Source organism: Streptomyces scabiei 87.22 (assembly GCF_000091305.1).
GTDB classification, from domain to species: domain Bacteria; phylum Actinomycetota; class Actinomycetes; order Streptomycetales; family Streptomycetaceae; genus Streptomyces; species Streptomyces scabiei.
The window spans coordinates 4540109-4655451 of sequence record NC_013929.1 but is presented as its reverse complement, the minus strand read 5'-3'; the positions used below and the strand labels follow the sequence as shown (position 1 = coordinate 4655451).

At 68.9% G+C, this 115343-nt stretch carries 87 protein-coding genes, 2 tRNA genes and 2 pseudogenes (2 of these 91 running past the window's edge); 46 read left to right on the top strand and 45 right to left on the bottom strand.

Going from position 1 to position 115343, the window contains the following annotated elements; genetic code table 11:
• A protein-coding gene (locus tag SCAB_RS19625) for a MarP family serine protease (RefSeq protein WP_013001819.1) crosses the window boundary here: on the top strand, positions 1-370 show its 3' end. The gene continues 830 nt to the left of window position 1, outside the view; the window shows 370 of its 1200 coding nt (coding positions 831-1200); the start codon falls outside the window, past its left edge; it ends in the stop codon at positions 368-370.
• A gap of 75 nt (positions 371-445) precedes the next feature.
• Here the strand turns inward: SCAB_RS19625 and SCAB_RS48570 are convergent, their stop codons facing one another.
• From SCAB_RS48570 to SCAB_RS19600, 6 genes are all read right to left on the bottom strand, one after another.
• Positions 446-625, bottom strand: coding sequence for a hypothetical protein (locus SCAB_RS48570; protein WP_078580148.1), 180 nt, complete (start codon positions 623-625; stop codon positions 446-448).
• Between the two features lie 183 nt (positions 626-808).
• The gene (locus tag SCAB_RS19620; protein WP_013001818.1) at positions 809-1771 is read right to left on the bottom strand and encodes an alpha/beta fold hydrolase; all 963 of its coding nucleotides are present in this window, start codon (positions 1769-1771) and stop codon (positions 809-811) included.
• Positions 1768-2247, bottom strand: a complete 480-nt coding sequence (locus SCAB_RS19615) for a phage holin family protein (RefSeq protein ID WP_037724274.1) — start codon at positions 2245-2247, stop codon at positions 1768-1770. The genes SCAB_RS19620 and SCAB_RS19615 overlap by 4 nt, the downstream gene beginning before the upstream one ends.
• Positions 2248-2298: 51 nt before the next feature.
• Positions 2299-3702 carry a Na+/H+ antiporter NhaA gene (gene nhaA / locus SCAB_RS19610; RefSeq protein ID WP_013001816.1) on the bottom strand — a complete coding sequence of 468 codons (1404 nt, stop codon included), beginning with the start codon at positions 3700-3702 and terminating at the stop codon, positions 2299-2301.
• A gap of 148 nt (positions 3703-3850) precedes the next feature.
• Positions 3851-5809 carry an acetate--CoA ligase gene (gene acs, locus SCAB_RS19605; protein WP_013001815.1) on the bottom strand — a complete coding sequence of 653 codons (1959 nt, stop codon included), beginning with the start codon at positions 5807-5809 and terminating at the stop codon, positions 3851-3853.
• A 170-nt stretch (positions 5810-5979) separates the two neighbouring features.
• The gene (locus tag SCAB_RS19600; protein ID WP_013001814.1) at positions 5980-8436 is read right to left on the bottom strand and encodes a SulP family inorganic anion transporter; all 2457 of its coding nucleotides are present in this window, start codon (positions 8434-8436) and stop codon (positions 5980-5982) included.
• A gap of 264 nt (positions 8437-8700) precedes the next feature.
• On the opposite strand from SCAB_RS19600, the gene SCAB_RS19595 reads away from it, so the two are divergent.
• On the top strand, positions 8701-10011 hold the full coding sequence (locus SCAB_RS19595) for a polysaccharide deacetylase family protein (protein WP_013001813.1): 1311 nt from the start codon (positions 8701-8703) through the stop codon (positions 10009-10011).
• A 93-nt stretch (positions 10012-10104) separates the two neighbouring features.
• Here SCAB_RS19595 and SCAB_RS19590 read toward each other — a convergent pair whose 3' ends face one another.
• On the bottom strand, positions 10105-11085 hold the full coding sequence (locus SCAB_RS19590) for an ATP-binding protein (RefSeq protein WP_013001812.1): 981 nt from the start codon (positions 11083-11085) through the stop codon (positions 10105-10107).
• Positions 11086-11184: 99 nt separating this feature from the next.
• On the opposite strand from SCAB_RS19590, the gene SCAB_RS19585 reads away from it, so the two are divergent.
• Positions 11185-12018, top strand: a complete 834-nt coding sequence (locus SCAB_RS19585) for a Fic family protein (RefSeq protein WP_037724271.1) — start codon at positions 11185-11187, stop codon at positions 12016-12018.
• A 394-nt stretch (positions 12019-12412) separates the two neighbouring features.
• Here the strand turns inward: SCAB_RS19585 and SCAB_RS19580 are convergent, their stop codons facing one another.
• Entirely contained in the window at positions 12413-13237 is an 825-nt protein-coding gene (locus SCAB_RS19580; RefSeq protein ID WP_013001810.1) for an HAD family hydrolase, read from the bottom strand.
• Positions 13238-13874: 637 nt separating this feature from the next.
• Between SCAB_RS19580 and ssd the strand changes: the two genes are divergently transcribed.
• The 4 genes from ssd to SCAB_RS19560 all read left to right on the top strand — a co-directional run bounded on the left by ssd (position 13875) and on the right by SCAB_RS19560 (position 17920).
• The gene (gene ssd, locus SCAB_RS19575; RefSeq protein ID WP_013001808.1) at positions 13875-14969 is read left to right on the top strand and encodes a septum site-determining protein Ssd; all 1095 of its coding nucleotides are present in this window, start codon (positions 13875-13877) and stop codon (positions 14967-14969) included.
• Between the two features lie 70 nt (positions 14970-15039).
• On the top strand, positions 15040-16278 hold the full coding sequence (locus SCAB_RS19570) for a TadA family conjugal transfer-associated ATPase (RefSeq protein ID WP_013001807.1): 1239 nt from the start codon (positions 15040-15042) through the stop codon (positions 16276-16278).
• 14 nt (positions 16279-16292) lie between these two features.
• Positions 16293-17132 carry a type II secretion system F family protein gene (locus tag SCAB_RS19565; protein WP_049875871.1) on the top strand — a complete coding sequence of 280 codons (840 nt, stop codon included), beginning with the start codon at positions 16293-16295 and terminating at the stop codon, positions 17130-17132.
• Positions 17129-17920, top strand: coding sequence for a type II secretion system F family protein (locus tag SCAB_RS19560; protein ID WP_013001805.1), 792 nt, complete (start codon positions 17129-17131; stop codon positions 17918-17920). Before SCAB_RS19565 ends, SCAB_RS19560 begins: the two co-directional genes overlap by 4 nt.
• Before the next feature lie 66 nt (positions 17921-17986).
• Here the strand turns inward: SCAB_RS19560 and SCAB_RS49415 are convergent, their stop codons facing one another.
• Positions 17987-18250 (bottom strand): hypothetical protein, encoded by a 264-nt coding sequence (locus SCAB_RS49415; protein ID WP_162471719.1) that lies wholly within the window; start codon positions 18248-18250, stop codon positions 17987-17989.
• A gap of 216 nt (positions 18251-18466) precedes the next feature.
• Here SCAB_RS49415 and SCAB_RS19550 point away from each other — a divergent pair, with 216 nt between their 5' ends.
• From SCAB_RS19550 to SCAB_RS19540, 3 genes are read left to right on the top strand one after another with little or no spacing between them, the layout of a single operon-like run.
• Positions 18467-19513, top strand: coding sequence for a tyrosine-type recombinase/integrase (locus SCAB_RS19550; RefSeq protein ID WP_013001803.1), 1047 nt, complete (start codon positions 18467-18469; stop codon positions 19511-19513).
• On the top strand, positions 19510-22044 hold the full coding sequence (locus SCAB_RS19545; RefSeq protein ID WP_041669390.1) for a tyrosine-type recombinase/integrase: 2535 nt from the start codon (positions 19510-19512) through the stop codon (positions 22042-22044). The genes SCAB_RS19550 and SCAB_RS19545 overlap by 4 nt, the downstream gene beginning before the upstream one ends.
• Positions 22041-22610 carry a DUF6262 family protein gene (locus tag SCAB_RS19540; RefSeq protein WP_013001800.1) on the top strand — a complete coding sequence of 190 codons (570 nt, stop codon included), beginning with the start codon at positions 22041-22043 and terminating at the stop codon, positions 22608-22610. The genes SCAB_RS19545 and SCAB_RS19540 overlap by 4 nt, the downstream gene beginning before the upstream one ends.
• A gap of 65 nt (positions 22611-22675) precedes the next feature.
• Here the strand turns inward: SCAB_RS19540 and SCAB_RS19535 are convergent, their stop codons facing one another.
• The 5 genes from SCAB_RS19535 to SCAB_RS19515 form a co-directional block, all read right to left on the bottom strand.
• Positions 22676-23245, bottom strand: coding sequence for a hypothetical protein (locus SCAB_RS19535; protein WP_013001799.1), 570 nt, complete (start codon positions 23243-23245; stop codon positions 22676-22678).
• The gene (locus tag SCAB_RS19530; protein ID WP_041670750.1) at positions 23242-24237 is read right to left on the bottom strand and encodes a hypothetical protein; all 996 of its coding nucleotides are present in this window, start codon (positions 24235-24237) and stop codon (positions 23242-23244) included. The genes SCAB_RS19535 and SCAB_RS19530 overlap by 4 nt, the downstream gene beginning before the upstream one ends.
• On the bottom strand, positions 24237-25073 hold the full coding sequence (locus SCAB_RS19525) for a hypothetical protein (protein WP_013001797.1): 837 nt from the start codon (positions 25071-25073) through the stop codon (positions 24237-24239). The genes SCAB_RS19530 and SCAB_RS19525 overlap by 1 nt, the downstream gene beginning before the upstream one ends.
• A 338-nt stretch (positions 25074-25411) precedes the next feature.
• The gene (locus tag SCAB_RS19520; protein WP_013001796.1) at positions 25412-26878 is read right to left on the bottom strand and encodes a hypothetical protein; all 1467 of its coding nucleotides are present in this window, start codon (positions 26876-26878) and stop codon (positions 25412-25414) included.
• A 344-nt stretch (positions 26879-27222) separates the two neighbouring features.
• The gene (locus SCAB_RS19515; protein ID WP_013001795.1) at positions 27223-28170 is read right to left on the bottom strand and encodes a PIN domain-containing protein; all 948 of its coding nucleotides are present in this window, start codon (positions 28168-28170) and stop codon (positions 27223-27225) included.
• Between the two features lie 255 nt (positions 28171-28425).
• On the opposite strand from SCAB_RS19515, the gene SCAB_RS19510 reads away from it, so the two are divergent.
• Complete coding sequence (locus tag SCAB_RS19510; RefSeq protein WP_013001794.1) at positions 28426-29325, top strand: AbiTii domain-containing protein; 900 nt, start codon at positions 28426-28428, stop codon at positions 29323-29325.
• Positions 29326-29521: 196 nt separating this feature from the next.
• Here SCAB_RS19510 and SCAB_RS45035 read toward each other — a convergent pair whose 3' ends face one another.
• Positions 29522-29842: a transposase gene (locus SCAB_RS45035; RefSeq protein WP_078580147.1), complete on the bottom strand. Its 321-nt coding sequence runs from the start codon at positions 29840-29842 to the stop codon at positions 29522-29524.
• Between the two features lie 85 nt (positions 29843-29927).
• Here SCAB_RS45035 and SCAB_RS49065 point away from each other — a divergent pair, with 85 nt between their 5' ends.
• Positions 29928-30236, top strand: a complete 309-nt coding sequence (locus SCAB_RS49065) for a helix-turn-helix domain-containing protein (protein WP_078580146.1) — start codon at positions 29928-29930, stop codon at positions 30234-30236.
• A gap of 231 nt (positions 30237-30467) precedes the next feature.
• On the opposite strand, the gene SCAB_RS19500 is transcribed toward SCAB_RS49065, so the two are convergent.
• The 4 genes from SCAB_RS19500 to cdgB all read right to left on the bottom strand — a co-directional run bounded on the left by SCAB_RS19500 (position 30468) and on the right by cdgB (position 35889).
• The gene (locus SCAB_RS19500; protein WP_013001792.1) at positions 30468-32300 is read right to left on the bottom strand and encodes a hypothetical protein; all 1833 of its coding nucleotides are present in this window, start codon (positions 32298-32300) and stop codon (positions 30468-30470) included.
• Positions 32293-32760 (bottom strand): ABC-three component system middle component 2, encoded by a 468-nt coding sequence (locus SCAB_RS19495; RefSeq protein WP_049875741.1) that lies wholly within the window; start codon positions 32758-32760, stop codon positions 32293-32295. The genes SCAB_RS19500 and SCAB_RS19495 overlap by 8 nt, the downstream gene beginning before the upstream one ends.
• Entirely contained in the window at positions 32757-33782 is a 1026-nt protein-coding gene (locus SCAB_RS19490; protein WP_013001790.1) for an ABC-three component system protein, read from the bottom strand. Before SCAB_RS19490 ends, SCAB_RS19495 begins: the two co-directional genes overlap by 4 nt.
• Before the next feature lie 574 nt (positions 33783-34356).
• The gene (cdgB, locus tag SCAB_RS19485) at positions 34357-35889 is read right to left on the bottom strand and encodes a diguanylate cyclase CdgB (protein ID WP_049875869.1); all 1533 of its coding nucleotides are present in this window, start codon (positions 35887-35889) and stop codon (positions 34357-34359) included.
• A 1725-nt stretch (positions 35890-37614) separates the two neighbouring features.
• On the opposite strand from cdgB, the gene SCAB_RS19480 reads away from it, so the two are divergent.
• The 4 genes from SCAB_RS19480 (at position 37615) to SCAB_RS19470 (ending at position 38753) form a co-directional block, all read left to right on the top strand.
• Positions 37615-37815 (top strand): hypothetical protein, encoded by a 201-nt coding sequence (locus SCAB_RS19480; protein ID WP_013001788.1) that lies wholly within the window; start codon positions 37615-37617, stop codon positions 37813-37815.
• A gap of 84 nt (positions 37816-37899) precedes the next feature.
• The gene (locus tag SCAB_RS47370) at positions 37900-38109 is read left to right on the top strand and encodes a hypothetical protein (RefSeq protein ID WP_041669381.1); all 210 of its coding nucleotides are present in this window, start codon (positions 37900-37902) and stop codon (positions 38107-38109) included.
• Between the two features lie 35 nt (positions 38110-38144).
• On the top strand, positions 38145-38288 hold the full coding sequence (locus tag SCAB_RS47365) for a hypothetical protein (RefSeq protein WP_158512249.1): 144 nt from the start codon (positions 38145-38147) through the stop codon (positions 38286-38288).
• Between the two features lie 168 nt (positions 38289-38456).
• Positions 38457-38753: a hypothetical protein gene (locus SCAB_RS19470; protein ID WP_013001786.1), complete on the top strand. Its 297-nt coding sequence runs from the start codon at positions 38457-38459 to the stop codon at positions 38751-38753.
• A 284-nt stretch (positions 38754-39037) separates the two neighbouring features.
• On the opposite strand, the gene SCAB_RS19465 is transcribed toward SCAB_RS19470, so the two are convergent.
• Positions 39038-39823, bottom strand: coding sequence for a Crp/Fnr family transcriptional regulator (locus tag SCAB_RS19465; protein WP_193789216.1), 786 nt, complete (start codon positions 39821-39823; stop codon positions 39038-39040).
• A 65-nt stretch (positions 39824-39888) separates the two neighbouring features.
• Positions 39889-40167 (bottom strand): hypothetical protein, encoded by a 279-nt coding sequence (locus SCAB_RS19460; RefSeq protein ID WP_013001784.1) that lies wholly within the window; start codon positions 40165-40167, stop codon positions 39889-39891.
• A gap of 1216 nt (positions 40168-41383) precedes the next feature.
• On the opposite strand from SCAB_RS19460, the gene SCAB_RS45015 reads away from it, so the two are divergent.
• A complete protein-coding gene (locus SCAB_RS45015) occupies positions 41384-41482 on the top strand; it encodes a DUF4244 domain-containing protein (RefSeq protein WP_231885089.1) in 99 nt (32 codons plus the stop codon).
• Positions 41469-41885 (top strand): TadE family type IV pilus minor pilin, encoded by a 417-nt coding sequence (locus SCAB_RS19455; RefSeq protein WP_013001781.1) that lies wholly within the window; start codon positions 41469-41471, stop codon positions 41883-41885. Before SCAB_RS45015 ends, SCAB_RS19455 begins: the two co-directional genes overlap by 14 nt.
• A gap of 16 nt (positions 41886-41901) precedes the next feature.
• Here SCAB_RS19455 and SCAB_RS48555 read toward each other — a convergent pair whose 3' ends face one another.
• The gene (locus SCAB_RS48555; RefSeq protein ID WP_046773834.1) at positions 41902-42129 is read right to left on the bottom strand and encodes a hypothetical protein; all 228 of its coding nucleotides are present in this window, start codon (positions 42127-42129) and stop codon (positions 41902-41904) included.
• On the opposite strand from SCAB_RS48555, the gene SCAB_RS19450 reads away from it, so the two are divergent.
• On the top strand, positions 42092-42418 hold the full coding sequence (locus tag SCAB_RS19450) for an Rv3654c family TadE-like protein (protein ID WP_060878555.1): 327 nt from the start codon (positions 42092-42094) through the stop codon (positions 42416-42418). The genes SCAB_RS48555 and SCAB_RS19450 overlap by 38 nt on opposite strands.
• A gap of 195 nt (positions 42419-42613) precedes the next feature.
• Here SCAB_RS19450 and SCAB_RS19445 read toward each other — a convergent pair whose 3' ends face one another.
• Positions 42614-45088: a DEAD/DEAH box helicase gene (locus SCAB_RS19445; RefSeq protein WP_013001779.1), complete on the bottom strand. Its 2475-nt coding sequence runs from the start codon at positions 45086-45088 to the stop codon at positions 42614-42616.
• Positions 45089-45171: 83 nt separating this feature from the next.
• Here SCAB_RS19445 and bldG point away from each other — a divergent pair, with 83 nt between their 5' ends.
• From bldG to SCAB_RS49410, 15 genes and pseudogenes are all read left to right on the top strand, one after another.
• Positions 45172-45513: an anti-sigma factor antagonist BldG gene (gene bldG, locus SCAB_RS19440; protein ID WP_005475923.1), complete on the top strand. Its 342-nt coding sequence runs from the start codon at positions 45172-45174 to the stop codon at positions 45511-45513.
• A gap of 106 nt (positions 45514-45619) precedes the next feature.
• Entirely contained in the window at positions 45620-46054 is a 435-nt protein-coding gene (locus SCAB_RS19435; protein WP_013001778.1) for an ATP-binding protein, read from the top strand.
• Between the two features lie 333 nt (positions 46055-46387).
• Positions 46388-48793, top strand: a complete 2406-nt coding sequence (locus SCAB_RS19430; protein WP_013001776.1) for a sodium-translocating pyrophosphatase — start codon at positions 46388-46390, stop codon at positions 48791-48793.
• A 242-nt stretch (positions 48794-49035) separates the two neighbouring features.
• Entirely contained in the window at positions 49036-49647 is a 612-nt protein-coding gene (locus tag SCAB_RS19425; protein WP_013001775.1) for a hypothetical protein, read from the top strand.
• Between the two features lie 124 nt (positions 49648-49771).
• Entirely contained in the window at positions 49772-51304 is a 1533-nt protein-coding gene (locus tag SCAB_RS19420) for a DUF7059 domain-containing protein (RefSeq protein WP_013001774.1), read from the top strand.
• Positions 51305-51622: 318 nt separating this feature from the next.
• A complete protein-coding gene (locus tag SCAB_RS19415) occupies positions 51623-53911 on the top strand; it encodes a serine/threonine-protein kinase (protein WP_013001773.1) in 2289 nt (762 codons plus the stop codon).
• Positions 53912-54009: 98 nt separating this feature from the next.
• Complete coding sequence (locus SCAB_RS19410) at positions 54010-54207, top strand: hypothetical protein (protein WP_013001772.1); 198 nt, start codon at positions 54010-54012, stop codon at positions 54205-54207.
• Positions 54208-54516: 309 nt separating this feature from the next.
• Positions 54517-57363: a type I DNA topoisomerase gene (topA, locus tag SCAB_RS19405; RefSeq protein ID WP_013001771.1), complete on the top strand. Its 2847-nt coding sequence runs from the start codon at positions 54517-54519 to the stop codon at positions 57361-57363.
• A 213-nt stretch (positions 57364-57576) separates the two neighbouring features.
• A complete protein-coding gene (gene tmk / locus SCAB_RS19400; RefSeq protein ID WP_013001770.1) occupies positions 57577-60909 on the top strand; it encodes a dTMP kinase in 3333 nt (1110 codons plus the stop codon).
• Positions 60910-61001: 92 nt separating this feature from the next.
• Positions 61002-62207, top strand: a complete 1206-nt coding sequence (locus SCAB_RS19395; protein ID WP_013001769.1) for a DNA polymerase III subunit delta' — start codon at positions 61002-61004, stop codon at positions 62205-62207.
• A 179-nt stretch (positions 62208-62386) separates the two neighbouring features.
• Positions 62387-63973 carry an alpha/beta hydrolase gene (locus tag SCAB_RS19390; protein WP_013001768.1) on the top strand — a complete coding sequence of 529 codons (1587 nt, stop codon included), beginning with the start codon at positions 62387-62389 and terminating at the stop codon, positions 63971-63973.
• A 123-nt stretch (positions 63974-64096) separates the two neighbouring features.
• Positions 64097-64173 (top strand) — tRNA-Thr (locus SCAB_RS19385).
• Positions 64174-64731: 558 nt separating this feature from the next.
• Entirely contained in the window at positions 64732-65007 is a 276-nt protein-coding gene (locus SCAB_RS47555) for a hypothetical protein (protein WP_013001767.1), read from the top strand.
• 57 nt (positions 65008-65064) lie between these two features.
• Positions 65065-65214 (top strand): hypothetical protein, encoded by a 150-nt coding sequence (locus SCAB_RS47360; RefSeq protein WP_013001766.1) that lies wholly within the window; start codon positions 65065-65067, stop codon positions 65212-65214.
• 24 nt (positions 65215-65238) lie between these two features.
• Positions 65239-65544: pseudogene (locus SCAB_RS49410) on the top strand (8-oxoguanine DNA glycosylase OGG fold protein).
• Positions 65545-65621: 77 nt separating this feature from the next.
• Here SCAB_RS49410 and SCAB_RS19375 read toward each other — a convergent pair.
• Positions 65622-66452 (bottom strand): hypothetical protein, encoded by an 831-nt coding sequence (locus tag SCAB_RS19375; protein ID WP_013001764.1) that lies wholly within the window; start codon positions 66450-66452, stop codon positions 65622-65624.
• Between the two features lie 545 nt (positions 66453-66997).
• On the opposite strand from SCAB_RS19375, the gene SCAB_RS19365 reads away from it, so the two are divergent.
• Positions 66998-72535, top strand: a complete 5538-nt coding sequence (locus tag SCAB_RS19365; RefSeq protein WP_013001763.1) for an AAA domain-containing protein — start codon at positions 66998-67000, stop codon at positions 72533-72535.
• A 494-nt stretch (positions 72536-73029) separates the two neighbouring features.
• On the opposite strand, the gene SCAB_RS19360 is transcribed toward SCAB_RS19365, so the two are convergent.
• Together SCAB_RS19360 and SCAB_RS19355 are read right to left on the bottom strand one after the other, a co-directional pair.
• Complete coding sequence (locus tag SCAB_RS19360; RefSeq protein ID WP_013001762.1) at positions 73030-73449, bottom strand: PIN domain nuclease; 420 nt, start codon at positions 73447-73449, stop codon at positions 73030-73032.
• Positions 73449-73703, bottom strand: coding sequence for a type II toxin-antitoxin system VapB family antitoxin (locus tag SCAB_RS19355; protein WP_013001761.1), 255 nt, complete (start codon positions 73701-73703; stop codon positions 73449-73451). Before SCAB_RS19355 ends, SCAB_RS19360 begins: the two co-directional genes overlap by 1 nt.
• Positions 73704-75125: 1422 nt before the next feature.
• On the opposite strand from SCAB_RS19355, the gene SCAB_RS19350 reads away from it, so the two are divergent.
• Together SCAB_RS19350 and SCAB_RS19345 are read left to right on the top strand one after the other, a co-directional pair.
• Positions 75126-77957, top strand: a complete 2832-nt coding sequence (locus SCAB_RS19350) for a LamG-like jellyroll fold domain-containing protein (protein ID WP_231885087.1) — start codon at positions 75126-75128, stop codon at positions 77955-77957.
• Positions 77958-78066: 109 nt separating this feature from the next.
• A complete protein-coding gene (locus SCAB_RS19345) occupies positions 78067-84474 on the top strand; it encodes an RHS repeat-associated core domain-containing protein (RefSeq protein WP_013001759.1) in 6408 nt (2135 codons plus the stop codon).
• 991 nt (positions 84475-85465) lie between these two features.
• Here the strand turns inward: SCAB_RS19345 and SCAB_RS19340 are convergent.
• Positions 85466-85651 carry a hypothetical protein gene (locus SCAB_RS19340; RefSeq protein ID WP_060889035.1) on the bottom strand — a complete coding sequence of 62 codons (186 nt, stop codon included), beginning with the start codon at positions 85649-85651 and terminating at the stop codon, positions 85466-85468.
• 138 nt (positions 85652-85789) lie between these two features.
• Here SCAB_RS19340 and SCAB_RS47355 point away from each other — a divergent pair, with 138 nt between their 5' ends.
• Complete coding sequence (locus tag SCAB_RS47355) at positions 85790-85963, top strand: hypothetical protein (protein ID WP_158512248.1); 174 nt, start codon at positions 85790-85792, stop codon at positions 85961-85963.
• Positions 85964-86216: 253 nt separating this feature from the next.
• Here SCAB_RS47355 and SCAB_RS19330 read toward each other — a convergent pair whose 3' ends face one another.
• Positions 86217-88118: a type IV secretory system conjugative DNA transfer family protein gene (locus SCAB_RS19330; protein ID WP_037724262.1), complete on the bottom strand. Its 1902-nt coding sequence runs from the start codon at positions 88116-88118 to the stop codon at positions 86217-86219.
• 1506 nt (positions 88119-89624) lie between these two features.
• Here SCAB_RS19330 and SCAB_RS19325 point away from each other — a divergent pair.
• A complete protein-coding gene (locus SCAB_RS19325) occupies positions 89625-90692 on the top strand; it encodes an asparagine synthetase A (protein WP_158512247.1) in 1068 nt (355 codons plus the stop codon).
• Between the two features lie 3 nt (positions 90693-90695).
• Here the strand turns inward: SCAB_RS19325 and SCAB_RS19320 are convergent, their stop codons facing one another.
• From SCAB_RS19320 to SCAB_RS19295, 6 genes are all read right to left on the bottom strand, one after another.
• Complete coding sequence (locus SCAB_RS19320; RefSeq protein WP_041669377.1) at positions 90696-91325, bottom strand: dTMP kinase; 630 nt, start codon at positions 91323-91325, stop codon at positions 90696-90698.
• 8 nt (positions 91326-91333) lie between these two features.
• Positions 91334-92380, bottom strand: a complete 1047-nt coding sequence (locus SCAB_RS19315; protein WP_158512246.1) for a phosphotransferase enzyme family protein — start codon at positions 92378-92380, stop codon at positions 91334-91336.
• 35 nt (positions 92381-92415) lie between these two features.
• The gene (locus SCAB_RS19310) at positions 92416-93162 is read right to left on the bottom strand and encodes a P-loop NTPase (RefSeq protein ID WP_013001752.1); all 747 of its coding nucleotides are present in this window, start codon (positions 93160-93162) and stop codon (positions 92416-92418) included.
• A complete protein-coding gene (locus SCAB_RS19305) occupies positions 93159-94283 on the bottom strand; it encodes a diaminopimelate decarboxylase family protein (protein WP_013001751.1) in 1125 nt (374 codons plus the stop codon). The genes SCAB_RS19310 and SCAB_RS19305 overlap by 4 nt, the downstream gene beginning before the upstream one ends.
• 88 nt (positions 94284-94371) lie before the next feature.
• Entirely contained in the window at positions 94372-95820 is a 1449-nt protein-coding gene (cysS, locus tag SCAB_RS19300; protein WP_013001750.1) for a cysteine--tRNA ligase, read from the bottom strand.
• A 5-nt stretch (positions 95821-95825) separates the two neighbouring features.
• Positions 95826-96692, bottom strand: a complete 867-nt coding sequence (locus SCAB_RS19295) for a class I SAM-dependent methyltransferase (protein WP_013001749.1) — start codon at positions 96690-96692, stop codon at positions 95826-95828.
• Between the two features lie 377 nt (positions 96693-97069).
• On the opposite strand from SCAB_RS19295, the gene SCAB_RS45920 reads away from it, so the two are divergent.
• Entirely contained in the window at positions 97070-98068 is a 999-nt protein-coding gene (locus SCAB_RS45920) for a GNAT family N-acetyltransferase (RefSeq protein ID WP_158512245.1), read from the top strand.
• Here the strand turns inward: SCAB_RS45920 and SCAB_RS19285 are convergent.
• Entirely contained in the window at positions 98008-99078 is a 1071-nt protein-coding gene (locus tag SCAB_RS19285) for a S66 peptidase family protein (RefSeq protein WP_078580141.1), read from the bottom strand. The two genes, SCAB_RS45920 and SCAB_RS19285, sit on opposite strands and share 61 nt — an antisense overlap.
• A 135-nt stretch (positions 99079-99213) precedes the next feature.
• Here SCAB_RS19285 and SCAB_RS19280 point away from each other — a divergent pair, with 135 nt between their 5' ends.
• The 6 genes from SCAB_RS19280 to SCAB_RS48550 all read left to right on the top strand — a co-directional run bounded on the left by SCAB_RS19280 (position 99214) and on the right by SCAB_RS48550 (position 105166).
• Positions 99214-100590 (top strand): IS1380 family transposase, encoded by a 1377-nt coding sequence (locus SCAB_RS19280; RefSeq protein WP_013001747.1) that lies wholly within the window; start codon positions 99214-99216, stop codon positions 100588-100590.
• 236 nt (positions 100591-100826) lie between these two features.
• Positions 100827-100897: transfer RNA gene (locus tag SCAB_RS19275), tRNA-Cys, on the top strand.
• Between the two features lie 155 nt (positions 100898-101052).
• Positions 101053-102123 carry a phosphoenolpyruvate carboxykinase (ATP) gene (locus SCAB_RS19270; RefSeq protein ID WP_148274214.1) on the top strand — a complete coding sequence of 357 codons (1071 nt, stop codon included), beginning with the start codon at positions 101053-101055 and terminating at the stop codon, positions 102121-102123.
• On the top strand, positions 102110-102949 hold the full coding sequence (locus SCAB_RS19265; protein WP_013001745.1) for a hypothetical protein: 840 nt from the start codon (positions 102110-102112) through the stop codon (positions 102947-102949). Before SCAB_RS19270 ends, SCAB_RS19265 begins: the two co-directional genes overlap by 14 nt.
• A 608-nt stretch (positions 102950-103557) precedes the next feature.
• On the top strand, positions 103558-104706 hold the full coding sequence (locus SCAB_RS19260) for an AAA family ATPase (protein ID WP_231885085.1): 1149 nt from the start codon (positions 103558-103560) through the stop codon (positions 104704-104706).
• Complete coding sequence (locus tag SCAB_RS48550) at positions 104666-105166, top strand: hypothetical protein (RefSeq protein WP_231885083.1); 501 nt, start codon at positions 104666-104668, stop codon at positions 105164-105166. Before SCAB_RS19260 ends, SCAB_RS48550 begins: the two co-directional genes overlap by 41 nt.
• Before the next feature lie 34 nt (positions 105167-105200).
• On the opposite strand, the gene SCAB_RS19255 is transcribed toward SCAB_RS48550, so the two are convergent.
• The 10 genes and pseudogenes from SCAB_RS19255 to SCAB_RS48045 all read right to left on the bottom strand — a co-directional run.
• Positions 105201-105464 (bottom strand): hypothetical protein, encoded by a 264-nt coding sequence (locus tag SCAB_RS19255; RefSeq protein WP_013001743.1) that lies wholly within the window; start codon positions 105462-105464, stop codon positions 105201-105203.
• On the bottom strand, positions 105461-106336 hold the full coding sequence (locus tag SCAB_RS48545) for a type IV toxin-antitoxin system AbiEi family antitoxin domain-containing protein (protein WP_231885321.1): 876 nt from the start codon (positions 106334-106336) through the stop codon (positions 105461-105463). The genes SCAB_RS19255 and SCAB_RS48545 overlap by 4 nt, the downstream gene beginning before the upstream one ends.
• 339 nt (positions 106337-106675) lie before the next feature.
• Positions 106676-106972, bottom strand: a pseudogene (locus tag SCAB_RS48540) (WhiB family transcriptional regulator); the annotation flags it as partial.
• 133 nt (positions 106973-107105) lie between these two features.
• On the bottom strand, positions 107106-107717 hold the full coding sequence (locus SCAB_RS19245) for a hypothetical protein (protein WP_013001741.1): 612 nt from the start codon (positions 107715-107717) through the stop codon (positions 107106-107108).
• A gap of 266 nt (positions 107718-107983) precedes the next feature.
• Entirely contained in the window at positions 107984-110299 is a 2316-nt protein-coding gene (locus SCAB_RS19240; protein WP_013001740.1) for a hypothetical protein, read from the bottom strand.
• Positions 110300-110351: 52 nt separating this feature from the next.
• Entirely contained in the window at positions 110352-110885 is a 534-nt protein-coding gene (locus SCAB_RS19235) for a hypothetical protein (protein ID WP_013001739.1), read from the bottom strand.
• Between the two features lie 51 nt (positions 110886-110936).
• Positions 110937-113912 carry an ATP-binding protein gene (locus tag SCAB_RS19230; RefSeq protein ID WP_013001738.1) on the bottom strand — a complete coding sequence of 992 codons (2976 nt, stop codon included), beginning with the start codon at positions 113910-113912 and terminating at the stop codon, positions 110937-110939.
• A 45-nt stretch (positions 113913-113957) separates the two neighbouring features.
• Entirely contained in the window at positions 113958-114443 is a 486-nt protein-coding gene (locus SCAB_RS19225) for a hypothetical protein (protein ID WP_013001737.1), read from the bottom strand.
• Positions 114444-114483: 40 nt separating this feature from the next.
• Positions 114484-114747 carry a hypothetical protein gene (locus SCAB_RS19220; protein WP_013001736.1) on the bottom strand — a complete coding sequence of 88 codons (264 nt, stop codon included), beginning with the start codon at positions 114745-114747 and terminating at the stop codon, positions 114484-114486.
• 77 nt (positions 114748-114824) lie between these two features.
• On the bottom strand, positions 114825-115343 hold the 3' end of the coding sequence (locus tag SCAB_RS48045) for a conjugal transfer protein (protein ID WP_197696210.1). 1140 nt of this gene lie beyond the right edge of the window; only the last 519 of its 1659 coding nucleotides appear in the window; its start codon lies beyond the right edge, outside the window — the gene reads right to left on this strand; its stop codon occupies positions 114825-114827.

Below are 115343 nucleotides of genomic sequence, written 5' to 3'. Positions count from 1 at the left end.
GCCCGCACTGCACTTCACCACCAAGGACGCCGTCGGCAGCGACGACGCGATCGTCGCGGGCTTCCCGGAGAACGGCGCGTACGACATCCGCCCCGCGCGCGTGCGAGGGCGCATCACGGCCAACGGCGCCGACATCTACAAGCGCGGCACCGTCCACCGTGACGTCTACTCGCTGTACGCGACCGTCCGTCAGGGCAACTCGGGCGGCCCGCTGCTCACCCCCGAGGGCAAGGTGTACGGCGTGGTCTTCGCGAAGTCCCTCGACGACCCGGACACCGGCTACGCCCTCACCGCGGACGAGGTCCAGGAGGACATCGCCAAGGGCCGTACGGCCAACCAGCAGGTGGACAGCGACAGCTGCGCCCTCTGAGGCCGGGCGGGTCCGGTGCGGTGCTGAGCGGGTCGCTCCGCGGCGGTGACGTGCCGAGCGGGTCGTCCCGCGGGGTCAGGGACGGGAATGGCGCAGCCGGGCCGAGACCCAGCGGGCCCGGCGACGCAGGATGCGCGGAATTCCCAGCCGGGGATCCGTGTCCCGCAACTGCGGGGCGCCCCTCTGGTGGGAGCTCAGGCCCGCGGCCGAGCGGCGGTTGCGTGCTGCGTCACTGTAGTCGTGCGTCCAGCCCATACCCCGACGTGTGCCCCCGCCCCAAGGTCCATAACCGCCCCCACGCCCCCCAATTGGCCTATGCGCCGGGCATGTAACTGTTCGTAGAACAGCCGTTCACGTCAGGGGTGCGGGAGGCCCCGGCGATGCCCTCCGGCACCGCTCACGGGCACCGCTTCCGGGGCACCGCTCCCGGGGTACGGCTCACCGGTCGGGCTCGGGATCCTTCAGCCAGTTGATGAGCTCGGCCGAGAACGCCACCGGGTCCTCCTCGTGCGGGAAGTGCCCCAGACCGTCGAACAGCCGCCAGCGGTAGGGCGCTTCGACGTACTCCCCGGACCCGGCCGCGCTGCGCGTACGCATCACCGGGTCGAGTGAACCGTGCAGATGGAGGGTGGGCACCCGGACCGGCCGCTTCATCCGGCGGTTGAACTGGATGCCGTCCGGGCGGGCCAGGGACCGCACCATCCACCGGTAGGGCTCGATCGAGCAGTGTGCCGTCGACGGGATGCACATCGCCCGCCGGTACGTCTCCACCGCCTCGTCGTCGGGCAGGCTCGGCCCCGACCAGTCGCGGATCAGCCGGCCGACCAGGGCGCCGTCGTCGGCGGTGAGCCGGCGCTCGGGAATCCAGGGCCGCTGGAACCCCCAGATGTAGGAACCCGCCGACGTCTGCTTGACGTCCGAGAGCATCGCCGACCGCCACCGCCGAGGATGCGGCATCGAGGACACCGCGAGCCGGCGGACGAGCTTGGGACGCATCACGGCGGCCGTCCACGCCAGATAACCGCCCAGGTCGTGGCCGACCAGCGCGGCGTCGGGCTCGCCGAGGGACCGGACGACCCCGGTGATGTCCAGGGCGAGGTTCGCGGGATCGTAGCCCCGCGGTGTGCGGTCGCTGCCGCCGACTCCGCGCAGGTCCATCGCCACGGCCCGGAAGCCCGCGTCCGCGAGGGCGACCAGCTGGTGCCGCCAGGTCCACCAGAACTGCGGGAAGCCGTGCAGCAGCAGCACCAGGGGCCCGTCGCCCACTTCCGCGATATGGAAACGCGCGCCGTTGGCCGCCACGTCCCGGTGGATCAGCCCCTTGGCGCCGGGCACGTCGAGCCGTACGGGGGACGCGGGCTGATTCGAGGGGGCGGCCGAGGCGGTCGCGGGGTCGGTCATGACGTCGAGCGTGCCACAGCCTCGACGACGTCGTCGGCCGGGGCGGGCCGACGGGGGTGGGGCTTGGCGTTCTGCAGCACGCCCGCCGTCTCCTTCATGGACGCGGCGACCTTCTGCGGGCCCTGGCCCTTCTTGGCCTTCTTCGAGAAGACCACGCCGATGAGCGTCAGCACGACAGCGATCACGACGTTCGCCGCGAACGACAGCAGGAAGCAGATCGCCAGGTTCCACTCGCTCCAGGTGCGGATGCCGTACGCCAGCGCGAAGCTCAGCATGGGCAGGGAGAAGAGCAGGACCGCGCCGGCCGCGGTGAACGCCCCGCCGCCGATCACCCCGCGCTTGACGTCCTGCCTGAGCTGGGCCTTGGCCAGCGCGATCTCGTCGTGCACCAGCGCGGACATCTCGGCCGTCGCCGAGGCGAACAGTTGGCCGACCGTGCGTTCGGCTCCGACCGGGCTGCCGTCGGGTGCGCTCATCGGGGTCTCCCTCATATGCGTTTGTACGGTCCTGTCTGCGGTCCTGTCAGATCATGCCGGACCGTCGTCGCCGTCGCCTGCCCCGCCCGCCACTTCGGCAAGCCTGCGGTGCTCGGCGGCCTTGCGTTCGTAGATCGCCGCCATGCGCAGGTGGTACTCCGGGTCGTCCTGCTCGTAGACGTCCGGGATGCCGTCCTGGTCGTCGTCGCGCTCCTCCGCGGCCCACAGCGCCTGGTACTTCGCGTTCCTCATCTTCAGCAGCACGCTCGCCAGGACCGCCGCGACGAGCGAGCCGGTGAGGACGGCCGCCTTGACGCCGTCGGTGAGCACCCGGTCGCCCTCGAAGGCCAGTTCGCCGATGAGCAGTGACACGGTGAAGCCGATCCCGGCGAGGGTGGCGACCGCGAAGACGTCGGGCCAGACCAGGTCCTCGGAGAGGGAGGCCCGGGTGAAGCGGGCGGTCAGCCAGGTCCCGCCGAAGATCCCGACGGCCTTGCCGACGACCAGTCCGAGCACCACCCCGAGCGTCTCCGGCTGGGTGAAGACCTTGCCCAGCGCGTCGCCGGAGACCGCGACGCCCGCGCTGAAGAGGGCGAACAGCGGCACCGCCACACCGGCCGACAGGGGCCGCACGAGGTGCTCGATGTGTTCGCCGGGGGAGCGTTCCTCGCCCTCGCGCCGGGTGCAACGCAGCATCAGCCCCATCGCGACCCCGGCGATGGTGGCGTGCACGCCGCTGTTGTACATCAGCGCCCAGACGACGAGCGCGAGCGGCACATAGACGTACCAGCCGCGTACGCCCTTTCTGAGCAGCAGCCAGAACACGGCGAGGCCGGCGAACGCGCCGCCGAGGGCGGCGAAGTCGAGGCCGTCGGTGAAGAACACCGCGATGATCAGGATCGCGCACAGGTCGTCGACGACGGCGAGGGTGAGCAGGAAGGCCCGCAGCGCGTTCGGCAGGGAGGTGCCGATGACGGCGAGCACGGCCAGCGCGAAGGCGATGTCGGTCGCCGTGGGCACCGCCCACCCGGACAGCGAGCCGCCGCCGGCGAGGCTGGTGAGGGTGTAGACGAGCGCGGGCACGGCCATGCCGCACAGCGCGGCCACCACGGGCAGCGCGGCCGTCCTCGGGTCCTTGAGGTCACCGGCGACCAGCTCGCGCTTGAGTTCGATGCCGGCGACGAAGAAGAAGACCGCGAGCAGGCCGTCGGCGGCCCAGTGCGCCACCGACAGGTCGAGGCCGAGCGCCGAGGGACCGAAGTGGAAGTCGCTGACGCTCGCGTAGCTGTCGTGCAGCGCGGGGACGTTGACCCAGACCAGCGCGGTCACCGCGGCCAGGAGCAGCAGACAGCCGCCGACGGTCTCGGTGCGCAGCGCGTCGGCCACGAAGGTCCGCTCGGGCAGGGAGAGCCGGCCGAGGACCTTGCGGGTGGGGGTGGTGCGGGGCGGGGCCACGGGGGAGACCTCCGGTCGGGGGCAGCACGGACTCACTCGCCGACCAGACTTCCCGGCACACCTGTTCTTTAGCTTAGCTAACGGGCACCCCGCGCGCTCGTCGCGGGGTGCCCGTCAGCGGTCGTACGTGAGAGTCGAACCGGGCGGGTCAGTCCTCGCTCGGTGCCGCCGGCAGCTTGGCCTGGATCAGGTCCATCACCGTGGAGTCGGTCAGCGTGGTGACGTCGCCGAGCTGCCTGTTCTCCGCCACGTCACGCAGCAGACGCCGCATGATCTTCCCGGAGCGCGTCTTCGGCAGCTCCTGCACCGGCAGGATGCGCTTGGGCTTGGCGATCGGACCGAGGGTGACGCCGACGTGGTTGCGCAGATCGGCGACGAGGCCCTCGTCCTCGGCGTTCGCCGTGCCGCGCAGGATCACGAACGCCACGATCGCCTGACCGGTGGTCTCGTCGGCCGCCCCGACGACGGCCGCCTCGGCCACGGAGGGGTGCGACACGAGAGCGGACTCCACCTCGGTCGTCGAGATGTTGTGGCCCGACACGAGCATCACGTCGTCGACGCGCCCGAGGAGCCAGATGTCCCCGTCGTCGTCCTTCTTCGCCCCGTCGCCGGCGAAGTACTTGCCCTCGAACCGCGACCAGTACGTGTCGAGGAACCGCTGGTCGTCACCCCAGATGGTGCGCAGCATCGAGGGCCACGGCTCGGTCAGGACCAGGTAACCGCCACCGCCGTCCGGGACCTCCCGCGCCTCGTCGTCCACCACCGTGGCGGAGATGCCCGGCAGCGGCGTCTGCGCCGAGCCCGGCTTGGTCGCCGTCACGCCTGGCAGCGGGGAGATCATCATCGCGCCGGTCTCGGTCTGCCACCAGGTGTCCACGATCGGCGTCGTGTCGGCGCCGATGTGCTTGCGGTACCAGATCCACGCCTCGGGGTTGATGGGCTCACCGACCGAGCCGAGCACCCGCAGACTGCTGAGGTCGAACTTCGCGGGGATGTCGTCGCCCCACTTCATGAACGTGCGGATCGCCGTGGGCGCCGTGTAGAGGATCGTCACCCCGTACTTCTGCACGATCTCCCAGAACCGGCCCTGGTGCGGGGTGTCCGGCGTGCCCTCGTACATGACCTGCGTCGCGCCGTTGGCCAGCGGCCCGTAGACGATGTACGAGTGGCCGGTGACCCAGCCGACGTCGGCCGTGCACCAGTACACGTCCGTCTCCGGCTTGAGGTCGAAGACGGCGTGGTGGGTGTACGACGTCTGGGTGAGGTAGCCGCCGGAGGTGTGCAGGATGCCCTTGGGCTTACCCGTCGTGCCGGACGTGTACAGGATGAACAGCGGGTGCTCGGCCCCGAACGCCTGCGGGGTGTGCTCGCTGCTCTGCCGGTCGACGATCTCGTGCCACCACACGTCACGCGCGTCGTTCCAGGCGACGTCCTGTCCGGTGCGGCGGACGACGAGGACGTGCTCGACATTGCCGGCGCGGTCGGCCGCGTCGTCGACGGCGGGCTTGAGCGCGGAGGGCTTGCCGCGCCGGTAACCGCCGTCCGAGGTGATGACCACGCGCGCGTCCGCGTCCTGGATACGGGTCGCGAGCGCGTCGGCGGAGAAGCCGCCGAACACGACGGAGTGGGCGGCGCCGATCCGGGCGCACGCGAGCATCGCCACGGCCGCCTCCGGGATCATCGGCAGGTACACCGCGACCCGGTCGCCGGCCCGGACACCCAGTTCCAGCAGGGCGTTCGCCGCCTTGCTGACCTCGTCCTTCAACTGGGCGTAGGTGAGGGCCCTGCTGTCCCCGGGCTCCCCCTCGAAGTGGATGGCGACCCGGTCGCCGTTGCCGGCCTCGACATGCCGGTCGACGCAGTTGTAGGCGACGTTGAGTTCGCCGTCCTCGAACCACTTGGCGAACGGCGGATTCGACCAGTTCAGCGTCTCGGTCGGCTCCTTGGCCCAGGTCAGCCGCCGGGCCTGCGCCGCCCAGAAGCCGAGCCTGTCCGCCCTGGCCTGCTCGTACGCCTCCGCCGTGACGTTGGCGTTCTCGGCCAGGTCGGCAGGCGGCGCGAAGCGGCGCTCCTCCTTCAAGAGGTTGGCCAGGCTTTCGTTGCTCACGACATCTCCCTTACGGTGCTTTGCCGGGGCGACCGTTGTGTCCCAGGCCACAGCTCATCAGACCCGGACCCCCGATGACAAGGGTCTTCCTCTGATTGGTTTAGACCTGTGGGCGGGTGGCCCCGCGGCCAGGACGCCACCCGTTCCCACGGACCCGGACGGAGATCGGTTCACGCGCGCGTGTCGTGCAGGACCGTTCCGGTCGAGCCGGGCGTCCCGGTCGGGTCTGCCGTACCTGCCGTACCTGCCGTACCTGCCGTACGTGCCGGGTCTGCGGTACCTGCCCGGTCCGTCGTCGCGGCCGTGGGGGAGACCCGGTCGAAGACTCCGCCGTCCGGAGCCTCCTCGGTGAGCAGGTACGCCTGTGCCTCGCCCACGTGGAAGTACATCCCGTGCAGTTCGAGCGCGCCGTCGCGCAGGGCACGGGCGACGGAGTCGTGGGCTCTCAGGTGTTCCAGTTGCTGGATGACGTTGGTCAGGCACAGCTGTTCGACGGCATCGGCCGGTTCGCGGCCCGCCAGACGGGCCCAGGGGCGGTTCTTGTCGGTCGCGCGGTCCAGGCTGGGCCTGCCGTGCCGCAGCCAGCGCTTGAGGGGGGACTGCGCGCCGTGCGGGTCGGTCTTGAGCAGGGCCTGCATCGCTCCGCAGCCGGAGTGCCCGCAGACCGTGATCGACCGGACGTGCAGCACGTCCACGGCGTACTCGATCGCCGCCGCCACCGAGTCGTCGCCGCTCTCCTCGCCGGGCAGTGGCACCAGGTTGCCGACGTTGCGTACGACGAAGAGGTCGCCGGGACCGCTGGAGGTGATCATCGACGTGACGAGCCGGGAGTCGGCGCAGGTCAGGAACAGCTGCGAGGGCTGCTGCCCCTCGCGCGCCAGCCGGGCCAGCTCATCCCGGACCAGCGGAGCGGTGTTCTGCTGGAACGCACTGATGCCACGGGCCAGTTGATGACCGCGCGGCCCCTCGGCCGCCCTCTCCCGGGGCGTGCCCGCGGCCGGGGTCGACGGGGCCTCGCACTGGTGATTGCGCCACGGTGTCCAGGGCCGGCAGCGGCAGCCGGCCGCCGAGGTGCCGGCGGGTTCGGCGATCCGGGTACCGGCGCGTCCGGTGATCTCGACGGAGCCCCCGTGCGCCTGGTGCGCCTGCTGCCAGTCCTGCAGCGACTCGTACGCCGCGTGGTCCATGAACGATCCGTCCAGCTCCACGACGGCGGGCGCCGAGCGCGGGACCTGGTGCAGGGCGCGGCTGAGGCGCGGCACGGCGAGGAACGTCAACTGGCCGCGCACATGGACGTGATGGACCCCGTCCTCCTCCTCGTGCGTGATGCGCGTACGGGTGAGGCGGTGCAGGGCGACGCCGACGGCCACGGCGATACCGAGCGCGACCCCCTCCAGGACGCCCAGCGCGACGACACCGAAGGTGGTGACGGCGTAGACCAGCACCTCGCGGTGACGGGTCACCGTGCGGATGTGGTGCAGGGAGACCATCTGGACGCCGACGGCCATCACGAGGGCGGCGAGTGAGGCGAGGGGGATCAGCTCCAGGCAGGGGACCAGGAACAGTGCGGCCGCCACCACCCAGACGCCGTGCAGCATCGTGGAGTGCCTGCTGGTGGCGCCGGCGCGGACGTTGGCGGTGCTGCGGACGGCGACGCCGGCGATGGGCAGGCCGCCGAGGATGCCGGAGACGACGTTGGCCGCGCCCTGGCCGCGCAGCTCCCGGCCGAGGTCCGAGCGTCCCACGTCGGTCCGTCCCGCCACCAGCTTGTCCATGGCGACGGCGCCGAGGAGCGACTGCACGCTGCACACCAGGGTGGTGGTGAGCACGGCGGCGAGGATGCCGAGCACCGGTCCGTCGGGCACGCCGGCCAGGGCATGGCTCCGCCAGGACGGAAGGTCGACCTTGGGCAGGCTCAGGGCGGCGATCGAGGCGGCGGCCGTGGCGCCCGCGACGGCCACGAGGGCGGCCGGGACGATGCGCAGCCGCCGGCCGACGCGGCCGGGCAGGTGCGGCCAGGCGAGCAGCAGGACGAGGGTGAGGACGCTCACGGAGACCGCGGCGGGGTCCAGATGGGCCAACTGGGCGGGCAGAGCACCGATGTTGGCGCTGACCGAACTCTGCGGGGTGCCGCCGAGCACGATGTGGAGCTGGGCGACGGCGATGGTGACACCGATGCCGGCGAGCATGCCGTGCACGATCGCGGGGCTGACGGCGAGCGCCGAACGTGCCACGCGCAGCTGGGCCAGGCCCAGCTGCGCGAGGCCGGCGAGGACGGTGATGGCGCAGGTGGTGCGCCAGCCGTACTGGTGGATCAGGTCGGCGGTGACGACGGTGAGACCCGCCGCCGGGCCGCTGACCTGCAGCGGGGAGCCGCCCAGGCGCCCGGCGACGAGACCGCCGACGGCGGCGGCGACCAGTCCGGCCTGGAGCGGGGCGTCGGTGGCCAGGGCGATGCCCAGGGACAGGGGGAGAGCGATCAGGAAGACCGCGATGGAGGCCGACAGATCGGCGGCCGGGACACGGAACCGGCGACGCGGTCCCTCCGGGGGGCTGTGCGGTTGGTGATCACACTCCGTCCGGTTCGGGTCCGGGTCGGTGGCGTGGGTGGGGACGCAGGCGGACATGGTCTCCCGTCTCCTCCGGGGCTGCGCGGTCGCGTGGGTCGCGGCCGTGGGGCACGGCGTTTCAGTGGCGGGAATTCTCAACGCTCAGTAAACGAATCGTAATGCAGAGTAAAGGATGTGCAAGAACATTAGCCGCAAATAGGTCATTAGATCACTCGGGAGGATGAATGGAGCATTTCATCGGCTTGTCGTATTAATCATGATCGGAACTCTGTGCGACCTTGGCCGCTCTGCTCCCGAGCCAAGGAAGAAGGTGGGCGGAACATGGCCGTCACCCAGAGGATCACCGCCGGTGTCACGCTCGCCGCGACCTGCGCCGCGGCGCTCGCCGGATGCGGAATCGGTGAGCCGGCGGGCACCACCGGCTCATCCGGCACCGGAAGAACGGGGAAGGAGGACCGGGGCGTGTCCGCCACGAAGGAGGGTGTGCCGGCACCGCCGAAGACGGCGGTCCGTCTGATCGGCGACGGCTCCACCGCGTACACCGGCGTGCAGCCCCACCTCCCGAGGCCCGCACGCCTGAAGCCCGGTCAGAAGCCCCCGCAGTTCGTGGTGTTCTCCTGGGACGGCGCGGGGGAGGACAGCCAGCGGCTCTTCTCGCACTTCCGCAAGGTGGCACGGGCCAACAACGCCACCATGACGTACTTCCTCAGCGGCGTGTACATGCTGCCGGAGGAGAAGCGGGACCTGTACCGCCCGCCCCAGCACTCCCCGGGCCGCTCGGACATCGGCTTCAACGACGTCCGCGGAATCAAGGACACCGTGGACCAGCTGCGGGGCGCGTGGCTGGAGGGCAACGAGATCGGCACGCACTTCAACGGCCACTTCTGCGGTGCCGGCGGCGGGGTCGGCGAGTGGTCGGCCGAGGAGTGGAAGAGCGAGATCACCCAGGCCAAGGCGTTCGTGAAGGCGTGGAAGACCAACACCGGCACGGGCGAGGCCGAGCCGCTGCCCTTCGACTACGACAAGGAGCTGATCGGCGCCCGCACGCCCTGCCTGGAAGGCCGGACGAACTTCATGCGCGCGGCCCGTGAACTCGGCTTCCGCTACGACACCAGCGGTGTCAAGGACCAGGTCTGGCCCGAGAAGAAGGACGGGCTGTGGGACTTGTCGATGCAACTCGTCCCCGTCCCGGGCCGCGAATTCGAGACGCTGACCATGGACTACAACTTCTACGTCAACCAGTCCGGGGCCCGGGCCGGGGCGGCGGGGCAACGGGAGCACTGGGGTGATCAGTTCCGCGACGGACTGCTCGCCGGCTTCGAGCGCGCCTACGAGGGCAACCGTGCGCCCCTGATCATCGGCAACCACTTCGAGTCCTGGAACGGCGGCGTCTACATGCGTGCCGTCGAGGAGACGATCGAGGCGGTCTGCGGCAAGGCCGACGTGCGCTGCGTCTCCTTCCGGCAGCTGGCCGACTGGCTCGACGCCCAGGACCCGGAGGTCCTGGACAGACTGAGCACCCTGGGGGTCGGGCAGGCGCCGACGAGGGGCTGGAAGAGCTTCCTCTCCGCCGGACCGGCACCGGCCCCGAAGGGGGTTCCGGGAGCTCCGGCGGCCAGGCCGAAGGACTGAGCGGCGCCGGCGCGCGGGGGTGGAGGCGGCCAGGTCGGGGCCCGGAGCCGGGCCAGGGCAGGGGTCGGCCCTGCGCTGAACGGGCGCCCGGGCTCAGACCCTGGCCGCGACGTCCTCGGTGAGCACGAACTCGGGGTCGATCTGCGCGGCCAGGTCGGACCCCGTCCGCTCGTTGCCCCAGCTGCTCGCGTTCTTCAGGTGGAAGTGCGCCATCTGCCGGGTGTAGCGCTCCCAGTCGCGCAGCTCGTACGTGGCGTCGGCGGCTTCGTGCAGCGCGCGCAGGGCCTCCCGGTTGGGCGCCTCCAGGCGCTCGAAGCGGGGCGGGCGCCCCTTCTCCAGGGCGCGCACCCAGTCCGAGTGCCCGAAGGTCACCAGCAGGTCGTCGCCGACCTCGGAACGGAGGAAGTCGAGGTCGTCGTCGCCCCGCACCTTGTTGCCGACGACCTTCAGGGCGACGCCGTAGTCACTGGCGTACTCCTTGTACTGGCGGTAGACGGAGACGCCCCTGCGGGTCGGCTCGGCGACGAGGAAGGTCATGTCGAAGCGCGTGAACATGCCGGACGCGAAGGAGTCCGAACCGGCCGTCATGTCGACCACCACGTACTCGTCGCGGCCGTCCACCAGGTGGTTCAGGAACAGCTCCACCGCACCCGTCTTGGAGTGGTAGCAGGCGACCCCCAGGTCGGCGTCGCTGAAGGGGCCCGTGACCATCAGACGGACGGCCCCGCCGTCGAGTTCCACCGGACGGGCACAGGCGTCGTAGATGGCGTTGGGCTCGCAGATCCGCACCAGGCGCGAGCCGTCGCCGGGCGGGCTGGTCTTGATCATCGTCTCGGCGGAGGCGATCCGGGGGTTGGAACCGCGCAGGTGGTTCTTGATCAGTGCCAGCCGGTCGCCCATCGCGGGCAGTTCGGCGGCCTCCGACTCGTCCAGACCGAGGGCGGCGCCCAGGTGCTGGTTGATGTCGGCGTCGACGGCGACGACCGGGGCTCCGGAGGCGGCGAGGTGGCGGATGAACAGGGAGGACAGCGTGGTCTTGCCACTCCCGCCCTTCCCGACGAAAGCAATTTTCATGTTCACTAACGGTAGTGGGGTGAGCGCCGAGGGTGTCCGTGCGGCGACGGAAGACCACTCCTTCGAGGGTCGGTGGCGAGTGCGCGTACTGTCGTACTCATGAGTACGACTGGTGCGGCCGCCGATCCGCTCGCGGCCCTGGCAGAGCTTCCCGGCGTGGCCGAGTCCGTGGAGTCCGTGCGCAAGGCCGTCGACCGCGTCTACGGCCACCGCGTCATGCGGCGCCGGAGCAACGCGGTCACCTCCGAGGCGGCCCTGCGCGGCGCGCGTGGCTCGGCGGCGCTGTCCGGCGCCGACTGGGCCCTAGAAGAGGTGCGCCGCCGCACGGACTTCAGCGGCCAGGACGGGGACGACGAGGCCCGCACCATGGGTGCCGCGCTGCGGCTGAGCGCCGAGGCGGGCCAACTGCTGTCGATCTGGCGGCAGTCCCCGCTGCGGGTGCTGGCGCGGCTGCATCTGGTGGCGGCCGGCCATGACGACGCGCGCGTGGGACGGCCCCGGCAGGACGGGGAGCAGGCCGACGAGCCCCTGATCGAGCTTCCGCTGCCGGGTGCCGCCGAGGTCGCCGGACGTCTCGACGGCCTCTCCGGGCTGATCATCCGGGGCGGTTCGGCCCCTGCCCTGGTGACCGCCGCGATCGTCCACGGCGAACTGCTCGCGCTGCGGCCCTTCGGCAGTCACAACGGCCTCGTCGCGCGCGCCGCCGAGCGCATCGTCCTGATCGGCAGCGGGCTGGACCCCAAGTCGGTGTGCCCGGCGGAGGTGGGCCACGCGGAACTCGGCCGCGCCGCCTATGTGGCCGCCCTCGACGGCTACGTCTCCGGCAGGCCGGAGGGCATGGCCGCCTGGATCGCCCACTGCGGCAGGGCCGTCGAACTGGGTGCGCGCGAGTCGACGGCGGTGTGCGAGGCGTTGCAGCGCGGAGCCGCGTAGGCGCGGCGGGGACCTGGGGACTCGGCTGTTGGGGAAACCGGCGGAGAACCCCCGGGAAAGGGTTGCGGCGGTACGAGAATTCGTACCGCCGCTGGCATGTTCACCTGGTTACCAAGCGTCCTCGATATATGCCCATCAGGCCGGGAACTATGGCCCGTGACCTGGTGCGGCTGGCCCGTAATCGACGGGTCGACGTCGCGTGGGTGCCTGGTGTTCATGCTAGGTCCGTGGGGCCAAAATGAGTTTTTAAAGGTGATCCTCTCGGATGTCCTTTGGTCTCGCGGGCCTTGAATCCTTTCTACTCCAGGATCGGGACAAGCGGAACCCCTCGATGTGCTTCTTTACTTTTAGGTTCAAACAGCGTGAATCGACCGTGGCGACGAGGCCACCCGGGTCAGGCCGTCGCCACCCGGCGCCGGCTCGCGTACCAGACGAGACCGGCGGTGGCCGCCGCGGCGCCTATGGCGGCGGCCGCGAGCAGGGCGGGACGCGGCGGCACGGCCAGACGCTGCTTGAGGCGCACCGGGCGGTGGAAGTCGAGGATGGGCCACCCGCGTGCGAGGGCCTCCCTGCGCAGGGTCCGGTCCGGGTTCACCGCGTGCGGGTGCCCCACGGCCTCCAGCATCGGCAGGTCCGTCGCCGAGTCGCTGTACGCGTAGCAGTGTGCGAGGTCGTACTCCTCGGACTCGGCGAGGTCCCGGATCGCCTGGGCCTTGGTCGGGCCGTAGGCGTAGTACTCCACTTCCCCGGTGAAACAGCCGTCGTCGCCGACGACCATCCGGGTCGCCACCACCCGGTCGGCGCCCAGGAGCTCGCCGATCGGCTCGACCACCTCGGCGCCGGAGGTGGAGACGATGACGACGTCGCGCCCGGCGGTGTGGTGCTCCTCGATGAGGGAGGCGGCCTCGTCGTAGATGATCGGGTCGATCAGGTCGTGCAGGGTCTCGGCGACGATGTCCTTCACCTGCTGGACGTTCCAGCCGCGGCAGAGCGCGGACAGATACTTCCGCATCCGCTCCATCTGGTCGTGGTCGGCGCCGCCCGCGAGGAACACGAACTGGATGTACGCCGTCCGCAGGGCGGCTCTGCGGTTGATCAGGCCGCCTTGGTAGAACGACTTGCTGAAGGTGAGCGTGCTCGACTTCGCAATGACCGTCTTGTCCAGGTCAAAGAAGGCCGCTGTGCGGGGCAAGGAGTGGTTTTCCACGACGCCGAGCATATGCGCCCGCCATTCGGGCTAGTGTGGGGCGCGTGGGTTTGCCTGAGATGCCTCTCGGGTACACCATGGAAGTCACGGATCGTTCGCGACCGTGCTAACGCGGTCCGGCTCCTCCCCCCCCGAGTCGGCCGTGAAGACGACCCCCACTCTCCCCCCCGGTGGGGGTCGTCGCATGTCCGCATGCGTTTCTCCCTCCGCGACCCGGCCCACGAAGCCTCTCCGAGCCTCGTGGGCTTTCCTGTGCCTCAACGCAGGATACGTCACTCTCCGTAGTCGTGGGGCTGCGCTGCGGAAGTCGTTCCGGAGTCGCCTGTTCGGGTGACGGAGATATTCACAGCCATCGAGTTGTCCACAGATTTAGACCATGATCCACATCATTTCCGAGATCGCCGCACCGTGATTGCAGCGCATCCCGACGGCGGCCTCTTCACGGCCGGTTCCGTTTCCGGATGCGTGGGGCCGGTATCCGTCGGCCGCCCGGACGGCGGCCGATCACCGGCCCCCGCACAGGAGTTGACCACGGGCGCTCGCGATTCGGACCACATGGATCACGCGGATCATGCCGATCACGCGGATCACATGGAGCACGCCGATCACGCGGAGCGCCCCGGGCGAAGCAGTGAAGGGGCTGGGAAACATGGCGGGAGCCATCACCGACGACCGGCCGCCCGCCGCCGAGGGGCGGCAGGGCCGGCCGTTGATCGTCACCGAGGACGTGGAGCTGCTGGACGACCTGTTGCGCCTCTGCGCGGCGGCGGGCGCCAGGCCGGAGGTCCACCACGGGGTGCCCGAGGGCCGGGGCCGGTGGGAGGCGGCGCCTCTGGTGCTCGTCGGCGACGACGCGGCACGGAGACTGCGCGGTGCCACGCGCCGACGAGGAGTCGTGCTCGTCGGCAAGGACCAGGACGACTCCGGTGTCTGGCAGCGGGCCGTGCGGATCGGCGCCGACCACGTCCTGATGCTGCCCGACGGCGAACAGTGGCTGGTCGACCGCATCGCCGACGTGGCGGAGGGCGTCGGCCGGCCCGCGCTCACCGTCGGCGTGATCGGCGGCCGGGGCGGGGCCGGCGCGTCCACACTGGCCTGCGCTCTCGCCGTCACCTCGGCGCGGCAGGGCACACGGACCCTACTCGTGGACGCCGATCCGCTGGGCGGCGGCCTGGACGTGCTCCTGGGCGGCGAGAGCGCCGACGGACTGCGCTGGCCCGCCTTCGCCGCCTCGCGCGGCCGGGTCGGCGGCGGCGCCCTGGAGGAGTCGCTGCCGGAACTGCACTCCCTGCGCGTGCTGAGCTGGGACCGGGGCGACGCCGTCGCCGTCCCGCCCCAGGCCGTGCGGGCGGTCCTCGCCGCGGGCCGGCGGCGCGGCGGGGCGGTCGTCGTCGACCTGCCGCGCCGCATCGACGAGGGCGTCGCCGAGGCACTCGCCCAGCTCGACCTCGCTCTCCTGGTCGTCCCCGCCGAACTGCGCGCGGTCGCCGCCGCCTCCCGTGTCGCCTCCGCCTTCGGCATGGTCCTGCGCGATCTCCGTGTCGCGGTCCGCGGGCCGTACGCCCCGGGACTCGGCGACCACGAGGTGGCCCGCCTGCTGGGGCTTCCGCTCGCGGGCGAGGTGCCCACCGAGGCCGGTCTGCCGGACGGCGGCAGACCACCGGGCGGCGCCCCGCGCGGACCGCTCGCGCGCTTCTGCGAGGGCTTCTGGGAGCGGGTCGCGGTCAGGGGTGAGGCGGCGTGAAACGCCTGCCCGGAGAACAGATGCCGGGGCCCGCGACGTGCCCACGGCCGGCGGTCGGAGGTGCGGGCGTATGAGCGGGATGCCCGACGACGGTCTGCTGGACGGGGTGCGTCAGTGGCTCGTCGAGAGCGGCGCCGAGCCGACACCGGCGCGGGTCGCGCAGGCGCTGCGGGAACGGGGACGGGTCCTTGGCGACGCCGAGGTGCTCGGGGCGGCCGAGCGGCTGCGGTCGGAGCTGGTGGGGAGCGGACCGCTGGAACCGCTGCTCGCCGACGCGTCGGTCACCGACGTACTGGTGTCGGCGCCGGACCGGGTGTGGGTGGACCGGGGCGGCGGCCTTGAACTGACCGGGATCTCCTTCCCGGATGCGGCCGCCGTACGACGGCTCGCGCAGCGGCTGGCAGCCGTCGCCGGACGTCGGCTGGACGACGCCCGGCCGTGGGTGGACGCCCGGCTCCCGGACGGCACCCGGCTCCACGCGGTCCTCCCACCGGTGGCCGTCGGATCCACGTGCCTCTCCCTGAGAGTCGTCCGGCCCCGTGCCTTCACCCTCGCCGAACTGGTGACGGCGGGCACCGTGCCGCCCGGCGGCGACCGCGTCCTGCGGGCCCTGATCCGCTCCCGGTTGTCGTACGTCATCAGCGGCGGGACGGGCACCGGGAAGACCACGCTCCTGAGCGCGCTGCTCGGCCTGGTCGACCCCGGCGAGCGGATCGTGCTGGCCGAGGACTCGGCGGAGCTGCGGCCCGATCATCCGCATGTGGTGCGCCTGGAGGGCAGACCGGCCAACCAGGAGGGGGTCGGCCTCGTCGAACTGCGGGATCTGGTGCGCCAGGCACTGCGGATGCGCCCGGACCGCCTGGTGGTCGGAGAGGTGCGGGGCGACGAAGTCGTGGCGTTGCTCGCCGCCTTGAACACCGGCCACGAGGGCGGCTGCGGAACGCTCCACGCCAATGCGGCGGGCCAGGTACCCGCCCGGCTGGAGGCGCTCGGCACGGCCGCCGGGCTAGACCGGGCGGCACTGCACAGCCAGTTGGCGGCCGCGCTGTCGGTGGTCCTGCACCTCGTACGGGACCGGGGCGGGCGACGGCGGATCGCCGAGGTGCATGTGCTGGAGCGGGACGGGTCGGGGCTGGTGACGACCGTGCCGGCGCTCCGCTGGGGCGAGGAGGCGTTCGTGTACGAGCGGGGCTGGGAGCGGCTGCGGGGCCTGATCCGAGAAGGGCTGCGCGGCGCAGGTGGCGAGGTTCCGGGAGGGCCGGAGGAACCGGACGGGTCGAACGTGCTGGAAAGGAGAGGGCAGTGGTGACGGGGGTCGGGGAGATGTCGGTCGGGGCGGTGGCCGTGGCCTGCGCGGGGGCAGCGGGCTGGATGTCGGCCGAGACACATGGCGCCGGTATTCGGAGGGCGCGGCTGCTGCTGCCGGGAGGCGGGCCGTTGGGGCCACCGCCCTGGGACCGGGTGACGGCCCGGGCGCGGCGGCTGGGGGCCGAGTGGTGGGCGCCGGTGGCCGGACTGGTGATCGCGGTCCTGGGAGCCTCGGTGCTGCCGGTTCTCGCGGGGGTGGCGGCCGTGCCGGTGCTGAGGCGGGCGCGGCGGGCGGCGGAGGATAACGGGGCCCGGCAGCGGCGGGGCGATGCGGTGCTCGCGCTGTGCTCGGCGGTCGCAGGTGAGGTGCGGGCCGGGCGGCAACCGGGTGCGGCGCTGTCCCGGGCCGCGCGGGACTCCGGAGGGCTGGGGGATGCCGGGGCGGCTGTGCTGGCGGCGGCTCGGTTCGGCGGTGATGTTCCGAATGCCCTGGCGCTCGCGGCCCGGCAGCCGGGCGCCGAGGGTCTGCTGGGACTCGCCGCGTGCTGGCGGGTGGCCGTCGACCGGGGTGCGGGTCTCGCCGCCGGGCTCGACCGCCTGGAGGGCGCCCTGCGCGCCGAGCGGGACCAGCGGGCCGACCTACGCGCCCAGTTGGCCGGTGCCCGCTCGACGGCGGTGATGCTCGCCGGGCTCCCGGTCCTGGGGCTTCTGCTGGGCAGCGCGCTCGGCGCCGATCCCCTGCACGTGCTGCTGCACAGCCCGGCCGGGCTGGGCTGTCTGTTCGTCGGGGCGGTGCTGGAGGGCGCGGGGTTGTGGTGGGCGCTGCGGATCGTGCGGGGAGCTGAGGCGGCATGAGCGGCGAGTTCGTCCACAGGCTGGGGACGGTGGTCTGCGGGGTCGGAGGGCTGTGGTGGCTGGCCCGTTCGCTCGGCACCGCGCGGCGTGAGCGGAGGCTGCGGGCTCGGCTGGCGGCGGTGCTGGCCCTCGCCGCCGCGGGTCCGCCCCGGCGGAGCCGCGTTCCCCCGGACGCGGTACGGCGGTGGCTGCCGGTCGGCGGAGCGGTCTGCGCGGGGTGGGTGCTCGTCGGAGGTGTCCTGGGGCTGGTGGCGGGCCCGGCCGCCGGAGTCGGGGCCTGGCTCTGGCTGCGGAGGGCGCGGCGCGCGGGCGCCGATGCGGAAAAGGCGTACGACGCCGCGGCGGTCTCCCGGCAACTGCCGCTCGCAGCCGACCTGCTGGCCGCCTGCATCACGGCCGGGGCGAGCCCCGTGGTGGCCGCCCGGGCCGTGGGGGAGGCCCTGGGCGGGCCGGTGGGCGAGAGCCTGGCGAGGGGCTCCGCGGAGGTGCGGCTGGGGAGTGAACCGGCAGAGGCCTGGCGCGGGTTGGCGGCCCTGCCCGGTGCCGGGGCGCTGGCGAGGTTGCTGGAACGCGCAGACGAGTCCGGCGTACCGGCCGCGTCACCTGTCGCCCGCCTCGCCGCCGAGGCCCGTGCGGATCGGGGCCGTTCGGCGACGGAGCGCGCCCGCCGGGCCGCCGTGATGATCACCGCGCCGGTCGGGCTGTGCTTCCTGCCGGCCTTCATCACCGTGGGCGTGCTGCCCGTGGTCATAGGGCTCGCGGACGGGCTGTTGGGAGGTGGTGGCTGATGCCGGCCGCCTGGTCGGCGGTGACGGCGATCAGCGGTGATCGAGTGATCGCGTGATCGGTAGGGATCAGCAGCTGTGTGGCCGTCGGTGGCCATCGGCAGCAAGACAACGAAACCTCACGGGGGTTGGAATGAACAGTTCGTCGAAGTCGTCGAAGTCGTCGAAGTCGTCGAAGTCGTCGAAGTCGTCGTGGGCGTCGAGGACGTTGGGATCGGTCCAGGCGGCGGGGGAGGTGCTCCGCGCGTGGCTCGTGTGTGCCGTGATGTGCCGGGTGAGGGCGGCGCGGAGGGACGCCGGAATGGTGACCTCCGAGTACGCGGTCGGGATCATCGTTATCTTGGGTAACCGAATGGCGTCAGGCATGTAAGGCAAGTCGGGTAGTTCTGTACTTGCCTGAACGGTATCCAAGGGGTGTAAGGCACGTTGGTTACGTCTGTTGTCCTGTACCGGCACTACCGAGCTGAGAGGGCTATATCGGGGGACGGGTCCACGTACTGGGTCGTTGTCAACGAAGCCTTCGAGCTGCACATTGAGGCGTGTGCCTGGATGGCAGGACTCAAGAGCAACGACCGGGCCTACAACACCCAGCGGACGTACGCGGGACGGATCGCCCTGTATCTGTCGTACTGCACTGAGAACGCGGTCGACTGGACGCGGCCCTCCTTGGCTCAGCTGATGGCGATGATGCGGTGGTTGGTCGAAGAGCCGCTGCCGCCGAAGGGACGCCGCCCGGCAGCTGAGCCGCGCTTTCGCGACAAGGGCACGGCGAACAAGATCATGGGTACGGTCGGGGAGTTCCTGACGTGGTCCGCGCTGCAGGGATGGGTCCCGGCGAGTGTGGTGAGCCAGCTCGTGCAACCGAAATTCCTGCACTACGCCCCGCCCGGGTTCGATGCGGGCGAGGACGGCCAGCACCGCACGATCCAGGCCCGACGGATCAAGTACCGCGTCGCAGTGCCGGGTTACGAGTGGCTGTCCGACGACCAGATCGAGAAGGTCCTCGGCTGTACGACGCACGCCCGCGACCGGTTCCTGGTGGCCCTGCTGGCGGTCACCGGCATGCGCATCGGCGAGGGCCTGGGGCTACGGCGCGAGGACATGCACTTTCTGCCCGACTCCACCTCGCTGGGCTGCCGGGTCGCTGGGCCGCACGTGCATGTGCGGCGCCGCTTGAACAGCAACAACGCCTATGCGAAGTCGCACTATCCGCGGTGGATTCCGGTGGAGGCCGGCACCGTGGAGCTGTACGCCGCCTACCGCTACGAGCGCGACGCGGTACCGGAAGCCGGGGGCTGCGACATGGTGTTCGTGAACCTGTTCCGCGCCCCGCTCGGCGAGCCGATGAAGTACCCCAGCACGTATGAGCTGTTCAAGCGGCTCGCGGCCCGTGCTGGGTTCCGTGCCCGTCCGCATATGCTGCGGCACTCGGCGATCACCCGGTGGCTCCGCTCCGGGGTGGACCGCGACGTGGCCCAGAACATGGCCGGCCACCAGTCGCCGCAGTCGATGGACCCGTACACCCACGCAACCGACCAGGACAAGCGCGATGCCGTCAAGCTGGTTGCCGCCAAGCGGAAGGAAGCCCGTCAGTGACGGTGTCCGGCAATGTCGTCCCGCTCCATCAGCTCCGACGGGATGCCGGCCAGGCAGCCAACGGTCTGCCCCCGAAGGTCCTTACCGAGTGGACCGCGTGGCTGCGCGAGCGGATCGAACCCGGCTGGCGGCCCGGTGAATGGGACCACGACGCGCACCTATTCAGCGGTGACGTCGACCACGCGGGCACGGCCATCTACCGGTGTGATGTAGCTGCCTGCGACGCGCTCACTCGCATCCGGCGGGGGCTGTGTGCCACCTGCGAGAAGGATCGCCGTCACAGCAGCCTGGGGCTGAAGGAGTTCAAGGCCGGGCATGTGCCGGACCGCAATCGGGCGATCTACGGTGAACGGGCCGACTGCCGCGTTGAAGGGTGTCCGCGGGACTCGGTCCTGTGGGGCCTGTGCAACGCGCACGGCACGCTGCGGCACAGGGACCTGCAGCGTGACCCCGACTCCGGGCTGGAGGCGTGGATTGAGCGCCAGACGCCGTACCCGCCGGCACCCGCCTGCCTTGTTGCGGGCTGCCGCTACGACGCGCGGGCTACTTGGGGGCTGTGCGGCATACACCACAGCCGCTGGAAGAAGGCCACAGCCGTCTCCCGGGGACGGCGGTCTGCGCCGCCCTCGACGTGGCTGGAGCGGCAGGCGCCGTTCCTGAACGTCCACCAGTTCTCTCTGGCCCCGCTGTATCCGGTGGCCCGCCTGGAGATGCTGTACGCGCTGCAGCTGCGCGACGAACGAAGCCAGAAGATCGACCCGGTGGCCGTCCGGCAGGCTGTCGCGCATCTCGCGGAGCGGGTCGATTCGATCGCCGCGGCGACCGTCGAACAGTTGCCGAGCGGGACGCAGGCGAATGTGGACGCTCTGGTGCGCGAGACGCACCGTGTCCTGCGCTCGGCGTTCGAGCGTTTCGAGGGCGTCGACCCGACCAGCAGGGACGTGCTGGACATGTCCGAACTCGGGGTCAAGAGTCTGCGTGGTGGCACCACCCAGCGGCCGCTCGGCCTGGACGTGACGGGCATCCGCCAGCCGTGGCTCCGGGAGATCCTGGTCACCTTCATCGCCGAGACGAAGCCGAACACCACCGAGGCTAGACGGGGGCTGCGGGTGTGCGCGGCGGCCTCCCGGGCCCTGGATGTCCGGCCGGGTGGGGGCATGGACCCGGCCAAGCTGGTGTTCGCCGATATGAACGCCGTGGTCGACACCTTCCGCGTGCTGCCCAAGCTTGACGGCGGGGCCATGTCGGGCAAGCAGCGCGGTGCCCTGCTCTCGTTCTTCTTCAAGATTCTCGACTACAACCGGGCCGCGGGGCATCTGGACGGCATGTCCGCGAGCTTCGCCCGGCACTCCAGCCACGTCGTCAAGGCGGAGGAGGTCGATGAGGACGATGTCGGCAAGGCCCTGCCCGAGTCGCTCATCGCCCAACTCGACGACTACGTGGACCTGCTGGGGCAGGGAGTGACGCACGGAAAGATGACGCCTGAGCAAGTCCGCGCCATGGCCCGCGCGGTCTACGAGCTGCTGCGGGACACCGGCCGGCGCCCTTATGAGATCGCCGAGCTGCGGACGGACTGCCTCGAACACGCCGATGGCGAATGGCTGTTGATCTGGGACAACCGCAAGGGGCGGCGCCTGAACCGGCGCCTGGAGCTTGAGCGCGACACTGTGGAGACCATCCGCACGTGGCGGGCTGTGCGTGACACGCTCGACCTGCCCACAGGCAGCGAAGGATTTCTGTTCCCACCGGCCGGCGAGAACGGCAAGATCCGCCACTTGGGGCCGGAACACATCGCGGCGATGATCCGCAAGTGGGCCGACAACGCCCCCATCCTGCTGTCCGAGGAGTTCAGCCGGGACGGCGACCGGGTGCCGTACGACCGCTCGCTGGTCTACCCGTACGCCTTCCGCCACTCGTTCTGCCAGCGATACGCGGACGCGGGAGTGCGCATGGAGGTGCTGCGAGAGCTCATGGACCACAAATCCATGCAAACCACCCAGCGGTACTACAGGATCAGTCACAAGCGGAAGCGGGAGGCGGTCAACGTGATGCGCCTGCATACCGTGGACCGCAAGGGCAGGTACGCGCCGATGGCCTCGGCGACCGCGTACGAGGCCCGCTCGGTGGCGGTGGTGTTCGGTAACTGTACCGAACCGTCCAACGTCAAGGCGGGCGGAAAGGCGTGCCCGATCCGTTTCCAGTGTGCCGCCTGCCCCTTCTACCGGCCGGACCCGTCCTATCTGCCGGTCATCGAGGACCACATCCGCTCGCTGAAGGCCGATAAGGAGATGGCGGTCATGATGGAGGCGGACGGGTTCGTGGTGAGGAACCTGGACGACCAGATCACGGCCTTCAAGGGGACCGTCGAGACACTGCGGAAGCTGATGGAGACTTTGGGACAGGACGAGCGGGACGAGGTCGAGGAGGCATCGGCCGTCCTGCGCAAGGTGCGGGCCGCCCAGGGCCACGGCGGAGCCGTGGCCCTGGGTATGCCCGGATTTCCTGGCCAGCGGGGCGGGAGCACGGCATGAGCGAGGCGAAACGCTCCCCCGGCGACGTCCTGCGCGAGACACGTAAGAAGGACAGCCGGACCAAGCGGGCCAAGGTGCTGGCCACGGTGGACGCGATGAAGGCCAGGGGCGAGACGGTCACCTTCCTCGCCGTCGCCCGTACCGCCGGGGTGTCCAAGTGGCTCGTCTACGCCGAAGGCGTCCGCGAGCACGTCGAGGCCGCTGTGAAGAGCCAAGCCAAGGCCGGCCGCCGCACGAAGCTCGCCGGCCGGGACGCCTCCGCGGCAAGCCTGGCCACCGACCTGGCTCTGGTCCGCGAGGAGAACAAGGCCCTGCGGGAGGAGCGCGACCGTCTCAAGAAGGCCGTCCAGCGCTCGCTGGGCGCCCAACTCGATCAGGCCGGGACCAAAGAACTTAACCAGCGGGTCAACGAGCTTCTGGCAGCCGTGGAACGGACCGCTCTGGAACGCGACCAGATACGGGCCGAACGGGACGAGTTGAAGCGCAGGCTCACCGAGGCCGAGGACGATCTGGCCGCCGCCCGGGCCGCGGGCAAGGAGATGTTTAAGCGGATCAACCGCACCTGATGGGGGCGCGAAGAGAAGCGGCCCGGCGACTGTCGCCGCCGGGCCGCTGGACGCATTGGGGAAGGTCAGGCCGAGGCGGCGGACTGGCCCGAGGTCAGCTCTGCGATCTGAGCCTCCAGATCCGCGATCCGCTCGGCCTGGCGACGCATGGTTCCCTGGTTCTTCACGACCTTGCTGCCCAGCCTCTCCACTCCGCTGAAGGTCCGGATGCCGCCCTCGGCGGCATCCGCCATCTGCCCGAACGCTTCACGGTCGAGACTGTTGGGGTTGTGAGCCTCGAACGAGCAGGCCCGGTGCATGTCGCCCATGTACGCGACGGCCTTGCGGCAGGCGAGCAACGCGTCACGAGCACCGAACTCGTCGCCCTGGCCCACCTTGTGGAAGCGGGTCACCCTCGCACCGCGCCTGAGCGGGTCGCGCGACGGCATGAACTGCTCCAGCCGGTGCCCGAGTTCGTGGGCGGCGGCCCGAGCCTTGGGCACCGCACGTCGCAGGCGACGATCGGGGATGCCGGTGCCGCGGGAGATGTCCGCGTAGGACAGCTCACGGCCCGCGTTGGGCCCGAGCCACAGCAGGACGTCGATGGCATCCTGCTCCAGCTGGGAGGGAGTGTCACTGTCGCGTTCGCGGCTCATCCCAGCTTCCTCTCGCTCTCGTCCAAGAACGCCTGCAGGGCCTCGTCGTTCAGTGCCGTGTAGGGGCCGGAGGCCAGGTCACGGATGAATTCCATCGCCGCCTGCGAGGCCCCGCACAGCTCGGCGATCGCCTGGCTCCTCTCGTCGGTGAACTGCACCTGATGGCGCTGTAGCAGCGACAGCGCCCGCAGGGTGCCCAGGCGGATCTCCGTCATCTCGGTGAAGACCTGCAAGGCCACATCGGGATCGGCCCTCTCCTTGGACACCGCTCGTACGGCCCGCACCACCTCCGTGGTCTCTGCGTCGCGCGCGCAGTCGTCCGGCGGCGTCTCGACCGTTGCGGGGATCTTCTGCGAGTCGAGGTGCCGCTCACGTTCCCCGGCCGCCTGAGATGCCGCTACCGCCCGGTCTTCGCCCTGCGCCTGCTCCTGGCGCCGGTTGAACTCCTCCAGGCCTTTCTGGGCCGCACTGCGCGACGTAGCGTCCGCCACGACTGCGGCTGTCAGCGCTGCCGGATGCCCGGCGATGAAGATGGAGCTGGTCGGTTTGACCCCCGCCCGCTCTGCCTCGTTCTCGATGGCCTGGCGGCGTTCCTTCTTCAGGTGCCCGCCGTAGCTGCGGTAGTAGCCGTTATCGCCGAAGAACGCAATGGCGTCCTCGTCGGGGAGCTTCACCTCGACGTCCGGGGCCAGCTCCGCGGAAGGGCGGACGATTCCATCAGCGGCTGCCCGTTCCCATGCCTCATGGAAGGCCAGGACACGCTGAGCGCTCACCCCCGAGCGGCGGGAGAACTCCAAAGCGCTGACGCGGCGGTGAACCTTTTTCGGATCCGAAAAAGGTTGCCGGTCCGTCCGCCTGCCCTGCCCGGTACGAGGGGTGACGCGGCGGGCAATCAGCAGTGCTCGGGCCCAGCCACCCTTGCGTTCGTGAGCGGCGAACTCCTGGATATCGGCGTTGAGGCTGTCCTCGCCGTCGTCGGCGACCGGCTCCATCACGCCCCTACCAGGTCTCGGGCGCGGGCCTGCCGGCGGACAGCGGCGGACTTCTGGTCTCCGACCTTGACTCTGATCCATGTGGTGAGGACTTCCATGGTGCCGAGCGCTTCCTCGCAGGCAGCCTGCTGTTCGTCGTTGAACGTGACCGATCGCGGGTAGCGATTCATGCAGGCGACAGCCTGGTCCCGCAGCCGCACCAGGTCCCGGGCCAGAACCTGGGCCTTGTCGGGCTTGTCGCCGCCGCAGTCGGGGCCGCGCGTCTCGCGTTCCCTGCGGCGCTTTTCGTCCAGGACTCGTTTGATGGCGTCATGGACCTCTGCGTCCTTCTCCACAAGGTCGCGCAGAGCCTTCTCGCGTTCCTCGGGCGCGAGCGCAGCCAGATAGTCGGCCATCGAGGTGGCACCGGACGGGTCAAGGAGGTCCCGCAGGCCCGGCTCCGTGCCCAGAGCCCGCTGGTACTGGGACACGCTGATACGGCCGAGGCCCGTCGTCTCCCGCGCCTCGGCAAGCAGCCTGCGGAGCGTGCTGTAGTCCTCATCATGCGGTTTACCGGAGGGCGCCAGGCGGGCGCCTTCCCGCAGCACGCTGTAGCAGACGTGGACGCCGCTGTCGGCCACGAGCTGCCGTACCGGCGGGGTGCACATGCGGGCGGTGTGCCGGTACTCCCGGGCCGTCCTGGGGCTCAGGCCGATCTCGTCGCAGTACTGGTCGAAGGCGCCGTCGGGGCCCGACGGCGTGACGCTCAGCAGCTTGTCGCCGATGACTAGGCGGTTCTCGCAGCCCTCGTTCATCAGCTGACGGCCCTCGCGCACGTCCTGGTCTGTGTAGCTCATACGGATGTCCCATCGCAGTCAGTTCGACGGGCGCACACTAATCAGCCGAAATCACAAAAATACGCGCACCCAACTGGCTCGGAAGAGAGGCAAGTTGACGCCATCGCCTCGCGGCCTGCGATGCAGGCGCGTCACCGCGCCCTACGAGGGTCACCCACGAGGGGGACCGGCTGCCGCTGTGCCTGCTCTCACGACAGTTGAATAAGTGAGCCCACCCGTAGCGGGACCCCGGATCCTGTCCACTTCGCACCGCTCCGCGAAGAGTGACCATTAGCGCGAACAGGAAGGGGGCTGCCCCGGGCTCAAGACCCGTCCTGCAGCGTCGATAATGCCGCAGGTCAGGTCAGGTTTCGCTCCAGCCAGGTCTTCGTGAGGGCCTTGATCTTGGTGTCCTGGTAGAGCCGGTCGGGGGTCCCCTTGAAGTTGCGGACGGCGTCGAGGAAGGCGCGGTCGCCGCGGCCGGTGAGCTTCGGGTCGATCAGGTCGAGCAGTTCCTGCCACTTCTTGCGCGGCCATTCATCCTGGAGCTTGAGCCGGATCTGCGAGTTCGCGAAGGCTCGAAGGGCGATCGCCGCCTGGTAACCGTCGAACCGGCCGATGAGCTCCTTGTAGATCGGTTCCGCGTTCCAGGCGGGCCCGTAGCCGTTCGTCAGGAAGACATTGACCAGGTGGACGACGTAGCTGCGGACGGCCTGCTCGGGGATGTCTCCGTGGCGGCCGACGACGTCCTTGAGCCGCTGAGCCGCGGGCGGCTCCTCGGCAAAGTTGCGCATGTGCGCCTCGTGGGCCCGCTTGAGGTCGTCCAGGGCCTGCTGAATCTCGGCGACGCGCTCGGGCGCGGGGAGGTAGGAGGACCCGCCGACCAGGTCCAGCAGTTCCCTGGCGCGGATCGCCCGGTCGGTGTCGGCGTTGGCCGTGAAACGGGCGAGCTTGATGCCGACCTCGTTGCGGGAGTCCTCGCTGACCAACGGCCAGAGGTCGGGCCAGAGCGAGCGGACGTTGTCGAGGATCTCCGGGGTCGCGTCGGCGGGGGTGTAGATGCCGAAGAGGCCGGCGGCGAGGTTGTCGGCCTGGTCCTGCTCCAGCCCGTCGAAGAACGCTGCGATCTTCTTCAGCTCGTCCTTCGGCAGCCGCTTGGACTTGATGTTGGTGAGGAGCTTGCCGATCGCGGCGACGACGTTGCGAGGCTGGATCCGGAAGACCTCCTTGATGCAGGTCTCCAGCCACTCGGCCAGCTTGAGGCCGGTCAGCTCCTCGATGTTCGGATGCGCGGCGCTCGCGTGATTGCGCATGTAGTTGATGTGGATGAGCTGCTTGAAGCCGATGTCGCTGACGAGCTTGATCTTGTTGGCGGCTTCCAGCAGCTTGTAGTCGTCGATCTGGGAGAGGTCGTCGCGGGTCTTGAGGTTCTTGCGGCGGGCGGGGTCGGTCTCGGCGAGGTCGAAGAAGTAGTCGACGTCGAAGGCGGCGACGTGGTCCCGCAGCCGGTTGATCGTCTCGTTCCAGAGGTAGTTCAGCGCGGCGTCGAACAGCCCGACCGAGCCTGCCATGATCATCTTGGCGATGTAGGGCGCGTCCGCCCGCTCCTCGGCGGTGAGTTCCTCGATGACGTCGGGTGTGTTTCTGAGGAGGGTCTCACGCTGCTTGGCCGCGACGATGATGTTGTCCGTGGGCAGCCCCCAGGCCTCCAGCACCTGGAACATCAGATCTTCGAATGCCTCCAGATCCGCGCGAGCGGCCTGGACCTGGACCGAAGACTGCGGTGCGGGAACTGGCAGGTTTTCGGGGACGTCCTGGGGACTCATTTGTTCCTTCTCCGATGAGAGATGCTCGTCCTCGCCTCGCGGCGGGGAGTTCTAACGGGGGCCTCTGCGGCGTAGTCCGGGCGATCGTCCCGACGTCCGCCGTAGCTTCCGGATCACCCCGGAGCCCGATGTTGTCCCGGGCCCGTTGGGGGCGGGCTGTGGCGAGCGATTGGACACGTCAGCCTGGTATTTCGGGCGATCAGTTTGTCGCATCGTGCACGGAACAGGGAGGGGATTTCCTTTTCTGCAGGTCACCGACGCGAAGACAGCCGAGACGGCCTTGTTCTCGTACAGCTACCGCCAGGTGGCGCGTAGCGCAGTGTCACTGCCGTGGTCTTCGTTTCTCAACTGGTCGTCGGAGCCTCGGCTTCGGCCTGCCGGGCGCGCCGCTGTGCGCGTACGCCAGTGCCAGACCTGTCCGGGGCAGACCAGTCCGGCTCGTCCCCGGGGTCCTTCGTTGCCATCTTGGTCACCGGCAGCCCGGCGGCCCGGCCCCGGGTGTGCTGGCTCGTATCGCATGTCAGCAGCCGTACCTCGCGGCCGGCCAGGCCCTGTATGGCCACCGTACGGTCGATGATCTCGATGTCGGGTCGGTCCAGGCGGACGTGGCCGGGCGGATCGAGGACGATCTCCACGTTGACCCGGCCGAGGGTGTCGCCGCCCGAAGTGTGCTCTCCCTCGTGCAGGATCCCGTGCGTTCCGCCGGCGAGAACCTCATCCAGGCGGCCGAGGGTGTGGGCGGCACGCCAGCGGGCCCGCTGCTTGCTGGCATCCTTGAGGTCGTCCAGCTCGTCGACCACGACGATCGGGAACAGCAGGCGCACGAACTTCCAGCGCGGTACGTTGAGGATCTCGTGCAGGTCCACGTCGGCCAGCTTGACCTCGTTCTGGATGTAGAAGCTGGAGTCCGCGACGACGAACTCCTCCCGCTGGCTCCATCGGCCGATCTGCGTGTCCAGCGCGGACACGGCCGCCTCAAGCGCCTCGACCCGCTCGGCGACCTCGAGTTGCACCAGACCGTTCACGAGGCGCTGCTGAGAGGTACCGGCGAGCGTGCCGCAACTGCCCAGCAGCGCCCGGTACCGGTCGGTGAACACGAGCTGGTCGAGGTCCCGGTCGCTGATCTGGGAGCGCAGCATCCGCGCGGACTCAGTGGCCCACTCCAGGTACTCCAGCAGTGCCGCGAAGGCGTTGCCGTAGGGCTTCTGCAGGTTCAGGGCCGTGGTGTGGACGCCGCTGAGGGCTTGGCGGATGTTCTTACGGTCTGCGCCGGGGCGCGGTGTGATGAGCATGCGGCGATCCTGCCAGCGCGGCCCGCTGGCGCGCCTGAGGTTTCCGACGCCGCCGCTCTCCAGCAGCACGATCGCAGCGCAAGTGGTCACTCAGCGCTACAAGCCACTTGGCGGCGGAGGCTGTCGTGGCCATCGAAGTAATCGGCACGGATGTGTCGGACCCGCGTGGTACGACTGCAACCCAGCAGAGTTCGAGCAGACGGGCGGTCAGCAGTGGGGCGACAGGAAGAAGCGATCCGCGTTGCGGACGAGCTCTTGGCCGACATCGAGCTCAAGCGGTTGAAGGCGTCCGAGGTCGTCCTGAAGGCGAGCAGGCTCGCCCGGCTGGTCGGCCACACCGAGTTGACGGAGTTCCTCGGATTCGAGCGCAACGGGTACCCGACCGACGGTTCTGCTAGGGCGTGGGTCGGACGGGCAGGCCGGTGGGCCGATAAGGAGAAGAACACCTTCTACACCGTGTCGATCGCGAAAGTGGAGGGCCATGCCGAGTCTGCCCAGCAGGCCATCGACGCCCTGCGCGGCGGGGGTAACTACTCAGGCGACATGCTCATCCCTGCGTCGCGCGATCATGACTCGCGGATCCTCCAGTCATCAAACAACCTCGGCACGTGGATCGGAATCTGCGGGCAAATCGTCGCGACCGTCTACGACATGACTACCGAGATCTACCACGAGCTCCTGTTCAGCGAGCTCCAGGCGAGTCTGTTCGCGGACACTCAAAAGAAGGTCGACGGATCCTTGGCAGCGGCGAGCGGGAGTGCGCTCGACAAGATCGAACGCGTCTCTGACCGTCTCCGGGACGGTGACCCTGAGTCTGTCAGCCAGGCCCTCACCACCTGCCGCCGGTTGATCGACTCCTGCGCGGACTACGTGTTTCCGGCTGAGGGTGAGCCCTATGCGATCGGAGACGGGGTCACCCTGAAGGTTGGGCCGCAGCAGGTGCTGAACCGGCTCCAGGCCCACACCCACGTCTGCGGGGCGTCCAAGAGTCGCAGGGACCGGCTGCGCCGGACCCTGTCCGATCTCTACGATCGGTGCTCTGCAGGCACGCACGCCGAGGTCACCATCGACGAGGCCCGCTTCATCTTCCTGCAGACCTACATCGCCCTCGGCGAGATCCTGACCTTGAGCGCGCCTGAGGACGGCGAGTCCTGACACTGCCGCAAGACGAACCCTGACAGCACGTCGGTCTCGAACCGCTCCAGTTCCTCCGCCGACGTGCCCCGCCCAGTGCTCACGCAGGTCCGTACGAAGGCGTCGTCGGTGACCACCGTCTCCGGCTTCACTCCGCCGTCGAGGTTAAGCAGGGTGCCCGGGCCCCAAAGGCGTTGTGCTTACTTGACGATTAAATTCAGGTCACTTGTCCAGGTTCGATTTCTGCTGCGAACAGAACGGCTGCTGCCTTGAGGATGCCGTTGAGGCGTCGAAGGTCCGCGTTCTCCTTCTCAAGTTGACGGACTCGGGCATTGACACTTGCAGCAGCGTAGGGATTTCTGCCAGCTTCCGCATCAGCCTTGTTGACCCAGTGTCGTAGCACCTCCGGGTGGATCCCAAGGAGCTCTCCCACCTGCCTCACGATGGCGGAGCGTCCGGGGATGGCCGGTCTCATATCAATAACCATCCGGACTCCCCGCTCAATCAATTCTGGTGGGTACTTCCTCTTGGCGGGCATCGACGCTTCCTCTCCAAGCAGCCTGGCTTCGCCGACGGCCGTCCCTTGACTCGGCAGGTCTAAAGCGCAGCACTCAGCGCTGATTATGCACAACTGTTCATGGCGGTCAAATGGGCGCAGATGTCAAGTCGGATTCGTGCCCCACCTTGATCCGCCCGACCCCCTCCTCCACGCCTTCGGCATGCATCTGCGTCGGTTGCGCGAGGCTCGTGGGCTCACGCTTGAGGAGCTCGCCAGCAGAAGTGGGATGAGTTTCCGCGGAGTGGTCTACATCGAGCACGGGCAACGGAACCCAAGCTTGACCACCTTGCTCAACCTTGCGCGCGGCTTGCAGGCCGAACCTTCGATGCTCCTCGCGATTTTCGATGGTCGTGACTGGGGCGACAACAACTAGGGGTGGTATCGCAGGGGCGGCCCTGCGGGTGCGGTCTGCTGCCGTGGCAGCTGTGAGGCGGTGGTGGCGGCCTCACAGCAAGGTTGAGCCCAGGGCCCTTCGGTCCGCGAGTTTGGCCGGGAGAGGGCGGTTGCGTGATTTGCCCGCACCCGTAGACGCTGCGGTTTTACTCGGGTACCAGAGGCTTCGTTGCTGGAGCGCAGGCCCTGCAGATCGTGGAATCGACGGGGTTCACGGGAGGAAGCCGGGGCGGCCGTCGGCGGCGGTGAAGTTGTAAGTGGTGGCCTCGGAGAGGACGCCGAGGGGTGGATCGCCGTTCTCGATGATCACAGCCTGGCCGGGGAAGGAGAGCATGTCTTCATAGAAGCGGTCCACGACGGTGGATGTGATGCGCACGTCGGGTAGGTCGGGGTCCTGTGGGGTGTTCTTCACTGGCTGGCGGTAGGTGACCACGGGGGAGTCCAGGACGACGAAGCCGAGGTGGGGGAGGTCTCGTTCGATGCAGAAGCGGGCCAGGGAGGTAGTGAAGGCCGAATGCAGTACGGATCGCACGCCCTTGCCACGGCCGGCGCGCGGGCGGCCCCCGGCCCGGATCTCGGCGTTGTACTGGTCGTACCCCGAGTTGTCGACCGCCGGTATTTCCCAGCTGCTCAGGGTGCGTTGGAGGACCGAGTCGAAGCCGTTGACGACTCGGGCGGCGATGTACTGCGCAGGCCGGGTAGCGGGCACCGCTCCCTCCCCGTCGAGGCGAGAGCGCTTTTCCTCAAGTTCCGCGATCCGTGCATGCAGTTCCAGCCCCCGCTCGACTGCAGATCGTGCGTCCAGCAGTTCCTGAAGGCCCTCCCGGAGCGGTGCAAGCTGGCCCTCGGCTTCGGCGATGAGTTCGTCCAGCGCTTCAAGGTCGTCCTTGACGGACTGCCAGGTCTGGGCGAGCTCTTCCTGTTCGCGGGCGAGGTCGGCGATGGTGGGCAGGAGGTCGGTGAGCAGGGCGGTCGTCTTCGCGGCCTCCGCCTGCACCGCAATATGGAGCTGAGTGGCCTCCTGCTGACTGTGGCCTGGGTGCTGGTGCTCGGGGTCGGCTCCACAAAAGACGCAGGTTCCGACGCGGAAGTAGCCGAGGATGCTGCCAGCTTCGTTGACCATTACCAAACGCTCCAGATCGGAGCGGTACTGGTCCTCCAGCAGGCTGAACCGTCCAAGCAGATCGCTGACCTCGGCCAGCCGTTCGTCTAGCCCAGCAAGTCGGCGGGCGTGTGTCATGCGCTCGCGTACCGCTTCGCGGTGGCCTTCGTCGGCCGCGCGCAGGGCAGTGTTTTGCGCGTAGATCGCGGTTTTGACTCGCGCCAGGCGGTCTTTCAAGTCGCGCTCGTTCTCGTCCGACTCAAGCTTTGCGGATAAGTCGATCACGAGCTGGTCCAAGAGGTTGATTTGTCCCCTGTTCACACGCCTCTGTCCCGCGTTGGGTCCGGTGTCGACGGGAGGATCTCCCTCCCCGGTCAGGAGGAATCGCATGACCGATGTCTCCGCGGTGCGGGTGGTGGCTGTGCCGGTGCGCAGGACCGGGGAGGACATGGCGATCATGCGGTCCTCTGTAACCACGGACAGGTGCACCAGATCGGTCAGGGTCAGGGGGCGGGTGCCACCGGCTTCGTTCTTGCGGATGAGGACCTCGTCTAGACCCATAGCGCGCATCAGGTGAATCGAGAGGCTGTTCTTGCTACGGGCGTTGTGCACCGAGTTCACGATGGCGTCTGCCGGGCGGTGAACCAGGTCGCGGAGGTCCTCGCGATGCAGATGCGTAGAGTTGGTGCCGGGGCGCCGGACGAGAGTCAGCGGGCTGCCATCGGGCAGCAGCAGCCCAAGGAGGATCTGGGTGTATCCCTCGGCTTCGTCGACCATGGCCAGATGGGCGCCGCCGAGCATGTACTCGACAGACCTGACGATGAAGGTCTTCCCGGTGTCGGAGGCACCATAGATGGTGGTCAGTTCAGGGCCGAAGACGATTTGCGCTGATGGCTTGCCCGAGCCGGCGTAGGTGAGGTGGACCAGCTGGAGACTACCCACGATGGCCCTCGAACGGGCGGATGGTCACGGGAGCGGGCGGAGTCGTTAGCAGGGACTGGGTGGTGGCGCGTACGTCGGTGTCCGGGGCCCATTGGTGGACGGCCCACTCGGCACGCTCGCGGAGCCGCAGGACGTACGGGGCTTCGAGAACGTCCACGAAGGCCGGACCGCGTTCCGTGGCCCGGTAGACCAGGCCGGTCCCGTCAGCTTCGAGTTCGGCCAGGCCGGCGCGGATGAGCACCAGAAGCGCCTGTTCGAGGACCGTGCGCTTCAAGCCGAGCTCTCCCGAGCGAGCAGGCAGATCCGGGTGCAGGCTGGGTGGTCCGTCGAACTCGGCGCTGTGCAGCACGGCATGGTCCAAGAGCGCCAGCTGGGCCAGGTCCAGAGCATCGGGATGGCTCTCCGAGAGCAGCACTAGTGCCCGCACGCCGATCTCCAGCGGGCTGTTAAGCGGTTTCATGTCCCTTCTCCCTCGCACCACGTGAGCTCGTCCTCGTTCGCCAGGTGATGACATACCCCGGTACGGTCCAGAGTTCTCACGTGCTGAGCGAAAACCGTCTGCGTCAGCCCGGCACTGATCGCCTGCGAGGTGACGGCCTGTAGGCGCTTCCACCCCGTGGGGTGGTCGTCCCTCGCCACATTGATCACGGCGTCGTATATGTCTTTGACGATGGCCTCGAAATGCCCTGCGGGGTAGGCCTCCTCCCCGAAGCGGCGCAGGGACTCGGCGCTGAAGAACGCTTCACGCTGGTGGCGCAAGTGCGGGCCAGCCGTGGGGTGCTGCGCAATCTGGGCAACGCTGCTGGCATCACTGGGCCAGCGCTCGGCGTAGACCTGGAAGAGCTGCTGTACGTAGCGGGCCTCGCGCGGCTCCGGCTTCTCGGGCGGTGTCATGACGGCCGGGCGGGGCGGGGACTCCGGTGGGAATCGCTTCACCCAGAAGTCAGTAGTCTTGTGCTGTTCAAGCATCTTCTTCATGTTGACGGTCTGAAAGATCTCGAACGACGTGTCCGCCGCCAACTCCTCGACCTCGCGTCTCAACCGCGGGCCCAGGTCTGTGATGATCTTGTCCGTGGTTTCACGCAACGCCTCCACGAAGGCCTTGCGGGTACCGACCGGGCGTTGCAGGGCCTGCTGCAGGCTGGGGCCGATGGACGGGGCGACAAAGGTGTATTGCTCCGGCACGATGAACTGACCGGTGACCACGCCTGCGAACATCTTCCGAATCTCACCCGCAGCAGTGCTCCAGGCCAACGTTCCCTTGTAGCGCTTGCACTGGTAGTTGTGCCAGGGACCTTCCAGGCCCTGGCGAGTGAGGAATGCGGCCACGTCGATGCCGTGGTCGCCAGCGCCTCCTTGGCGCTCTACCCGCACATACAGGCTGTCCAGCACGGGCACCCACTCCTCGACGAACTTCTCGAACTCGTCGGGATCGTAGGTGAAGACGATCTTCTCGGGCGACGGCATAGCCGGAAACTGCATGGCCGTTGGATAGTTGAGGATGAGTGACGCAACACCTGCCCGGCGTTCTGCTCCCTGCGGGCCCTGACTCGGATCCAACATCTCCCCCTGAATGCTGCCGCCACATCCCGCCGACGGACCCACTAGAGGTATCACTGGCAGATCGTTCACGAAAAGACCACAGCCGAGCGAATAGGAGCCAGGGACCGGTGTGCCCAGCAGGCAGACACCCTCGTCGGGTGTGGGCCGGTGATTCGTCGGCTGGCCAGTTCCCGCGCCACGGTCAGCCGTCCGGAGTGAGGTCGACGTCCTTGCGCAGGATGATGGTTCCGGCAAGTACATGGACGGCGACCAAGATGACGATGAACCGTTCGAAGGGGTTGCTGGCGTGATCGAAGATGCCTGAGTGTGAAGGCCCCCCAGTCGCCAGCGGGAGGTCTGCACCGTCCCTCTTGGTCCCATTCCCGAGTGGTCCTGCGAGGGGAGGTCGTCGGGGCTGGCCGTGAGTAAGGGGCCGCTTCGCCGCCACCTCGACGTACGGCATGCCGTACAACGCCGTTTCCGTTCGGCGCACCGGCCCTTTGAGATCCTGCGCTCACGACGCGAACCCGCGGGCCGCCCACAGGATGTCACCAGGGGCCGTCCCGCACTGGGCCCATGCAATACCGACAGCTGCGTGCATGCACACGGTTTCGTTGCCCAGGGGGATCGGCAGGGCGATCTGGGACTGCATCCACGCCGCGGCGTTGTGCGCGTCTTCGGGATCGAAGCCATCGGACAGGATGACGAACTCGTCACCTCCGTACCGGGCAACCGTGTCGCCGTCGCGTACGGCCCGACTGAGCCGCCGGGCGATCTCGATGAGGACGCCGTCCCCCGCGTCGTGCCCGAAACGGGTGTTGATCGCTTTGAAGTCGCGGAGGGCAAAGAACACCACGGCTAGGCCATGGGTGTTGTCGTCGCCTAAGGGGGCCCATACGTGGGTGTGGGGGGACGTGGCCTGGTCGGCGTGGCCGAGGTAGGGATCGTCGCCCCCCTCCGCGGCGGCGTCGGACCCGTGCTCCCGGAGTGCGCAGAGCCGGGCGCCGATACGGGCGTGCAGTTCGGTGGAGTTCGGCAGGCCGGTGAGGGCGTCGTGCGAGGCGCGGTGGGCGAGAGCGAACTCGCGGTGCTTGCGCTCCTCGATGTCCTCGACGTGAGTGAGCAGGAAACGGGGGCCGTCGGCGGCGTCTGAGATCACGCTGCAGCGCAGCGAGACCCACAGATACGTCCCGTCGCGGCGCCCGAGCCGCAGCTCTGCGCGCCCGCCCTCGGCGTGGGTGCGGAGCAGGGTGCCTATGTCCTCGGGGTGGACGAGGTCGGAGAACGAGTAGCGGCGCATGGCGGAGGCCGGGCGGCCGAGCATACGGCACAGCGCTTCATTCGTCCGGAGGATGCGGCCGTGCTGATCGCCGCCCATCTCGGCGATGGCCATGCCGGACGGGGCGTACTCGAAGGCTTGCCGGAAGGATTCCTCGCTGGCCCGCAGCGCCTGCTGTTCCCTTTCTTGTCTGACCAGTGCGCGTTGCATGTTCGCGCGCAGCCGCGCGTTGCTGATCGCGATGGCGGCCTGGAAGGCATACTCCTCCAGATCCCGGCGCTCGTCCGGCCTGGGACGGCGGCGGGTGAAGGGCCGGTCCACGGAGATCACACCAAGCAGCTCACCGTGGGAGGCGCCGGAAGCGCTCGGGGTGTACATCGGCGCGAAGAGGCGGTCGGACGGATGCCACTCGTTCTCGAACCGGGGGGCAGGGCCGTCGGTGTACCACTGCGGTACGTCGTCCTCGTCCAGCACCCAGCCCTCGGTGTGCGGTATGAACCGCAGGTCGCCCCAGGCCTCGCCCATACTCAGCCGGCGGTCCCAGGAGGCGCGGGAGCCGACGCGGCCGGTGATCGTCGCCTCGGCGGCGGAGTCGCCCGCGAAAGAGGCGACCACGAGATCGCCGTCCGGGCGGACGAGGTTGACGCACGCCAGCTCGTAGCCGAGACCAGTCACGACTCCATCGGCGACGATCTGCAGGGTGTCCGCGAGACTACGGGCGAGATGGAGACCCTGGACCGCGGCCTGCAGATTGTGACTCTTGTCGATGGCGAGCGCGCTGCGGGTGGCGAAATCGGCGACGATCGACAGATCGGCTTCCTGGAAGGCCTGTTCGGCGTGGTGCAGGAGGACCGCCGTGCCGATGATCCTCCTGCGACCGTGCAGGGGCACGAGGACGGTGTGGCCTCCGGCGGGTGTCGCGTGCCCCTCACCGAGGAGTTCCGGTAGTGCGGCGCCACCGACCGGCGAGTCGGTGGCGACCGGCATTGCTCCGTGCAGGACTTCGAAGAGCGCACTGCCAGGGTGTACCTCGCATAGCGCGGTACTCCCTCCCGCGTGGAGCGGGTGCACCTGTTGCAGCCGCAGCACCAGCGGGCCCACGTGTTCTTCGTCGCCCACCGGGATCGGGTCCCGCAGATAGACCATGATCGCGTCGGCGACGGTGGGGACGACGGCCCGGCACAGCCGCGTCACGATGTCCTCCGGGTCCCTTCCCTGGGTGATCTGGCGCGCCGCCTCGGAGATGTCGCCCTGGGAGCCGGCGGCCGGAGGACGTGGGGATTCGAGCGCGGGGAAGGCTGTCTCCTGGCTGGTCGGTGGGTTGTTCGAGGTTGTTCCGGACAACTCGACGGGTTGGTTCACCAGGTTCTGCCCGGGCACGGAGACACCGGCTTCCGCTGGAAAAGCTGAGGGAATCGAGGACGACCAGTAGCCCACCTCGTTGGCGGCCTGCTGAACGGCCTCGTGCTCCTCGTCGAGGACGGCGCGCGCCTTCTCTAGCGCACGGTCCACGTCGTTGAGCGTGGCGTCGTCGGGGCTGAGCGCGTGCAGATCGGGCGGGGAAAGCGGCGCCGGCTCCTGTGTCCGGGAGGGCCCGTCCTCCCCCATGCGGAGCCGCAACTCTGCGAGTTCGGCCTCCAATACGTGGATACGGCGTGCGGCGTGGTCGGCGACCTGCTGGGCGATGCCCCGCTCTCGCTCAGCGCGAACCAACTGTTCGCGTAGTTCCGTCTCCTGCCGTTGCGCCCGGGAGAGAAGTTCCACCACCCCTTGACTGCCGGGGAGTTCGACCGCCATCGACTCCAGCGCGTCAAGTCGACGCCTCAGTTCGGCGACCTTCGCCTGGGCCTGTCCGAGCATGATGAGCAGCCACGTGGCCATTGACAGGGCCTGTTGCCGCCCGTGCTCGCCAGCCTCGTAGGCCTGCCGGGCGCGCTGCATCTCCTGGAGGACCTCGATGGTCCGGTCCTTGGCCTCCAGCAACTCCCGGGCGGGCACCAGCTCATGCGCCTCTGTGAGTGCTGTGGGGTTCGCGCCCGCCCGGTCCCACAGCGTCCTCGCCTCCCCGAGGCGTCGCTGGGAGGGGTCGGCCTGTTCGTTGGGAAAACATACGTCGGCCACGGCCTCGACAAGATCCCACTCCAGCGACTCGCCGGACAGCCGGTCACGCAACTGGCGTAGCTCGGGCACGGCCCCGGCGACGAAGTGCTCGGAAGTGAGCCGTGCGTGCAACTCCCGCACAGACACCGCCGATTCGTCGAGCCAGGACCGCACCACCGCGACCAGCTGGTTGATCTCGACGCACGAGCCCCGGGCCGGTCCCCACGGCCGCCCCGCCCGCTTCCTCTCGCCGGCCACTCGTTCTCCCCCATGGTTTGTTCGCCGGACAACCCCCTGTTGTCACCGGAAAAACATCCAACCGCCCCACCTGCCGTTCCGCCCGGGGATCGTCGTAATTCGTCATCGACACCACACGATCCAGGCGGTGCCTTCATGAAACACACCTTCCCGGCGTTCCTGCTCCTCGCGCTGGCGGTGGCCGTCCTCTTCTCCGTCGTCGCCGGGGCGATCGCCTTCGCCCTCGCCCGCTGGGAGGGAGTCGCGACGCCGACCGCCCTGTCACGCTGCGGCATCGCGTTCGCCGCGAGCCTCACCCTGTGGCTGGCCACCTTCGCGGCGTTGGACCAGACGTAGCGGAAGGGGAACAGGGGACAGGTGGACAATGGGCCTTCTGCAACACGCTTTGCAGCGTGTTGCAGAAGGCCGTGATGTGAAGGAATGCTGCACGATGTCCTCGGGGTCCGCCGCGGACGGCGGGACCCCCTGATCACGCAGCCGCCGGCGGGCGAAGCCGACCATCTGCCCGTACCGCTCGGCGAACAGGGCCGACACCGCCTCGACGTGCTGCTGCTCAGCCATTCCGCCCCCGCTTCCCCGTACGGCGTCCCGTGCCCGCCCGGCCACCAGACTTGCCCCTGGCGCGGATGAGCTTGGATTCGCCCTCCGCGCGGTTGCGGAACGCGATGCTCTTCAGCACGCTGCTCAACCCCGGCGCGAACAGCAGCACCAGGAACACGACGACGCCGATACCCGGCAACTCCGCCGGACTCCTCCAGTTTGTGGCCTTTCAGTGCCTCACCGCGAAGCAGCAGCCGTACGCGCCCTGAGAGGCGTTCAGCCGCCAGATTCTTGACACGGTAACCAAGATTCCTTGGCGGGGTTTCAGGGGCAGCCGCTGCGGTTCGGCTGGGGCGTGCGCATCGCTGCTCCGGCTCGTTGTCCTCGGTGTACGGCGTGACGGGAATGGCCGTCAGCATCGAGGAAGGAGCCCGACGGTGGCCGGTGCACGGATCATGACGGCCGACCAGGCGCGGGTCATCCTCGGCGAAGCGGCTGCGGACACGATGCGCACCGAGGCGGAGCGCTGGTACAGCTTCCTGCAGCAGCGGTTCGAGGAGGCGGAACGGATGCCGAAGTACCACCGGATGCTCGGGGAGGCGTACGGCAGGTTGACGGTGCACCTCGACCACGGCGACACCCAGACCGCGCTGGAAAGCCTCGACTGGATGCGGGCGGAGGCACAGTTCTTTGCGAATCACCCCGCTTTCCCGATCGAACTGGTCGGCGAGTAGGTGCTCTCGCGTGATCGCCGCTCTGAGTGGGGTGGCCTCAGCCGCCGTACTCCGTGGAGGCAGGTGAGGTGACAGACAACACAGGCCCCAAACCGCGAGATGCCGGAAACTATCGGTAAATAGGAAATATTGCCCCATGAGTCGGTCCTTAAATGCTCTTACGCAGCCGCTTATCTCGACGCCAAGCTAATTATCGATCGAAGCGATCAGGAGCGATCGAACGACGAACAATAAGAACCCGCCCCCGGAAATAGTTTTCCGAGAGCGGGTAAGCGGAATGTTGACTACCGAACTTCCTCTACGGATCCCGTGACGGTCTGGGATGGCCTTCGGACTTTGCCGAACGAGGCCAGCTCCCGCTCGTCAGGGAAGCGGTACTGGCGGTATCCGGTGACGACCAAGGCCTTGCGGCGAAGAGTCTTGAGGGCGTTCTCGACGGTGGCCAAGCTGATGGACAGTGCGTCAGCGATGTCGGTCTGCGACGGGCCCTCGATCATGCGGCCGTATCGCACGCAGGGGACGGCGCACCGATGGAGAAGGTGGACGAAGAGACCGGCGAGCCGTTCCTCGGGGAGAAGGCTGCGACGGCCGTAGACCCGCTCGCCCGTCACGAGTTGGTCCGTGAGTACCTTGGAGAGCGCGACCGATACGGCAGGGTTCCCCTCGGCGATGCCCCGCATGCGTGTGAGCGGAAGTCCCAAGGTGAGCGTGCTGTTGAGGCAGCGAGCGGTGGGAGCGTGGAGATCGGGGTTGAAGATCTCCGTGATCCCGAGCACGGCTCCGGCGCCATGGATTCGCACCGTCGCGTCCTCGCCGTACTCGGACTCTTCGTACACGCAGCCGGACAGTACGACGTGGACCATAGCGCCGGCGGACCCCCTCAACTGGGTGTTTCGGCTGCTCGATCGGGTCACCGCAGCGTTGACGAACTCGTGGCGGAGACCCCGGGGGAGCTCGGACAGGAAGGGGTTGAGGTCGATGAGTTCACGAACCGCGCGGGAGCCGGAGAGCCCGTGCTCGACGCGCCCCGTCTCCTCGTCGAACGCATACACCGAGTTGCCCAGGACCATGCGCTGCGGCCTGCGCGTACGCGTGCGCAAGTAGTTGTCTGCGAACCCGGCAGGGGCCTGGCCCATCAGAGGACACCCCCCTGGTTGGCAGTGCCCGGCTCGGCGCCCGGAGAAAGCGCGGCGGTGCCGCCGGGCTCGGCGGGCGCCATGGTCACGGTGGTGGTCGGCGTCGGCTGCGCTGGGGAGAGTGGCTCGACGATGCGCGGGATGACGGCGAACAGCACGGCTACCGCGGCGAGGACGGCCGCGATGCGCGCGGGCGTGGACGACAGGGTCTTGACGACGAGTACGGCGGTCGCTGCGGTGATCGCGACGATCATGACCGCAGCCGTAAGGAAGTCCATTCCTTCGATCCTTCTGAAGTTGTGTCTTGGCCGGTCCAGCTGAATAAGTCACATAAGAGGACCCCTGGCCGAGTGGTTAGGTCGACAAAAGAAGGGGCCGCTCTTGATCGAGCAGGATATAGCACGGGCTCCGCGTCGCGGAAATGTCACCCTTGGGCAAGGGATTCGCGGACCTGCACCACAGCGGGTAGCACGCAAGTGCACTCTCCCTAGAAAAAGGGGATTACTTGCGGGTAGCAGTCGACACCCCCGAAGAATAGGGAATGGATCTACAGGGTCCACCGTTACATTCAACAGAGCTGAAGTTGTGCCTTGGCCGGTCCAGCGACAGCTTGTCGGGGCCCTCCGGGGGTGGTTCCCCAGAGGGCCCCGACCAGTAGAGATAGCCTCTGAGCTGTGGGAATGTGGTAGCGAGTGAACATTCGAAACGTGAGAGTGGCGGCTCCTTAGGGCCGCCACCAGTCGTTTGCGGGGCCTGACCAAAGACGCGTCCTGCCTGCTGCCGACCAAGAGCAGCGGCGAAGCCTACCGGGTGGGTCTGACACTCCTGATGTGCGGCAAACCACACCGGTACCTCGCGCGGAAGAACTCTGCTCACCTTCGAGCTGGAGGTTCCTAGGACTCGCCCCGGCCGGTGTGTGCCTCACGCACCGACTGCCGGAGCGTCTCCATCAAGTTGACTGCCGGTCATGCTGCTTGGCGTCGACGATGTTGGCGAGGCCTGGGCGCAGTGGTCACTTGGCGACTCGCCCACGCCGGTACACCCTGCTCAACAGCACGGCCCCGGACGGGGAGCCCGGTTGTGCACCTCACCACCCGCCGGGCGGGGACCATCATTCGTCGTGACGTAGGGCGAGGACCGGAACGGTTCGAGCTGACCAACGTTCAACTGTCTGACGGCACGTACGCGGCCGAACCCGTCGACCGGTACGTCTGATCGATCGGCACCATGCTGGAGGGCCCCGCCAACGCGGGCCCTCCAGATCGTGCGTCACATCTCGACTCCGTGTCCGCTGACTTCGACGGCCGGTGCCTCGTGCTCCGGTTCGGGGCGCTGGACCACGACGGGCTCGTCGCGGCAGGTGCCCTCGGCGCCCCTCCATCTCGCGAGTGCTGTCCGTTCTCGTGGGCAGACCCACATGCCTAACTTGCCTTACGCCTCTCCAATAAGTTGACCTGTAGAGACACTTGACAGCACTAGATAAGTGTCCCGGCGGTGGCCTTCGCTGCGGTGCTCTACAAGGTGGTGACCAGCGGGCAGGTCCAGGAGGAGTTGCAGCAGATCGTCGGGCGGGCCCTCAATGGCGGGGTCTGAGCGGCGCGCCGGGCGGGGGCGAGGCGGGGCGCTGGGCGGCGACGGCGGGTTCGTGACGGCCGAGGCGGCCATGGTCCTCCCCGGGATGGTGCTGGTCGCGACGGCGCTCGTGTGGGGACTGTTCGCCGCCTGCGCGCAGATCCAGGTCGTGGACGCCGCCCGGGCCGGCGCGCGGTCGGCAGCCCGGCAGGACCCGTCGGCCACGGTCGTGGCGACCGCGCGGCACACGGCGCCGGACGGGGCGGAGGTGACCGTGAGCCGGGAGGGTGACCTCGTCCGGGTCATGGTCTCGGCCCCGGTGCCGGGGCCGGACGGGCTGGGCATCGACGTGAGCCATGCGGCTGTGGCGCTGGCGGAGGAGACGGTGGGGGCGGCCGGCACGGAGGGGGTGAGGGCCGGGTGAGCACGTCCTCGTGGCTCTACGGGCGGTCCCGGCCCGCTTGGCCGGACCGGTCGATCAGGCCGGGCTGTCCGGCCGGGTCGGCCAGGTCAGCCAGGTCAGCCAGGTCGGGTTGTCCGCCCAGGCCGGCCAGATCGGTCCGGTCGGTTCGGTCAGCCAGGTCGGTCCGGTCGGACAGAGGATCCGCGACCGTCTGGGCGGTCGGTGCGATCGCCGCGCTGTGTGCCGTCTTCGGTGCCGTACTCATGCTGGGGCAGGCCGTGGTGATCCGGCATCAGGCGGCCGCGGCGGCCGACCTCGCGGCCCTCGCCGCCGCCGATCACTGGATGAAGGGCAGCGCGGGGGCCTGTGCGACGGCGCGGCGGGTGGCGAGGGCGCAGGGCGGCGGACTCGTGCGGTGCGAGGTCGAGGGGGAGATCTCGGACGTCACGGCGGTCTCGGACCTGGGGCCCCTCACCGCCGAGGCCAGGGCCAGGGCGGGCCCACCGGTCGCACCCGGCTCACCGGTCCCATCGGGCCCGAGAGCCTCGGGGTAGGGCTGGAGGGCCTCTGGAGAGCCGCTGAAGGGTCGTACAGGCCACCGCGCAGGGCGGGACCGGGAAACCTGTGCGGTCACCCACACGGCGGCGGCCTGCGGGCAGCCACGGCCCCGAGTCGTCAGGTGCCGTAACCCACCCGGGTCCGTGACCCGGGTCGACCCGGAACCCGGGCCCGGGAACCCGCCCGGCGCCTCAGGGCGTCCGGTCCGCCGACGGAGTGTCGGGGGCAGCCCGGAGCAGTTCGGTCAGCAGGCGTACGGCGCCCCGTTTGTGCAGCGGGTCGTTGCCGTTGCCGCACTTGGGGGACTGGATGCAGGACGGGCAGCCGGCGTCGCACTCGCAGGAGGCGATGGCCTGGCGGGTGGCGGTGAGCCAGGCGCGTGCGGTGTGGAAGGCGCGCTCGGCGAAGCCCGCGCCGCCCGGATGGCCGTCGTAGACGAAGACGGTCGGCAGCAGGGTGTCCGGGTGGAGCGGGACGGAGACGCCGCCGATGTCCCAGCGGTCGCAGGTTGCGAAGAGCGGCAGCATGCCGATCGAGGCGTGTTCGGCCGCGTGGAGGGCGCCGCCGAGGATCTCGGGGTTGATGCGGGCCGCGTCGAGCTGGTCCTCGGTGACGGTCCACCAGACCGCGCGGGTGCGCAGCGTACGGGGAGGGAGGTCGAGCTTGGACTCGCCGAGCACCTCACCGGTGATGAGGCGTCGACGGAGGAAGGAGACGACCTGGTTGGTGACTTCGACGGAGCCGTAGCACAAGCGGCCGTCGCCCCAGGGGACTTCGGTGTCCGTCTCCAGGACGGAGATGGCGGTGGTGTCGCGGGCGACGGTCGAGTAGGGCGGGTCGGCCTGTTCGACGAGGGCGACGGAGTCGTCCAGGTCCAGTTCGCGCACCAGGTACGTACGGCCCTGGTGCAGGTGGACCGCGCCCTCGTGCACGGTGGTGTGGGCGGCGCCCGCGTCGACCGTGCCGAGGAGCCGGCCGGTGCCGGTCTCGACGACCTGGACGGGCCGGCCGCCCTGGCCCCGGATGTCGGCGAGGTCGGCGGCCCGCTCGCGGCGGGTCCAGTGCCAGGCCTTGGCGCGGCGGCGGAGCAGTTTCGCGGCCTCCAGCTGCGGCAGCAGTTCCTCGCAGGCGGGTCCGAACAGGGGGAGGTCCTCGTCCGTGAGGGGGAGTTCCGCGGCGGCGGCGCAGAGATGGGGGGCGAGGACGTAGGGGTTGTCGGGGTCGAGGACGGTCGATTCCACCGGTTGGTCGAACAGGGCCTCGGGGTGATGGACCAGGAAGGTGTCCAGCGGGTCGTCGCGGGCGACGAGGACGGCGAGGGCGCCCTGGCCGGCGCGTCCGGCGCGGCCGGCCTGCTGCCACAGGGAGGCGCGGGTGCCCGGGTAGCCGGCGATGAGGACGGCGTCCAGGCCGGAGATGTCGATGCCGAGTTCGAGGGCGGTGGTGGCGGCGAGGCCGAGGAGCTCGCCGGAGTGAAGGGCGCGTTCGAGGGCGCGGCGTTCCTCGGGGAGGTAGCCGCCGCGATAGGCGGCGACGCGCCGGGCGAGGGAGCGGTCGACCTCCGCGAGGCGCTCCTGGGCGATCACGGAGATGAGCTCGGCGCCGCGCCGGGAGCGTACGAAGGCTACCGAGCGGACGCCCTGCACGACCAGGTCGGTCAGCAGGTCGGCCGTCTCCGCGGTCGCGGTGCGCCGCACCGGCGCGCCCTTCTCGCCGTGGAGTTCCGTGAGCGGGGGCTCCCAGAGGGCGAACACCAGTTCACCGCGGGGTGAGGCGTCGTCCGCGACCTCGGTGACCGGGAGACCGGTGAGGCGGCGCGCGGCGACCGAGGGCTCGGCGGCGGTGGCCGAGGCCAGCAGGAAGACGGGCTCGGCGCCGTAACGGGCGCACAGACGCCGCAGGCGGCGCAGGACGTGGGCGACGTGGGAGCCGAAGACGCCCCGGTAGGTGTGGCACTCGTCGATGACGACGTACTTCAGGGCGCGCAGGAAGGAGGACCAGCGGGGGTGGGACGGGAGGATGCCGCGGTGGAGCATGTCGGGGTTGGTGAGGACGTAGTTGGCGTACTGGCGCACCCATTCGCGTTCCTCGACGGGGGTGTCGCCGTCGTACACGGCCGGGCGGACGGCGTTTCCCAGAGGTTGTGAAAATTCCTTCACAGAGCGGCGCTGATCAGCCGCGAGAGCCTTGGTGGGCGCCAGGTAGAGCGCCGTGGCGCCGCGGCCGTTGGGGGCCTCGGAGCCGTCCAGGAGGCGGGACAGGACCGGGACGAGATAGGCCAGCGACTTGCCCGAGGCGGTGCCGGTGGCGACGACGACCGACTCGCCGTCCAACGCGTGCTCGGCCACGCGTGCCTGGTGGGCCCAGGGGTGTTCGATTCCGGCGGCCTGGACGGCGGCGAGCACTTCCGGCCGGATCCGGTCGGGCCAGACGGCATGGCGGCCCGCACGTGGGGGCACATGCTCCGTATGAGTGATGCGCGAAGCCCGGCTCGGCCCCGAGGCGAGCCGGTCCAGGACTGTGCCCGGCGAGGGGCTGGAAGCGGTGTCCGTCGGGGATCGATCGGATCGGTGATTCTTGGCCATCGGCATCGAGTGTGTCACCGGCGTGACGGACAATGGAGCCAAGGCGTCGTGCACGCCTGCCGGTAAGTGATTGAATGCCATCGCGGCTGGCGAACCGTCCCGGGGGCTTTCAAGCCGAGGTGTCCCGAGGGGCGAACGCTCGATAGCAAGGTGCTGGAGGATCCGTGGACCTGTCCCTGTCGACCCGTACTGTCGGCGATCGTACGGTCGTCGAGGTCGGTGGCGAAATCGACGTTTATACCGCGCCCAAGCTGCGTGAGCAGCTGGTCGAGCTGGTCAACGACGGGAGTTTCCACCTCGTCGTCGACATGGAGGGCGTCGACTTCCTCGACTCCACCGGGCTCGGCGTGCTGGTGGGCGGCCTGAAGCGCGTACGGGCCCATGAGGGCTCGCTGCGGCTGGTGTGCAACCAGGAGCGGATTTTGAAGATCTTCCGCATCACCGGTCTGACCAAGGTGTTCCCGATTCACACCTCGGTCGACGAAGCGGTGGCGGCCACCGACTGATCGCGCCCGTCCGGGCCGGCGCCCGGTACGGCAAGAGACAAGTGAGGGGGACCGGGCCCGTGGGCCCGGCCCTCCGACCGCACGCCCGTAGTTCCGAGGGGGATGCATGGCCACCGTTGAACTCCGCTTCAGCGCGCTGCCCGAGCACGTCAGGACCGCCCGACTGGTGGCGGCAGCGGTGGCGCGCAGGGCCGGAGTGGACGAGGCCGTTCTCGACGAGGTCAGGCTGGCCGTCGGCGAGGCGTGCACCCGTGCCGTCGGACTCCATCAGAGCGGCGGTATCTCGGCGCCGGTGCAGGTGTCGCTGATCGAGGAGGAGAAGCAGTTCTCCATCGAGGTCGGGGACGAGGCACCGCACGCCGTGCCCGGTGACAAGTCGTCGGGCGCCGGTGGTGACGTGGACGCTGACATCGAGGAGGACGACATGGGCCTCGCGGTGATCAGTGGTCTCGTCGACGACGTCGAGGTCTCGGCGGGGGAGCACGGCGGACTGATCCGCATGACCTGGCCGACGACACCGTCGGTCGTCGTACTGCCCTGATCGTTCCTTCGACCGCTCCGATCTTCTCAACTTCAAGTAATACCGCCGAGGGCCCTGCTGAGCAGGGCCCTTCGCTTTTTTCCGGCTTTTATTCCGATCACCGTTCATCGGAACACCGGAATTCGTGAAGGAATTCACGATCATTCACGCGATAATTGATCAAGCGTCAATGCCTTTGAGGCGTTACTTCTTTCGAGTAGCGTGGTCGCGCGCGGATCATTTGCTGGCGGGCATGTGAAGACCAATTCCGCTTGCCGTGCACTGTTTTGATCGGGATCTCCTCCCTACAATCCGTCCACATCTTGAGCTCAGCCCAAGCGTCAAGGAGGACGAATGGCGGGGCTTTCTACCCCTCAAAGGTTTGACCAGACCACGGACTTCGCAGCCGCGGTACTGACCGACGACAACCGGATCATCGTTCTGGTGATCGGCTTCGTCGCCCTGGCCGCGCTCGCCGTCGCCGGGGTCCTGGTACGCCAGGTGCTCGCAGCGGGCGAGGGCACCGACAGCATGAAGAAGATCGCGACGGCGATCCAGGAAGGCGCCAACGCCTATCTGGCCCGGCAGTTGCGCACGCTCGGTGTATTCGCCGTGGTCGTGTTCTTCCTGCTGCTGTTGCTGCCCGCGGACGACTGGAATCAGCGCGCCGGCCGCTCGGTCTTCTTCTTGATCGGCGCGGCGTTCTCGGCGGCCACCGGCTATATCGGTATGTGGCTCGCCGTGCGCAGCAATGTGCGCGTCGCCGCGGCGGCCCGGGAAGCGACACCGGCGGAAGGAGAACCGGAAAAGGATCTCACCGCCGTCTCGCACAAGGCGATGAAGATCGCATTTCGCACCGGCGGCGTCGTCGGGATGTTCACCGTGGGCCTCGGGCTCCTCGGGGCAGCCTCCGTGGTCCTCGTGTACGCGGCCGACGCGCCCAAGGTGCTGGAGGGCTTCGGTCTCGGGGCCGCCCTCATCGCCATGTTCATGCGTGTCGGCGGCGGCATCTTCACCAAGGCCGCCGACGTCGGCGCCGACCTGGTCGGCAAGGTTGAGCAGGGCATTCCGGAGGACGACCCGCGCAATGCCGCGACCATCGCCGACAACGTGGGCGACAACGTCGGCGACTGCGCGGGCATGGCGGCGGACCTCTTCGAGTCGTACGCCGTGACCCTCGTCGCCGCGCTGATCCTCGGGAAGGCCGCGTTCGGCGACTCCGGGCTCGCGTTCCCGCTGATCGTTCCCGCGATCGGCGTGCTCACCGCGATGGTCGGCATCTTCGCGGTGGCACCCCGCCGCAGCGACCGCAGCGGAATGTCGGCCATCAACCGCGGCTTCTTCATCTCCGCGGTGATCTCGCTGGTCCTCGTCGCCGTCGCCGTCTACGCCTACCTGCCGTCCTCGTACGCCGACCTCGAAGGCGTCACGGACACGGCGATCGCGGGCCACGACGGCGATCCAAGGGTCCTCGCCGTCCTCGCGGTGGCCATCGGCATCGTGCTGGCCGCGCTGATCCAGCAGCTGACCGGCTACTTCACCGAGACCACCCGGCGTCCCGTGAAGGACATCGGCAAGAGTTCGCTCACCGGCGCGGCCACGGTCGTCCTCGCCGGCATCTCCATCGGACTCGAATCGGCTGTCTACACCGCGCTGTTGATCGGGCTCGGCGTCTACGGGGCGTTCCTGCTCGGCGGTACGTCGATCATGCTCGCGCTGTTCGCGGTGGCGCTGGCCGGCACCGGCCTGCTCACCACGGTCGGCGTCATCGTCGCCATGGACACCTTCGGGCCGGTCTCCGACAACGCGCAGGGCATCGCCGAGATGTCCGGCGACGTCGAGGGCGCCGGCGCGCAGGTGCTCACCGACCTGGACGCCGTCGGCAACACCACCAAGGCCATCACCAAGGGCATCGCCATCGCCACGGCCGTCCTCGCGGCCGCCGCGCTGTTCGGCTCGTACCGCGACGCGATCCTCACGGCCGCGAACGACGTCGGCGAGAAGGTCTCCGGCGAAGGCGCGCCCATGAACCTGATGATGGACATCTCGCAGCCCAACAACCTGGTCGGGCTCGTCGCGGGCGCCGCGGTCGTCTTCCTCTTCTCGGGGCTGGCGATCAACGCGGTCGCGCGGTCGGCCGGTTCGGTGGTCTACGAGGTGCGGCGGCAGTTCCGCGAGCGGCCCGGGATCATGGACTACACCGAGCAGCCGCAGTACGGCCGGGTCGTCGACATCTGCACCAAGGACGCCCTGCGGGAGCTGGCCACGCCCGGTCTGCTCGCCGTCATGGCACCCATCGCGATCGGGTTCACGCTCGGCGTCGGGGCGCTGGGGGCGTATCTCGCGGGCGCGATCGGCACGGGCACGCTGATGGCGGTGTTCCTCGCCAACTCCGGTGGTGCGTGGGACAACGCCAAGAAGCTCGTCGAGGACGGCCACCACGGCGGCAAGGGCAGCGAGGCGCACGCCGCGACCGTCATCGGCGACACCGTGGGCGACCCGTTCAAGGACACGGCGGGACCGGCCATCAACCCGCTGCTGAAGGTGATGAACCTCGTCGCGCTGCTCATCGCGCCCGCGGTCGTCCAGTTCAGCTACGGCGAGGACAAGAGCGTCGCGCTGCGCGTCGCCATCGCGGTGGTCTCGATCGCCGTGATCGTCGGGGCGGTGTACGTGTCCAAGCGGCGCGGGATCGCCGTGGGCGACGAGGGCAACGCCGAGCGGGTGGCCAATTCGGCGGACCCGGCGGTGGTTTCGTAGAAGGCCTCGGCCCGGTCTCCTGACCGGGCGCCGGGCCGAGAGCCGGACCGGACCTGCGAGGGCCCAGCTCAAAGGGCGGGCGGGCGACGTGCGTTGACACGTCGCCCGCCCGCTCGCGTTCCTGTCGCCCGTTCTCCGTGAGCCTTCTCTCTCTTGGTGCAAATGGTTACAAAAGGGTGCACTGGGGGTGCTCGGCACACAGCTGCCACCCATGTGGCGTGTATGTTCCGGGGCCGAGAGCCATGGAAGGGACCGATCCGGTGAACAAGAAGCTCGCTGCCGCACTGTCCGGCGGTGCGGTACTGGTACTGGCGCTGTCCGGCTGCAGCAGCGACGACAAGACGAACGACAAGCTGAACTCCTGGGCCAAGCAGGTCTGTGACTCCGTGCAGCCGCAGATCAGGAAGATCGCGGCGGCCAACGCCTCGATCCAGAAGGAGACCTCGGACGACAGCGCTCCGGCGGACGTGCAGAAGGCCGACTCGCAGGGCTTCCAGGACATCTCCGACGCGTACAAGGCGATGGCCACGGCCATTCAGCGGGCCGGGGCGCCCGACGTCGAGGACGGCGCGAAGAAGCAGAAGGCCGCCGTCGCCGAGCTGAACCAGCTGTCCGCCGCCTATGGCGAGCTGAAGAAGAAGTCGGACGCGCTGAACACCAAGGACCAGGCGAAGTTCGCCGACGGTCTCGAAGGGGTCGCCACCGAGCTGGAGAAGCTCAGCAAGACCGGGAGCGACGCGCTGAAGGAGCTGGAGCAGGGCGAGGTGGGCCAGGCGATGGCCGAGCAGCCGAGCTGCAAGTCCGCCACCGCCCCCGGGATCCCGTCCGTACCGGCCACGTCCAGCCAGGGCTGAGCGGGGGTCCGCCCCGGCCGCTGCTGAACTGCCGCGGCCGTACGGCGGCGCGGACGTCGGCGCGGACTGCGGCGCGGTCGTCGGCAGCCGAGCGGCGCCGCGCCGCGCGACTACGCTGGGCGGCGTGAGTGACTCCAGCCTGTCTTCCCTGCCCTCCACCGACCGGTCCGACGTCGCCGCGCGGCTTCGGAAGGCGCTGATCGGTGCCGAATTCACCGCCGACGGGCTTCTCGAACTGCTCGGTGCCTCCGCGTACGCGGCCCTGGCGCGCAGTGAGGTCGTGCCGGCGCTCAGGGCGACGCGCGGGGACACCGCGCTGGCGGCGCTCGTACGCCTGTTCCTGCTGCAACAGGCGGTTCCCCGTGCCCGGGTGGAGGCCGTGCTGCCGCTCGACGCGTGCGTCGAGAGTGGCTGGCTCGTTCCCGCCGGTGCGGACGGCGACGGGATCGCCGCCGCCGTCGACGTACGCCCGTACGGCGGACCCGACGGTGAGGACTGGTTCATCGTGTCCGACCTGGGTTGCGCGGTCGGCGGGGCCGGAGGGATCGGCAGCCGGGACGAGGGTGTGGTGCTGGGGGTCGGTGGCGCGTCCACGACCCTGGCCGGGATCACCGTGCGGACGCCCGTCGGCTCCGCGCTCGACCTCGGGACCGGCTCCGGCATTCAGGCCCTGCACGCCACGCGGCACGCCACGCGCGTGACGGCCACCGATCTCAACCCGCGCGCGCTGCACATCACGGCGCTCACGCTGGCGCTCTCCGGTGTGCCGGCGGCCGATCTGCGCCAGGGCTCGCTCTTCGAGCCGGTCCGGGCCGACGAGCGGTACGACCTCGTCGTGTCCAATCCGCCGTTCGTGATCTCACCGGGCGCGCGGCTGACCTACCGCGACGGCGGGATGGGCGGGGACGATCTGTGCCGCACGCTCGTCGCGCAGTCGGGGGAGCGCCTGAACGAGGGCGGGTTCGCGCAGTTCCTCGCCAACTGGCAGCACGTGGAGGGCGAGGACTGGCAGGAGCGGCTCCGGTCCTGGGTGCCGCGCGGGTGCGACGCGTGGATCGTGCAGCGGGAGGTCCAGGACGTCACGCAGTACGCGGAATTGTGGCTGCGGGACGCGGGAGACCACCGCGGTGACGTGGCCGAGTACCGGGCGCGGTACGACGCGTGGCTCGACGAGTTCGAGGCGCGGAAGGTCAAGGGTGTCGGGTTCGGGTGGATCACGCTGCGGAAGACGGCGGCCGCGGACTCCGCTCCCTCGATCACCATCGAGGAGTGGCCGCATCCGGTCGAACAACCGCTCGGCGAGGCGGTGCGGCAGCACTTCGCGCGCGTCGACTACCTGCGGTCGAACGACGACGCGGCGCTCCTCGCCGCACACTTCCGGCTGACCACCGAGGTCGTCCAGGAGCAGGTCGGGCTGCCCGGTGCCGAGGACCCCGAACACGTGGTGCTGCGTCAGAACCGGGGCATGCGCCGGGCCACGAAGGTGGACACGGTCGGCGCGGGATTCGCCGGTGTGTGCGACGGCACGCTCAGCGCGGGGCGGATTCTGGACGCCATCGCCCAGCTCGTCGGCGAGGACGCGGTGGCGCTGCGCGACCGGACGCCCGGTCAGATCCGGCTCCTCGTCGAACAGGGGTTCCTCGAACCGGTCCGGTGAGCCGTCTGCCGTCTGCCGTCTGCCACTTGTGACCTGCCGCCTGCCGCTGCCGCCTGTCCATTCGTCGTCATCGCGCCGGGTCCGCGCGCCCGGTGACGATTTCCGGACCGTCCGGTGACCGTACCGGTGCCCCGCGCTGCGCCCCTTCCTGTGACCTCTGGGGCGTATGAGCATCCCTGGAGCGCATGTACTCCTTGTGTCTGGATTGATACGTAAAAGGGCTCCTGTCAGTGGTGCGTGCGAAGCTATTTTCAAGAGACGGATTCGACGTGTCCTCGGGGGAGGCACGCGCTGTCTCTGGGGGAGCGGGGGGTCGCGATGGCTGGGGAGCCGGAGCAGGGCCAGGGCAGGATCATCAACAACCGGTACCGGCTGCTGCGCACTCTGGGCGCGGGCGGCATGGGTCGGGTCTGGCTCGCGTACGACGAGGAGCTGGCCTGCGAGGTCTCCATGAAGGAGATCTCCCTGCCCGACGTCCCGGTCGACGCGACCGAGCCCGCCCAGCGCATTGCACGGGCCCGTAGCGAGGCCCGGCACGCCGCGCGGCTGCGCGGACACCCGCATGTGGCGACGGTCCACGACGTGGTGCTGCACGAGGGCCTGCCGTGGATCGTCATGGAGTACGTGCCGGACGCGATCGACCTCCAGGCGGTCGTACGCCGGCGGGGACCGCTCGCGCCCGAGCAGGTCGCCCGGATCGGGCTCGCCGTCCTCGACGCCCTCACCGCGGGCCACCGGATCGGCATCCTGCACCGCGATGTCAAACCGGCCAACATCCTGCTGGCCGCCGACGCCTCGGGCGACCTCTACGCCCGTGTGCTGCTCACCGACTACGGCATCGCCCTCCAGCCCGAGTCCCGCGAGCCCCGGCTCACCGCGACCGCCGGCATCCTCGGCACCCCCGGATATCTGGCGCCGGAGCGTGCGCGGGGCGAGCCGCCCACCCCGGCCGCCGACCTGTTCTCGCTCGGCGCGACGCTGTACGCGGCGGTGGAGGGCCGCGGCCCGTTCGACCGGCACGGCGAGTACGCGACGCTCACCGCCCTGCTCGGAGAGGAGCCGACACCGCCCGCCCGCGCCGGTGAACTCGCCTCCGTCCTGCACGGACTGCTCATCAAGGACCCGGTGCGCCGGCTGTCGCCGGAGGCGGCGGCACGCGGACTGCAGCGGGTGGCCGGAGCGGGCGGTGAACCGGCCACGCCGGGCTGGGGAGCCACCCCCGCGTCCCCGCCCGGCGCCTTCGGTCCGGCCCCCGGCACCCCGGGTACGCCCGGCGGACACGGCGCCGCCGGTGCGCCCCCGGGGTACGTGGCGAGCGCCCCGCCCGGGTACGTCGCCGCCGGTCAGCACGGCCTCGGCGGCACCCCGAACACGCCCGGCGCACCTCATTCGCCGTACACCCCGAACACGCCCGGTGTACCCCAGTCGCCGTACACCCCGAACACGCCCGGCGGACCCCAGTCGCCGTACACCCCGAACACACCGGGCGCCCCCCACACGCCGTACGCGCCGCAGGCTCCCGGAGCCCCGCACACCCCCGGCGCGTCACCCGCCGCGCCGAACACCCCGCACACCCCGGCGGGCGGCCCGGGGGCGTACGACCCGTGGCAGCAGGGGCAGCAGCCGCGCGGTCCCTACGGCGGCTACAACCCGTACGGGGGAGGCGCGGCCGGGAACGCGGGGTTCCCGACCGTCACGGCCGGGGGACCGCCGCCCGGTGGGCCCCGGCGCAGGACGCCCGCGGCGGCGATCGTCGGGATCGTGGTCGCCGTGCTGCTGGTGGCGGGCGGCGGGACCTGGGCCGCGATCCACTTCTCGGGCGATCAGGACACCGGAGGCTCCGACACGTCCAAGGAGCGCGAGCCGCAGCCGGGCTCGGAGTACCCCTACGGCGAGCAGGCCGCCCTCAAGAAACCGCTGGAGGTGGGGGACTGCGTGAAGGCGGTCTGGACGGGCACGGCGTTCGACTCGGTGCCCGACCTCGGCGTGGTCGACTGCGCCGAGGACTGGCCGGACGGCCAGGTCGTCGCGGTGGAGCGGGCCTCGGACCACGCCGACGCGAAGGCCGGCGGCGCGCGGCGCTGCGCCGCGCAGGCGGACACGATCGCCGAGGCCCTGCCCGACGCGGGGGTCTACGCGCTCGTCCCCTCGAAGGAGGGCTTCACCACGGCCAAGGGCGGTACGGCGTGCCTCGTCCTCGGCAGGCACGTCCCGATCGGCGGCGAGGTGGGCCGGCTCAGGGACGTGGGCATGAACCTGTGGCCCACGCAGATGGCCGTCGGCGACTGCTGGGACTACACCACCAGGGAGGACGACGAGGGGTACGACGCCCCGCTGACCGACTGTGCCGAAGCGCACACCGACCAGGTCGTCGGCTCGGTCCAGGCGCCCGCCAACATGACCTTCGACGGCGCCCTCGCCGAAGGCGGAAAGCTGTGCACCAACCGGTTCGAGTCGAGTTGGGCGCCCGGCACCGAGCTCATCGTGTCGGGATGGGTGTCCGACAAGGACGAATGGAAGAAGGGCTTCAGCAAGGTGGTGTGCACGGTGCGCAACGCCGACGTGTCGAAGACGACCGGGAAGATACGCACACCCGGCTCGGTCTGAGGGACGGTACGCCTCGCGTTCACCTCGGGTTCGCGCGCCCGCCGCCCGTCCGTGCCAGCCTCCCGTCCCGGGGTGGTCGAGGGGTGGGAGGACGGGACATGGAGAGCGGACCGGCGATCTTCGTGGGAGGGGTGTTCGCCCTGTTCGGGGGCGCGCTGTTGCTGTGGACCGTGTCGCGGCTGCGCCGGGGTGAGCCGGTCGCCCAGGGGGTGCGCCCGGCGCTGTCGGCGTCGCTCGCGAGCGGCACGGCGGTCACCGCCCTCGTGCTCGGCGCGTGGTGCCTCACCCGCGTCTGAGAGGGGCCGGGCGGCCGGGGCCGACGGGCGTGCGAGGTAACCGAGATGTGACGCTCCGCATACTCCCCGAAAGGGTCGCTGCACACGCCGGGCGGCAGGAATGGCGGTAGTCGGGTTACCGTTCGAGTGGCCGTTGCGGGCTTTTCCCGTTTGACACGGGGGCGGGATGTACCGTCACACTCCGCAGCGTCAGCATGACCCGACCCCCGGGCCGGCCGCCGAGCCCCGTGCGCGGCTACGGCCTCCGGGGGTGCCGCCCCGGGACGCCAGCCTGGGGGGACCCAGCGTCGACCGGAGAGAAGAGCGAAGTTGTCCCCGACCAGCGAGACCGCGAAGGGCGGCCGCCGACTCGTCATTGTCGAGTCGCCTGCCAAGGCGAAGACGATCAAGGGCTATCTCGGCCCCGGCTACATCGTCGAGGCGAGCGTGGGGCACATCCGCGACCTTCCCAACGGCGCCGCGGAGGTGCCCGAGCAGTACACCGGCGAGGTGCGCCGCCTAGGCGTGGACGTCGAGCACGACTTCGCGCCCGTCTACGTGGTCAACGCGGACAAGAAGGCGCAGGTCAGGAAGCTCAAGGATCTCCTGAAGGAATCCGACGAACTCTTCCTCGCCACCGATGAGGACCGCGAGGGCGAGGCCATCGCCTGGCACCTCCAGGAGGTGCTCAAGCCCAAGGTCCCGGTCAAGCGGATGGTCTTCCACGAGATCACCAAGGCCGCGATCCAGGCCGCCGTCGCCAACCCGCGCGAGCTGAACCAGCGCCTCGTCGACGCCCAGGAGACCCGACGCATCCTCGACCGTCTCTACGGCTACGAGGTCTCGCCGGTCCTGTGGAAGAAGGTCATGCCGCGGCTGTCGGCGGGCCGCGTCCAGTCCGTCGCGACCCGGCTCGTCGTGGAGCGGGAGCGGGAGCGCATCGCGTTCCGCTCGGCCGAGTACTGGGACCTGACCGGCACCTTCGCCACCGGCCGCGCCGGTGACGCCTCCGACCCGGCGTCCCTGGTCGCCCGTCTGCAGTCCGTGGACGGCCGCCGGGTCGCGCAGGGCCGCGACTTCGACTCGGTCGGGCAGCTCAAGGGCGCGAACGTCCTGCACCTGGACGAGGCGAACGCGCGTGCGCTGGCCGCCGCCCTGGAGAACACCCGCTTCTCGGTCCGGTCCGTCGAGTCCAAGCCGTACCGCCGCTCGCCGTACGCCCCCTTCCGCACGACGACGCTCCAGCAGGAGGCCTCGCGCAAGCTGGGCTTCGGTGCGAAGGCGACGATGCAGGTGGCGCAGAAGCTGTACGAGAACGGCTTCATCACCTATATGCGTACGGACTCCACGACGCTCAGCGAGACCGCCGTGGCCGCCGCCCGTGCCCAGGTCACCCAGCTGTACGGCGCCGACTACCTGCCGGCGCAGCCGCGGACGTACGCCGGGAAGGTCAAGAACGCGCAGGAGGCGCACGAGGCGATCCGGCCCTCGGGTGATCGTTTCCGTACGCCCGCCGAGACCGGTCTGACCGGCGACCAGTTCAAGCTCTACGAGCTGATCTGGAAGCGGACCGTCGCCTCCCAGATGAAGGACGCGACCGGCAACAGCGTCACCGTCAAGATCGGCGGCACCGCCTCCGACGGCCGGGACGCCGAGTTCAGCGCCTCCGGCAAGACGATCACGTTCCACGGCTTCCTCAAGGCCTACGTCGAGGGCGCCGACGACCCGAACGCCGAGCTGGACGACCGCGAGCGCAGGCTGCCGCAGGTCGGCGAGGGCGACGCGCTGTCCGCCGAGCAGATCACGGTCGACGGGCACGCCACCAAGCCCCCGGCCCGCTACACCGAGGCGTCGCTGGTCAAGGAGCTCGAAGAGCGCGAGATCGGCCGCCCGTCGACGTACGCGTCGATCATCGGCACCATCCTCGACCGGGGCTATGTCTTCAAGAAGGGCACGGCCCTCGTGCCGTCCTTCCTGAGCTTCGCCGTGGTCAACCTGCTGGAGAAGCACTTCGGGCGGCTCGTCGACTACGACTTCACCGCCAAGATGGAGGACGACCTCGACCGCATCGCGCGCGGCGAGGCCCAGGCCGTGCCGTGGCTGAAGCGGTTCTACTTCGGCGAGGGCACGGGCTCCGGCGGCACTGCGGCCGAGGCCGGCAACGGCGACGGGGACCACCTCGGCGGCCTGAAGGAACTGGTCACCGACCTGGGCGCGATCGACGCCCGCGAGGTGTCGTCGTTCCCCGTCGGCGACGGCATCGTGCTGCGCGTCGGGCGCTACGGCCCGTACATCGAGCGCGGTGAGAAGGACGCGGAAGGGCATCAGCGGGCCGACGTGCCCGAGGACATGGCCCCCGACGAGCTGAGCGTCGAACTCGCCGAGGAACTGCTCGCCAAGCCCAGCGGCGACTTCGAGCTGGGCGCCGACCCGGCGACGGGCCATCAGATCATCGCCCGCGACGGGCGCTACGGCCCGTACGTCACCGAGGTGCTCCCCGAGGGCACCCCGAAGACCGGCAAGAACGCGGTCAAGCCGCGCACGGCCTCGCTGTTCAAGTCGATGTCGCTGGACACGGTGACCCTCGCCGACGCGCTGAAGCTGATGTCGCTGCCGCGCGTGGTCGGCGCCGACGCCGAGGGCCAGGAGATCACCGCGCAGAACGGCCGGTACGGGCCCTATCTGAAGAAGGGCACGGACTCGCGCTCGCTGCAGACCGAGGACCAGCTCTTCACGATCACCCTCGAAGAGGCGCTGGCGATCTACGCCCAGCCCAAGCAGCGCGGGCGGGCCGCCGCCAAGCCGCCGCTGAAGGAACTGGGCGAGGACCCGGTCAGCGCGAAGCCGGTCGTGGTGAAGGACGGCCGCTTCGGGCCGTACGTCACCGACGGCGAGACCAACGCGACGCTGCGGTCCGGGGACAGCGTGGAGGAGATCACTCCCGAGCGCGGGTACGAACTGCTCGCGGAGAAGCGGGCGAAGGGCCCCGCCAAGAAGACGGCCAAGAAGGCGCCGGCGAAGAAGACGGCGACCAAGACCGCGGCGAAGAAGGCCGCGCCGGCGAAGAAGACCGCTGCCGCGAAGACGGCTGCTTCGAAGACGGCCGCGGCGAAGAAGGCGGCTCCCGCGAAGAAGGCGGCTGCGAAGAAGGCGACGTCGGCCGGGGAGAGCGCCTAGTCGCTCGGGGGTGCGGGTTGTTCGGCGACCGTGCCCATGGCGTGGTCGGTCGCGCAGTTCCCCGCGCCCCTGACGGGCGCCCGTGCGCGGCGGTGGCCGGAAGTGCCTGCCTTCGCCTCGTCGGATGTGTGTGTTTCGTGTGACTTGGTCGTGCGCCGTGCGTGCGTTCGGGCGCTGCTTCTGGGTGTCGGTGCGTGCCGATAGGCTGAAAGCATGATGCGAGCCGAGCAGCCTACGGCCCACGACCCGGCCTCCGACGACGCCCTGGCAGCCGACTCCAGGGAGCGCGCCGTCCGGGCGCTGCTGCGTCGGCCGCAGCTGAAACGGTTGTGGGGCGCACAGCTCGTGGGCGGGGTCGGCGATGTCCTCGCCCTGTTCGTGCTGGTGCTCCTCGCCTTCCAGGCGTCGATCGCCGAGGGGGCGTTCGGCGGTGGATACCGGGGTGTCGCACTCACCGTGGCCGCCGTCTTCGGTACGCGCGCCCTCGCGACCCTGCTCTTCGGGGCCGTACTCCTCGGCCCGCTCACCTCGCTGACCGCGCAGGAGGGCCCCCTCGACCGCCGCTGGACCATGGTCGGCGCGGACGGGGTGCGGATCCTGCTGCTGATCGTCGCCCCCCTGTGGATCGACTGGACGACGGACAACGCGCTCGCGGTGCTGCTGGTCACCGCGTTCGTGGTCGGGGTCGCCGAGCGGTTCTGGACAGTCTGCCGGGAGAGCGCGGCACCCGCGCTGCTGCCCGCGCCACCGCTGGAGGGCGCGACCGTACGGCCGCTGCCGGACCACATGGACGCGTTGCGGCGCCTGGCACTGCGCACGACGTTCGTCGCCGTGCCTCTCGCGGCCGTCGTCCTCGTCGTCGCGTCCCTGCTCAACAACCTGCTGGGCGCGGGGCTCGACTGGTTCGCGCAGCACCAGGCCGCGCTCGCCTCGTACGTCGCCGCCGGGCTGTTCGCCGCCTCGCTGTCGCTGGTGACGTTCCTCGAACTGCCCAGGACCCGCACCCCGCGCGCGCGGTCGCCGCTGGAGGGGCTGCGCCGGCCCCGGACCGGCACCGGTGTGGACAAGGGCCGTACGGGCGCGATCCCGCTCCTGGTGCCGGCCTGCGGTGCGGTCGCCGGTGCGATCGCCGCCGTCGTCGCCGTGGCCGTGCTGCACGCCAAGGACCTGGGCGGCGGGCCGGTGCTGTTCGGGCTGTTCGTCGCCGCGGTGACCGGTGGTGTGGGCGTCGGGATCCGACGGGCGCCGTCCGTGCTGCCCTCGCTGTCCCGGCGCCGGCTGCTCGCCCTCGCGATCGCCTTCACCGGTGTCGCCCTGCTCGCCGCGGGACTGACGCCGGACGTCACCAGCGTGGTGCTGATCCTGGGGCTGGCCGGCGTCGGCGCGGGCATCGCCGCGAACACCGGGCACACCCTGCTGGACCAGGAGGCCGAGGACTTCCGGCGGGCGCGGACCACCGAGCATCTGCACGCCGTCGTACGGGTGTTCGTGGCGGTGGCGGCGCTCGTGGCGCCGCTGGTCGCCGCGGCCATCGGGCCGCACCGGCTGGAGAGCGGGAAGTTCGTGTTCGCGCACGGAGGCGCGGCGTTCACGCTGATGCTGGTGGGGGCGCTGCTGCTGCCGGTGGCCGCGCTCGTGCTGGCGAAGGTCGACGACCGTTCCGGGGTGCCACTGCGGCAGGATCTGCGGGACGCGCTGCTGAAGGGCGACGACCCCGTGCAGGCACCCGCGGCCACGGGGTTCTTCATCGCCCTGGAGGGCGGTGACGGGGCCGGGAAGTCCACCCAGGTCGAGGCGCTCGCCGAGTGGGTCCGGGCCAAGGGGCACGAGGTCGTGGTGACGCGGGAGCCGGGGGCCACCCCGGTGGGCAAGCGGCTGCGGTCGATCCTGCTGGACGTGTCGAGCGCCGGGCTGTCGCACCGGGCCGAGGCGCTGCTCTACGCCGCCGACCGCGCCGAGCACGTGGACACGGTGGTGCGTCCCGCGCTGGAGCGGGGCGCCGTCGTCATCTCCGACCGGTACATCGACTCGTCCGTGGCGTACCAGGGGGCCGGGCGCGACCTCTCGCCCACCGAGATCGCCCGGATCTCGCGGTGGGCGACCGACGGGCTCGTGCCGCATCTGACCGTGCTGCTGGACGTGTCGCCCGAGGCGGCGCGCGAGCGGTTCACCGAGGCGCCGGACCGGCTGGAGTCGGAGCCGGCGGAGTTCCACGAGCGCGTGCGCGCGGGGTTCCTGACGCTGGCCGCCGCGGACGCCGGACGGTACCTGGTCGTCGACGCCGCGCAGGACCCGGAGGCCGTGACCACCGTGGTCCGGGCGCGGCTCGATGTGATGCTGCCGCTGTCCGAGGCCGAGGTGCGGGCGCAGGAGGAGGCCCGGCGCAAGGCCGAGGAGGAGGCGCGGCGCAAGGCCGAGGAGGAGGCCGCGCGCAAGGCCGAGGAGGAGCGGCTGGAGCGGGAGCGCCAGGAGGAGCTGGCGCGGCTGCGGGCCGAGGAGGAGGAGCGCAAGCGGCGCGAGCTGGAGGAGGCTCAGCGCCGCGAGGCGGAGCGGCAGGCCGAGGAGGCCCGGCAGCGGGCCGAGGAGGCGCGCCGCCGTGCCGAGGAGGAGCAGGCGCGGCTCCTCGCGGAGGAGAAGGCCCGTGCCGCGGAGGAGGAACGGCGGCGGGTCGAGGAGGAGCGGCGCCGCAAGCAGGCCGCGGAGGAGCAGCGGCTGCGGGCGGAGGCGGAGGCGCTCCGTCTGGAGAAGCAGCGGAAGGCCGAGGAGGCGCTGCTCCGCGCCGAGGAGGCACGGCGGGTGGCCGCCGCGGCGGAGGCCGAGCGGGCCGCTCGGGCCGAGGCCGAACGGGTCGCGGCGGAGCGGGCCGAGGCGGAGCGCGCGGCCGAGGCCGACCGTGAGGCCAGGGCCGAGGCGGAGCGGGCCGCGGCCGCCCGGCGGGCCGCGGCGGAGGCCGAGCGGGGCGCTGGGCGGGAGCAGGCCGGCGGGGGTTCCGGTGCGGGCTCCGGCAGGGGTTCCGGGAGCGACGACGCGGTCACGGTGGCCACGCCGTTCGTGACGCCGACGAACGCGTCGGGCGGGCCCGCGGACGAGACGGCCGTGCTGCCTCCGGTGCGGGAGGACGGGCCGGGTCCGGCCGGTTCGCCGCGAGTGTCCGGATCTTCGCGTGCGGCGGACTCCGAGACGACGGCGAAGCTGCCCAAGCCGCCGGTACCACCGGCGGGGGCGGCCGCGGAGGACGAGACCGCCGTGCTGCCGCCGGTACCGCCGGGCGCGGCGGACGAGACGGCGGTGCTGCCTCCGGTGCGGGACGACCGGGTGCCGCCGGGGTACTTCCGGGACGAGCGGCCCGCGCCCGACGGGGCGGAGGGGCGCACGCGCGAACTCCCGCAGGTCGACGAGCAGGGGACGCCACGGCGCCGCCCCCGGTCGGACTGGGCCGAGGAGACCCCGCTGGACGATCTGCCCACGCTGGCGGACGAACTGCTCGGGTCGCACGACGAGGACGACACCGACGAGGGGCGGGGCTGGCGGCGCCGACGCCGGTGAGCCGGGCCCGGTGAGCGGTGCCGGGCCTGGTTGTCGGTGGGGTCGCGCACAATGGGGCGCGGAGCGGTGTCGTAGACGGAGGGCGGTGGGTCATGGCCGTGTGGGACGACCTGGTGGGGCAGGAACGCCTGAGCGCGCAGTTGGACGCCGCCGCCCGGGACGCGGACGCGATCGTCACGGCAGCGACGACGGGCGCGACGCCTCCGGAGGCGTCGAAGATGACGCACGCGTGGCTGTTCACCGGGCCCCCGGGCTCCGGCCGGACGACGGCGGCGCGGGCGTTCGCGGCGGCACTGCAGTGCGTGAGCCCGGACCGGGCTCTCGGGGGGAGCCCCGGCTGCGGGTTCTGCGACGGTTGCCATACGGCACTGGTGGGGACCCACGCCGATGTCAGCACCGTGGCGGCGGTGGGTACGCAGATCCTGGCCGACGACATGCGGGACACCGTGCGGAAGTCGTACACCTCGCCGGCGAACGGACGCTGGCAGGTGATCCTCGTCGAGGACGCCGAGCGGCTGAACGAGAAGTCGGCGAACGCGGTGCTCAAGGCCGTGGAGGAGCCCGCCCCCCGGACGGTGTGGATGCTGTGCGCGCCCTCGCTGGAGGACGTGCTGCCGACCATTCGCTCCCGCTGCCGGCACGTGGGACTGCTCACCCCGTCGGTGGACGCGGTGGCGGACATGCTCGTACGGCGGGAGGGCATCGAGCCGGAGGCGGCCGCGGTGGCCGCCCGGGCCACCCAGGGGCACATCGAACGGGCCCGGCGGCTGGCCACGGACCCGAGGGCGAGGGAGCGGCGGGCCGCCGTGCTGAAGCTGCCGTTGCGGGTCGAGGACATCGGTGGGTGCCTCAAGGCCGCGCAGGAGCTGGTGGACGCCGCGTCGGAGGAGTCCAAGCAGCTGGCCGAGGAGGTCGACACCAAGGAGACCGAGGAGCTGAAGGCGGCGCTCGGCGCCGTGCAGGGCGGACGGATGCCGCGCGGCACGGCCGGGGTGATGAAGGACCTGGAGGACAAGCAGAAGCGGCGGCGTACGCGGGCGCAGCGGGACAGCCTGGATCTCGCGCTGACCGAGCTGACCGGGTTCTACCGGGACGTGCTGGCCCTGCAGTTGGGGTCGCGGGTCGCGCTCGCCAATGTCGAGGTGCGGGACAGCCTGGAGCGGATGGCGCGGGGCGGCACACCGGAGGCGACGCTGCGGCGGATCGACGCGATCGCGGCCTGCCGGGAGGCGCTGGAGAGGAACGTGTCGCCGCTGCTCGCCGTGGAGGCGATGACGATGGCGCTGCGGGCCGGGTGACGACGGCCGGTGCGGCGGGCCCGGGGGCGGGCCGGGCGGCGGGGAGCCTGGGGGCCGGGGCACGGGCGGTGTGGCGGCCGGGGCGGCCGGGGCGGCGCGTTCGGTTGACCGTGTCACTCGTACGAGGCGCATTCGTTGCCATTCGTGATCAATTGAGCGGTTCTGGTTACCCTCGCGAGATGCACACCAGGCGTACTTCCCGGCCGAACCGGTCCCTGCGGGCCGGCGGCGCGTTGCTCGCTGCCGCCGTGCTGCTCGTCGCGGGCTGCTCCTCCGGCGGTTCCAGTACGACGGCCAGGGTGACGGACGGGGGGCCGGGCCTCGGCGCGCAGCCCCGGGCGACACCGCCGGTACCGGCCGCGTACCACCGGCAGAAGCTGCGCTGGCGCGACTGCGAGGTCCCGGGTTTCCAGTGCGCCACGATGAAGGCGCCCCTCGACTACGCGAAGCCGGACGCGGGTGACATCCGGCTGGCGGTCTCGCGGCGCAAGGCGACGGGCCCCGGTGAGCGGCTCGGTTCGCTGCTGGTCAACCCCGGCGGGCCGGGCGGGTCGGCGGTCGGCTACGTGCAGGGGTACGCGGGCATCGGCTACCCGGCCGAGGTGCGTGCGCGCTACGACATGGTGGCGGTGGACCCGCGGGGCGTGGCCGGCAGCGAGCCGGTGGAGTGCCTCACCGGACGCCAGATGGACACGTACACCCAGACGGACCTCACCCCGGACGACCGGGGGGAGAAGGACAAGCTGGTCACGGCGTACAAGCGGTTCGCGGAGGGATGCGGGAAGCGGGCGGCGCGCCTGCTGCGGCACGTCTCCACGGTGGAGGCGGCCCGGGACATGGACATCCTGCGGGCCGTGCTGGGCGACCAGAAGCTGACGTATGTGGGCGCCTCGTACGGGACGTTCCTCGGGGCGACGTACGCGGAGCTGTTCCCCGAGCGGGTCGGACGGCTGGTGCTGGACGGCGCGCTGGACCCCTCCCTGCCCGCCCGCCGGCTGAACCAGGAGCAGACGGCCGGGTTCGACACGGCCTTCCAGGCTTTCGCGAAGGACTGCGTGGGGCGGAAGGACTGTGTGCTGGGGAGTACGCCGGCGCGGGTCGGCGAGAACCTGCGCGCGTTCTTCGCGCGGCTGGACGCACGGCCGCTGCGGACCGGTGACGCCGACGGCCGGCGGCTCGGCGAGTCCCTGGCCACGACGGGCGTGATCGCGGCGATGTACGACGAGGGGGCCTGGCCGCGGCTGCGCCAGGCGCTCTCCGAGGCGATCCGAAGGGGGGACGGCGCCGGTCTGCTCGCCCTCTCGGACAGCTACTTCGAACGCGGCCCCGGCGGTACCTACTCCAACCTGATGTATGCCAACGCGGCCGTGAACTGCCTCGACCTCCCCGCCGCCTACAACAGCCCCGCGGAGGTGGAACGGGCCCTCCCGCAGTTCGAGAAGGCGTCCCCGGTGTTCGGCCGGGCGCTCGCGTGGTCCTCCCTGAACTGCGCGTACTGGCCGGTGCGGGCGACGGGCGGACCGCACCGGATCGAGGCGAAGGGGGCCGCCCCGATCATCGTCGTCGGCACCACGCGGGACCCGGCCACCCCCTACCGCTGGGCCCGGGGCCTCGCCTCCCAGCTCTCCTCCGCCCGCCTCCTCACCTACGACGGCGACGGCCACACCGCCTACGGCCGGGGCAGCGCCTGCGTCGACTCCGCGATCAACGCCTACCTGCTCCGCGGCACGCCCCCCGTGGACGGAAAGCGCTGCTCAGCGCCCTGAGCACCGACCACTGGGACGGGCCGCCCGGGCCCGCCGCCGGGTGCTCCGAACCCTGGTTCGGAGCGCCCGGGAAACTGTGTAGACTTACCGACGTTGCTGATCGCACCATGGTGCGGACAGCGCGCCGCCTTAGCTCAGATGGCCAGAGCAACGCACTCGTAATGCGTAGGTCTCGGGTTCGAATCCCGAAGGCGGCTCCATGGTGAACCCCAGGTCAAGCTTTTGACCTGGGGTTTCTTGTTTTCGTTGGCCTTGGGATTCGGGCGAATCGGGCGCCTGTGGTCTATGCATCGTAATGCGTAGGTCGCAGTTTCACATGCTGTTATCGATAGGCTACCGCAGGGCTGTGACCTGCTGCTTTGCTCAGCTGAACCACGGAGCCCGTCAAGATCTCGATATCTTCGGTGGACAGCCGGTGGACAGCCGGTGGACAGCCGGTGGACAGCCGGTGGACAGCTGTGCGTGATGGACAGTCAGGAGTTCTCTCGCCGAGTCCGGGTTCTGGCGCCGGTCGGGTGGTCCGGGCGCTGCGATCAGCGGTCTCGGTCTTGTGTCGTTCCGACAGCCGTAGGCGGAATCGGCGGTCCCACGATACGCATGGGGGAACGGCCTCGGGGTGGCGCTCAGCGTCGGAGGGCGACGACCTCGCCCTCCGCGTTCATGGCGCGGAGCCGTCGCGCAGACTGGAGCAGGGAGACTTGCGCGAAGGTGAGCCGGACTTCGTCTGGTAGGGCGACTCGGGACAGCCTCTGGCGGTCGTGGACGCCAAGTACAAGGCGAACGCCCCGGAGGCTTCCCGGACGCCAACCTCTACCAACTCCTCGCCCTGCACCAGGTTGGGGCTGCCGACCGGACATCTCGTCTGCGCCAGAACCAACGCTCCGCATGCCGCACACGTCATCCGCAATGCCGACATCCGCATCCACCGGCACGCCCTCGACCTTGACCAGCCACCGGAGCGACTGCTCGCCGAAGTCTCCGGGATCGCCACGAGCCTTGGGGCACCTCTGGGTTCGTCGGCGCTGCCGACCTGACGCCCACCTCCGAGAAGACGAACACGTCACCGAGCTGATCCGCATCAAGGAGCCTGAATGACCGACCTGACGGACGAACTCCACTTGCCAGACCACGACTCGGTGCTCGACCAGGCCATCCCCTTCGACAAGGTGCGCTGGATGCTCCTGTTGCCCGACGCCACGTGGTGGCCCGCGGAGCTCGACGCCTGCCCTACGCCGGAGTGATGGCCCCGAGCGGGCCGCCGAACGGTGTTCACCATCGCCCGCGAGGCCGGAACCACCACGGGCAACCGGCACCTCCTGGTCGCGGCGCTCGTGTGGGGCACAGGTACCAAAGCACAGTCCGTACACAGGCGGGGGAAGATCTCCGCGAACACGTCCCCGACCGGACTCGACGCCTGCCTGGACGCGGCACTCGGCGTGTTGGGCGAAGAGGGCGCCGTTCAGGCGTATCGGGCATAAAATAACGATCAACGCATCCCCTATCTGGGTGCGGCGTTCATCACCAAGGTGCTGTACTTCGCGGGCACGGCAAGCTCGTCGCGAAGCGGCTGAACCCTGGTGGCGTTCTCGCGTTCAGCCATGCCGAGCCCATCGAGGGCTACGAGGGCCCACAGGCGATGTACGGCAACCTACTGAAGTCCCTCGACCTGCCCCTTGGCCCACCACAGGAACGCGGCGGAGTGCTGCTGGTTGGCGAAGCCCTGGCCGACGAGGGTGCTCAGGAGGTCGTTACTCCAGAGGATGAGTCGGCCGAGGGTCCAGTTCACCGACTCGGGGGCCGGCAGCGCCAGTCCGTAGACCATCCGCGCGATCTCGCGCTTGCCGCCCGCCTCGGTCGTGTACTTGAGGATCGTCAGGAAGTCGTCGGGGTACATCACGCAGAGAACCCTTGTGAGGAGGGCCTCTTTGAAACCGGTCATGGCGAACGGCTTGGTGCCGGACAGCAGGTGCTGGAGCCGGTCTTCGAGCGGCAATTCGTCAGGTCCGCGCAGGAGGTACTCGATCGTCTGACGGGTCGCCTCCCCTGCCGCAGCATCGCCCATGTCGTTCCACGCGGAGTTGAACGTGGCCTGATTGCCGGGCCGGGCTCCGACCTCGGAGTTGGCGAAGTCCTTGAGGACTCTGGGGTCGCACGTCCACAGCCCGTCGGGAGAGAAGATCCGCTGGTACTTCGTCCAGTAGGCCGCCACGTCGGGGTCGAAGCCCGGTTTGATCGCGAGGTACCGCTCCTTCAGCAGGGCCGCGCGCTCCAGCCGCTCGGGATCGACGTCCTCAGCTTTCGGGAAACGGGCCTTGAGGTCGTCGAACGATCGGGGCGGATTCGCCTTCGGGAGAGTGGGCTCCTTGTGCTCCCACTCATAGCCGCACCGGTGTGTCACGAGACGACGTCCGCCGTCGAGCACGCGGATCACCTCGATGTCCTCGTCGTCGCTGCACAGTGGACACATAACCAACGCCATGGCTACCCCCGTCCCAACAGTGCTCGTGCCCGCCCCGAGCCGATGCACTTCTCCGCCCAAGCACCGCATTCTTGCATTCGGCAAAGGCGGCCTGGATGTGGGGCCATCCGGCGATACCGGGGTCGGGGACTTCCTGCCCGTCGGATCCGCCTATCCGCTGCTACGGCTCATACCGGCCCCCGGAGCCCCATGGCAGCCTGGGCAGCGCGCCGCCCTGCCGTCGGACAACGGATCCGAGCGGGGTGTCTCTCCCTACGAGAACAGGAGCGCCTCGCAGGGCCATGCTGGGCATCCTGAGCAACAGCTTCGTTGGTGCCCGGGAGGTGGCGCTATTGCGTCCACTGTCTCTTCATCGATGATGTCGCCGTCACCGTCGAGGCCGCCCAGGCCGCGGGCATGCAGGCGCATCTGCTCGAAGACAACGTCCGGACCATCACGCGCATCGCAGCTCAGCAGAGGGAGGTACCCGCCCTCTCAGACGCGCCACGCACATAGGATGCGCACACTCTTCATACTTTGGTTCCACCAGTTCAGCGAGGTGGCTCGTGCCCGCATCCGCCGTGACGCCCGACGATGTGGTCCGCCACGTCTTCCGTTACCTCGCGGAGGTGGGTGAGAGCCGCACCAAGCCGGTGCGGACGTACGACGATGCCAGGCACCAGGTGTGGTTCGCCGACCTGCCCGCGCAGTTCGGTTCCTTCCTCATCGACGCGGTCCCCGGTGACATGCCGTTGTGGCTGCGGGCCGACCGCCCCGTACGGCACGAACCGCCGGCTCCGCCGCTGCCGCTCGCCCACTGGCTGGACGACCGGGAGATCCGCGACTCGGCGAGGGAAACGCCCCCCGAGCCGCGGGCAGAGACGGACATACCGGCGGACGAGATCTCCGCCGAGGGAAGCGCACGCACCCGGCACATCACCGTGTCCCTGGCCGACTCGCCCCAGCGAGACACCGTGTACGCCCAGTGCCGCGCCTGGTCCCGTGAATGGGACGGGTGGGCACGTCGCGACCGCGCCATGAAGCCCCTCGTGCGTGCCTACGACCGCCTCTACCGCCTGTGCGTGGACGCCTCCGAACTCGGCGAGACCTTCGAACTGGTCGTCGGATTCGGCTACCTCACATGGTCGGCGCAGGGCGAGCCGATCCGCCGCCATCTCGTCACCTGCCGGGCCGTCATCACCATCGACCCCGACACCGGAGCCATCACCGTCGGACCCGACCCCGAGCACGGCAGCCCGGTGCTGGAGGAGTCCATGCTCGATGCCGCGCAGAAGTCGCGGGCGGACACCCGCGCCCTCGTACGGCAGGAGCTGGAAGCCGCCGGCGACACCACGGATCCGCAGCTCGCCGACCATCTGCACCGGGCCCTCACCACCTGGACCATCGCGGCCCACGAAGCAGGACGCTACGACCGCGCACCGAATCGGCACCGGGCAGCGGGAGACCCCGCCGTACCGGTCGTCAGCTTCGCACCGGTGCTGCTGCTCAGGGAGCGCACCCGGCGCAGCATGCTCGAAGCGCTGCGCGCCGTCGCCCTGTCCATCGAGCAGGGCGCCGAGCCCACCACCCTGCTGCGGGCGATCGCCGGCGCGGGCGGTGACCGGCCGCTGGGGGAACCGGGCAGCGGTGACGCCGCGGGACCGCCGCCGGAGCTGTACTTCGCGCTGCCCTCCAACGACGAACAGCGCACCATCGCCGAGCGGCTGAGGGACCGGGATCTCGTCGTGGTCCAAGGGCCGCCGGGCACCGGTAAGACGCACACCATCGCCAACCTGGTCACCGACCTTCTCGCGCACGGCAACCGCGTACTGATCACCAGCCATACGGCACGTGCCCTGAAGGTCCTGAAGGACAAACTCCCCGTTGGCATCCGCGAGCTGTGCGTGAGCCGTACCGACGACGGAGTCGGGCAACTGGAACTGGAGCAGTCCGTCAAGGCCATCCTCGACCGGCAGGGAGACTTCTCCTCTCGGGCGCACCGGCGACGCATCCAGGAGCACGAAGAGCGCCTCAGGTCCGCCCGGTCCTCGCAGGCGCTCGCCCTGAAGGCGTTGCGCGCGCTGCGGGAGCAGGAGACGTACCACCATCCGGCCGAGATCGGCGACTATGAGGGAACCCTGGCCCGGATCGCTCAGCGGCTCGCCGGGGAACACCCGCGGTTCGGCTGGATCGGCGTCGTCCCCGCCGACGCCCCGACGCTGGACGCCGAGGTTCTCACGCGCCAGCGTCGTGCGGCGCTCGCCTTCACCGACCGACACCGTGCTCTTGCCGCATCGGTGAGTGCCGCGCTGCCCGCGCCGGGACAGCTGCCCACGGCGCCCGCGTTCGCCGAGGCGGTCGAGACGATCAAGACGGCGGAGGCCGATCTCGCCGCGCTCCGGCAGAACGGCTTCGTCTCCCGTCTCGACGACGCCGTGTCCGCCCTTACCCCGGCACAGCAGGACCAACTGGTCACCGCGCTCGACCACTTCACCGCCGCGGCCCAGGCGGCCACATCGATGCCGACGGCCTGGGCCGAGCTGCGCGACGAGATCCTCGCCGGGCAGGACCTCGGCGCGCGCAGCCGCCACGAGCGCACCACCGCGGCCCTGACCGCGATCGAGGAGGCGGAGCGTGTCCTGGGCGCCACCCTGGTCAGCGGGCTGGAGGCGTACGACGTGCCGACGGCGCTCGGGCTGGCCGCCACCCTGCGGGACGGGCTCGCGTCCGGCGAGAGACTGCGCGGGGTCATGGGGCTGAGGACCCGGCTGCGCAAAGCCGTCGGCGCCTTCCCCGAGACCGTGCGGGTCGACGGCCGCGCCGTGGAGACAGCGATCGCCGCGTCCGCCGTACTGCACCGCGTCACGCTGGAACGACATCTCCAGGACATCGAGCGGGAGTGGGGCGACGGCCCCGACGCCTGGCAGGCCACCGCCCGGCGCACCGCCCGCCTGCGCCAGGACGTCGCCACCCTCACCGCCCTGACCACCCTCGCCGACCTGCGCCACGCCGTGGTCGGCGCCGACAGGGCCGCGCCGGGGCTGGCAGGCATCGACTGGGGCAACCGCGACCAGGCAGACACGGTTCGGAGCGTCCTGCGGGCCAGAGCGGCACGCCGGGCCGCCGACCCCGCCCGCGCTCTGATCGACGACGCCTTGCGCGTACTGCGCGCCGCGGCGCACCGCAGGGGAGCCTCGGCTGCCCTCGAACGGGCCCGCGTCGCGGTCGAGTCCCGCGACCCGGCGGCCTACGGCGCGGCGGTGAACGACGTGGACGACCTGCGGGAGGCGCTGGCGCGCAAGAAGGCGTGCGACGACGCCTACCGGCTGGTCGCGGCCGAACTCCCGGACCTCGCGGACAGACTGGAATCCACATCTGAGGACGACGAGTGGGGCACCAGGCTCGCGGACTTCGAGGCCGCGTGGGCGTGGTCGGTCTGGTACGACCGTATGAAGGAGCTGACGGACCCGGCGGCCGAGGCCCGGCAGCTGCGGCTGCTCGCCGAGGCGGATGTCAAGATCCGCATCGGCCTGGAACGGCTGGCGGCCGACAAGGCCTGGTTCAGCTGTCTGTCCCGGCTCACGGACGACCAGGCCGTGGCCCTCACCTCGTACCAGCAGAACGTCCGCAAGCTGGGCAAGGGCACCGGCAAGTACGCGGCCACCTACCGCAGACAGGCCCGGGAGAGTCTGCAGGCCAGCCAGGCGGCGGTACCCGCGTGGATCATGCCGCTGCACCAGGTGACCGAAACCGTGCCGATGGACCGGGCCGGACGATTCGACGTCGTGATCGTCGACGAGGCCAGCCAGTCCGGTCCCGAGGCGCTGCTGCTCGCCTGGCTGGGCGCGAAGGTGATCGTCGTCGGCGACGATCAGCAGGTGAGCCCCGCCCAGGTGGGCGTGGACCACGACGAGCAGTTCGCGCTCCAGCGACGGCTCCTCGCCCAGTTGCCCGCCGCCCGCCGCAACCTGTTCACACCGACCGCCAGCCTCTTCGACATCGCGTCCGGTCTGGCCGGAGGCCGCGGCAGGCTGATGCTCCAGGAACACTTCCGGTGCATGCCGGAGATCATCGGATTCTCCAACGAGCTCTGTTACGGCGGCCGGCTCCAGCCGCTGCGACAGTACGGTGCCGACCGGCTGCCGCCCTTGCGCCCGGTGCACATACCCGATGGCTACGTTGAAGGCAGCGGACAGAAGCAGGTCAACCGTTCCGAGGCGGTGCGGCTGGTGGAGGAGGTCGCCCGGTGTATCGCCGACCCCGCCTACGCGGGGCGCACCATGGGTGTGATCACCCTGCTCGGCGCGGGGCAGAAGTACCTCATCGAAGACCTGCTGGCCGACCGGATCCCGCTGGACGAGAGACAGCGCCGACGGCTGCGCGTGGGTAATGCCGAGGAGTTCCAGGGCGACGAGCGCGACATCGTCTTCATCAGTACGGTCGTGTCGCTCACCGGCCCCGACGGGCCGCGCCGCATCGGCCACTTCAGCAGTTCCCTGAACCGGCAGCACCTCAACGTGGCCGCATCCCGTGCCCGCGACCAGGTGTGGTTGTTCCACAGCTTCACCCTCACCGAACTCGGCGAGACCGATCTTCGGCGTGCTTATCTGGACTGGTTCTCCCGCCCGGCCGAGGAGCAGGACGGCCTCGGACTCGGCGAGGTCCGGCCGGACGTTCCGCACGAGGCCTTCGACAGCCTCTTCGAGCAGCGTGTCTACCTGGCCCTGCGGGCCCGGGGCCACCAGGTGCGGCCGCAGTATCCGGCCGGCCGCTACCGCATCGACCTCGTCGTCGAGGGAGGCACCAGACGCCTTGCCGTGGAGTGCGACGGCGACGCGTTCCACACGGAGGAGAACGCCGACGCGGACGCGGCCCGCCAGCGCGAACTGGAGCGAGTGGGCTGGACGTTCGTCCGCATCCGCGGCAGCCGCTTCTTCCTCGACCCGGAACGGGCACTCGAACCGCTGTGGGCGGAACTCGACCGACTCGGCATCGAGCCGGCGGTGCACCCACCCGCACACCGAGCTGCCGAGGACAGCCGCATCGACCCGGCCGACGAGGCCGGCACGGTCCCGACAGGCGACGGCGACGTCGTACCCACCGGCAACGCAGAGCCCGCGCCCTCTGCTGCCCCATCCGCCGGGCGACAGGACATCCAGCCCGAGCCCCCGCACGGCACGGACGAGGCACAGCCCCGATTCGTGACCGTGGCACGGCTGCACCGCGACGAGGTCAATGCAGCCCAGCACGCGTTCAGCATGCGGGCGACCGTGCCCGGGACCGCACGGTTCCTCGGGGGAGCGGGTGCGCCGGGCTTCCCAGGGGCCGATGCCGTGGACATCCTGCGCGAGGGGCATGCCGTCGTGCGGGTCGCACACCCCGAGGTACAGGCCATGATCCGCACCGCGATCGCCCACGCAGACGTACCGGTACTGGGAGACGACGGTCAGGTGGGGCTGGCGCGGTACCACGCACCCGGATCCTCCGGCGCTTCCGACGGCCGTACGACAGAACTGCTGCGTGCACGACCGACAGCTGACCGGGCCCCGGTGAAGAGTCTTCCGGCCGTGCCGCGGCAGCCGACCCGCGGCGACGAACCCACCCCCGTGACGGGATCCGCGGTGCCGGGCGGTGCCCGGTCCTCCCTCAGCCTCCCGGTCGACCGGCTCAGCGTCGCCGCCCATCGACGGGTGCAGCGCGAGCTCCAGCGCGTGCAGGACGCGCTGGACCAGCCGCTTCCGGAGATCGTGGCCGTGGACTCGTCCTCCAGGAAGGCCCAGCTGGCCGACCACGACCGGCGGCGCCAGGCCCTGCAGGAGCGGCGCAGCCACCTGCGTGCCGTGCTCGACCAAGTTGTCCCTGACTCCTCCCTGACGGGCGGGGCGATGGTCGTCCCTGGATGCCTCGTCGGAGTTGAGGACCCGGACGAGCCCGGCATCATGACGTACGAGATCGCGATGCTCGCGGGTGACGAGGCGGAGCGGCTGAGCCCCGACACCCCGCAGGGGAAGGCGCTGATGTGGCGAGAGGTCGGGGACGAGGTGAGCTGGCAGACGGAGCGGGGTACGCGCATGCGCGTCATCGTCCGGTACATCCAGGACTGAGAGACCGCAGCGGAGCGGGGCTGTGCGGCGGCTGCGGGGCGGTCCGTAGCTGGTCGTGGCCACGAGGTGGAACCGCATCTCGATACAGCCCCGCGTCCCGCGAGGCCAGTTTGCTGGCGTGCGCGACCCGGGAGCGCTCCGCAGCCGCGGTGAGCCGGACGTGCTCTATCGCCAGGCGCGCGGCCCGGTCCTCCAGCGCCGTCAGGTACATCCGGCGGATACGGAGCGTCAGGCCGGTGGTGACGGCCTTGGTCGCCGTCCCGAGCAGGAAGAACGGGCCGAGGGGGCGTTTGCGACCGGCGCCAGGAAGAAGACGGCGAGGGTCAGTTCGACGAGGCTCACCCCGGCGGCCCAGCCCAGAACCCGCAGGGATCCGCGCAGAGCCAGGCTGTACAGAGCGACCAGCGCGCGGCGCAGGCCAGCTGCCACACCCCCAGCGACCGCTCGATGAGGGACACCAGACAACTCATCGGAGGTGGGGAAGGCCGGCATGCTCATCGGTCGGCACTGCCGGGCGGGACGACCCATTCGGTGGGTTGGCCGGTGAGGGAGGCGATCATGTCGAAGTCTCCGTCGTAGTGGAGGACCGTTCGCCGGTTCAGTTCCGCTGTGGCGGCGATCAGCAGGTCGGGGAGGGACAGAGCGCGGTGGAAGCCTGCGTTGAGGGCATGGCGCTGGATCTCGAGAGCGCGGGTGAAGGTGTCGTCGTCGGTGCGGAGGTAGTCGAAGGCGTGGAGCCAGGTGCTGATCCGTGTTGCTTCCGAGCTGTCCCGTGCGGAGTGGATCATCTCGAACTCGGTGGGTTGGCATACGGCGAGGAGGTAGCGCTCGTGCAGAGGCTTGAGCACCTCCTTGACGCTCGGCTTCGTCCAGCGGGCGAGGGCGGACTTGTCGATCAGGTAGCGGTCCTGCATCAGGCGGCCCGGCCTCCGTCGCGGTCGCCGTTGTGCTTGAGGGAGCCGTCTGCGTTGCGGGGCCCGGTGTTCTCGACGATCTCACTGAAGTCGAGCTCGCCGGCCTCCATGGCGTCGAAGCCCTCCTGCCGCAGGTGCCTCTTGACGGCGTCTTCCATGGCGAGGCGGACGGCTTTGGCCTTCGTTTTAGTCCCGAAGATGCGCATGGCCTCGGTGACCATGTCTTCATCGAGGTCGATGACGGTTCTGGCCATGTGGATGGTCCCTTCGCAGATGCCCCTGTCAGTGAAACGATACCATTTATACACTATGGAAGATATCGTTTCGATCGGAGGTCTCGTCGCGGATGGAGGCTGCGGCGTTCGTGGTGAAGTGCCGCGCGGTTGCTCCTTGTGGGAAATGGGCAGTCGCCCTCATGTCAGGCTCTGCCCCTGCCAGGGATTTCGTCAGAAGCGATGGGACGGCGAGAGGCGGTCGGCCAAGCAGTCCCGCCGGTGGACAGCCGGTGGACAGACGCCTTTGGGCGGTGCATCACGGGGCAGTACGGGTCAACCTGCTGCACGTGCTCTGATCAGGCAAAACGTCACCACGCAGCACGACGAGTCACCACGCAACATGATCGCTCATGGTCTCGTAATGCGTAGGTCTCGGGTTCGAATCCCGAAGGCGGCTCCATGGTTAACCCCAGGTCAGGCCTCTGACCTGGGGTTTCGTGTTTCGGATGACCTTGAAATCGGTCTAAATCGCGTCTTTGGGATCTGTGCATCGTAATGCGTGGGTCGGGGGTGTGGTTTCCGTGACCGTGTAGACGGCCTGAGTCTCTGAGCTGGGCTGTTGCTCATCCGGGAGGGTCGGGTCAGGCATACGCGATGAGGTTCGGTGGACAACCGGTGGACAGGCGTGCGTGACACTCCATCAGGCCTGTGGTTGCACCTGGATCGACAGGGTGAAAATACGACCGTCTTCGATGCGTCGATCGGAAGCGGCGGGGCTGTCCGGTCCGGACAACTTCAGGTCGGACACGGTCAGCTACCCGTCTGCGATGCCGTCGTATGAGGGATGGCGTCCTCGGGCTCGTAGTGGCCGTTCCAGTTCGAGCTGGGCAAGGAGCCGGAGGCGCCCGCACATGCTGTGCTGGTCCTGCGCCGGTCCGTGCCGAACCTTGGCGGGCTACCGCGTCGACGACCGTTGGCGGGAGCGGGTGCACGTCCTTCGCGCCGAAGCGGATGATGAAGGTCGGCCGTCCGGGAACGTCCTCCGGATTTCAGTGTCCGGCTCAGGGCGACGGCGTCCTCCGGGGGCAACGTTGGCCCTAGCCTGACAGTGATGGGTTGTGCGCAGCGTGCGCGAGGCCAGCGGGGGCTCCATCCTGCCGGTGCGTCGGCTCTCCGGTCACGATCCGGCCGAAGTGGGCGGATCCGTTGTACGCGTCGCGTGCTTCCTCCCGCGCCAAGGGCTGCTCATGGGCATGGGCGGTGCGTGGGGTGGAGGGCTGTGGGGCGGTTCAGTCTCGAAATGCCCTTGATCCGGTAAAGGGAGTCCCATACGTTTCTTTGGCCACTGCTGTACGGCATGGCCACATCAATTTCATAGCGGGCTCTGGGGAGAGCCTGGAGGGGGACAAGGGTATGACCAACCCTTGGTTTCGGGGGCTTCGTGCTGCCCGGACGCTTGGCGTGCTGCTCGGTGGCGCCGTCGTCCTGGGCTCGTTGCCCGCCGTCATCAGTCCGGCCACCGTGGCCAGCAGCACGCCGCTTGCCTCGGCCGAGGCAGGCGCGTTCGCACTGGCCGCTGAGACCGGCGAACCAGTGGAGATCATTCAGCAGCGTACCGAGGACGAGCTCGTCTTCGCCAACCCGGACGGCTCGTTGACCAGCGAGAGCAGTGTCCAGCCGCAGCGGGTGGAGCGTCCCGACGGCAGCTGGGAGAAGGTGGACGCGACCCTGGAGCGCCGCCCGGACGGCACGGTCGGTCCCAAGGCCGCCGTCGTCGACCTGGCCTTCGCGGCGGCGGGCTCGTCCGACTTCGTCACACTTGGCGAGGAGGGCAAGTCCTTCACACTGAGCTGGCCCACACCGCTGCCCGAGCCGGTTCTCGACGGGGACACCGCCGAGTACCGCGAGGTGCTCCCCGGCGTGGATCTGCTGGCCACCGCCTCGGTCACGGGTTACTCGTACGTCCTTGAGGTCAAGACGCCCGAGGCGGCCCGCAGCTCTGAACTGGCCGAACTACGGCTGCCCGTACGGGCGGAGGGCCTCGACCTGTCCACCGGACCGACCGGTGGTCTCCAGGCCGTGGACGCCTCCGGCGAGCGGGTCTTCGGCGGCCAGGCGCCCAAGATGTGGGACTCCGCAGACTCCGGCGACGAGGTCCCGGCGGACGCTGTGCCCGCCTCCGGGTCCCAGACCCTGCCGCAGGAGGCGCCGGACGCGGGTGCCAAGGTCGCCGACATGGTCCTCGACGTGTCCCCGTCCGCGGTCACCGTTGAGCCCGACCGCGCTCTGCTCACTGCCGCCGACACCGACTTCCCGGTCTACATCGACCCCGAGGCCGGTATGTCCAAGAGCGAGTGGCTGTATGTGTCCAGCGCCAACCCGAGCACGGAGTTCCACAAGTTCAAGAAGGACGAGGGTGTCGGCCGCTGCTCGGCCGACACCATCGGTGGCATCTACTACGTGTGCAGCGGCTCGCCGTACACGAACCGGATGTACTTCCAGTTCTCCACGGACGGCTGGAAGAACCGCACCGTCTCCAAGGCGGTCTTCGAGGTCTACGAGAGCTTCTCCTTCTCCTGTACCAAGAGCACCGTCAACCTGCACATGGTCGCCGAGGGCGGTGTCGACTCCGCGACCAACTGGAACAACAGGCCCAAGGACGGCGACCTGCTGGTCGACAAGTCCGTCGCGTACGGCAGGGGCGACAGCTGCAGTCCGGACGCGCCGCCGAGCTGGGTCCTTTTCGCGGACAACGCCGACGAGTCCAACGAGAACCTCACTTCCTCCGTCCGCAGGAAGGCCGCCGGTGAGGATCCGATCGCCTTCTCGCTGCGGGCCGCCGACGAGGGCGACCCCAACTCCTGGAAGCGGTTCCGGGGTGACAACGCCAAGCTCGTCGTCACTTACAACACCCGCCCGAGCAAGCCCACCGGGGAGAAGCTGAGCAACCCGGAGGAGAAGACCTGCACCACCGACAACACCAAGCGGCCGTGGATCCGTGACGCGACCCCTCGCATGTCCGTCACGGGTACCGACGCCGACTCGTACACCGACGGCACCGGCCAGAACCTCACCGCGACCTTCCGGGTGTGGGACCAGGTCGACGGCCGGCCCGAGGTCTACGAGGGCAAGGACGGACCGCAGAACGAGGGCAGGTTCGAGCGGGAGATCCCCGTCAGGGAGCTGAAGCACGGCCACGGCTACAAGTGGCACGCCCAGACCTACGACGGTTCCACCGGCAAGCTCAAGGACTCGGGGTACTCCGAGTGGTCCGACTGGTGCGAGTTCGTGGTCGATGTGGAGAAGCCTGACACCAAGCCGCGCGTCGAACCGGTGGCGGACGAGGCCGACCTTCCGGCGGGCGCCAAGCGGCACTTCACCCTCTCCGCCAACGGCAACTCCGACTCGGTCTTCAAGAACGACGTCGAGTTCTATGAGTGGGACCTCGGCAACGACACCCCCACCCGCAAGGCCGACCCGGCCTCCCTCGGCGGCAAGGCGACCATCGAGGTCGCGCCGAGCACCTTCGGTCCGAACGTGCTCTACGTCCGCAGTGTCGACCGGGCCGGCAACCGGGGTCCGCTGGAGAAGTACTTCTTCACCGTTGACCGCGCCTGCGCCGATGTCCTCGCCGACACCTGCGCCGCCGCCGTCTACGGCCTCGACCAGACCTCCGGCACCACCGCCCCCGACACCTCCGGCCACGACCGGGACCTGACGGTCAAGGGCGCCGACTGGGTCGCGGGCAACAACGCCGCGAGCGATCCGGCCGACAGGGCGCTGCGCTTCAACGGCACCACCGACCACGCCACCGCCGCCTCCGCCGTCCACACCGGCCAGGCGTTCACCGTCTCGGCGTGGGCGCGGCCCACGAAGCTGGACCAGAACATCTCGGTGATCAGCCAGGCGGGAAGCCAGGGCAACGGCTTCAACCTCTACTACTCCACCGCCTACAAGCGCTGGATCTTCGGCCGGCACGTCAGCGATACGGCGGATTCCGACCTGGTACGCGCCATGGCGGCGAGCGAGCGCCCCGCGACCGTGAACAAGTGGGTCCACCTGGCCGGGACCTATGACCCGGTGGCCCGGAAGTTCACGCTCTTCGTCGACGGCGAGGAGCAGGGCAGCGCCACCGTCACCGACGTCTGGAACGCCACGAAGGGGCTCAACGTCGGCCGCTCCCAGTACGGCGCCGACTGGTCCGACCCGTTCGCCGGTGACATCGATGACGTGCGCCTGGTCCCCGGCCTGCTGTCGGGGACGGAGATCTTCCGGCTCGCGAACAATCGATGACCGCTGACGACCACTGACGACTCCCGACCAGAGCCGTCCACCCGGGTGCCCGAACTCCTCGGGCACCCGGGGCACTTTTCCACACCCATATACGGGAGGGGGAGCGCGCGTGCGCGCATCTCGCAGACACAGAACACACCCCTGGGCCAGAGCCCTCGGTGTCACCCTCACTTCAGCCCTGACCGTCACCCTGCTCCAGGGCACGCCGGCCCTCGGCGACGACCCCGACGAGGCCAGGGAGAAGCGGCGCCCCAAGACCCAGGACGTCGCCTCCACCCCGGTCGTCGACCAGGACGGCACGGCCACCCCGCTCAAGCACACCAAGGGGTACGGCAAACCCCTGGACCTCAAGGCCAACTGGCCGAAGGCCGGCAGCGCCACCGTCGATCTCGCCGGTTCCAAGAAGCGCGGCGCGCTGTCGAGCGCCAAGGCCGGCTCGCTCCCGGTCCGCGTCGGCCCGCCCAAGGGCATGACCCGTTCCACGATGGCGGCCGCCACGCCCACCCGCGCCAAGGTCGACGTCCTCAGCCACGCCGCCGCGCGGAAGGCCGGCATCGACGGCCTCCTGCTCAAGGTGACCCGGGCCGACAGCCGGACCACGAACGGCAGGGTGTCCGTCGAGGTCGACTACGCGGCCTTCGCCCAGGCCTACGGCGGTGACTGGGCGCAGCGGCTGCGTCTGGTCGAACTGCCCGCCTGTGCGCTGACCACGCCCGAGGCGGCCAAGTGCCAGAGCGTCACCCCGTTGAAGACCGACAACGACGTCCGTGAGCAGCGGCTCACCGCCGATGTGGCGGCGCTGTCCTCCGCGAAGGCTCCGCTGCTGGCGGTCGCCGCCGGACCGGCGGGCGGTTCCGGCTCGTACGCCGCGACCTCGCTGGCTCCGTCCGCGTCCTGGCAGGTCGCCGGGCAGACCGGCGGCTTCACCTGGCAGTACCCGCTGCGCGTGCCGCCCGCCGTCGCGGGCCCCTCCCCGCAGCTGGGCCTCGGCTACAACTCCGCGTCCACGGACGGCCGTACGGCCTCCAGCAACAACCAGACGTCCTGGATCGGCGAGGGCTTCGACCTCAGCGCCGGCTACATCGAGCGCTCGTACCAGGCCTGCACGGAGGACGGCCACGACGAGGCCGGGTCGCAGAAGTACGACCTGTGCTGGCACTCCGACAACGCCACCATGAACTTCGGCGGCCGGGCCGGTGAGCTGGTCAAGAAGGGCGAGAACGAGTGGCGTCTGAAGCAGGACGACGGCACCCTCATCGAGCGTAAGTACGACGGCTCCAACGCCGACAACAACAACGAGTACTGGGTCGTCACCACCACCGACGGCACCCGCTACCACTTCGGCAAGGGCAAGCGCGAGTCCGCCGACACCGAGTTCACCGGCTCCTCCTGGGAGGTCCCGGTCTTCGGTGACGACAAGGACGAGCCCTGCCACGCCGACACCTTCAAGGAATCCCGCTGCCAGCAGTCGTGGCGCTGGAACCTCGACTACGTCGTCGACGTGCACGGCAACACGATGACGTACTACTACAGCACCGAGACCAACAAGTACGACTCGGTGCGCGGCGACAAGGTGGTCTCCTACGACCGCGGCGGCTACCTGAAGCGGATCGAGTACGGGGAGCAGGCGGGCAAGGAGAACACGACCACCGCGCCCTCGCAGGTCGTCTTCACCACCGCCGAGCGCTGCACGGGCGCCGCCGCCGACTGCGAACCGGCCGATCTGAAGGAGTCCACGGCCAAGCGCTGGCCGGACGTGCCGTTCGAGCAGATCTGCACCTCCGACACCGAGTGCAAGGACCAGTGGTCCCCGACCTTCTTCTCCCGCAAGCGGCTGGCGAAGGTCACCACCCAGGTCCTGGGCGCGGACGGCAAGACGTACGGGGACGTCGACGAGTGGGACCTGGCGCACAAGTACCAGAGCGCCGACACCACCCACGCCCCGGCCCTGTGGCTGGAGTCGGTCACCCACTCCGGCAAGGACGGCGCCCACAAGCTCCCCAAGGTCACCTTCTACGAACGCCAGGACGCCAACCGGGTCCACTCCGACGCCCACGACCGCCTGCCCATGTACAAGTGGCGTATCCGGGCGATCCAGTCGGAGACGGGCGGCACGATCTCGGTCAACTACAAGCCGACCGAGTGCACCCCGTCGAACCTCCCCACCCCCGAGACCAACACCAAGCGCTGCATGCCGTCCTTCTGGTCGAAGGAGGGCACGATCGGGGAGAAGGAGGACTGGTTCCACAAGTTCGTCGTCGACACGGTGATCGAGGACGAGGTCACGATCACCGGCCCGAACAAGGTCACCTCCTACGACTACTCCGGTGCTGCCTGGGCCTTCGACGACAGCGAGCTCGTCAAGACCAAGAAGAAGACCTGGAACCAGTGGCGCGGCTACCGCACCGTCACCATGAAGACCGGTGAGGCGGGCGGCAAGCAGCTCCGCAGCCAGACCACCTACCTGCAGGGTATGGACGGCGACCGGGAGAAGGACTCCGGCGGCACCAAGTCCGTCACCGTCACCGCCTCCGACGGCACGAAGGTCCGTGACGACGCCCGCCACCAGGGCTTCGCCGTGGAACAGCAGAGCTTCAACGGGGCCGCCGAGGTGACCGGTTCGGTGAGCACCCCGTGGAAGTCCGAGCCCACGGCGACGGAGGGCAAGGACGAGGCGTCCTACGCGGCCGTCAAGACCATCCACACCAGGACGGCGTTGGACGACGGCAAGGTCCGTCGCGCCGCCATCGAGCACTTCTACGACTCGTACGGCATGCTGTCCCGCTCCTCCGACTCCGGCGACCTGACGGTCGAGGACGACGACACCTGCACGACGAACGAGTACAACCGCAACACCGCCGCCAACCTGCTCACCCTGCTGAAGCGCGTCACCGTCGTCCCCGTCAACTGCGACGAGGGCGCGCCGACTTCGTACAAGGGCGAGGCGGTCTCCGACGTCCGCACCTGGTACGACGACCGCGACACCTACGGCACCACGCCCACCAAGGGTGACGTGGTCCGCAGCGAGAAGGTCAAGGCCTACACCGCCGACGGCACCCCGCAGTACGTGACCACGTCCACCGCCAGGTACGACGCGCACGGCCGTGTCGTGGAGTCCGCCGACCAGGCGAACAACGCGACGAAGACGACCTACACGCCCACCACCGGCGGCCCGGTCACCGGCATGAAAGTCGAGGACCCGCTCGGCAACACGACCACCTCCACGGTCGACCGCCGCTGGGGCCTGGTCACCGCCACGGTCGACCCCAACAAGCAGCGCACCGACCTGGAGTACGACGCCCTCGGCCGTCTGCTGAAGGTCTGGCTCCCGGGACGCGCCAAGGCCTCGGACACCCCGAGCCTCGAATACGCCTACCTGATCCGCAACAACGCGCCCGTCGTCACCACCACCAAGTCGCTCCTTCCCAACGGCTCGGTGGCCACTAGTCACCAGCTCAGCGACGGCCTTCTGCGCCCCCGCCAGACCCAGACCCCGGCGGCGAACTCGGGCCGCGTCATCACCACCACCGAGTACGACACCCGCGGTCTGGCCGTGAAGGAGATCGGCCCCTTCTACAACACGGCGGCCGTCGGCACGACGTTCGTGAATGTGGTGGACGCCTCCGAGGGGACCCCTCGGGAGACGGAGACGGTCTACGACGCGGCGGGCCGCGCCACCGACTCGATCTTCCGCGTCGCGGGCACCGAGAAGTGGCGCACCAAGACCGCGTACCACGGCGACCACACGACGGTCGACCCACCGGCGGGCTCCACGCCGACCGCGACCTACACCGACGCGCAGGGGCAGACGACCAAGGTCCTGGAGTTCAAGGCATCCTCGCCCACGGGAGCGGCGGGCACGACGTCGTACGACTACGACGCGGCGGGCCGCCTCGTTGAGGTCAAGGACGCTGCGGGCAACGTCTGGTCGTCCGAGTACGACGTGCGGGGCCGTCAGACCAAGGCCGTCGATCCGGACGCGGGCACGTCGTGGATGACGTACAACGACCTCGACCAGTTGAAGACGATCCGCAACGACCGTGAGATCACCCTCACCTACACCTACGACAAGCTGGGCCGTCAACGCTCGCTGTACAACGGCGACAAGAAGCTGACGACTTGGGAATACGACAGCGCGACCGTGCCGAACGGCAAGGGGCGTCTGACCTCGGCCACCAAATGGGTCGGGGACGACGGCTACACAAGCTCAGTTGACGCCTATGACGTGGCGGGCCGGCCGACGAAGTCCTCGGTGACCGTCCCGGCCTCCGAGGGCAAACTGGCCGGGACATACACGGCTACGGCGTCGTACAAGCCGGACGGCTCGATCGACGACATCGGCCTCCCGGCGGTCGGCGGCCTCCCGGCGGAGACGGTCACCACGGGTTACACGGCGACCGGTCTGCCGTCCTTCACCCTGGGCGACTCGACGGACTACGCCCGCGAGACGCGCTACTCCAACTACGGCGAGATGCTCCAGCTGACCCTGGGCACCGCCAGCGCGGACAAGTACACCTGGCTCACCAACACCTACGAGGAGGGCACCCGGCGCCTGGAGCGCGCCCGCATCGACCGGGAGATCGTCAAGACCTCCGACTCCGACATCACCTACGGCTACGACGCCACCGGCAACATTCAGAAGATCGCCGACGCGCCCGAGGGCAAGACGGCGGACGTCCAGTGCTTCACCTACGACTACCTGCGCCGCCTGACCGAGGCATGGACCCAGACGGCCACCACCTGCGCTCCGAGCGCCGGTGAGGCGACCGTCGGCGGCCCGGCCCCGTACCGGCACTCCTACACCTACGACGCGGCGGGCAACCGCACGAGCGAGGTCCGCCACGCGACCGGCACGACCGGCGACGCGGCGATCACTCAGTCAACGACGTATGTACCCAAGGCCACGGACACCAAGGGTGGCACGCACGCCCACGCCTTGAAGTCGGCCGAGGTGCGTACCGCGACGGCGGCCAAGGAAGCGACGGCGGCCCAGAGCTTCCAGTACGACGAGGCGGGCAACACCGTCCGTCGCACCAAGGCGGCGACGGACCTCTCCCCGGCGGTCGACCAGAAGTTGAACTGGGACGAGGAGGGCCGCCTGAGCGCGGTGACCCCGTACCTGTCCGGCGACAACCTGGACGAGGCGAACAAGACCTCGTACGTGTACGACGCCTCGGGCGGACGCCTGCTCCGCAAGGAGAAGGGCGCGGTCACGCTCTACCTGGGCGGCCAGGAGATCCGCCTGGACACGGCGAAGAACACGCTGGCTGGGACCCGCTACTACTACCACGCGGACCAGGAGATCGCCGTACGGACGACTTCCGGGGTGACCTGGCTGGTCGGCGGCCAGAACGGCACCGCGGAAATCGCCATCAAGGCGGCGGACTCGGCGATCACACAGCGCCGCACCCTCCCCTTCGGCGAGGCGCGCGGCGCCAAGCCGGCGGCAGGTGCGTGGCCGGGTGACAAGTCCTTCGTGGGCGGCACGGCGGACGCGACGACGGGGCTGATCCAGCTCGGTGCCCGCGCGTACGATCCGGCGTCCGGCCGTTTCGTCTCCGTCGACCCGGTACTGAACGTCGGGGACCCGCAGCACCTCAACGCCTACGCTTACGGCCGCAACAACCCGCTCGCGTTCCCGGACCCGACGGGTCTGTACTGGGGCGAGTCCTGGATCAGCCCGATCGGTCACGGCGCCCTGGATGCCGTGGGCCTGGTCCCCGGCTTCGGTGAGCCCGCCGACTTGCTGAACGGCCTTTGGTACACGGCTGAGGGCAACTACATCGACGCGGGCCTGGCCTATGCCGCGGCGATTCCGCTCGCGGGCTACGCGGCGTCGGCGGCGAAGGGCGCGCGCTACGTCAACAAGGCGGTGGACGCCGCCGACACGGCGACCGACGCCACGAAGGCGACCGAGAAGACCAAGGACGCGGTTGACGCGGCCGACAAGGTCACGCCGCCGGTGACCCCGAAGCTGAAGGAGAAGCCCGCTCCGGCTCCGCCGGCCAAGGCAAAGGAGGCCCCCCAGGCCAAGAAGGGCGACTCCGGCGGCAAGAAGGGCGACGGCGCGGAGGCGAAGTCCGACGCCGGTGGCGGGGGCGGCAAGGACGCCGAGGCTCCGGCCAAGGGCAAGGCCTCCGCCGAAGAGCAGGGAAGCGGCAACGTTTGGAAGAGCAGTGAAGAGCTCAGCAAGGCCACCGGAAAGACGACAGCATCCAGAAATCGCGCCATTGATGCCATCATCAGCGAAGATTTCCCGGACCTCAATCTCACCCATCGCCCCGTTTACAGCTACGGGGTAAACTCCGGCATGGCGAAGCCTAACGTAGGAACGCACATTGGATTTAAGCGGTTTGCTAGTCGGGCGCTCCTTCGTAATACTGTGGTCCACGAGGAACTGCACCACCGCTGGTTCGCGCGCGGTCTCAGGAACCATCATCCACGCGACGGCTCCGGGACATCGGAGCGATTTTATGGAATCATCGACCGCTACATGTCGATCAGGGGCTGGTCATGACAGAACAGGCAGCTCGGCTACCCGGGCCGTGCCGCGAGTGCGGCGGGGTCGGCACGGAGTGGCTGGTGCAGTCCACCAACAACGGGTGCCTCAGTTGGGAAGTCGAGTGGGATTGCAACACATGCGGAATCTCGCACGACTCGGGTGAGGGTTGGGCACCGTCAAGAGTGCGGAACGCGATCCTGGAGCAGCATGGACCCCATTGCCTGAAACTCGTCGATGTTACAGCGCACGGGGGAACACTGCTGAAGTCCTTCCGAGTAGCCTTCGGTACGTCAATTCAAGAGGCGAAGAGACTGTCGGATGAACTGAAACGGTCTGGCTTTGAAGGCACGCTAGTGGAAACCGCGCTCCTCTCCGAGTTGTTGGAGAAAAACGGAATCTCCAGTGTGACGCAGCCTGGTCGCTGTAGCTAGGCAAGGAGGCCCGGCCCTGCCAGTCAGCACTGGCAGGGCCGCTTCGCTTAGCTTGGCGTTCCCGCTCGCTCGTCACCCGACCTGCTGATCTGTGGTGTTATCCGGGACAGCGGGGGCGGTCGTTCTCCACGCTTCAACTGGCGGGGACTCGTGAACGATCGAGGTTAGACGTGCAATCCATGGTCGATCTCGTGGAGATCCCACAGTTGCCTCCGCTAACCTCTCCAATAGATCGACGGTGTCGCTGGCAGTTCAGCAGCAGTATCACTGGCGGGTCGGCGAGAGCGTGACCGGTGGACAGTCGGTGGACAGACGCCTTTGGACGGTGCGTCACGGGGTAGCACGAGTCAACCTGCTGGACGTGCTCTGATCAGGAAAAACGTCACCACGCAGCACGACGAGGCACTTCGCAACACGAACGCTCACGGTCTCGTAATGCGTAGGTCTCGGGTTCGAATCCCGAAGGCGGCTCCAGTGAGACCCGGTTCAGATCCTATCTGAACCGGGTTTTTTCCTTCCTCACGCTTTGTGGATGGGAGGTATGGCGCTGCGGGACGACGGGATCGGCGAGATCTTCAAGGGGCCTGGTCTGTAGAGGCCGATCTGGGCTCCGTGAGGGCGCTGTCCAGGGTGTCACCGACGCTGCCGATCGAGGAGTCGATGCCGGACCAGGTCGTGATCGCCCGGGAGAACACGTCCGAGACGAAGGCGACATGGGCGATTCCAGACCAGGTGGGCACGTAGGCGAAGTCCGCCACCAAGCTGGATCTCGTACTGGCGCCGACCGCCGTTGCATCTGCCGTGCCCGCTACGGATCCTCACCCGTTGCGTGGACCCCTGCCACCCCGGAAGTGTGTGCCCTCGCCACCACCGTGGACCGCTGCTGGAACGAGAACGCCGTGTTCGTCGACACCGGACACAACAACGTCAAAGGCGAGAGCATCAACCGCGTGATCAAGCTCGCCGAGCCCGCGCCGCCCGCGGACGTCTCAACGCTCAACCATGCGGACCCGACATGGCCACGGGATCACCTGCAAAGCGCGAGCCCTATGGCGACGGAGTGCCCGTGGTAGCCGCAGGACCTACGACCGGCCAAGAGGGCCGGGAGAGCCGGAACAAGGGCGAAGGGGCACAGGTGGTCGATGAGTTCAGCAAAGGGAGGCATGCGCATTGCGGACCGCTGAAACGGCGTTGGGCGTCGGGAAAGGCCCCCGAGTCTCGGGCACCTAGTCGGCGGCCACTTCACTCGGCGGGCGGGGACGGAAGGCCGACGTCCACAAGGACACACGGCGTTCCGTCCCCGACCCAACAACCTCACTTGCGCCGCTAACCAAAAGCGCGGTCATACTTCTCGCACATTTCAGGGCCGATGCGTGCGCGCATCTCAGGGTCCTTGAACCATGGTGTCGCTGTGACCTTGATAGGAGGAAGATTGCCGGACAAGACAACCGCGACGTCCTTCGGCAAGGTGCGCAAGTATTCGATCGGTGCCAGCCGCATGTCCTCGATGCCGTCGGTAACCGTTATCCGCCGACCCTTGTTCGGGTTCGAATCTTGGTATGAGTACCCGACCTTGAGTTGCGAAACGGACTGATCGCCGATCAGTCGGGAAAGCCGGTCAAGTGTACTGTCGTCCGAGGACCCGGGCAAATATAGCCGCGTGGTGTGATTCCCTAGAACAGTAGGAGCCCGCGTGCCATAAAGCGTGCTTATCTGCGACTCGTCCTGCCAGATCGACATGATGACGATGCCGAATCCGCGATAAGTCGCAGCCATCTTGTCGAGAGTCGGCAACGGCGCAACGTTGGCGGCTTCTTCAAGCAAGAGCAGTGGGGGATTCAGCAGAGGGCCAGCACCCTGTCGCTGCTGCCGCTTGCGAGCTGCCCGGAGATAAGAGTTCGCCACCGTCTGAAATACGGGGCGTAGCAATTCTTGCTCTTCCTCGTCGCTGACGGCATAGATGGTGCCGCCCGTGTCCAGTACGTTTTCGATGTCCAGAACCTGGCGCCCGAAAGGGCTGTACGGCTTCCCCTTCTCATCGAACCTGATGTCCGTTGTCGGCGCCATCTGACCGGACACGAACGGTTTGAGGATGAGGTCCGCATTGGCGAAGATGAAACCCAGATCCTTGAAATGGCGCCCCTGAGTCGCCTTCATTCCGCGACGGGCCAACGCCAGATCTTTTTTCGACTCCGAGTCCGTAATGGTGGTCTCGTATTCGTCGAAAAGTGCCTCAATCCGGTCGAAATCCTTGTAGCCGCTCCAGTCCGCAACATCCAGCATTGACTTATTGGTCTTCCGGGCGATCCACAACATCGGCGCCAGGGCTATCTGGGTCAGATTGATGAAGTAACGCACCGCCCCGTCCTGACTGGCACCCTCCATCACCGCCTCGGAGAGCCACTGAGCGACCTTGTCGGCGTCGCTGAAATCATGAATCGCCATGAGCGGTGACCAGGCGCACAGATACTTACGCTGATGTTCCGGCCACTCCCCCGTGGGGTCGAAAATGTAGACCGGTCGGCCAAGCCCCTCGCCCCGAAAATTCAGCGTCAGATCTGCGACGTCATTCTTCGTGGATGTGACGAAGATGGAATCGGGCCAGGTCAATATCGTCGGTACGACATACTTCACCGTCTTCGACGAACCCGTTGGCGCGATGACCGCGATCGAGGTGTAGCGCGAAGTCGCCACCTTGACCGACGGCTTGTCCGCCATTTCGCCCAGGTAGACCCGCCCGGTGAGGGTGTTCCTGTCGGGGACCACCAGGGATTCGAGATCTGCGGGCTGTGCCCATATGGCGGATTTGTCCCGTTGCTCCTTGCGGGCCTTGACCGGGCGTGTGCGACGGTGCCGGGCCAGCGAGCGAGAGATCTGGGAAATCGCGATCGTCGCCGTGGTCCCTGCCGTGACGACCAGGACGAAGAGGGTCGACCAGAAGAACCAGTCGGGTCCCAGCACGGACCGGTCCTCGGCCGGCCATGCGAGCGTGCGTTCGTCCCAGTGCATGGTCAGCCCGACGGGGAGCGTAAACGAAGCGGAAAACGGCTGGTTGGGCCAGGAGCCATGGGTGGCCAGCGCGACGATGCCTCCCGATACCCAGGCCAATACGCCGAGACCCCAGGTGAGGCCCAGCAGGCAGGTCACGAACACGCCGATCACTTCATCCGTCGACCACACGTGAGGGGGCCTGTCAGTAACGGACTTGCTCATCATGCTCTTGGACACGCCATCGGCACCTCTCTGTTCAGGTGAGATGTCCCGTTCACCACCGAGGACCATTCACCGCGAGTCTAGCGGCGAGGTGCTCGCCAAAGCGTTTACCTCTGCGCCGACTTGGCCATCCGAGCCATGGACGACAGTACTCGTGGAGCCTGTTGAGTCAGGGGCGGTGGGCCGTAACCTGTGAAGCCGTCTGGCAGGGAGGGGCGCTTCGGCCTCGCCCAACGGCCGGGGGCGGTAGGTACGTACAAGAGGAAGCGCAGGACTCCGGGCTGCCCTCGGTCCACGGGCGTCTGGGCTCTGGAAGCGGCCGTGCGACGGAACCGGCCGCCGTACGCACCGGTTGCCCGCCCAGCCGCGATCGGTGCCTGTACCAGCGGCGTGGTCTGGGCCCGCGCACACCCGTACCGGCGCCCAGCGGGCCACCAAGCCGGGACCTGCCGTGCATCGTACGCCGCCTGCGTGAGGTGACCGGCCTGCCCGTCGGAATCCGCATCACTACCCCTGCCGGGCGGCACAGGTGTCCCTCTCCGCCGGCCGCCGGAGTGCGCGGCACGGGTTTGCCCCCGGACCGCCTTCCTCGCCAGCACGTTTCACCAGGAGAGGAAGCTCGTGAAAGCGCGCACTGCCGCCCGTGCCGTCAGCATTGCCCTGGCGGCTCTCGGCGCACCCTCACGGGCGGCGTCGATACGGCGAGCGCCGCAGCAAAGCCGAACGGCATCGACGACCTCCCCTCGGGCGGGAGGAAGCGCGCGGTGCTCGTCTTCCAGTTTCCAGTCGCGGGACTCCTCCCGGAATGACGAGCGCGTATCCGTCCACGACCTGCGAAGGACCGCGCCCGTACTGGGGCCGAGGCCCACGACGTCATGGCCCGGCGAAAGATGGGCGAGTACGCGACCACCTGGTACACGAACTGCCCGGTCGGCATCCCGAGAGCCACCGGCGGCATCGCTTTGATGTGCCAGAGACCACCAGGACGCTGCGGCAGGGCCGGAGGGGGCTCCTGGCTCTCCCGGGCCGCGGTCCCCTTCACCTTGCTGCCGAAGTGGGGCGCCTGCCGGCAGTTGCGGCGTCCGGCGTCTCCCGCACCGCTCCGGGGCCGGCCACAGATCCCCTTGGACTCGCCCGCCCTTGTCCTGCCGCTGGGGTCGCGCCCTGTTCATGACCCGCGCCGAATCGACCGCGTCGGGCGCCGGTGCGGGCACGGACTGTTCGGTGTTCATGGGATTTGACCCACGCGTGATCACCGCCACCCGGACTCCCATATCACAGATTGAGCATGACGGTATGTCAGTGTCACCGCCGGGGAAAACGCGGGACATCACGGCGATCTTGAAAGCGTCCCCGCCTCTGATACATCCTCAACTCATCGTCGAGAGTGGCGATACCGTCCACATTGCGGTCAACGGGCCTGTGTAACCTGACCCTTCCTCAAGGGAGCAACGCATCCCCTCATCGCCAACAGTTCGATGAGGTCTGTTGAACAATCGGCCACAACAAGGAGGACATCGCGTGAGCCAGGGAAGCGACCTGCTCGACGCTTCGCCGGATGACGGCGCAGCACGGTCACGGGAGCAGCGGACACGACCGCCCGGTCTGTGGGCCGATCCGGTAGCCCACCTCGCTTCCGCCGTGGAGCATCCGTGGTATCGGATCGTGACTGCTGTCAATGCCTCTATCTTGGCCAGCACTAGTTCGTTCTACCAGTCGCGAAACGTTTCTCCGGTGCTCATGCCGGTCACGGTCAGCTCAGTGTCCAGCCCGATGGGGCTCGGCAGCGACAGCTTGCCGGTACAGATCGACCTGCTGGGGGATCGCACCTACCTGGCCGATTCGATGCAGTTCCAGTTGGAGTTCATGCTGCGTCATGGTCTGGAGGGCGCGTACTACGTCATGCCGTCCTTCCGAGGGGAGGACGCCGACCAGACACATCTCAACCAGTTCTTCCATTCCGAGGCGGAGATCTGCGGAGGACAGGAAGAGGTCATGAGCCTGGTCGAGGCGTACATGGGCGCCCTGACCGAGGGCCTGTTGGAGGGAGCGGTCGGCGCTCACATCGAGAGGTGCGCGGGCACCACCGACCACCTTGAGGAACTCCTCAAGCGACCTGAATTCCCGCGCATCACCTACGACGAGGCACAGGACCTCCTCGGATCGAACGCCTTCACGCTGAAGGCGCCAGAGGCCCCAGCCATCACACGACACGGCGAGCAGGCCCTCATCGAGCACTTCGGCGGTGCTGTGTGGCTGTCCTCTCCGCCGTCCCTCACGGTTCCGTTCTACCAGCGAGTCGATGAGCGGGGCCGAGCGCACAGCGCCGATCTTCTCCTCGGCATCGGCGAGGTGCTCGGTTGCGGTGCGCGGCACATCACTGGCGAGGAGACCCGTCAGGCGCTCGCCGACCACTTGATACCGGAGTCCGACTACACCTGGTACGTCCGGATGAAGGATGACTACCCGCTGGAAACCGCAGGGTTCGGTCTCGGTCTTGAGCGGTTTCTGCTCTGGGTCATGCAACACGACGACATCCGGGACCTCCATGTGATGCCCCGCATTGCCGGAAAACCCTCCTGGGTTTGATCGTCAGTCGGTCTCTGACCGGCTGGTGAGCCAGTTGCGGAGGATCTGGCCGGTGATCTCATCGGGGTCACGCGTCGCGTCCAGCACCACAACGTCCGGCCGGTTTTTCGCCATCCCCAACATGTGTCCCTGGACTTGGCGGAGGAGGTCCACGGACTCATCGGTCCGCTGTCGTTTCCCGGCCCGCTCTTTGAGCCGTCGCACCGCCGTCTCTGCGGGAAGATCCAGCAGATAGGTGCGGTGCGGCCGGGGATAGAGCGACTGGGCTCGGCCGACCCAGTCGGAAAGGCCGTCGTAAGCGACAGCGGAGGCGTGGTAGGACAGCGGCCCACGGTCCCACACAAGGGTGATGCCTTCAGCAAGCAGGGGCGGGAACCTCGTCTTGGTGAAGTATGCGACGTCGCAGGCGAAGACCCACTCACGCAGCTCGACGGGTATCGCCGGATGGTAGGCGTACGGGTCCCCGGTCAGCCGCTCGGCCAAGGTATTGACGGTGCGAGCGCCGAACGCCTCCACCACCGCCGGTTCCGCGCGGACTCCGGCCGCCGTCAATGCCGCAGCGACCCGGCCGACCTGAGTGGACTTGCCCGACCCGTCGATCCCGTCGATGGAAAGCAACAGCGGGTGTGACATATCGATTCCTACCAAACCGAGGCGACGGCTTCGGCGGCCATCGTTGGAAGTGTCTCCGCGTTGCGGCGGAGGGCGGGTAGATCGCTGGGCGTGTAGTACGCGGACAGGAGCCCGATCGCCGCGAGCTCCAGGGCTACCGCGGTCATCACCGCTGGAAGCAAAGGCTTGGCCGCCGCTGCCGCGGCCTTGTCGGTTTCGCGGTATCCGGCCAGGACGGATTCGACCGCAGTGCGGTCGAATCCGGTGGGCACCGCTCCGTAGGCCGAGCTGAGGCCGCGGTAATTGACCCAGCCGAAGCGCACCAGGGACTCACCCAGGTCGTGGGCCCGGTCGTCGAGGCAGGCGTTGTCGAAGTCCACGACCCCGACGATCGTCTCGGTGCTGTCCCGTGTCTCTCCGAAGATCAGGTTGAACGGATTGAAGTCGCCGTGCACCGGCAGCACCTCGGATCCGTATCCGGCCTCGTATGCCTCGGTCCGGGACCGCGCGATGGCGGCCAGCGCGAGTCGGGCGAAGTCGTGGATCTCCTCGCGTACCGGCTCGGGTTGCTCCGCGTCGTCCTGGAGCAGGCTCACCAGGCTCTCGGCGCTGGAGAACGCGTCACGCATCCCTGGCAGGCCGTTCATCCGCGTCTGCCGTGCGTGCGTGTGCAGCCCGCCCAGTGCTCGTCCGGCTGCCCTCGCCTCGCCGTAACCGCCGGTCCAGCTCCTGCCTTCGACGTAGGGTTGGAGGGTGAAGATCGAGCCGGTTCGGCGGTCATGGAAGAAACCCTGACCCGAGTGCGTGACCAGTGGCCGGGCCACTGGGGCGCCCAGTTCATGCAGTTGGGACAGGAGTTCGGTCTGGAACGCCGCGAACTCCACCGACGAGCAGTACCACGGCAGTTCCTTCAGAAAAAGGACGCCCTGCTCCGACTCGATGAATACCTTGCGAGCCGTCTCCGTACGTCGTCGCAGGTCGATTATCGACTTGTTGAGTGAGAAGAAAGGCAGCACCAGCAGGCGCTTCAGCCCGAACGCCGCCTGTACCCGGGCGAGCTGGTCGTCGGAGATCACACCGATCGAAGTGTCGAGCGGCTTCGCGTCCGTGCTCATCCCTGCTGTTCCTCTTCGTGAATGCGCTGGGCGACGTCCTGAATGCCGTGGCGGAACTCGGCGGCGGTCGGCTCCTTTGTGAGTACCAGTGGGATGGACGCCGCGAGGCCCGGTGGCTCTGGCGCGAACGGCACACGCGCGAGCAGGTCAAGATCGTCCAGTGTGCCGTCGCTGGTGGATGCGAACAGCCGTGAAGATCTGCCACAGAACTCACAGCAGAAGTGGCTCATGTTCTCCACGTAGCCGAGGATCGGGAGGCTCAGCTGTTGCAGCAGCCGACGGCCGCGCGCGAGGTCCTGCGTGGACAGCACATGTGGCGTGGTGACCAGGGCGACCCGCATGGGCACGCGGGTGAAGACCTGGCGGTGCAGGTCGTCGAAGCCGGGCGGCATGTCCACGATGACGTGGTCGTAAGCCTGCCAGACGTCGTGGAAGAGGATCTGCGTCAGGGCGCCCTCAAGGTACTTGCCGCTGAGCAGTCCCGCCTCGTGTGGGCGGACGAAGAACCCCAGCCCAGCGATGTCCACCCCGCCGTACCGGCCGGGTTGAACACGGAAGTCCACCATGGCCGGTGGTTGGCCGACGAGCCCTGCCACCAGATTCTGGACATTCGGGCCGGACAGGTCCAGGTCCACCAAGCCGACGGAGGCACCTAGGTCGCTCAGCGCATACGCCGTGTTGACGGCGATCGTGGACTTGCCGACGCCACCCTTGGTGCCGTATACGGCCGTGAACCGGGTCATGTCTCGGGCCAGTGGTGGTGGGCCCGCACGGCTTTGTCGCCGCCAGCGGGCGACGTGGCGATGACCGCGTCGTCCCTGACGAAGGACACGTCAGGCAGCGGATAGACGAAGTGTTCCTTCATGACACCGGCATACGCGCCCGCATTGAGCACGCCGACCAGGGTGCCCGGCCGGAGCGGCCCGCAGTGGTTCTCACAGATCGTGCTGCCGAGCCGGTCGACGAACCGCACCGGCGTCCGGGTCTCGCCCTGGGCGAGGGGCTCCAGCCGCTCCACCCGGAACCGATGACCGGGCGCCGGGATCAGGTAGTTCGTCGTCGCATCCAGGATCGCAACCATGACGCCGCCACTCGTCCGCATGTCTACCACTCGGCTGAGCAGGGACTCGGCGTCGGCGACCAGGAACCGGCCGAGTTCGAGGATCGTGGTGCAGTCGAGATCCGCGTCGATCCGGTCGGCGAGCGCGCGAAACATCTCCACTGCGCTCTCGTCGCCCACCTCCAGTCGGCTGGCCAGCCCGCCGCCCACGTCGATGTAGTCGAGAGCGACCGCAGGATGCCCGGACAGCGGAGCCAGCGCGGGTATCAGCCGGTCCAGGGTGTCGAGGTGAGCGGTGCCGTCGAGCCGGTTGGCCAAGTGGTGGAAGCTGACACCGCCGAGAACCAGGCCGGACCCCCGGAGCAAGTCCGCAACCGTCGGCAGTTGGGCGACGGAAATCCCGAGGACGCCGTACTTGCCGAGCGTGTCACTCTCGCCCGGCACGCAACCATTGACGCGGAAGCCGATCCGGCCGGCCGACGCGTCCGCGCGCCGGGCGTGGAGAAGGCCGCGCAGCTCAGCGAGTGACTCCAAGTTGACTGTGACGCCGGCGTCGACCGCGGTGGCGAGATCCGCACCCTCACGGCCCACACCGTTGTAGACGATGTCGTACGGAGCGAATTTCGCGGTGCGGGCAAGGGCCATTTCCATCTCGGAAAAGGCGCTGACACCCGCCCCCGCCGCACGCACGGCGTCAAGGATCGGCCGGTGGTAGGAGGCTTTCACGGCATAGGTGACCCGTATGCGCGGGTGTGCCTCCCGGGCCAGGTTCACCCCGTCGGCGATGCGGTCCAGTTCGACCACAGCCGAAGGCGTGGCCGTCGCCGGCCACGCCGCTCGGCGCAGTTGCCGTAGCGCCCGGTCAGCCGCTCCACCCGAGTCGGTCGGCAGATCAGTCGTGAAGGGGAACAAGCTCGTACCCCTCGGGACCGTCCTGTACGTTGTAGCCGGCCGCCAGGATCTGGGCGCGCAGCTTGTCGGACTCCTCGAACTGCTTCGCCGAACGGAGTTCCCACCGTTCCTGTGCGAGCCGGACCACCGCGTCGGGGATCTCGGCCGGCTCCTTCGAGGCAGACTCCAGGTCCAGCCCCAATACCTCATCGAAGGCCAGGATCAGGCTCAGCTTGGTGGCGTCGTCGACATCGGGGTCCCTTGCGAGCTGCCACAACTCGGCGACGGCGCGCGGCATGTTGAGATCCTCCGCCAGTGCCTCCACGAATCGCGTGAGGTACGGGCTGTCGGGGCAATCAGGCAGCTCCGCCCCCGCGCCGACGGACTTCTTCCAAGCGGCGACCCGGTGCCGCAGGCGTCGCAGGGCGTTCGCGGCCTGTTCCAGCGCGGTGGGCGAGAACGACAGCGGGCTCCGATAGTGGCTCAGCAGGACGAGGTACCGGAATTCGAGCGGATCGAAGCCTTCCTCGACGAGCGTGTCGAGGGTGATCTTGTTGCCCTCGGACTTGCCCATCCTGCGCTCGCCCTCAAGGGTGAGGAAGGCGCCGTGCATCCACCAACGTGAGAACGGGACACCCGTCGCCGTCTCACTCTGTGCGATCTCGTTGGTGTGGTGGACCGGAATGTGGTCGATGCCGCCGAGGTGAAGGTCCAGCGACTCGCCCAGGTATTCCATCGCCATTGCCGAGCACTCGATGTGCCAGCCGGGGAAGCCGACACCCCAGGGTGACGGCCATTCCATGTCGCGTTTCGGAGCCTCCGGCGGGGAAAACTTCCACAGTGCGAAGTCCGTGGCGTGACGTTTCTCGCCCATCGCCACCCGCTCGCCGGCGCGCAGGTGCTCACGGGTGTCGTTCGGGGTCAGCTTGCCGTAATCGGGCACGAAGGAGGTGTCGAAGTACATGCCGTCATTGGTCCGATAGACGACACCCTTGTCCTCCAGCCGCTGGATCAGCGCGATCTGCTGGGGGATGTGTTGGGTGGCCCGCAGGACCAGATCCATCGGCAGGATGTTCAGCCGGCCGGCGTCCGCGAGGAAGATCTCCGTGTACTTCTCCGCGACCTCCCAAGCGGTGGCCCGCTCGGCGGCGGCCGCCTTCGCCATCTTGTCGTCGCCGCTGTCCGCGTCACTGGTCAGGTGGCCCACGTCCGTGATGTTCATGGCCGCCTGGACGGAGTAGCCCGCGAATCCCAGGACCCGGCGGGCGATGTCGGCGAACAGGTAGGTCCGCATGTTGCCGATGTGTGGCGCGCTGTAGACGGTGGGCCCGCACACGTACATCCGGACAGCGCTGTCCTCGGCAGGAGTGAAGTGCGTGCTGGTGCGCGACAGCGTGCTGTAGAGCGAAAGGCTCTGCCTCAGCTGCTCGCTTGCCGATGGATTGGTCACGGACATCATTCCTTGGGCAGGAGCGGTACGGAACGGCTGGTGAAAAGTTCGACCTCGTCCCGTTCCACTCGCTTCTGCAGAAGCATGACGGAGAAGCCGGCATAACTGAGGTTCTCGTTGAACAGGCGCATGAAATAACCCATCCGATGCCGAATCTGTGCCTGCACACCGGGATCGAGGGCTGCGAGATGTTCCTTGTCCATCAGACCGTCGCAGTACCGTTCGATGTCGTGATCGTCGATGAGGTCGTAGACGAAATCGGACTCGTAGTAGAGCTCGAGACCGGGCGCCTTTTCGTAGAATGCGCGCCAGTCGTTCTTGCTCATCACGTCAACAGGCGTTCCGATGGCGTCGGACACCTGGCCGACGATCTTCTGCGATGGCTGGCTCCGGTAGTAGATCGGTACGGCGATCACGGTGCCGCCGACCTTGACCACGCGCGTCACCTCGCTGAGCATCCGGGCCTTGTCGGACACGAACGAGACCACGTTGCTGACCCAGACCGCGTCGAAGGAAGCGTCCTCGACCGCGAGCTCCCGGGCGTCCTGTACCTGGAACCGCACCCGGTCGGACAGCCCGTGCAACTGGGCGTACGACTCCGCCTCGGCGACCGAATTCGGGTTCACGTCTATGCCCACCACCGACGCTCCGGTGAGCAGCGAGATATTGACCGATGTAAAGCCGGTGTTGCTCCCTATCTCGAGAACCCGGCTGTTCGATCCGATCCGGGCCTGGACCGCGACCTCCTGCACCGTCCGCACGCCGCCCGAGGGTCGGTTTCGCTCACGGATCAGGCCGACGAAGCTCGAGTAGTCCATCTCGGACACTGGCACGGCGACCGGCACGGACGTATCGGCAGCGCCCTTGACCACGACGGTGGACTCCTTACGCGTAGGGAAACCTCACTGGCCGGGCTGCAAGGCATCCAGGACCCCCATCCGGCCGACCGACTCTACGTCAGTTACATCCGTTCATGCTAACCGTATGGGAACTGGCCCGAACTGCCGGTGAGGGCTTGGCGACTCGTCAGGCGTGCTCCCAGCCATGGACCCTCACCGAGTTCCTCGGAGGAGCGACCGCAGGGACTGAAGACGGGCCGGAGCGGGAAGCCTTGGCGAGGCCACTGGCTCAGCTTGCGCCGAGGGTGGGGGTGATCGCCGCCTTGGTACCGTGGCCGGGGTCAGCCTCCACATCGGGTGAGCCGCGGCCAGACGGTCACACATTGGCAAGGAAAGGGCATGTGCGGGGCATGAGTAATGTCGACATAGCGTGGGGGGACGGCGACGACGTCCTCGGTAATTCTTCGTGGGACGAATTCGTCGGCACGACCGGTTCGATTTTCCAGGACAGTCGATTTCTGCTGACGTGGTGGCGCGACACCGCCACGAAGAATCCAGCGTCACAATTCTACGCCGCTACTTTTGCGGACGGCGGGGAAACCATCGGTGTCTGTGCCTTCGAGCTGAACGACGGCACTCTGTCCTTCGCCGGTGGACAGGATGTCGTCGACTACATGGGCCCGGCCGTCGCTGACGGCCGGGAGAGCGCCGTGGCCGACGCCGTGGTCCGGCTGGCTTTCGACGAGCCGCGGTGGGAACGCGCACACCTTGCCGGGCTCCCGGCCGACGGGCCCTTGACCCAGGCGCTGATCGACGCCTTCCGCTGGCGAGTGCCGCAGGCCGAGGTCGGGGTCCACGACCAGGCGCCCCGCATCCTGTCGGCGCCGGAGGGCTACCTCGGACTGCTGAACTCCAAGAGACGAGGAGAGGTGCTCCGCAAGCGGAAGCGCCTGGAGGAGGAGATCGGGCCGGTGAAGGTGGTTGCCTCCACCCCGGACACCTGGTCCAGCGCGTTGGAACAGTTGCTCGCCTGGAAGGCCTCGGCGACGCCGGCGATGCGCGACTTCGTGACCGAGTACGGCGACTTCGTCCGCAACCTGGTCAAGGAACTGGCTCCGAAGAACGCAGCGCATGTGGTGGAACTCCGTGCGCAGGACGACCGCGCTGTCGCTTCCGCGATAGTGCTGACACATCGGCGCACGAAGTACCTCTACAACATGTCGTACGACATGACGACGGTCAGTGCCTCCAACAACGGGCTCGCGCCGGGAGTCGTCCTCGTCTCCCACCTGGCCGAGGCCACCCTTGAGCAGGGGTTCGTCTTCGACTTCCTCAAGGGCGCACAGGACTACAAGGTCCGCCTCGGCGGCGTGCCGGAGGGCATTGTCACACTGTCCTTCTCCCGCTGAGTCTCCCGCGCCGATACCGCGGTCTCGTCGAGGCGCAGCATCGCCCGGCCGGTGTCCAGCGTGGCCATGACGCCGATCGGCAGTGTCGTGATCGGCACGGTGTGGCCGAGGTCGACGTCGGTGAGTGCGGGAAGGCCATGGCCGGCGGCCAGGTCCCGCAGGCACCGATCCAGGTCGTCCGGCCGGTCGGCGCCCGGCGTGCGGCCGAATACCAGGCCCGCGGCGTCGCGGAAGAACCCGGCTGCGGCGAGCGTGGCCAAGTCCCGCCGGACAACCGCCACCTCGGACTCGTTCGTCTCCAGAAAGACCAGGCAGCCGGTCGTCCGCGGACAGTACGGGGTACCGAGCAGGCCCACCACCGTGCTCAGGTGGCCGCCGACCAACCGTCCGCGTCCGGCACCAGGCCTCAGGACACGCCAGGGCCCCGCCGGTACCCGAGACCGTGGACGATGGTCCTCCACCTCCCAGCGCGGTGACTCCACGGACGTCGCGGCGGGCGGGCGCAGCACCCGGGAGCCGCCGGGACGCCAGGAATCGAGCAGGCCGGCCGCCCCGTACGGGTCGATGCCGTCGGCATCACCCATCGACGGGACGACGGTGGGACCGTGGAACGTCACGATGCCCGAACGGACGTACACCCCGAGCAGCAGAGAGGTGATGTCACTGAACCCGCACAGCGGTTTACGAGCGGCTCTCAGCAGGTCGAAGTCCAGGTGGGGGAGCAGCTCGGCGGAGCGCAGGCCGCCGGTCGTACACAGGATCGCCGAGATCTCTTCGTGCTGGCAGCACCACGCGATGTCCTTCGCGAGAACCTCGGGCGCGGGCCGATCACTGTCGTCCCACCACGCATGCGGCGCGGGGACCGGCCGGAAACCAAGACCGGTCAGCGCCTGCAGAGCTCGCGCCAAACGACGCGGAAAGCGGCTCACCGAACTCGATGGCGTGACCAGGCCGATGGCCGAGCCCGGCAACGGAGCGTACGGCTTCACCACTCCTGCAGCGGATTCCATCGGTGCACCCTAGCCTCGCGCTTTCATGAAGCGGGCTGTCCAGCAGGCGGTCAGGAAAGCAGAAAGTGCCTCTGACCAGCAAGAATGAGGATTGTCGAGGTCCTTGTTCCTGCCACCGCCGGAGGCACTTCCCAGGTGAAGCACTCTATCGGGTCCTATCCCCGCGTCCGTGTCCAGGACGACGGCCGCCAGGTGGTCTCCCAGGCCGGGTCGGTCCTGCTCGTCGAAACGGTCCGGAAGACCGGCCTTGACCAGGCCATATCCCATGCTCTGGCTCCGTGGCGCAAACCGCGGGCCGTCCACGATCCCGGCAAGGCCCTCCTGGACGTCGCCCTGGCGGTCGCGCTGGGCGGGGACTGTCTCGCGGACGTCGCGATGCTGCGGTGCGAGCCGGCCGTCTTCGGCCCGGTCGCCGCCGGCCCGACCCTCTCCCGCCTGATCGACACCCTCGCCGCCTCCGGGGAGAAAGCCCTGCAGGCCATCCGGTCCGCACGGTCCGAAGTCCGTTGCCGTGCCTGGTCGCTGGCCGGCAAGAACACCCCGGACGCCGACGGCCAGGTCGTCATCGATCTCGACGGCGTCCTCGTGATCGCCCACTCCGACAAGGAGGACGCGGCCCCGACCTGGAAGAAGACCTACGGCCATCACCCGCTGACGGCCTTCCTCGACCACGGACCAGGCGGAACCGGTGAGCCCGTCGCCGCCCTCCTGCGACCGGGGAACGCGGGCTCGAACACGGCAGCCGACCACATCACCACCGCCCAACTCGCCCTGGCTCAAATGCCGAAGCGATACCGGCGAGGGCGACAGACCCTGATCCGCACCGACTCCGCGGGCGGCACCCACGACTTCGTGTCCTGGCTCGCCCAGCGGGGGCGCTGGCTGTCCTACTCGGTCGGCATGACGGTCACCGAAGCGATCCACGAACACGTGCTGAAGGTCCCCGCCTCAGCCTGGACACCGGCCGTCGAGACCGACGGCGAGGCCCGTGACGGAGCCTGGGTCGCCGAGCTCACCGGCAAGCTCCTTCACGGCTGGCCCAAGGGCATGCGACTGATCATCCGAAAGGAACGGCCCCATCCCGGCGCCCAGTTGAGAATCACGGACGCGGACGGCATGCGGATCACGTGCTTCGCGACCAACACCCCGGACCGGCCGATCGCCGCGCTCGAACTCCGTCACCGGCTGCGGGCCCGGGCCGAGGACCGGATCCGGGCCGCCCGCGCCACCGGCCTGCGCAACCTGCCACTCCATACAACAGCCCAGAACAAGGTCTGGCTGGAGATCGTCCAGATCGCCCTCGACCTGCTGGCCTGGATGCTCATGCTTGCCCTCACCGGCAAGGCCCGGCTCTGGGAACCCCGCCGCCTGCGATTCCGCCTGTTCTCCGCGGCCGCTCAGCTCGTCACCACCGGCCGACGCAGGATTCTCCGCCTCACCCGCCACTGGCCCTGGACCGACGAGATCACCACCGCCCTCGAACGGCTCGCGCTCCTGCCCACCCCCGGCTGACCAGCGGATTCGCCTGTCCCTACGAAAAGAGAACCCAGCCCGGAGCAGTGGAACCCGGCGCCAACCCGACGCGACACTCGGTCCGCCGGCATGCCCACCATCAGCCACAGAAAGCGAAACGGTCCACCGACTCCGTCGGCGGACCGTCATGCAAGATCGAGGCTAGCCGCGTTGTTGTCAAAGGTGATCGGTTAGTATCGTTTCTCGGCGCCCGGTTTGACCGAGCGTCATGTTGTGGTGAAGTGGCCGAGAGGCGAGGCAACGGCCTGCAAAGCCGTCTACACGGGTTCGAATCCCGTCTTCACCTCTATCCCTTCGGTCAGACACATGCCTGTTCGACTCTCTGAAGGTTGGCAGATTGATTCACGGCATAGTGGCATGCGTGGTAAACCGGTTGGCTGCGCCACAGTTGATGGCCCCTCTGGGACAGCGCGTCACCGGGAGCCTCGCATGAGCCGGACGTTGTCGATCCGCTTCGCGGCACAGGAGATCAGCGCGACGGTCCACGCCGACGCTGAGCAGGCCATCGCGCCGGTGCTCGCTTTCGTGCAGCCGCACTTCTCGGTCGATCCGGTCGACCCCATCCAGACGCACGGCCTGCCCCTGCGGATCTCCCCGCTGGCCGACTGGACACGCCCGTCCGGCGAGCCGCAGCGGACGATGGTCCGCAAAGGCCGGTCGGACGCCAGCCATGTCTGGGGTGACCTCTGGCAGGTCGAAGACCGGACAGTGATCGAAATCAAGTCGAGCCGGACGGTCTTCGACCTGGCCGCCGACGGGTCCGGAGTGCATGTCTACGTCAGCGACACCTCGCGCTATCACCTCTCCGATTTCCTGCGGGAGGCCATGTGGGAGCTGGCCGCGGTCGGCGGCGGCACGTTCATCCACGCGGCATCGGTCAGCAACGGGCAGGTGGCGTTCGCCCTGGTCGGTGACAAGGGGGCAGGAAAGACCACGACCGCCCTCGACCTCGTTCGAGGCGGAGCCGACTTCTATTCCGGCGACATTCTCCACGTGACCACCGACGCCGGTCAGGTGTACAGCTACCCCGACTACCCGGGGGTGTGCTGGGGCACCATCCGCGCCAACCCGGAGCTGCTGAAGGCCGCCGAGGAGTTGGGCCTGGAGCAGTCGCCGGACGACGGCGCCAAGGTCCTCATGCCGCATGATATTTACGGGACCGCGCTCGGTGTCCGGAAGTCCGCGCCACCACTCCCGCTGGGCGCGATCATCATCGCCAACGTCTCTGCTCCCGGCGCCGCCCGGATAGAGTCGGCCGCGCCGAGATGGGACCTGCTGGAGACGCTGGAGCGCCCGGGCAGCGACCCTGGCGAAGGCTGGGAACCGTTCCTCGACGAGGCGGGTCGCCGCTACGCACGCTCTGGCAGCGAGCTGCGCACCAGCCCTCTGCGCCCGGACGTGCCGTGGTACACCAGGCTTGGTCGGGGACGCCCGTCGCCGGAGGAGATCGCCGGGCTGCTCGACAAGACCAGTCAGGCCGCTGTACCGGAGAGCCGCGATGGCCGGTCTTGAGCCGTATCGGGACGAACTGCTCAGCGCGGTCACGGACGATGGCACGGGCAACTGGCTGAATCTCCTTGCCGCGAACGGTTTCCGGATTCAACCCCACTCCAAAGGCGTGGAGTTCGAGATCAAGTACGCGCCGCAGCGGTCCGGAACCCACGGTGAGCTGGGGGACTGCGCACGGAGCCTGCTTGCGCCGGACGGCCTGCCGGACGGCGTGATCTCTCCACCGTGGCTCGTGTTCCGGGCTACCACCGTCGAGTACTGGCTGCTGGGCTCCACAGAGTTGAGCAAGCAGCGCAAGTCCGATGGCACGGACGCTCTGCGACGGAGCGCAGATCAGACCTTCCGGGACTCGGCGAGCGGCACGGCACTTGTCCAGGGTTACCGCAGCAAGGGCGTCAAGCGGAAGGTGCACCAGATCTTCCGGGACCCGGCCACCGGCACGCCGCTTGTCCAGGCGACGGAGGATTTCCTCACGGACCCGGATCGGATCACGGCCGCCTTCGCGGGCTGCGACGGCAGTGCGGGTGTGGTGTACAAGACCCGGGCGAAAGGCCACTACGTCCATCTTGCCGACGGGATCGTCTTCAACCTTGTCGAGTCCCGCTGCCGGATCGGTGACGCCGAACAGATCCAGCTGGAGCTGGAGTACGGAGCCCACATCCATCACGAGTCGCGGGAGCCGACCACAGAGTGCACCGAGGCTGAACTCCGCACCCGCCTGTGGAACCTTCACCATCTTCTGACGCCACGGATCGACGAGGCGAACCTGGCCACGACCGCCGAGCTCAAGCGCGACTTCGTCCAAGCCGCCCGCGACAAGCACACCTGATGTCGACCACTTCTTAGTCACGTCCTTGCTGAGTCCGTCGATCCGGACGGCGTACGGCAGCTGCTGCGCAGAAGGCGACCGTGCTCTCCGGTGACAGCCTGACGGACATCGTGGGGAAGGGACTCGGCGACCCGGCCCCGGTCGTCGTCGGCCAGGAGCTGCGCGTCGGTGACCGCGTCCGCGCGTGTGCCCCGCGCCCGCGTGTCCCCGGACGCCGATACGGTGTGCGGCTCACCGTCGGTTCGCAGGGCCGGGGAACGGACGGCTCGGGCGGTCACGCTGTTCCGACGGCCTGCCGTACCGTCCGAGTACGGTCAGGGCACCTCTGCGGCGTGCCCTCCTCCTCGCGCGCAGAGCCGGGCGGGGGATGTCGATCCGCTTCGGTTCGTCTCTGATCGTGGGAGCGTCGAGCGGGGTGATCCCGGGTTCTCGTTCCCGACGTCCGCTGATGATCCGGTGAGGTGGAATGCTCGCTCTGCAAGGCCGGAACCAGTGCTTCACAAGGAAAGGAAGCGAAGCTGGGGGCGTCGTGGTATGCCACCAGGAAGTCCGAGCGGGCCTGGACCGAAGGTGTCGGGTTCTTGCGGCAGGGCCGGACGGAGTTAGCCGTGCAGTGCTTCGAACTGGCTTTGCAGCACGATCCGTTCGCCGCTGATGCCTGGCTGGGTCTGCATGCCGCCGGGCATCGTCAGGCCGAGGCCGTAGAGGCGATGTTACAGCACAGGGGTTCCTTCGGTACTCTGCGCAGCAAGCACAACATGCAGTTGAAGTCCCGGTTCGACCTCGGTTTCCATGTGACGTTCCGTCTGGAGACCGCGCGTGACCTCTGGCTCGCCACCATGGCGGGGCTTCTGCGCGAACGGCGGCTGGGCGAGGCGTGGCAGTCCATGGCGGAGGCCCAGCTGGACTGCGACGAGACGCGATGCGTGTGCACGAGATACGCCTTCCTGAAGCAGGACTGGCCGCTGGTCCTGCACTTCTCGCGGAACATCACCGACGCGTTCCTCCGGGACGAGGCGCAACTCTATGTGGCCAGAGCCCTCGTGGAGCAGCGCGTCTTCCATGAGGCGATCAGCACCCTCGCTCCGCTTCCGCAGGCCCTGGACAAGGAAAGTCGTTTCGAGGGAGAGGTCGCCTATGTGCGGGGCCTCGCGCTCGACGGGCTGGACAGGCCGGAGGAGGCACTGCGGCATTTCCAGTACGCCTTCCGCTGCTTTCCCACCCTCGCCGATGTCGTCACCCGAGCCAAGGCCGTCACCGTCCCGGCCACCGACACCCCGGACCAGGAGGCATCGCCCAAGGCGGTGTCCACGGAGGATGCTTCGGCCACCCCTGATGTCGTAACCCGGGGGTTGTGGCTCAGCGAGGCGATGGAGCTGCTGGACGGCATGGTGGGCCTGGAGCCGGTCAAGCGGCAACTGCGCACACCCGTGGCTCGGTTGCGTAGGACCGTTGTACGCCGAGAGCAAGGTCTGCCCTCCAGCCCGGGGCCGCAGCACTTCGTGTTCGCCGGCCCGCCGGGGACGGGCAAGACCACTGTGGCCCGGGCGCTCGGCAAGGTGTTCGCCGGCCTCGGACTGCTTGAGCGCGGACACGTGGTGGGGACGCAGCGTGTTGACCTTGTCGGCCGGCATCTCGGCGAGACGGCCATCAAGACGAGCAAAGTGATCGATTCCGCGCTGGGTAGGCATTCTGTTCATCGACGAGGCATACGCGTTGTCGAACAGCGGCTATTCCGGCGGCGACGCCTTCGGTGACGAAGCGCTACAGGTCCTGCTCAAGCGTGCCGAGGACGACCGGGACCGACTGGTCGTCATCCTGGCCGGCTACCCGGACGAGATCAACGCGCTGCTGGCCACCAATCCCGGACTGGCCTCACGGTTCACGACCCGTGTGCACTTTCCCTCGTACTCCGCCGATGAGCTCGTGCGGATCTCCCACGGTTTCTTCGACTCCCAAGGCGATGTCCTCGATGAGGATGCCGCCATGGCACTTCGCGGCCACTGCGAGGCTGTGGACGACGGTCTCGTCGATCGGCTGGGCAACGGCCGTTTCGCCCGTGAACTGTGCCGGAAGTCCACGGCACTTCGCGATCTGCGTCTGTACGACCTCTACGGAGGTTCCGACACACCCACCCGGGAGGAGATCGTCACCGTACGCCTCGCGGACGTCTCGGCCGCGTACAGGGAGCTTCACGACAGCGCGATCGCCCCCTGAACGGCGTGCCGCCCGACCCGGCCGCCGAACCGGGTCAGGCGAGCTGTTCCGTCGATCCGTCCGGGTGGACGAGAAGATGGATCGTGCTGCCGAAGCGGTCGTCCGTGATGGCCGCCAGAGCGGGACCCCCCAGGTGCTGGGCGCGCTGGTGGAGGATCGAGAGGACGACGTCCTGGATGTCGCCGTAGGGCGGGGCGGTCACCGGAACGCCGTCGACCAGACCGGCGTTGGGCGAGAAGACCCGTATCTGGGCGCCCTGCACATCGGGCGTGCCTGAGGGGTGGGGCGCTTCAGTCATCGTTTCTTCCTTTCGGCCGGTCCCCCGGCCGGGGCGGCTCCCGGTACGGGACAGCCGCTCGTGGTCTCGTTTTTGTCGACCAGGTTGTGGGGACGGACGTACGTGCCCCGTGAGACACGTTCCAGCTGACCGGACTTGACCAGAGTCGACAGTATGTTGCTGATGGTCTTCGAGGTGGCACCGTACCGGCTGGGCGGCATCAGGTGCAGCACATCGCCGGCCGAGAACGCGCCCGGGAAGGTCGCCAAGGTCCGCACCACGGCGGCACGGACGCTGGAGATGACCGCCGGATGATCGCGCGGCCCGGCGTCCGTGGAACCGTCACCGCGCGAGGTGGGCGATGGGGAACCATGGGCAACCGGCGTGCCGTTCGTGTCGATGCGGGGCAGGAAGGCCCGAAGCTCGTGCAGCGCCGTGCGGACCGTCTCCAACCGGGGATCGAGGTCCCCGTCGGCTGTGGCCGTCAGCATGGTGGCCACCTTCTCTATGTTGGAGAGGGGAAGGAGCAGATCCCGCAGCAGCGGTCGCAGGAAGTCGCGTCGCAGCGCTGCCACGGGGTCGGTCATCGCGAGTTTGAGGCCCACGGAGCCGGTGAGAACGGACGGGGTGCTTGCCTCGCCGCTCTCGCCCGAGGGACCGTCGTCCGTCGGCAGCATGGACACCAGGGCCGCCCGCAGATCGCGGATGCTGCTCAGGGTCTCGGGCGCGACATCGCCGCCCGGCACCCTGGTCAGCATGGCGGCGACCTGCTCGACGCTGAGCACGGCGGGCAGTGCGGACCGCACCAGGGGGCCCAGTACGGCCTGTCGTACGGCCTCGGCCGGGTCCTCCAGCGAGAAGACGATCCGCTCTCCGGAGTCGACCCCTGCCATCGGATCTTCGTCCCTGCCTTCCAACGATGCTTCCGTCCCGGACGGGGCGTCCGATCGCGCCGGTGCCGGTGCGGCTGCCTCGGCCTGTGCCTCCTTCAACAGGTCCTGCTGCCGCTCCCGTTGCTCGTGAAGCATGTCGAAAGCGTCCAGAATCTGTTCCAAGTCGGGAGTAGCCTGATCGCCAGGAGGCCGATACGGAACCGAACCGCCGGCACGTGATCGCAGGCGAGCGAGTCGCCAGGGCGTGGACGTGCAGCCGGAACGGGTCGTGTCACGCTGGGGAAGATCCCCGTTCTCGTCGCCGATGTGGAGTCGACGGCGGATCCAGCGACGGTCCTCGGCGGTGGTCGCGGCCGTGTAGCCGTACGGCTCGGCGTGCGCGATCGCGTCCTGCAGGCACTCGGCCCACAGTGGACAGGACGCGCACAAGTCGCGTGCGGTGTGCAGAAGTACCAGGTGGTGACGGCGCTGACTTGCTGATTCCTCGGGCGTGGGCCGGGCCTTCTCCAGCAGCGGGTGCTGGAACACGTCAGGGCGCCGCTGGCAGGACACCGCGGCATCGGGGACGCGAGACCGTACGACGGGCTTGCGCGAGGACGGTATGGGTGGTGCAAACAGCGCCGTATGGCTTGCCATACGCATGTGTGTAATCCCCCGTGATGATCTATGATCACAAGGAACTCTAGAGCAATCTGTCAACCGTGCGCAACGCATATGCAAATGATCCGGTTCGTTCACGCATAGGCGAATCGAGACATTCACGGCCACGTCAACTGTCTCTGCCGGTAGGGCTCTTGAGGCCGAACCGCCTGCCGGAAACCCTCCGCATCCTGGAGCGCACGGCCTGTACGCTGCCGCCGCGCAAAGTCAGGAACGCGCTGACCCCGACGAAACCGAGGGGGACGCCCGCTTCCGGCCAGACCATCCCCACACCCGACGCGATGGCGATGATCAGGTCGGCGCCCACGACCGTGACGCCGCGTCCTCCGGGGTGGTTCTTCGGGATCCAGGCACCGAGGAGCACCATGCCGGCCAGCGCCCAGTACCCGAACACCGCCTCGCCGCTGACGACCGGCGAGGTGCCCCAGCGAGCCGCTTCACCGGCGGTGGCGAAGTAGCTGGTCAGCCCGGCGGTGAGCACAGTCGACGCGATGGCCAGCAGCAGTTGTCGACGGCGCCGCATGGACCAGACGACCAGTCCCAGCGTGAGCAGCCCGCAAACCGCGACGAAGGACGAGCCGCTCGACGACGCGAGCGCGAAGAGGGTGTAGGCCGCGGCGAATCCGAAGGCGATACGGGGGAGGAGCCTGACGGCCCACGCGTCGTTGCGGTCCTGGCGGACGAAGCGCCGGAGCAGGGCCGAGGCACTCCCCCTCCCCACACGCTGCCGTCCCGTCGGGCCCGGCTTCGACGCCGGCTTCCCGCCGACCCGGGGATGCCGTGTCCTCGTCCTCATGAGAGTTCACCGGTGTCCAGGCGCTCCGGGCCGGTGCGCACGGTCGCACCTGCCCGACGGCCTTGCGGACGGCCTGTGTTCAGTACGGGCACGGGTGTCTCCTCGATGTCGGTACGGACGGAAGGTTCGGACGGAAGGTGGGGGAGGACGGAGGGGAGGGGCGCCGCCGTGAGAGCGGCGCCCTGGGGCTGCTACGGATTGCCCGAGTTGCTCACACGGCCACCGGAGCCTGTGCCGTTGGCGCCGGATCCGGTGCCGCCGTCGCCCGAGCCGTCGCTGTTGCCGCCGGATCCCCCGCCGGACCCACCGCTGTTGCCGCTGGAGCCACCTGCGCCTCCGCCGGAGTTGCCGGAAGAGCCTCCGGAATTACCGCTGGAGCCCCCGCTTCCGCCGCTGTTGCCGCCTGACCCGGTGCCGCCGCTGCCCGAGCCACTGACACGACCACCGCGCCCGGAGCCTCCCGTGGACCCCGAGCCTCCGTTGGACCCGGAGCCGCCGGACGTTCCCTGGGTGCCAGTGCCAGTGCCAGTGCCAGTGCTAGTGCCCGTGCCCGTGCCTGCGCGGGTGCCGCCCGAACCGGGCGGGTTGGCCGTTCGGTTCGCGCCTTGGTTCGGGTTCTGCGGCGGGTTGCCGCCGTTGCGCCTGCGTTGCACGGCGCTTCGTCCCGCACGCCAGGCACGTCCGACCCTCTGGTCCCCGGTACCGGCCTCTGTCCTTCTCGCTCCGGTGGCCGCTACTCGGCCGGTGCCCCCCGAGGCGCCGCCCGACCCCTGGCCGGGACGCTGCAGGCCCTTCTTGCCGACCCACCAGTCCGAGCTTCCCTTGCCGATGGGTCGGCCTGCGTTCGGATCGATCTGACCGCCTCCGAACGCCGGCGTGAACTCCCCGCTCGTCAGCTTCTCGATGAGCTTCCGGATCATCATCACGACGGCGATGCTCACCAGCATGAGCAGCAGCAGCTGACTGCCCAGCGCGATGTCCGCCGGGAAGATCATCTGATACAGGACCAGCAGCAGTGTCAGGATCACGCTGAAGCCCGCCCGCAGCACGAAGCTGTGCACGAAGGCCTCCAGCCAGCCTCTGAGCAGTTTCTGCTGTGAGGGGTGCATCCCGATGGCGGCGACCAGGGGGAGCATCACGATGAGGATCAGGGTGACGGCGTGCCAGAGGAGGGTGAGTCCGCTGAGGACGATGACCATCACGCCGACTACGAAGGATGCGAGCAGGGAGTAGAAGGCCACACCCACCCGGGCCCCCGCGTTCTTGCCCGCCCAGGTGTCGAACGCCACCGGGTAGATGTTCTGGTCCGGAGTGTCGTCGGTGTCGATGTCCTCACCGCCCGCGATGTCCTTGCGGATGGGCACCCACTCGTCGTCCATCTTGTTCAGATCCTTGCCGAGGTCCTTGTTCGTCTCGGACTGGGCCACGAGCTGACGGACGCGAAGATCCTCGCAGCGGGCGCCTCTGCCGTAGGAGCATGAGGCGTTCTTGTCGTTCGGGACGCAGACCCCCCCGCTGACCTTGCCGTCGCCCTCCTTCTTGAAGATGCAGTTCTTGCCCGGCGCACCGAACTGCCCCAAGGCCCAGGGGCGGAAGATGAGCGTGTCGTACATGGCGCAACTCGACTGCCGCAAGCCCTTGTTGTAGTTGTCCTTCAAATCGCAGGGCGGCTGCATCTCGCCCGACACACCGGCCAGGGCGGTCGACATCAAGGCCGTGTTGGCATCACCGATATGGCTGTCGGACCATGTCACGAACCTGTCGTAGTTGCCGCCGGTGAGGAAGGCCATGACGCCGATGATGCTGAGCGCGGCCCAGGAGACACCGGCCCACACCTCACGCGTGTCGCCGGCGCGCCACTTGGTGAACACCCACAGGCCGACGAGCAGGATCATGATGACCACGGCGGGTTGCAGCACGTTGTCCTTGAGGGTCGTCACGATGCTGTCGCGGCCCTCGTACAGACCCGCCATCGGGCTCGGGTTGGAAGCGGTCTCCTTGATGGAGATCGACATCCGCGTGAAGAACTTCGTGAACGTGAAGATGGTGTCGGCCGCGCCGTTGTAGACCAGGTCCATCACGGCGCAACTGTCGGCTCCGCTTCCGAGGTCACCGTTGTCCTCGGAGGCGTCGCCACGGCCCTTGAAGGTCTGGGAGAAGTTCAGCCCGCGTAGGCCGTTCAACTCGTACATCGTGTACATCTCGGGCGGTCGTGGCATCTTCACGGCCCCGGTGACGCTGCCGCTGATGTTGAGACCCTTCGCGTTCTCCTTCTCGTCCGTCGCCCCCTCGTCCCACTGGTTGTAGGCGGGGAACACGCTCTCCGCGTCGCCCGCAGTGTCCATCTGGTACTGGTCGTCGCCGGTGAAGTTGCACGAGAAGTCCGCGTAGGCCGAGGACGGCGCGGCGAGGGTCAGGGATATGAGGGTCAGCGCCACGAAGAGGACGGTGCGGACGGCCGAGCCCGTCCTGCCGAGGGTGCGGCGCAGCGTGTGGCGCGAGGACATCTGGATTCCTTGGACGAATGCGGACGACGAGAGCCGACGACGCACGAGGCGGTCAGTCGGTCGGGAAGTGATCACTGAGGAAGCAGCCGGAGACGAGCCCCTGCTCCTTCTCGAAGCCGCTCGGAACAGTGAAGTCCGGATCACAGGTCAGATACTTCAGGCGCGAGGCCTTGAGGCCCTCGACCGTGCCGGCGCCCGCCGGAACGACGGCGAAGTCCTGTCCCACCAGGAAACCCGCGTGACCGTCCCGGTCGGCGGCCGTCTGGAACTTCTTCATGTCCTTGATGGTGAGCAGTGCGATGGGGGCGCCGTTCCCGTCTTGGCAGACGGCGCGATCCCCGATGGCCCATGAGGCGTCCGCGGCCTCTTCCTCGCCCCACGCGGTGCTGCGCCCGGAGTCGTCGTATTCGTCGCCCGTGGTGAGCTTCTCGCAACGGACGAACGTGGTGAGGTACTCCGCCACGGATGCCATGTCCGAGGCGCTGGGCAGATCACTGTCCGTCGACCCCTCGTCGCTCCCGCACGCTCCGACCGCGGCCAGAGAGACAAGGGCGGCGCCCAGCGCCAGCGTTCGCTTGATTCGCATGCTGTCCGTTCCGTTCCCCGTGCTGTTGAGTGGTGGTGGCGCTCTGACAGGTCACGCCGGCTGGGCTTCGGTCTGCTCGGCCGGCCGTGCCGGGGCGGGGTCCGCTTCCTGCATGAACTTCCAGTCCCAGACACTCGTCGGTGGGTCGATCGCCTGCCGGGCCGGACGGCTCGTGCCGTTGGTGTCCGTGGCCGCGAGAATCTCCTGGAAGACGAGGTCGACCGCGACCGTGCCGACCCGTTTGTCGGCGTCGCGCTGCAGACACACACCGGTGCGCAGCTCCTGCAGCGCCGCGATGACCTTGGGGTCGTTCTCCGGCCGCCCCAGCAGCGGGGCCACCAGCGACGCCTCCTGGGCAGACTTCTGCTTGAAGGCGAAGACGGTGTGGATCTGGTTGGCGCCACCGCTGCGCGCCTCGGAGTCCTCGATCTGGACCAGGTCGATCGCCTGCTGGGTGATCAGAACGGTGACCGCCATGTAGGAGCGGCCCTGCTTCAGCGCGCGGCGCATCAGATCCCGGCCGCTCTCCGTGGCGGTGACGACATAGGCCTCGTCGACGAAGAGGGCCTTGGGCCGCAGACCGACCTCACCCGTCACCGGGTTCTTCTCGTAGCCGACGTCGAGCATCTGGCTTCCCAGTTCCACGACCGCCATCAGAGCCGTCGCCGCCAGACGCTCCGCCGGGTTCCAGCTGCGCGGATCCGAGGCCGCGGGGGACTGGAAGCCGCGCAACGTGATGACTGTGCGCCGCTTGCGCATGCTGGAAAGAGGCTTGGGCCGGTCCGAGAAGGCGAGCCGTGCGTAGGGCAGTGTCCGTAGCTCGGTGAGGAGCATCTGCGCCAGCTTCAGGTCCTTCTGGGCCTCGCGGTCCCCCTCCGCCACCGCCGCGTCGTACGCCGCGACGACCTCGTCGACCACCTGCCACAACGTCGGCCGCAGGATGCGGCGTTCGGCGTCCCGTGCGTCCATACCGTGCTCGACGGCCTGACGGACGGCGGAGTTGTAGCGGCTGACGACGGTGGCCATCGCCTCGATGACGGGCAGTCGTACGCGCTGGTAGTCGTCGTCGCCGAGGAAGCCGCGGAGCATGGATTCGGCGAGCAGCCGGCCGGCCGGTACGTCGCGGGCGATCACCCAGGGGTCGAGTACGCCTGCCTGGCCCTTGAGCAGGTCGACCACTTCGGTCTCGGCCCAGAAGTCCGGGTTGATCGGCCGAAACCGGCTGGTGGAAGTACCGAGGATGCCCGCTTCGGCGTCCGAGGCGAACTCCGGGTCGTTGACCTGGGAACCGAAGCCCAGGTAGTAGCACAGCTGCGCGAAGTCGGTCTTGGGGTCGATGACCAGGCAGCGCACGCCCGACTCCGACTCCTCGTAGAACTTCTGCAGTGCCAGTGAGGACTTGCCACCGCCGGAGGCGCCGACGATGGCGAGGCCACCGCCGTCGTTGCGGGCGGGACCCACGTGGAGTGAGTAGTGCACGGGCATCTTGCCGGCCCAGCCGACCAGGCTGCCGACCCAGCCCAGTCGCCGTCCGGAGCGCGTCTCGGGATTGTCGCCCAACTCCGTTCCCGCGGTGGGCAGTCCGGCACCCAGCTGCTCCACCTCCTGCAGACGGAGGTACGGGGCGATCGGCAGCTTGGGCGCGTCACCGGGAAGCTGTGACTGCAGCAGACGCCACTGCTGGCGTGTCGGGCGCAGCAGGGTGACCTTCAGGTCCTGCTTGAACTGCATCTCCAGCACCCGGCGCCGGCGTTCCAGCTCCTTGAGGTCGGGGGCGGAGATCGTGAACCGGATCTGCGCCTCCATACCGGGCATCTTGTGTTCTTCGATGTCGTCGACGAGGTCCTTGGAACGGGCGACCTGGCTCGCCAGTTTGGTGTCCGGGCTGCGGCCCGAGGAGGCCATGTCCTTCATCTCGTCCATGAGGTTGCCCCGGATCTTGTCGGCCCGGTCCTTGAACCTCAGATACGGGATGAGCGTGAACCGCATGTCGATCTCGACAGGGAACTCCACGTTCTGCGAGGTGTAGCGGGCCCACGCAGACGACTGACGGAAGCGGGTCTCGGCGGGCCAGTTGGCGGCGACCAGCGTTGTTGTGTAACTGGTCTGCCGTTCGCCGGAGATCTCGTCGTACTGATGCAGGACGATGTGGGTCTTGCGGTTCTCGCCGGAGAAGTCGACGACCAGGTCGAACTGGTTCGGCCCCCACGAGCGTGAGCCGAGCACCGGCTCGGGCGGCACCGGCAGGTCGCCGTGCAGGGGCTTGCGGATCAGCCAGACGAGCTCCTGACGGGTCAGAGGGGTGCCGCCGAGCCCCTCCAGGCTCTCGTGCACCTCCGTGGCGATCTGCGTCCACTCGGCGAGGAGGAAGGGGGACAGATACTCGTCCGAGACGCCCGTGGCCGAAGAGGCCGCCCTGTCCGCCGAGTTGCGCACACCCTGAAGCAGGGCGGGCTCCTCGTACGGCTCGTCGTCGCCTGCCATCACACCGCTCTTGCCGTTGCGCTTGAGCGACCCCAGCTTCACCAACAGAATGTTGCGCTCGCGCAGGGCGCCGATGCGCTCCTGGTACTCGGCCTTGCGCAGGTTGTACGCCTTGTAGTTCTCCGTCGGATCCCAAGCGACCGCGTTCAGGTCCTCCGCCCAGCCCACCGCCGTGATCGGCTGGTAGACCTTGCGGTAGTGGCACTCGACGTTGCGGTCACCGCGGGCGAGGTTGAGCAGACCGCGCGCGGGAGCCTCGGCCATGGCCTGCAGCTCTGTGGCGTTCAGATACTCGTCGATGGCGGTGGGCAGTACCAAACCGGTCCACACCGAGTCGCCGTGCACGAACAGCATGTCGTCGGCGTAACGGTAGGGAAGACGCAGGTCCTCACGCCGCCCGGCGGCTGAGCCGCCGGACGAGGACGTGCCCTGCCGCTTCGGGGCCCGGCCCTGCTCCTGGCCCTTCTTGCCCGAACCGGCCGCCATGATCAGGGCGATCACGAAGAAGGCGACCGCCGCGCCCAGGAGGATCAACAGGAACATGGATAAGTCACCTTGCGGTTAGCGGAAGTTGGCGTCGGATGGTGGTCATCGGTCCCTCGCGGTGAAGGCCGAGCCACGTGCGGCGGCGGCCTGTCGCGCGGCGTCGTACCGCGCGTGCCAGCGCGGTGCGCCGGGCTTCCAGAGAATGACCTGCCAGTGCAGTTCCTCCGGCTCCTGGTCCGCGGCGAGCCCCTGAAGGCGTTTGGGCTGCAACCACCAGTCGGCCCACACGACCAGTTGGTGGCTCAGCGTGAGTGCCGAGGGCAGCGGTCTGCCCCAGACGAAGTAGACGGCCAGCGGCGGCCCGAAGTAGATGACCGCCGTCAGCATCGACAGGCTGAGGAAAGGGAGGAACGTGGACGTGGTGAACAACAGCACGAGCCAGAACAGCCCGAAGCCGAAGGCCGCGCCCAGCGCGGGCAGCAGCAGACCCGGAAGCGGGATGTTGCCCCAGTTCCAGATCCGCTTCGGGCGGTTCACCAGGTCGGTGTGGTCGTATGCGACCAGTGGCGTGGGAGCTTCCTGCGTCATCGCTCCGAACTCCCCTAGTAGTGGTGGTGGATGAGCGGGATCAGCCGTCGCCACCGATCTGGGTGCCCAGGGAGATGAGCACACCGGCGAGACCGCTCGCGCTGCCGATGATCAGGGCCGCCAGAGCGATCATGCCGAAGCCCTGGAAGGCCTCGCGCAGACCCTCGCCCTGCTTCATGGAGATGAGCATCCGGATGCCGAGGATGAGGAGCGCGATGATGGCGACCGTCGCCCCCGCGGTCCGGAGAATGTCCTGGATCTCCGTGAACATGGAGTCCAGGGTGGTGGCGGCCAGCAGCTGCATGGTGGTTCCTCTCACAGAGTTACTCGTGTGGCGTCAGTCGTCTTGCGGGTGGACAAGGACAGGAGCGGCCCCTGACCTCAGTTCGCGCCGGCCTCCTCGTCCTGCGAGGACCCGTCGCCCGGTGAGGAGGAGGCGGCCGGAGCGGAGGGAGTGGCCTTGCCGGTGCCCGGCTCGTCCTTGGAGGGCTCGGTCTGCTCGTCGTCGCCCCTGCCGCCCTCGGCATCGAGCAAGCCACCCCGGATGTCCTTGATGAACCAGCCCTGGGCTGTGTTCACCACAGTGATCCGGTACGAGCGCCGCGCTGTGTCCCCCTCCGGGTCGGCCCAGTCGACGACCACCCGCAGCTCTACGGCCTGCCCGGTCTTGTAGGAGTACGGAGCGGAGCCCTGGACGCCCTTCGGCACCAGCGCCACCACGTCGTTGACCTGTGGTTCGGACAGGCGGCCGGACAACCCGGTGGTCGCGGCGAGCGTGGCGCCCTGTGCGGTGAAGCGGGCCAGGGTGGTCCTGTCCGACTTGGCCCACGCCTCGAAGTAGCCCGGAAGTACGGTCTGTTGCAACTGCTGGCCCAGGGCGGTGTCGACGTCCTCGCTGTC

Excerpts from the sequence above, each read along its gene's own strand:
- SCAB_RS48570 (WP_078580148.1), bottom strand. The coding sequence starts at position 625 with ATGGGCTGGACGCACGACTACAGTGACGCAGCACGCAACCGCCGCTCG.
- SCAB_RS19620 (WP_013001818.1), bottom strand. The coding sequence starts at position 1,771 with ATGACCGACCCCGCGACCGCCTCGGCCGCCCCCTCGAATCAGCCCGCG.
- SCAB_RS19615 (WP_037724274.1), bottom strand. The coding sequence starts at position 2,247 with ATGAGCGCACCCGACGGCAGCCCGGTCGGAGCCGAACGCACGGTCGGC.
- SCAB_RS19600 (WP_013001814.1), bottom strand. The coding sequence starts at position 8,436 with ATGTCCGCCTGCGTCCCCACCCACGCCACCGACCCGGACCCGAACCGG.
- SCAB_RS19595 (WP_013001813.1), top strand. The coding sequence starts at position 8,701 with ATGGCCGTCACCCAGAGGATCACCGCCGGTGTCACGCTCGCCGCGACC.
- SCAB_RS19590 (WP_013001812.1), bottom strand. The coding sequence starts at position 11,085 with ATGAAAATTGCTTTCGTCGGGAAGGGCGGGAGTGGCAAGACCACGCTG.
- SCAB_RS19585 (WP_037724271.1), top strand. The coding sequence starts at position 11,185 with ATGAGTACGACTGGTGCGGCCGCCGATCCGCTCGCGGCCCTGGCAGAG.
- SCAB_RS19580 (WP_013001810.1), bottom strand. The coding sequence starts at position 13,237 with ATGCTCGGCGTCGTGGAAAACCACTCCTTGCCCCGCACAGCGGCCTTC.
- ssd (WP_013001808.1), top strand. The coding sequence starts at position 13,875 with ATGGCGGGAGCCATCACCGACGACCGGCCGCCCGCCGCCGAGGGGCGG.
- SCAB_RS19570 (WP_013001807.1), top strand. The coding sequence starts at position 15,040 with ATGAGCGGGATGCCCGACGACGGTCTGCTGGACGGGGTGCGTCAGTGG.
- SCAB_RS19565 (WP_049875871.1), top strand. The coding sequence starts at position 16,293 with ATGTCGGTCGGGGCGGTGGCCGTGGCCTGCGCGGGGGCAGCGGGCTGG.
- SCAB_RS19560 (WP_013001805.1), top strand. The coding sequence starts at position 17,129 with ATGAGCGGCGAGTTCGTCCACAGGCTGGGGACGGTGGTCTGCGGGGTC.
- SCAB_RS49415 (WP_162471719.1), bottom strand. The coding sequence starts at position 18,250 with ATGATCCCGACCGCGTACTCGGAGGTCACCATTCCGGCGTCCCTCCGC.
- SCAB_RS19550 (WP_013001803.1), top strand. The coding sequence starts at position 18,467 with ATGGCAGGACTCAAGAGCAACGACCGGGCCTACAACACCCAGCGGACG.
- SCAB_RS19540 (WP_013001800.1), top strand. The coding sequence starts at position 22,041 with ATGAGCGAGGCGAAACGCTCCCCCGGCGACGTCCTGCGCGAGACACGT.
- SCAB_RS19535 (WP_013001799.1), bottom strand. The coding sequence starts at position 23,245 with ATGAGCCGCGAACGCGACAGTGACACTCCCTCCCAGCTGGAGCAGGAT.
- SCAB_RS19530 (WP_041670750.1), bottom strand. The coding sequence starts at position 24,237 with ATGGAGCCGGTCGCCGACGACGGCGAGGACAGCCTCAACGCCGATATC.
- SCAB_RS19525 (WP_013001797.1), bottom strand. The coding sequence starts at position 25,073 with ATGAGCTACACAGACCAGGACGTGCGCGAGGGCCGTCAGCTGATGAAC.
- SCAB_RS19520 (WP_013001796.1), bottom strand. The coding sequence starts at position 26,878 with ATGAGTCCCCAGGACGTCCCCGAAAACCTGCCAGTTCCCGCACCGCAG.
- SCAB_RS19515 (WP_013001795.1), bottom strand. The coding sequence starts at position 28,170 with ATGCTCATCACACCGCGCCCCGGCGCAGACCGTAAGAACATCCGCCAA.
- SCAB_RS45035 (WP_078580147.1), bottom strand. The coding sequence starts at position 29,842 with ATGCCCGCCAAGAGGAAGTACCCACCAGAATTGATTGAGCGGGGAGTC.
- SCAB_RS49065 (WP_078580146.1), top strand. The coding sequence starts at position 29,928 with ATGCACAACTGTTCATGGCGGTCAAATGGGCGCAGATGTCAAGTCGGA.
- SCAB_RS19495 (WP_049875741.1), bottom strand. The coding sequence starts at position 32,760 with ATGAAACCGCTTAACAGCCCGCTGGAGATCGGCGTGCGGGCACTAGTG.
- SCAB_RS19490 (WP_013001790.1), bottom strand. The coding sequence starts at position 33,782 with ATGCAGTTTCCGGCTATGCCGTCGCCCGAGAAGATCGTCTTCACCTAC.
- SCAB_RS19480 (WP_013001788.1), top strand. The coding sequence starts at position 37,615 with ATGAAACACACCTTCCCGGCGTTCCTGCTCCTCGCGCTGGCGGTGGCC.
- SCAB_RS47370 (WP_041669381.1), top strand. The coding sequence starts at position 37,900 with ATGCTGCACGATGTCCTCGGGGTCCGCCGCGGACGGCGGGACCCCCTG.
- SCAB_RS47365 (WP_158512249.1), top strand. The coding sequence starts at position 38,145 with ATGCTCTTCAGCACGCTGCTCAACCCCGGCGCGAACAGCAGCACCAGG.
- SCAB_RS19465 (WP_193789216.1), bottom strand. The coding sequence starts at position 39,823 with ATGGTCCTGGGCAACTCGGTGTATGCGTTCGACGAGGAGACGGGGCGC.
- SCAB_RS19460 (WP_013001784.1), bottom strand. The coding sequence starts at position 40,167 with ATGGACTTCCTTACGGCTGCGGTCATGATCGTCGCGATCACCGCAGCG.
- SCAB_RS19455 (WP_013001781.1), top strand. The coding sequence starts at position 41,469 with ATGGCGGGGTCTGAGCGGCGCGCCGGGCGGGGGCGAGGCGGGGCGCTG.
- SCAB_RS48555 (WP_046773834.1), bottom strand. The coding sequence starts at position 42,129 with ATGAGTACGGCACCGAAGACGGCACACAGCGCGGCGATCGCACCGACC.
- SCAB_RS19445 (WP_013001779.1), bottom strand. The coding sequence starts at position 45,088 with ATGGCATTCAATCACTTACCGGCAGGCGTGCACGACGCCTTGGCTCCA.
- SCAB_RS19435 (WP_013001778.1), top strand. The coding sequence starts at position 45,620 with ATGGCCACCGTTGAACTCCGCTTCAGCGCGCTGCCCGAGCACGTCAGG.
- SCAB_RS19430 (WP_013001776.1), top strand. The coding sequence starts at position 46,388 with ATGGCGGGGCTTTCTACCCCTCAAAGGTTTGACCAGACCACGGACTTC.
- SCAB_RS19425 (WP_013001775.1), top strand. The coding sequence starts at position 49,036 with ATGGAAGGGACCGATCCGGTGAACAAGAAGCTCGCTGCCGCACTGTCC.
- SCAB_RS19415 (WP_013001773.1), top strand. The coding sequence starts at position 51,623 with ATGGCTGGGGAGCCGGAGCAGGGCCAGGGCAGGATCATCAACAACCGG.
- SCAB_RS19410 (WP_013001772.1), top strand. The coding sequence starts at position 54,010 with ATGGAGAGCGGACCGGCGATCTTCGTGGGAGGGGTGTTCGCCCTGTTC.
- tmk (WP_013001770.1), top strand. The coding sequence starts at position 57,577 with ATGATGCGAGCCGAGCAGCCTACGGCCCACGACCCGGCCTCCGACGAC.
- SCAB_RS19395 (WP_013001769.1), top strand. The coding sequence starts at position 61,002 with ATGGCCGTGTGGGACGACCTGGTGGGGCAGGAACGCCTGAGCGCGCAG.
- SCAB_RS19390 (WP_013001768.1), top strand. The coding sequence starts at position 62,387 with ATGCACACCAGGCGTACTTCCCGGCCGAACCGGTCCCTGCGGGCCGGC.
- SCAB_RS47360 (WP_013001766.1), top strand. The coding sequence starts at position 65,065 with ATGACCGACCTGACGGACGAACTCCACTTGCCAGACCACGACTCGGTG.
- SCAB_RS19375 (WP_013001764.1), bottom strand. The coding sequence starts at position 66,452 with ATGGCGTTGGTTATGTGTCCACTGTGCAGCGACGACGAGGACATCGAG.
- SCAB_RS19360 (WP_013001762.1), bottom strand. The coding sequence starts at position 73,449 with ATGCAGGACCGCTACCTGATCGACAAGTCCGCCCTCGCCCGCTGGACG.
- SCAB_RS19355 (WP_013001761.1), bottom strand. The coding sequence starts at position 73,703 with ATGGCCAGAACCGTCATCGACCTCGATGAAGACATGGTCACCGAGGCC.
- SCAB_RS19320 (WP_041669377.1), bottom strand. The coding sequence starts at position 91,325 with ATGTCACACCCGCTGTTGCTTTCCATCGACGGGATCGACGGGTCGGGC.
- SCAB_RS19310 (WP_013001752.1), bottom strand. The coding sequence starts at position 93,162 with ATGACCCGGTTCACGGCCGTATACGGCACCAAGGGTGGCGTCGGCAAG.
- SCAB_RS45920 (WP_158512245.1), top strand. The coding sequence starts at position 97,070 with ATGAGTAATGTCGACATAGCGTGGGGGGACGGCGACGACGTCCTCGGT.
- SCAB_RS19285 (WP_078580141.1), bottom strand. The coding sequence starts at position 99,078 with ATGGAATCCGCTGCAGGAGTGGTGAAGCCGTACGCTCCGTTGCCGGGC.
- SCAB_RS19265 (WP_013001745.1), top strand. The coding sequence starts at position 102,110 with ATGGCCGGTCTTGAGCCGTATCGGGACGAACTGCTCAGCGCGGTCACG.
- SCAB_RS19255 (WP_013001743.1), bottom strand. The coding sequence starts at position 105,464 with ATGACTGAAGCGCCCCACCCCTCAGGCACGCCCGATGTGCAGGGCGCC.
- SCAB_RS48545 (WP_231885321.1), bottom strand. The coding sequence starts at position 106,336 with ATGGCAGGGGTCGACTCCGGAGAGCGGATCGTCTTCTCGCTGGAGGAC.
- SCAB_RS19240 (WP_013001740.1), bottom strand. The coding sequence starts at position 110,299 with ATGTCCTCGCGCCACACGCTGCGCCGCACCCTCGGCAGGACGGGCTCG.
- SCAB_RS19235 (WP_013001739.1), bottom strand. The coding sequence starts at position 110,885 with ATGCGAATCAAGCGAACGCTGGCGCTGGGCGCCGCCCTTGTCTCTCTG.
- SCAB_RS19230 (WP_013001738.1), bottom strand. The coding sequence starts at position 113,912 with ATGTTCCTGTTGATCCTCCTGGGCGCGGCGGTCGCCTTCTTCGTGATC.
- SCAB_RS19225 (WP_013001737.1), bottom strand. The coding sequence starts at position 114,443 with ATGACGCAGGAAGCTCCCACGCCACTGGTCGCATACGACCACACCGAC.
- SCAB_RS19220 (WP_013001736.1), bottom strand. The coding sequence starts at position 114,747 with ATGCAGCTGCTGGCCGCCACCACCCTGGACTCCATGTTCACGGAGATC.